Annotated in this window: 96 protein-coding genes, 2 tRNA genes, 2 CRISPR repeat arrays and 1 riboswitch (2 of these 101 cut by a window edge); of the genes, 57 read left to right on the top strand and 41 right to left on the bottom strand. The window is 37.0% G+C overall.

Annotated features, from left to right (window positions below; translation table 11 throughout):
• On the top strand, positions 1-1,005 hold the 3' portion of the coding sequence (gene dxs / locus EL259_RS01035) for a 1-deoxy-D-xylulose-5-phosphate synthase (protein WP_126598184.1). 849 nt of this gene lie to the left of the window's left edge; the window shows 1,005 of its 1,854 coding nt (coding positions 850-1,854); the start codon falls outside the window, past its left edge; it ends in the stop codon at positions 1,003-1,005.
• Positions 1,006-1,059: 54 nt separating this feature from the next.
• Here dxs and EL259_RS01030 read toward each other — a convergent pair whose 3' ends face one another.
• The 6 genes from EL259_RS01030 to lepA are packed head-to-tail and all read right to left on the bottom strand — an operon-like array spanning position 1,060 to position 6,277.
• Positions 1,060-1,479: a hypothetical protein gene (locus tag EL259_RS01030; protein ID WP_126598182.1), complete on the bottom strand. Its 420-nt coding sequence runs from the start codon at positions 1,477-1,479 to the stop codon at positions 1,060-1,062.
• A 12-nt stretch (positions 1,480-1,491) separates the two neighbouring features.
• Positions 1,492-1,749 (bottom strand): hypothetical protein, encoded by a 258-nt coding sequence (locus EL259_RS01025; RefSeq protein ID WP_197721288.1) that lies wholly within the window; start codon positions 1,747-1,749, stop codon positions 1,492-1,494.
• A gap of 55 nt (positions 1,750-1,804) precedes the next feature.
• On the bottom strand, positions 1,805-2,722 hold the full coding sequence (gene era, locus EL259_RS01020; RefSeq protein WP_126598180.1) for a GTPase Era: 918 nt from the start codon (positions 2,720-2,722) through the stop codon (positions 1,805-1,807).
• Between the two features lie 30 nt (positions 2,723-2,752).
• Positions 2,753-3,433 carry a ribonuclease III gene (gene rnc, locus EL259_RS01015; protein WP_126598177.1) on the bottom strand — a complete coding sequence of 227 codons (681 nt, stop codon included), beginning with the start codon at positions 3,431-3,433 and terminating at the stop codon, positions 2,753-2,755.
• Between the two features lie 2 nt (positions 3,434-3,435).
• Positions 3,436-4,467, bottom strand: a complete 1,032-nt coding sequence (lepB, locus tag EL259_RS01010; RefSeq protein WP_126598175.1) for a signal peptidase I — start codon at positions 4,465-4,467, stop codon at positions 3,436-3,438.
• A 16-nt stretch (positions 4,468-4,483) separates the two neighbouring features.
• The gene (gene lepA, locus EL259_RS01005; RefSeq protein ID WP_126598173.1) at positions 4,484-6,277 is read right to left on the bottom strand and encodes a translation elongation factor 4; all 1,794 of its coding nucleotides are present in this window, start codon (positions 6,275-6,277) and stop codon (positions 4,484-4,486) included.
• A 274-nt stretch (positions 6,278-6,551) separates the two neighbouring features.
• Between lepA and EL259_RS01000 the strand changes: the two genes are divergently transcribed.
• The 4 genes from EL259_RS01000 to cydC all read left to right on the top strand — a co-directional run bounded on the left by EL259_RS01000 (position 6,552) and on the right by cydC (position 12,005).
• On the top strand, positions 6,552-7,403 hold the full coding sequence (locus tag EL259_RS01000; protein WP_126598171.1) for a thioredoxin family protein: 852 nt from the start codon (positions 6,552-6,554) through the stop codon (positions 7,401-7,403).
• A 64-nt stretch (positions 7,404-7,467) separates the two neighbouring features.
• Entirely contained in the window at positions 7,468-8,415 is a 948-nt protein-coding gene (gene trxB / locus EL259_RS00995) for a thioredoxin-disulfide reductase (protein WP_126598169.1), read from the top strand.
• Between the two features lie 60 nt (positions 8,416-8,475).
• Positions 8,476-10,257 (top strand): heme ABC transporter permease/ATP-binding protein CydD, encoded by a 1,782-nt coding sequence (gene cydD, locus EL259_RS00990; protein ID WP_126598167.1) that lies wholly within the window; start codon positions 8,476-8,478, stop codon positions 10,255-10,257.
• Positions 10,257-12,005 (top strand): heme ABC transporter ATP-binding protein/permease CydC, encoded by a 1,749-nt coding sequence (cydC, locus tag EL259_RS00985; RefSeq protein WP_126598165.1) that lies wholly within the window; start codon positions 10,257-10,259, stop codon positions 12,003-12,005. Before cydD ends, cydC begins: the two co-directional genes overlap by 1 nt.
• Positions 12,006-12,079: 74 nt before the next feature.
• On the opposite strand, the gene EL259_RS00980 is transcribed toward cydC, so the two are convergent.
• The 5 genes from EL259_RS00980 to grcA all read right to left on the bottom strand — a co-directional run bounded on the left by EL259_RS00980 (position 12,080) and on the right by grcA (position 17,031).
• Entirely contained in the window at positions 12,080-12,925 is an 846-nt protein-coding gene (locus EL259_RS00980) for a patatin-like phospholipase family protein (protein ID WP_126598163.1), read from the bottom strand.
• Between the two features lie 113 nt (positions 12,926-13,038).
• Entirely contained in the window at positions 13,039-14,121 is a 1,083-nt protein-coding gene (locus EL259_RS00975; protein ID WP_172594200.1) for a GDSL-type esterase/lipase family protein, read from the bottom strand.
• A 26-nt stretch (positions 14,122-14,147) separates the two neighbouring features.
• On the bottom strand, positions 14,148-15,158 hold the full coding sequence (locus tag EL259_RS00970; protein ID WP_126598159.1) for an SGNH/GDSL hydrolase family protein: 1,011 nt from the start codon (positions 15,156-15,158) through the stop codon (positions 14,148-14,150).
• Positions 15,145-16,566 carry an MBOAT family O-acyltransferase gene (locus EL259_RS00965; RefSeq protein WP_126598157.1) on the bottom strand — a complete coding sequence of 474 codons (1,422 nt, stop codon included), beginning with the start codon at positions 16,564-16,566 and terminating at the stop codon, positions 15,145-15,147. Before EL259_RS00965 ends, EL259_RS00970 begins: the two co-directional genes overlap by 14 nt.
• 81 nt (positions 16,567-16,647) lie before the next feature.
• Complete coding sequence (gene grcA, locus EL259_RS00960) at positions 16,648-17,031, bottom strand: autonomous glycyl radical cofactor GrcA (protein ID WP_126598155.1); 384 nt, start codon at positions 17,029-17,031, stop codon at positions 16,648-16,650.
• A gap of 194 nt (positions 17,032-17,225) precedes the next feature.
• On the opposite strand from grcA, the gene ung reads away from it, so the two are divergent.
• From ung to lpxD, 16 genes are all read left to right on the top strand, one after another.
• Entirely contained in the window at positions 17,226-17,894 is a 669-nt protein-coding gene (gene ung, locus EL259_RS00955) for a uracil-DNA glycosylase (RefSeq protein ID WP_126598153.1), read from the top strand.
• A 9-nt stretch (positions 17,895-17,903) separates the two neighbouring features.
• On the top strand, positions 17,904-18,683 hold the full coding sequence (gene yaaA, locus EL259_RS00950; protein WP_126598151.1) for a peroxide stress protein YaaA: 780 nt from the start codon (positions 17,904-17,906) through the stop codon (positions 18,681-18,683).
• A 281-nt stretch (positions 18,684-18,964) separates the two neighbouring features.
• Positions 18,965-19,864 carry a transcriptional regulator GcvA gene (locus tag EL259_RS00945; RefSeq protein WP_126598150.1) on the top strand — a complete coding sequence of 300 codons (900 nt, stop codon included), beginning with the start codon at positions 18,965-18,967 and terminating at the stop codon, positions 19,862-19,864.
• Positions 19,857-20,885 carry a 23S rRNA (cytidine(2498)-2'-O)-methyltransferase RlmM gene (rlmM, locus tag EL259_RS00940; protein ID WP_126598149.1) on the top strand — a complete coding sequence of 343 codons (1,029 nt, stop codon included), beginning with the start codon at positions 19,857-19,859 and terminating at the stop codon, positions 20,883-20,885. Before EL259_RS00945 ends, rlmM begins: the two co-directional genes overlap by 8 nt.
• Positions 20,886-21,035: 150 nt before the next feature.
• The gene (gene uvrD, locus EL259_RS00935; protein ID WP_126598148.1) at positions 21,036-23,225 is read left to right on the top strand and encodes a DNA helicase II; all 2,190 of its coding nucleotides are present in this window, start codon (positions 21,036-21,038) and stop codon (positions 23,223-23,225) included.
• Between the two features lie 21 nt (positions 23,226-23,246).
• Positions 23,247-23,954, top strand: a complete 708-nt coding sequence (gene rsuA, locus EL259_RS00930) for a 16S rRNA pseudouridine(516) synthase RsuA (protein WP_126598147.1) — start codon at positions 23,247-23,249, stop codon at positions 23,952-23,954.
• 281 nt (positions 23,955-24,235) lie between these two features.
• Positions 24,236-25,174 carry a malate dehydrogenase gene (gene mdh, locus EL259_RS00925; RefSeq protein WP_126598146.1) on the top strand — a complete coding sequence of 313 codons (939 nt, stop codon included), beginning with the start codon at positions 24,236-24,238 and terminating at the stop codon, positions 25,172-25,174.
• Positions 25,175-25,330: 156 nt separating this feature from the next.
• On the top strand, positions 25,331-26,047 hold the full coding sequence (pyrH, locus tag EL259_RS00920; RefSeq protein WP_126598145.1) for a UMP kinase: 717 nt from the start codon (positions 25,331-25,333) through the stop codon (positions 26,045-26,047).
• 23 nt (positions 26,048-26,070) lie between these two features.
• Positions 26,071-26,628, top strand: a complete 558-nt coding sequence (frr, locus tag EL259_RS00915) for a ribosome recycling factor (protein WP_126598144.1) — start codon at positions 26,071-26,073, stop codon at positions 26,626-26,628.
• A 73-nt stretch (positions 26,629-26,701) separates the two neighbouring features.
• Complete coding sequence (gene ispC / locus EL259_RS00910) at positions 26,702-27,895, top strand: 1-deoxy-D-xylulose-5-phosphate reductoisomerase (RefSeq protein ID WP_126598142.1); 1,194 nt, start codon at positions 26,702-26,704, stop codon at positions 27,893-27,895.
• A 52-nt stretch (positions 27,896-27,947) separates the two neighbouring features.
• Positions 27,948-28,664, top strand: a complete 717-nt coding sequence (gene uppS / locus EL259_RS00905) for a polyprenyl diphosphate synthase (RefSeq protein WP_126598140.1) — start codon at positions 27,948-27,950, stop codon at positions 28,662-28,664.
• A 14-nt stretch (positions 28,665-28,678) separates the two neighbouring features.
• Complete coding sequence (locus EL259_RS00900) at positions 28,679-29,542, top strand: phosphatidate cytidylyltransferase (RefSeq protein ID WP_126598138.1); 864 nt, start codon at positions 28,679-28,681, stop codon at positions 29,540-29,542.
• A gap of 15 nt (positions 29,543-29,557) precedes the next feature.
• Positions 29,558-30,889 carry a sigma E protease regulator RseP gene (gene rseP / locus EL259_RS00895; RefSeq protein WP_126598136.1) on the top strand — a complete coding sequence of 444 codons (1,332 nt, stop codon included), beginning with the start codon at positions 29,558-29,560 and terminating at the stop codon, positions 30,887-30,889.
• Positions 30,890-30,912: 23 nt separating this feature from the next.
• Positions 30,913-33,312, top strand: coding sequence for an outer membrane protein assembly factor BamA (gene bamA, locus EL259_RS00890; RefSeq protein WP_126598134.1), 2,400 nt, complete (start codon positions 30,913-30,915; stop codon positions 33,310-33,312).
• Between the two features lie 102 nt (positions 33,313-33,414).
• Positions 33,415-34,011, top strand: coding sequence for an OmpH family outer membrane protein (locus EL259_RS00885; protein WP_126598132.1), 597 nt, complete (start codon positions 33,415-33,417; stop codon positions 34,009-34,011).
• 3 nt (positions 34,012-34,014) lie between these two features.
• Positions 34,015-35,037, top strand: a complete 1,023-nt coding sequence (lpxD, locus tag EL259_RS00880) for a UDP-3-O-(3-hydroxymyristoyl)glucosamine N-acyltransferase (RefSeq protein ID WP_126598130.1) — start codon at positions 34,015-34,017, stop codon at positions 35,035-35,037.
• 33 nt (positions 35,038-35,070) lie between these two features.
• Here the strand turns inward: lpxD and EL259_RS00875 are convergent, their stop codons facing one another.
• The 3 genes from EL259_RS00875 to nhaB form a co-directional block, all read right to left on the bottom strand.
• Entirely contained in the window at positions 35,071-35,328 is a 258-nt protein-coding gene (locus EL259_RS00875) for a GrxA family glutaredoxin (RefSeq protein ID WP_126598128.1), read from the bottom strand.
• Between the two features lie 86 nt (positions 35,329-35,414).
• Positions 35,415-35,957 (bottom strand): disulfide bond formation protein DsbB, encoded by a 543-nt coding sequence (gene dsbB / locus EL259_RS00870; protein ID WP_126598126.1) that lies wholly within the window; start codon positions 35,955-35,957, stop codon positions 35,415-35,417.
• 16 nt (positions 35,958-35,973) lie between these two features.
• Positions 35,974-37,500, bottom strand: a complete 1,527-nt coding sequence (gene nhaB, locus EL259_RS00865; RefSeq protein WP_126598124.1) for a sodium/proton antiporter NhaB — start codon at positions 37,498-37,500, stop codon at positions 35,974-35,976.
• Positions 37,501-37,651: 151 nt separating this feature from the next.
• Here nhaB and fadR point away from each other — a divergent pair, with 151 nt between their 5' ends.
• Positions 37,652-38,401, top strand: a complete 750-nt coding sequence (fadR, locus tag EL259_RS00860; RefSeq protein ID WP_126598122.1) for a fatty acid metabolism transcriptional regulator FadR — start codon at positions 37,652-37,654, stop codon at positions 38,399-38,401.
• A 32-nt stretch (positions 38,402-38,433) separates the two neighbouring features.
• Here the strand turns inward: fadR and hemW are convergent, their stop codons facing one another.
• A complete protein-coding gene (gene hemW, locus EL259_RS00855; RefSeq protein WP_126598120.1) occupies positions 38,434-39,600 on the bottom strand; it encodes a radical SAM family heme chaperone HemW in 1,167 nt (388 codons plus the stop codon).
• Positions 39,601-39,658: 58 nt separating this feature from the next.
• The gene (lpcA, locus tag EL259_RS00850; protein WP_126598118.1) at positions 39,659-40,246 is read right to left on the bottom strand and encodes a D-sedoheptulose 7-phosphate isomerase; all 588 of its coding nucleotides are present in this window, start codon (positions 40,244-40,246) and stop codon (positions 39,659-39,661) included.
• 309 nt (positions 40,247-40,555) lie between these two features.
• Here lpcA and EL259_RS00845 point away from each other — a divergent pair, with 309 nt between their 5' ends.
• Entirely contained in the window at positions 40,556-40,924 is a 369-nt protein-coding gene (locus EL259_RS00845; RefSeq protein ID WP_126598116.1) for a hypothetical protein, read from the top strand.
• 50 nt (positions 40,925-40,974) lie between these two features.
• Here the strand turns inward: EL259_RS00845 and EL259_RS00840 are convergent, their stop codons facing one another.
• Positions 40,975-42,381: a multicopper oxidase domain-containing protein gene (locus EL259_RS00840; protein WP_126598114.1), complete on the bottom strand. Its 1,407-nt coding sequence runs from the start codon at positions 42,379-42,381 to the stop codon at positions 40,975-40,977.
• A gap of 4 nt (positions 42,382-42,385) precedes the next feature.
• Entirely contained in the window at positions 42,386-43,120 is a 735-nt protein-coding gene (locus EL259_RS00835) for a 1-acylglycerol-3-phosphate O-acyltransferase (RefSeq protein ID WP_126598112.1), read from the bottom strand.
• A gap of 103 nt (positions 43,121-43,223) precedes the next feature.
• Here EL259_RS00835 and lpxH point away from each other — a divergent pair, with 103 nt between their 5' ends.
• Together lpxH and EL259_RS00825 are read left to right on the top strand one after the other, a co-directional pair.
• Positions 43,224-43,943, top strand: coding sequence for a UDP-2,3-diacylglucosamine diphosphatase (gene lpxH, locus EL259_RS00830; RefSeq protein ID WP_126598110.1), 720 nt, complete (start codon positions 43,224-43,226; stop codon positions 43,941-43,943).
• Positions 43,944-44,191: 248 nt separating this feature from the next.
• Positions 44,192-44,554 carry a hypothetical protein gene (locus EL259_RS00825; protein WP_126598108.1) on the top strand — a complete coding sequence of 121 codons (363 nt, stop codon included), beginning with the start codon at positions 44,192-44,194 and terminating at the stop codon, positions 44,552-44,554.
• A 63-nt stretch (positions 44,555-44,617) separates the two neighbouring features.
• Here the strand turns inward: EL259_RS00825 and EL259_RS00820 are convergent, their stop codons facing one another.
• Complete coding sequence (locus EL259_RS00820) at positions 44,618-46,105, bottom strand: nicotinate phosphoribosyltransferase (protein WP_126598106.1); 1,488 nt, start codon at positions 46,103-46,105, stop codon at positions 44,618-44,620.
• Positions 46,106-46,282: 177 nt separating this feature from the next.
• On the bottom strand, positions 46,283-48,046 hold the full coding sequence (locus EL259_RS00815; protein WP_126598104.1) for a cation:proton antiporter: 1,764 nt from the start codon (positions 48,044-48,046) through the stop codon (positions 46,283-46,285).
• A 241-nt stretch (positions 48,047-48,287) separates the two neighbouring features.
• Here EL259_RS00815 and EL259_RS00810 point away from each other — a divergent pair, with 241 nt between their 5' ends.
• Positions 48,288-48,872, top strand: coding sequence for an acetate uptake transporter (locus EL259_RS00810; RefSeq protein WP_232019055.1), 585 nt, complete (start codon positions 48,288-48,290; stop codon positions 48,870-48,872).
• Between the two features lie 62 nt (positions 48,873-48,934).
• On the opposite strand, the gene EL259_RS00805 is transcribed toward EL259_RS00810, so the two are convergent.
• Both EL259_RS00805 and EL259_RS00800 read right to left on the bottom strand, forming a co-directional pair.
• Positions 48,935-49,972: a hypothetical protein gene (locus EL259_RS00805; protein ID WP_197721287.1), complete on the bottom strand. Its 1,038-nt coding sequence runs from the start codon at positions 49,970-49,972 to the stop codon at positions 48,935-48,937.
• Positions 49,973-50,090: 118 nt separating this feature from the next.
• Positions 50,091-50,588: a thioredoxin family protein gene (locus tag EL259_RS00800; protein WP_126598102.1), complete on the bottom strand. Its 498-nt coding sequence runs from the start codon at positions 50,586-50,588 to the stop codon at positions 50,091-50,093.
• Positions 50,589-50,785: 197 nt separating this feature from the next.
• On the opposite strand from EL259_RS00800, the gene miaB reads away from it, so the two are divergent.
• The 3 genes from miaB to rlmB all read left to right on the top strand — a co-directional run bounded on the left by miaB (position 50,786) and on the right by rlmB (position 55,562).
• A complete protein-coding gene (gene miaB, locus EL259_RS00795) occupies positions 50,786-52,213 on the top strand; it encodes a tRNA (N6-isopentenyl adenosine(37)-C2)-methylthiotransferase MiaB (RefSeq protein WP_126598100.1) in 1,428 nt (475 codons plus the stop codon).
• A gap of 135 nt (positions 52,214-52,348) precedes the next feature.
• Positions 52,349-54,793, top strand: coding sequence for a ribonuclease R (gene rnr, locus EL259_RS00790; protein ID WP_126598098.1), 2,445 nt, complete (start codon positions 52,349-52,351; stop codon positions 54,791-54,793).
• 31 nt (positions 54,794-54,824) lie between these two features.
• Positions 54,825-55,562, top strand: a complete 738-nt coding sequence (gene rlmB, locus EL259_RS00785) for a 23S rRNA (guanosine(2251)-2'-O)-methyltransferase RlmB (protein ID WP_126598096.1) — start codon at positions 54,825-54,827, stop codon at positions 55,560-55,562.
• 211 nt (positions 55,563-55,773) lie between these two features.
• Positions 55,774-56,073: direct repeats of the CRISPR family, unit length 36 nt; unit sequence ATTGTAACACAGCAAAATGAGAAAGGGAGTTACAAC.
• Between the two features lie 87 nt (positions 56,074-56,160).
• On the opposite strand, the gene EL259_RS00780 is transcribed toward rlmB, so the two are convergent.
• Positions 56,161-57,015, bottom strand: a complete 855-nt coding sequence (locus EL259_RS00780) for a mechanosensitive ion channel family protein (RefSeq protein ID WP_126598094.1) — start codon at positions 57,013-57,015, stop codon at positions 56,161-56,163.
• 378 nt (positions 57,016-57,393) lie between these two features.
• Here EL259_RS00780 and cas9 point away from each other — a divergent pair, with 378 nt between their 5' ends.
• From cas9 to cas2, 3 genes are all read left to right on the top strand, one after another.
• Entirely contained in the window at positions 57,394-60,615 is a 3,222-nt protein-coding gene (gene cas9, locus EL259_RS00775; protein ID WP_126598092.1) for a type II CRISPR RNA-guided endonuclease Cas9, read from the top strand.
• Positions 60,616-60,681: 66 nt separating this feature from the next.
• On the top strand, positions 60,682-61,596 hold the full coding sequence (gene cas1 / locus EL259_RS00770) for a type II CRISPR-associated endonuclease Cas1 (RefSeq protein WP_126598090.1): 915 nt from the start codon (positions 60,682-60,684) through the stop codon (positions 61,594-61,596).
• Positions 61,597-61,609: 13 nt separating this feature from the next.
• Positions 61,610-61,918 carry a CRISPR-associated endonuclease Cas2 gene (gene cas2 / locus EL259_RS00765; RefSeq protein WP_232019054.1) on the top strand — a complete coding sequence of 103 codons (309 nt, stop codon included), beginning with the start codon at positions 61,610-61,612 and terminating at the stop codon, positions 61,916-61,918.
• A gap of 212 nt (positions 61,919-62,130) precedes the next feature.
• Positions 62,131-62,892: a CRISPR direct-repeat array (repeat unit 36 nt; unit sequence ATTGTAACACAGTAAAATGAGAAAGGGAGTTACAAC).
• A 34-nt stretch (positions 62,893-62,926) separates the two neighbouring features.
• Here cas2 and EL259_RS00760 read toward each other — a convergent pair.
• Positions 62,927-63,478 carry a hypothetical protein gene (locus EL259_RS00760; RefSeq protein WP_126598086.1) on the bottom strand — a complete coding sequence of 184 codons (552 nt, stop codon included), beginning with the start codon at positions 63,476-63,478 and terminating at the stop codon, positions 62,927-62,929.
• A gap of 260 nt (positions 63,479-63,738) precedes the next feature.
• Here EL259_RS00760 and EL259_RS00755 point away from each other — a divergent pair, with 260 nt between their 5' ends.
• Both EL259_RS00755 and EL259_RS00750 read left to right on the top strand, forming a co-directional pair.
• On the top strand, positions 63,739-64,230 hold the full coding sequence (locus tag EL259_RS00755; RefSeq protein WP_172594199.1) for an NfeD family protein: 492 nt from the start codon (positions 63,739-63,741) through the stop codon (positions 64,228-64,230).
• Between the two features lie 9 nt (positions 64,231-64,239).
• On the top strand, positions 64,240-65,232 hold the full coding sequence (locus EL259_RS00750; RefSeq protein WP_126598082.1) for an SPFH domain-containing protein: 993 nt from the start codon (positions 64,240-64,242) through the stop codon (positions 65,230-65,232).
• Positions 65,233-65,285: 53 nt separating this feature from the next.
• On the opposite strand, the gene EL259_RS00745 is transcribed toward EL259_RS00750, so the two are convergent.
• On the bottom strand, positions 65,286-66,074 hold the full coding sequence (locus EL259_RS00745) for a DUF2726 domain-containing protein (protein ID WP_126598080.1): 789 nt from the start codon (positions 66,072-66,074) through the stop codon (positions 65,286-65,288).
• 151 nt (positions 66,075-66,225) lie between these two features.
• On the opposite strand from EL259_RS00745, the gene EL259_RS00740 reads away from it, so the two are divergent.
• Both EL259_RS00740 and EL259_RS00735 read left to right on the top strand, forming a co-directional pair.
• Positions 66,226-67,452: a YadA family autotransporter adhesin gene (locus EL259_RS00740; protein WP_172594198.1), complete on the top strand. Its 1,227-nt coding sequence runs from the start codon at positions 66,226-66,228 to the stop codon at positions 67,450-67,452.
• A 372-nt stretch (positions 67,453-67,824) separates the two neighbouring features.
• Positions 67,825-68,502, top strand: coding sequence for a hypothetical protein (locus EL259_RS00735; protein ID WP_126598076.1), 678 nt, complete (start codon positions 67,825-67,827; stop codon positions 68,500-68,502).
• Positions 68,503-68,586: 84 nt separating this feature from the next.
• Here EL259_RS00735 and cfa read toward each other — a convergent pair whose 3' ends face one another.
• Positions 68,587-69,756 (bottom strand): cyclopropane fatty acyl phospholipid synthase, encoded by a 1,170-nt coding sequence (cfa, locus tag EL259_RS00730; RefSeq protein WP_126598074.1) that lies wholly within the window; start codon positions 69,754-69,756, stop codon positions 68,587-68,589.
• Between the two features lie 338 nt (positions 69,757-70,094).
• Between cfa and EL259_RS00725 the strand changes: the two genes are divergently transcribed.
• Positions 70,095-70,171 (top strand) — tRNA-Val (locus tag EL259_RS00725).
• Between the two features lie 203 nt (positions 70,172-70,374).
• On the opposite strand, the gene EL259_RS00720 is transcribed toward EL259_RS00725, so the two are convergent.
• The gene (locus tag EL259_RS00720; RefSeq protein ID WP_126598072.1) at positions 70,375-70,797 is read right to left on the bottom strand and encodes a copper chaperone PCu(A)C; all 423 of its coding nucleotides are present in this window, start codon (positions 70,795-70,797) and stop codon (positions 70,375-70,377) included.
• A gap of 181 nt (positions 70,798-70,978) precedes the next feature.
• Between EL259_RS00720 and yccS the strand changes: the two genes are divergently transcribed.
• Positions 70,979-73,186 carry a YccS family putative transporter gene (gene yccS, locus EL259_RS00715; protein WP_126598070.1) on the top strand — a complete coding sequence of 736 codons (2,208 nt, stop codon included), beginning with the start codon at positions 70,979-70,981 and terminating at the stop codon, positions 73,184-73,186.
• Positions 73,187-73,565: 379 nt separating this feature from the next.
• Here yccS and EL259_RS00710 read toward each other — a convergent pair whose 3' ends face one another.
• Entirely contained in the window at positions 73,566-75,761 is a 2,196-nt protein-coding gene (locus EL259_RS00710) for a heavy metal translocating P-type ATPase (RefSeq protein ID WP_126600791.1), read from the bottom strand.
• A gap of 140 nt (positions 75,762-75,901) precedes the next feature.
• Positions 75,902-76,309 carry a cation transporter gene (locus EL259_RS08660; protein WP_126598068.1) on the bottom strand — a complete coding sequence of 136 codons (408 nt, stop codon included), beginning with the start codon at positions 76,307-76,309 and terminating at the stop codon, positions 75,902-75,904.
• A 273-nt stretch (positions 76,310-76,582) separates the two neighbouring features.
• Here EL259_RS08660 and copM point away from each other — a divergent pair, with 273 nt between their 5' ends.
• Positions 76,583-77,449, top strand: coding sequence for a CopM family metallochaperone (gene copM / locus EL259_RS00700; protein ID WP_126598066.1), 867 nt, complete (start codon positions 76,583-76,585; stop codon positions 77,447-77,449).
• A gap of 95 nt (positions 77,450-77,544) precedes the next feature.
• Here the strand turns inward: copM and fdhD are convergent, their stop codons facing one another.
• Positions 77,545-78,396 carry a formate dehydrogenase accessory sulfurtransferase FdhD gene (gene fdhD / locus EL259_RS00695; protein ID WP_126598064.1) on the bottom strand — a complete coding sequence of 284 codons (852 nt, stop codon included), beginning with the start codon at positions 78,394-78,396 and terminating at the stop codon, positions 77,545-77,547.
• Between the two features lie 155 nt (positions 78,397-78,551).
• Between fdhD and fdnG the strand changes: the two genes are divergently transcribed.
• The 8 genes from fdnG to EL259_RS00655 all read left to right on the top strand — a co-directional run bounded on the left by fdnG (position 78,552) and on the right by EL259_RS00655 (position 90,283).
• Complete coding sequence (gene fdnG, locus EL259_RS00690) at positions 78,552-81,605, top strand: formate dehydrogenase-N subunit alpha (protein ID WP_126598062.1); 3,054 nt, start codon at positions 78,552-78,554, stop codon at positions 81,603-81,605.
• Between the two features lie 3 nt (positions 81,606-81,608).
• Positions 81,609-82,547, top strand: a complete 939-nt coding sequence (gene fdxH, locus EL259_RS00685; protein WP_126598060.1) for a formate dehydrogenase subunit beta — start codon at positions 81,609-81,611, stop codon at positions 82,545-82,547.
• The gene (locus tag EL259_RS00680) at positions 82,547-83,230 is read left to right on the top strand and encodes a formate dehydrogenase subunit gamma (RefSeq protein WP_126598058.1); all 684 of its coding nucleotides are present in this window, start codon (positions 82,547-82,549) and stop codon (positions 83,228-83,230) included. Before fdxH ends, EL259_RS00680 begins: the two co-directional genes overlap by 1 nt.
• A gap of 69 nt (positions 83,231-83,299) precedes the next feature.
• Complete coding sequence (gene fdhE, locus EL259_RS00675; RefSeq protein ID WP_126598056.1) at positions 83,300-84,208, top strand: formate dehydrogenase accessory protein FdhE; 909 nt, start codon at positions 83,300-83,302, stop codon at positions 84,206-84,208.
• A gap of 157 nt (positions 84,209-84,365) precedes the next feature.
• Positions 84,366-85,802: a replicative DNA helicase gene (gene dnaB, locus EL259_RS00670; RefSeq protein WP_126598054.1), complete on the top strand. Its 1,437-nt coding sequence runs from the start codon at positions 84,366-84,368 to the stop codon at positions 85,800-85,802.
• Positions 85,803-85,852: 50 nt separating this feature from the next.
• Entirely contained in the window at positions 85,853-86,932 is a 1,080-nt protein-coding gene (alr, locus tag EL259_RS00665) for an alanine racemase (RefSeq protein ID WP_126598052.1), read from the top strand.
• Between the two features lie 22 nt (positions 86,933-86,954).
• Positions 86,955-88,601: a glucose-6-phosphate isomerase gene (gene pgi / locus EL259_RS00660; protein ID WP_126598050.1), complete on the top strand. Its 1,647-nt coding sequence runs from the start codon at positions 86,955-86,957 to the stop codon at positions 88,599-88,601.
• A 56-nt stretch (positions 88,602-88,657) separates the two neighbouring features.
• On the top strand, positions 88,658-90,283 hold the full coding sequence (locus EL259_RS00655) for a phospho-sugar mutase (protein WP_126598048.1): 1,626 nt from the start codon (positions 88,658-88,660) through the stop codon (positions 90,281-90,283).
• Between the two features lie 101 nt (positions 90,284-90,384).
• Here EL259_RS00655 and thiQ read toward each other — a convergent pair whose 3' ends face one another.
• The 3 genes from thiQ to thiB are packed head-to-tail and all read right to left on the bottom strand — an operon-like array spanning position 90,385 to position 93,614.
• Positions 90,385-91,014: a thiamine ABC transporter ATP-binding protein gene (thiQ, locus tag EL259_RS00650; protein ID WP_126598046.1), complete on the bottom strand. Its 630-nt coding sequence runs from the start codon at positions 91,012-91,014 to the stop codon at positions 90,385-90,387.
• On the bottom strand, positions 90,995-92,617 hold the full coding sequence (gene thiP, locus EL259_RS00645) for a thiamine/thiamine pyrophosphate ABC transporter permease ThiP (protein WP_126598044.1): 1,623 nt from the start codon (positions 92,615-92,617) through the stop codon (positions 90,995-90,997). The genes thiQ and thiP overlap by 20 nt, the downstream gene beginning before the upstream one ends.
• Position 92,618: 1 nt before the next feature.
• Positions 92,619-93,614 (bottom strand): thiamine ABC transporter substrate binding subunit, encoded by a 996-nt coding sequence (thiB, locus tag EL259_RS00640; protein WP_126598042.1) that lies wholly within the window; start codon positions 93,612-93,614, stop codon positions 92,619-92,621.
• A 67-nt stretch (positions 93,615-93,681) separates the two neighbouring features.
• Positions 93,682-93,768: riboswitch (TPP riboswitch) on the bottom strand.
• A 172-nt stretch (positions 93,769-93,940) separates the two neighbouring features.
• Between thiB and EL259_RS00635 the strand changes: the two genes are divergently transcribed.
• Together EL259_RS00635 and EL259_RS00630 are read left to right on the top strand one after the other, a co-directional pair.
• Positions 93,941-94,552 carry a hypothetical protein gene (locus EL259_RS00635; protein ID WP_126598040.1) on the top strand — a complete coding sequence of 204 codons (612 nt, stop codon included), beginning with the start codon at positions 93,941-93,943 and terminating at the stop codon, positions 94,550-94,552.
• Between the two features lie 114 nt (positions 94,553-94,666).
• Positions 94,667-94,742, top strand: a tRNA-Arg gene (locus tag EL259_RS00630).
• 101 nt (positions 94,743-94,843) lie between these two features.
• On the opposite strand, the gene asnS is transcribed toward EL259_RS00630, so the two are convergent.
• The 3 genes from asnS to guaA all read right to left on the bottom strand — a co-directional run bounded on the left by asnS (position 94,844) and on the right by guaA (position 99,711).
• Positions 94,844-96,247 (bottom strand): asparagine--tRNA ligase, encoded by a 1,404-nt coding sequence (gene asnS, locus EL259_RS00625; RefSeq protein WP_126598038.1) that lies wholly within the window; start codon positions 96,245-96,247, stop codon positions 94,844-94,846.
• Positions 96,248-96,460: 213 nt separating this feature from the next.
• Positions 96,461-97,966, bottom strand: coding sequence for a glutamate/gamma-aminobutyrate family transporter YjeM (gene yjeM, locus EL259_RS00620; RefSeq protein WP_126598036.1), 1,506 nt, complete (start codon positions 97,964-97,966; stop codon positions 96,461-96,463).
• 185 nt (positions 97,967-98,151) lie between these two features.
• Positions 98,152-99,711: a glutamine-hydrolyzing GMP synthase gene (guaA, locus tag EL259_RS00615; RefSeq protein ID WP_126598034.1), complete on the bottom strand. Its 1,560-nt coding sequence runs from the start codon at positions 99,709-99,711 to the stop codon at positions 98,152-98,154.
• Positions 99,712-100,136: 425 nt separating this feature from the next.
• On the opposite strand from guaA, the gene EL259_RS00610 reads away from it, so the two are divergent.
• The 6 genes from EL259_RS00610 to EL259_RS00585 are packed head-to-tail and all read left to right on the top strand — an operon-like array spanning position 100,137 to position 108,387.
• The gene (locus EL259_RS00610) at positions 100,137-101,036 is read left to right on the top strand and encodes a helix-turn-helix transcriptional regulator (RefSeq protein ID WP_126598032.1); all 900 of its coding nucleotides are present in this window, start codon (positions 100,137-100,139) and stop codon (positions 101,034-101,036) included.
• A 56-nt stretch (positions 101,037-101,092) separates the two neighbouring features.
• Positions 101,093-103,414 carry a dynamin family protein gene (locus tag EL259_RS00605; protein WP_126598029.1) on the top strand — a complete coding sequence of 774 codons (2,322 nt, stop codon included), beginning with the start codon at positions 101,093-101,095 and terminating at the stop codon, positions 103,412-103,414.
• Positions 103,415-103,424: 10 nt separating this feature from the next.
• On the top strand, positions 103,425-104,288 hold the full coding sequence (locus tag EL259_RS00600) for a hypothetical protein (RefSeq protein ID WP_126598027.1): 864 nt from the start codon (positions 103,425-103,427) through the stop codon (positions 104,286-104,288).
• Positions 104,289-104,298: 10 nt separating this feature from the next.
• Entirely contained in the window at positions 104,299-107,373 is a 3,075-nt protein-coding gene (locus EL259_RS00595; protein ID WP_126598025.1) for an ATPase, T2SS/T4P/T4SS family, read from the top strand.
• Positions 107,374-107,389: 16 nt separating this feature from the next.
• On the top strand, positions 107,390-107,995 hold the full coding sequence (locus EL259_RS00590) for an HNH endonuclease (RefSeq protein WP_126598023.1): 606 nt from the start codon (positions 107,390-107,392) through the stop codon (positions 107,993-107,995).
• 11 nt (positions 107,996-108,006) lie between these two features.
• On the top strand, positions 108,007-108,387 hold the full coding sequence (locus tag EL259_RS00585; RefSeq protein ID WP_126598021.1) for a hypothetical protein: 381 nt from the start codon (positions 108,007-108,009) through the stop codon (positions 108,385-108,387).
• A 112-nt stretch (positions 108,388-108,499) separates the two neighbouring features.
• On the opposite strand, the gene guaB is transcribed toward EL259_RS00585, so the two are convergent.
• Positions 108,500-109,963, bottom strand: a complete 1,464-nt coding sequence (guaB, locus tag EL259_RS00580) for an IMP dehydrogenase (RefSeq protein ID WP_126600789.1) — start codon at positions 109,961-109,963, stop codon at positions 108,500-108,502.
• 107 nt (positions 109,964-110,070) lie between these two features.
• Here guaB and birA point away from each other — a divergent pair, with 107 nt between their 5' ends.
• Positions 110,071-111,039, top strand: a complete 969-nt coding sequence (gene birA, locus EL259_RS00575; RefSeq protein ID WP_126598019.1) for a bifunctional biotin--[acetyl-CoA-carboxylase] ligase/biotin operon repressor BirA — start codon at positions 110,071-110,073, stop codon at positions 111,037-111,039.
• 43 nt (positions 111,040-111,082) lie between these two features.
• Here the strand turns inward: birA and queF are convergent, their stop codons facing one another.
• From queF to moeA, 4 genes are all read right to left on the bottom strand, one after another.
• Positions 111,083-111,925 carry an NADPH-dependent 7-cyano-7-deazaguanine reductase QueF gene (gene queF / locus EL259_RS00570; protein WP_126598017.1) on the bottom strand — a complete coding sequence of 281 codons (843 nt, stop codon included), beginning with the start codon at positions 111,923-111,925 and terminating at the stop codon, positions 111,083-111,085.
• A 68-nt stretch (positions 111,926-111,993) separates the two neighbouring features.
• Positions 111,994-112,614 (bottom strand): cation diffusion facilitator family transporter, encoded by a 621-nt coding sequence (locus EL259_RS00565; protein ID WP_126598015.1) that lies wholly within the window; start codon positions 112,612-112,614, stop codon positions 111,994-111,996.
• A gap of 14 nt (positions 112,615-112,628) precedes the next feature.
• Entirely contained in the window at positions 112,629-113,348 is a 720-nt protein-coding gene (locus tag EL259_RS00560; protein ID WP_126598013.1) for a molybdopterin-synthase adenylyltransferase MoeB, read from the bottom strand.
• Between the two features lie 4 nt (positions 113,349-113,352).
• The gene (gene moeA, locus EL259_RS00555) at positions 113,353-114,567 is read right to left on the bottom strand and encodes a molybdopterin molybdotransferase MoeA (RefSeq protein WP_126598011.1); all 1,215 of its coding nucleotides are present in this window, start codon (positions 114,565-114,567) and stop codon (positions 113,353-113,355) included.
• A gap of 167 nt (positions 114,568-114,734) precedes the next feature.
• Here moeA and folE point away from each other — a divergent pair, with 167 nt between their 5' ends.
• Positions 114,735-115,343 carry the 5' portion of a GTP cyclohydrolase I FolE gene (folE, locus tag EL259_RS00550; protein ID WP_126598009.1) on the top strand. It continues 51 nt past the right edge of the window, so only the first 609 of its 660 coding nucleotides appear in the window; it begins with the start codon at positions 114,735-114,737; the stop codon falls past the right edge of the window.

The following is a 115,343-nucleotide window of genomic DNA, read 5'->3' as shown; positions in this document are numbered from 1 at the left end:
GGGTATGCGCCAGCAGAGAAAGATCCAATTAGTTACCACGGAGTACCGAAATTCGATCATAAATGTGGTGAATTACCTAAAAGTCAGGCAGCGAGTCCGACTTATTCTAAAATATTTGGTGATTGGTTGTGTGAAATGGCCGAACAGGATCCTAAGCTTGTGGGCATTACTCCTGCTATGCGCGAAGGGTCAGGAATGGTGGAATTTTCGCAAAAATTTCCTGCACAATTTTTTGACGCCGCAATTGCTGAACAACATGCTGTAACACTTGCTGCAGGTTTCGCAATTGGTGGAATGCATCCTGTTGTAGCAATTTATTCTACATTTTTACAACGTGCCTATGATCAAGTTATTCATGATGTTGCAATTCAAAAATTACCAGTACTCTTTGCGATTGATCGCGCAGGTATTGTTGGTGCAGATGGCCCAACTCATCAAGGTGCCTTTGATATTAGTTTCTTACGTTGTATCCCAAATCTTGTCATCATGACACCAAGTGATGAGAATGAATGCCGTCAAATGCTTTATACTGGCTATAAATGTGGACAACCTGCGGCTGTTCGTTACCCAAGAGGTAATGCAGTCGGTGTGGAATTAAAACCGTTAGCAGAGTTACCGCTTGGTAAGGCTACTGAACGTCGTAAGGGTAGCAAAATTGCTATTCTTAACTTCGGAACATTATTACCACAAGTACAAATTGCCGCAGATAAATTAGATGCGACTGTCATTGATATGCGTTTTGTAAAACCATTAGACACCGCAAAACTTGATGAACTTGTACGTGATCATGATGTATTGGTTACTGTTGAAGAAAATGCAATTCGTGGTGGGGCAGGTAGCGCGGTTGGAGAATATCTCTTTGAAAAACAATATATGGTTAAATTATTAAATATTGGATTACCTGATTTCTTTGTGCCACAAGGTTCTCAATGCGAGATGCTTGCTGAAATGAAGTTAGATGCGAAAGGTATTGAAGAGCAGATTCACCAGTTTATTGAAAAATAAATAGCAGACACGAAAAAACCAGTTATTTTTATTTAATAACTGGTTTTTCTTTAGTTAATTCAATGAATTATTTTTACGCCTTTTTTCTTCAGCCTTTCGTGCAATGAGTTGATCGGCACGGGATCGCAATTGTGGTTTCTCACGCAAACGTTGTTCTTGGGGACTCATCATCGGTGTAATAGGGAGTTTCTTTTTATCCACTGGTGTTTTCTTTTTCCCAATATTTTTAAACAGATTAATAATACTGTAAATGACAGCAAATAGACTCCCTAGGATAATTACCCATTTTGTTAAAAGTGCGTATTTTAACAAATAGAGTTGTTTAGTTAAGGTCAAATAATTAACGACATCGCCATAAATACTATTTGCAAAAAATGCGAATAGTAATAGCAAAATAATGATACTTACACGTCTCCGAAAACGGAAGAGATAATACCAAATTAGCGCAGACTTAACTTGTTTAAACATACGCATATCCTCTCCATTTTACGGGAAAAGGCTAATCCCAAGTAAACTTAAGACAGCAATAAGGCTTTTTGTTTTCAAACTGTCAATAATTTTACGTTCTTCATCCTCAATAATGATTTCTAGCTCGTCATCGGAATAGTCTTCTAATGTTTGGTGATAAATAGCAAGGCGTGCTTTGGTACGTTGAATTGCTTTGGCACGGATTTTATCAGCGACTGTTTTTTGGACTGGTTTATAAGTAAAACGAGCAATGAAATCTGTCATTTCTTTAATCATTTTTACTCCTGTATTGAGAAAATGCCGCATTGAAATGCGGCACGATTAGATATGATTATTCTTCCATGTAGCCTAAACTACGTAAAGCACGTTCATCATCCGCCCAGCCAGATTTAACTTTCACCCAAAGCTCTAAATGAACTTTATTGTCAAAGAGACGTTCCATATCTTGGCGAGCTTCGATACCGATAGTCTTAATTTTTTGACCTTTAGCACCGATAACCATTTTCTTTTGACCTTCGCGTTCAACTAAAATTAAGCCATTAATTTCGTAGGTACCACGCTCATTTACTTTGAAACGTTCAATTTCAACAGTAACAGAATAAGGTAATTCTTCACCTGTGAAACGCATTAATTTTTCACGGATGATTTCAGAAGCCATGAAACGTTGTGAACGATCAGTTACGTAGTCTTCAGGATAATGATGAATCCCTTTGCGAAGTGATTCACGGACAATTTTTTCAAGGATATCAATATTTTTACCTTTTTGTGCAGAAATTGGTACGATATCTTTGAATGGGAATTTTTGACTCATTTCAGTTAAAAAAGGCAATAATTCATCTTTATTTTTGATGTTATCAACTTTATTTACTGCTAAAACTACAGGGGTTTTTACTTGGCGTAATTTGTTTAATACCATTTCATCATCATCGGTCCAGTGTGTACCGTCTGTAAGGAAGATGATGAGATCTACATCACCAATTGTACTACTAGCAGCACGATTCATAAGTCGGTTAATCGCACGTTTTTCTTCAATGTGTAGTCCCGGAGTATCTACATAAATTGCTTGGTATTTACCTTCAGTATGAATACCTAAGATGCGATGACGAGTCGTTTGTGCTTTTTTAGAAGTAATCGAAATTTTTTGACCTAAAATGCGGTTGAGTAGAGTCGATTTACCTACATTAGGGCGCCCTACAATAGCAATAAATCCGCAATAAGTTTCTTCATTATTATTTTGGTTTTCTGTCATGATTTTTCCTATCATGCCAAACAAAATATTTTATTTTGTTTTGGCGAGTAATTCTTGAAGAATCAAGTTTGCCGCTTCTTGTTCAGCCTTACGGCGGCTTGTTCCTTCAGCAATAACGGTTTTTTCTAAATGTTTAATTTCACATTTCACGGTAAATATCTGATTATGGGCTTTACCTGTTGTATTAATTACTTCGTAACTCGGTAAAGCTAGGTGTTTGGCTTGCAGATATTCTTGTAATCGTGTTTTTGGATCTTTTTGTTCTTCACCTGGTTTAATTTCAGCAAGGAGATCGGTGTACCAATTTTTAACGACATCAGTTGCCGTTTGCAGATCTTTATCTAAAGAGATAGCCCCAATAATCGCTTCGACAGCATCTGCAAGAATGGAATCACGGCGAAAACCGCCACTTTTTAATTCACCTGGCCCTAGTACAATATATTCACTCAAATTAAAACGATGAGCCAGAACAACAAGGGTTTTTTCACGTACGAGAGTGGCACGCATGCGACTTAATTCACCCTCGTTGCAATTAGGGAACTGGTTATAAAGTGCCTGTGCGATGGTTAAATTTAATATTCCATCGCCAAGAAACTCTAAACGTTCATTGTGTTTCTTAGCGGCACTCCGATGAGTGAGTGCCAACTTAAGTAATTGTGGATCTTCAAATTGGTATTGAAGATTTTTTTGTAATTTATCGTTATTTTTCATTATTAATAAATGCCCATTAAGAAACGATCGGTTCTGATACCGGTAGGCCATTCATTTGGTTTTTTCTTTAAACTTAACCAAATAAAAGTAGCTTTACCGACTAAATTTTGTTCTGGAACGAATCCCCAGAAGCGACTGTCGTAACTATTATTACGATTATCACCCATAACGAAATAGTGTTTAGCTGGAACGATCCAGTGTGTTACGTAACCTTTTTGATCCACATAATCATGATAGTACGGCATTTCATTAGGATTTGGTTGATCCCAAAGAATATCATGTGAAACGTTTTGCATATCTGTTTCATGGACCAATAATGGATGCATATCACTATATATCATCTTACCATCAGGTGTTTGCCCAATAACTTGGTAGAAATCTTTATCAGGAACAGGTTTGCTGTAGAAAAATTGTTGGACTTCACAATCTTTCATGCACGGTTTTCCATTTTTATTTAAAACAACCATAAGGTGACGATTTTTACTATCGTAGAATACTTGATCACCTGGTAAACCAATGACGCGTTTAATGTAGTCCTGACTTGGGCTATCTGGTGCTTTAAATACTACGACATCGCCACGTTGTGGTTCACCTGTTTTTATAAGGGTTTTACCAAAAATAGGATCACGAACTCCGTATGCATATTTTTCTACTAATAAGAAATCGCCAACACGTAAGGTAGGTTTCATTGAACCTGATGGAATTTGGAAGGGTTCAAAGAAGAATGAACGAAAAATCCAGATTAAAAATAATACCCAAAAGAGCGAAGCAAATGTTTCAGTTGGCTCCGCAGCTTTTAAGCGAGCTTGTTGCTCTTCAGGTGTCAATTCAATACCATTTGCCTCATCTTCGGCTAATTGTTTTTTAGCACGCGGTAAGACATAAAAACGTTTATAGCACCAAAATGCACCGCAAAAGAATGTAACAAGAGTCAGTACGATAGACATACTATTTGCGGCACCCATTGCTTCAAAAATTTTCCAGCCAATGACCGCAGCAATAATTAGCAAAATAAAGGCAATATTTGATTTCATTGAAAATCCTTATGAATTAATCTTTACCCACATGAAGAATGGCTAAAAACGCATCTTGTGGAACCTCAACGTTACCTAAAGATTTCATTCGTTTTTTACCTTCTTTTTGTTTTTGTAACAGTTTTTTCTTACGGCTTACGTCACCACCATAACATTTAGCCAACACGTTTTTACGTAATTGTTTAACGGTTGAACGAGCGATGATGTGGTTACCAATTGCCGCTTGAATTGCGATATCAAATTGTTGACGTGGAATAAGTTCTTTCATTTTTTCGACTAATTCACGTCCACGATATGCTGCATTATCTTTATGTACGATCAATGCGAGTGCATCGACACGATCACCATTGATCATAATATCCACACGGACCATATCTGCCGCTTGGAATTTTTTAAAGTTATAATCAAGTGATGCGTATCCACGAGAAGTAGATTTTAAGCGATCAAAGAAATCAAGCACCACTTCACCCATTGGAATTTCATAAGTCAACGCAACTTGGTTACCATGATATACCATATTGGTTTGTACACCGCGTTTTTCAACACAAAGAGTAATTACATTACCTAAATATTCTTGTGGAACCAAAATATTACATTCTGCAATTGGTTCGCGAATTTGTGCAATATTATTCAACGGTGGCAATTTTGATGGACTATCTACATAGACCACGTCCCCGTTAGTTTGTTCCACCTCATACACTACAGTTGGTGCAGTTGTAATCAAATCAAGATCATATTCACGTTCTAGACGTTCTTGAATGATTTCCATGTGAAGTAAACCTAAGAAACCACAACGGAAACCGAAACCGAGCGCAGTAGATGTTTCAGGCTCATAGAAGAGTGATGCATCGTTAAGGCTTAATTTACCAAGTGCATCACGGAATGCTTCGTAATCATCAGAACTAATTGGGAAAAGTCCTGCATATACTTGAGGTTTTACTTTTTGGAAACCTGGTAATACATGCTCTGCTGGATTGTTAGCAAGGGTTAGTGTATCCCCAACTGGTGCACCGAGAATATCTTTGATTGCACAAACGACCCAACCCACTTCGCCTGTTTTTAATTCAGTTGTATCGATTTGTTTTGGTGTAAAGATCCCAAGGCGATCAACGTTATAAGTTTGTCCTGTTGACATGACTTTAATTTTATCGCCTTTTTTCAATACACCATTTTTGACACGAACTAAAGAAACCACACCGAGATAATTATCAAACCAAGAATCGATAATAAGTGCTTGAAGTGGCGCATCTGGATCACCTTCTGGTGCTGGAATTTTATGAACGATATCTTCTAATACCGCATCAATACCCACGCCTGTTTTAGCTGAACAACGAACAGCATCCATTGCGTCAATTCCGACAATATCTTCGATTTCTTCGGCAACGCGTTCTGGTTCTGCCGCAGGTAAGTCAATTTTATTTAATACAGGGACAACTTCTAAATTCATGCCAATTGCGGTATAGCAGTTAGCTAATGTTTGTGCTTCAACACCTTGTCCTGCATCGACAACAAGTAATGCGCCTTCGCAGGCAGCGAGTGAACGTGATACTTCATAAGAAAAGTCCACGTGTCCCGGAGTATCGATAAAGTTTAATTGATAGGTTTCACCATCTTTTGCTGTATAGTTTAACGTTACACTTTGTGCTTTGATGGTAATACCACGCTCACGTTCCAGATCCATAGAGTCTAAAACCTGAGCTGCCATTTCACGATCGGAAAGTCCGCCACAAGTTTGGATTAAACGATCGGAAAGTGTCGATTTCCCATGGTCAATATGAGCAATAATAGAAAAATTACGAATGTTCTTCATTGAGTTCATAGTTATTGTGTTTGTGTCAAGTAATAAAATAAGTAAAAAACCGATTGTACCTGAAACCAACGCATTAGGCTATGATTTTCCCACGCCAAGATTTTCTGAAAAATTTATGTAAAATTAAACAAAATGAGGGAAGGGTTTTCTTATCCGTTATTATATAAATTGGATCAGAAAGGAAGAATATTTTTTATGTCATGATAAAGCGTATTCTAAAATTAGAAAATTCGTTACAATGATTGAATACATATTTTAAAATAGGACGTAGATTATGCAATCCCAATTTATTGAAATTACAGAACAAAATATTTCGCAAGTACTACAAAGCTCACAACAAATTCCAGTAGTATTAAATTTCTATGCACCAAGTATGCCAGAAAGTGTTGCATTTTTAGATAAATTAAAAAAAATTGAAAATCAATATGCAGGTCAATTTATTTTAGCCGCAGTCAATTGCGAAACTCAACAACGTTTAGCCGCCCAGTTTCAATTACAAACCTTACCAACAACCTACCTTTTCAAAGCGGGTAAACCAATTGATGCAATTCAAGGTCCATTAGATGATGTACAACTTATGCAACATTTAAAGGCAATTTTACCAAGTGAAGATGAACTTAAATTTCAACAAGCACTTGAATACCTTGAAAAAGGGGATTTATCGCAAGCTCTACCTCTTTTGAAAGAAGCATGGCAATTGAGCGATAAAAAAAATCCAGAGATTGCTTTTATCTATGCTGAAACTTATTTAACGTTAAAACGTGCTGAAGCGGCGTTGGATGTACTTAATCAAGTGAAATTAGAAGATCGTAATGCACAATGGCAAGAGATTCATGCGCAAGCAGAACTTTTATTAAAGGCGGCAGATACGCCAGAAATTCAACAACTGCAAGCAGAATATGAAAATGATAATCAGCCTGCAACCGCATTAAAACTTGCTATTGCCTTGCATCAAGTAGGGAAAAGTGAAGAGGCATTAGCACTATTATTTAGTATTTTGCAACAAGACTTGCAGGCAGAAGATGGTGCGATTAAAAAAGAGTTTTTAGAAATTCTAACTGCACTTGGCAATGGTGATGCCGTGACGAGCCAATATCGCCGTAAATTATATTCCCTACTGTATTAATCAGTTATTTAGTATAAAATAGCAAAGTAGAGTACCTCGTTATTAATAGATGGAAGCATTTCTTATGAATACAAAACATTGTCAATTATTGATCCTCGGATCAGGACCTGCGGGTTATACGGCAGCGATTTATGCAGCACGTGCAAATTTACATCCTGTTATGGTGACAGGTATGCAGCAAGGTGGTCAATTAACGACAACCGATGAAATTGAGAACTGGCCGGGTGATTTTGAAAAAACCACTGGACAAGGATTGATGGAACGCATGCTAAAACATGCTGAAAAATTTGATACTGAAATTATTTTTGATCAAATTAAATCTGTTGATTTTTCTTCGCGTCCATTCAAATTATTCGGTGAAATGCAAAATTTTACTTGTGATGCCTTGATTATCGCAACAGGTGCTTCAGCACGTTATCTCGGTTTAGAGAGTGAAGAAAAATATAAAGGTCGAGGCGTTTCTGCTTGTGCGACTTGTGATGGTTTCTTCTATCGTAATAAACCTGTTGCCGTTATTGGTGGTGGGAACAGTGCCGTGGAAGAAGCGCTTTATCTCGCCAATATTGCAAGTGTGGTACATTTGGTACATCGCCGTCATGAGTTCCGTAGTGAAAAAATTCTACTTAGTCGCTTAGATCAAAAAGTAAGTGAAGGAAAAATTGTGATCCATACGCCATATACTTTACAAGAAGTACTTGGTGATGACATGGGTGTAACGGGAATTCGTATCCAAAATATGGAAAATGACACACAAGAAGAAATTAATATTGATGGTCTTTTTGTAGCGATTGGGCATACGCCAAATACGGCAATTTTTGATGGGCAATTAGAACTAAACAATGGCTATATTGTCGTCAAATCAGGTTTAAATGGTGATGCAACCGCTACTTCAGTGGAAGGTATTTTTGCTGCTGGAGATGTTATGGATCATATTTATCGTCAAGCGATTACTTCTGCTGGAACAGGCTGTATGGCAGCACTCGATGCAGAACGTTTTTTAGATAAATTATAAATTTTAAAAATGGAGGGCGATTTTTGCCCTCTTTCTTTGTACTTTTTTTATTTAGTAATTATGGAAAAGACTCGTCAACGTTACTTACAAAAATGGCTGACCGAACAAAAAGCTCCAGTCAAAAAGTGGCTAAGTATTAATGTATTACTAGCAAGTTTGTCCTCACTTATTTTAGTTGGGCAAACATACTGTTTTGCAATTATTTTGCAAGCTTTGATTATTAAACATCAAGATCGTCAACAACTAGGCGCATACTTTGTTGGTATCGTTCTTGGTTTTGTTCTTCGTGCCCTTATTCTTTATTGGCGTGAACGTATTGGTTTCCGTTGTGGGCGAGAAGTCCGAAATCATATTCGTCAACAGATTTTTAATAAAATAGCAGCGGTTGGACCCGCAACGATTAATAATAAACCTGCGGGTAGCTGGGCAACGATTATGCTAGAGCAAGTGGAAAACTTACATAATTTTTATGCACGTTACTTACCACAACAAAGTTTATCGGCCATTGTTCCTGTCATTATCATAATCGCTGTATTCCCATTTAACTGGGCAGCGGCCTTGATTTTAATTCTTACTGCACCATTAATCCCACTTTTTATGATTTTAGTTGGTATGGCTGCTGCAGAAAGTAGCCAGCAGAATATGGATGTCTTGGCAAAATTGAGTGCGCAATTTTTAGATCGTCTGCGTGGTCTAGAAACCTTACGACTTTTTAATAAAACAGCTGAGCAAACAGAACACATTGAGGAAAGTACAGAGGATTTTCGTGAAACAACAATGGAGGTCTTAAAAAAAGCTTTCCTTTCCTCCGCAGTTTTAGAGTTTTTTACGTCAATTTCAATTGCACTAATGGCAGTTTATTTTGGTTTTAGTTATTTAGGGCAAATTGGATTTGGAAGTTACGGTACAACAGTCAGTTTATTTGCAGGTTTTTTCTGTTTAACCTTAGCACCAGAATTTTATCAACCACTACGTGATCTTGGTACTTACTATCACGATCGAGCTGCTGGAATTGGAGCGGCTGATGTCATTGTAGATTTTCTAGAAGCCGATTATGTGACAGCTCAAAATCCTCACGCCACCCAAATCGATGAAAATTTTGCGGAAAAATTACACAATAGTTTATCCATTCATGCACGTGATTTAGTTGTATTATCACCAGCTGGTAAACCATTAACGAAGGCATTGAATTTTGATTTACCTGCACATTCACTTACGGCATTAGTTGGACAAAGCGGGGCAGGGAAAACATCACTCGTTAATGTTTTATTAGGCTTTTTAGCATATGAAGGTAGCTTAAAAATCAATGGCAGAGAATTATGTGAATTAGATCTAATGGATTGGCGTAGTTTTATTGCATGGGTTGGGCAAAACCCCGTATTACTTCAAGGTACATTGCGTGAAAATTTACTATTAGGTAATGAAAATGTGTCGGAAAGTGAAGTTCATGCAGCACTAGAACAGGCTCAAGCACTAGAGTTTACGGAGCAAATAGGGCTGGATACTGAGATTAATGAACATGGTGTGGGGCTTTCTGTTGGGCAAGCACAGCGTTTAGCGATTGCTCGTGCGTTATTACGACATGGGAATTTAATTCTTCTTGATGAACCGACAGCAAGCTTAGATGCACGTTCAGAAACATTAGTTTTAAATGCATTAGAAAAAATGAGTCGTGAACAGACCACATTGATGATTACACATCGTATTGAAGACTTAAAACAATGCGATGCTATTTTAGTTATGAAGGATGGCGAGATTGTTCAACAAGGTCGCTTTGAAGAATTAGCTCAAGTCGGCTTCTTCGCTGAACTTTTAGCACAACGACAACAGGATATTCAATAATGCGAACTTTATTGCCTTTTATACGCTTATTTAAATATGCAAAATGGCCACTTTTTGCGGGCATTATCTTAATGATTCTAGGACTTGCCTCAAGTATTGGTTTATTAACTGTATCAGGGTGGTTTTTAGCGGCGGCTGCGATTGCGGGAGCGGGCAGTTTATTTAACTTTTTTTACCCTTCTGCGGCAGTACGTGGCTTAGCCATTGGACGAACTGTAGCTCGCTACGTAGAAAAAATTGTAACGCATGATGCAACTTTTCGTATTTTAGCCAAATTACGTGTAAAAGTTTTCCGTAAGATTATTCCATTAAGCCCTGCGGTATTAGATCGTTATCGCCATAGTGATTTATTAAACCGTTTGGTTGCTGATGTGGATACTTTAGATAATTTGTATTTGCGTGTGATTGCTCCTTTTATCACTGCGATTGTGATGATTGGCGTTCTAACCTTTTCGCTGAGTTTCTTTGATGGGCGCCTTGCACTTATCATCGGGATTACGCTTTTAGCATTACTTCTTATTATTCCTACTATTTTTTATCAACTAGGTAAAAAATTCGGTGAAGATTTAACAGAAGAACGCGCTCAATATCGCAGTCAATTTGTTGAGTTTATTCAGGCTCAGGCGGAACTTTTATTATTTAATGCAGGTACACATTGCCGTAAAAATATGGCTGAAACCGAAGAAAAATGGCAGGCTTTGCAACAAAAAGAAGCAAATTTATCAGGACTTTCAACTGCATTAGTGATGTTTGCAAATGGTATGTTATTGGCGGTAGTATTGTGGGTTGCTGCGAAAACGGATTTTGCGGTCCATCTTGCACCAGATAATCGTTTATATCAGGCTTCAGTCATTGCACTCTTTGCTTTCGCAGCATTGGCAAGCTTTGAAATATTAATGCCATTGGGGGCTGCTTTTTTACATATTGGGCAAATTGTTGCCTCTGCAAAACGGATTAATGAATTGACCGAACAGCAACCGCTGGTGGTTTTTGATGGTGATAAAGTATTAACTTTGCCAAGCAATGCACCTTTATTACAAATTCAAGATGTGAATTTTCATTATCCAAACCGTAAAGATTTTGCCTTAGAGCATATTCAATTAACTTTTGAACAAGGCAAGAAAATTGCGATTTTAGGTAAAACGGGGAGTGGTAAGTCATCATTATTACAACTTTTAGTACGTAACTATAATCCAGAAAGTGGTGAAATCCTACTTGGGGGCAGTCCAATTCAGGATTATAGCCAAGACAGTCTGCGTTCAACGTTTTGTTTTTTAACGCAACGTGTCCATGTTTTTAGTGATACTTTGCGTAACAACTTGCAAATTGCAAGCCAAAAAGAAATTTCTGATGAAAAAATGCAAGCGGTTTTATTAAAAGTCGGATTGGATAAACTGGTTGCACAAGAGGAAGGGCTAGATATTTGGCTGGGTGAAGGTGGACGTCCACTCTCTGGCGGCGAACAACGCCGTTTAGGATTGGCACGCATTTTACTTAATGATGCGCCAATTTTACTATTGGATGAGCCGACTGAAGGTTTAGATCGTGAAACTGAACGTCATATTCTGTCATTAGTTTTTGAACATTGCCAAGATAAGACATTGATCATGGTGACACATCGATTAACAGAGATTGAACAGTTTGATCAGATCTGTGTGATGGATAATGCGAAAGTCATGGAATACGGTAGCTTTGATGAACTTTATCAGCAAAGTGGCTATTTTAGACAATTACTTGATAGAATTTAGGAAAATAAAAATAACTGGGCGCAACCCAGTTATTTTTTTGCATAAATTTTTTTGAAAATGGGGGCGTAATTGGATTAAGCCGCCAAATATTTTTGAAAGGCATCCCATGCCGTTGCCATATTTTCGACACCTAGATCGTACATAGCCTGAAGTTTTTCTGGATCACGTTCAATGCGTGCTAAATGAAGATCTTTCGTTGGACGAACGACAAAAATTTTGCCTTCTTCTTCTAATTTTTCGATGAGATCGAGCGTAGCATTATAATTCTTCCAACGGTTTAAAAGTGCTTCCGCAAGTTGTGGATGACGGAAATAGAAACTTTTGATGAGCCATTCGGCTTGTGGTTTTTTGCGATATTCTTTTACTTGGGTAAGCACTACAATAATTTTTTTATATCCCATGCGTAGGCATTCTTCAATTGGGATGCTATCAGCAATTCCGCCATCAAGATAGCCATGACCATTTAGTTCGACAATTTGTGAAACAAAGGGCATTGCACCGCCTGCGCGAAGGGTATCGACCTGTGCGACAGGATCAGTAATGCGGACATATTCAGCTTTGCCCGTATCAACATTCGTAATCGTAGCATAAAACTTAATTGGGCTTTCCTTGAATGTTTGATTATCAAAAATATCTAATTTAAAAGGAATAAGAGAATAAGCGAATTCGGTATTTACCATATTGCCACTGGTAAAGAAACTGTACCAACCTAAATAGTGTTTATCGTTGGCATATTTTAAATTGTAACGAAGCGCACGTTTAGGTTGCTTAGATGGGTAATTAATACCAAATAATGCTCCCGCTGAAACTCCAATAACACTATCAGCTACAAAATTATGTTCAAGAAAAACATCTAAGACGCCATTTGTGTACATACCACGCATTGCGCCACCTTCCAGGACTACACCGACTTTCTCCATCAATTTCTCCTATCTTTATCTTTTTTGAATACAAAACAATCGGTTATTCTATGCTTTTATTCTTAAAAAGTTTAGTTTTTTCTAAAAAAGTAACTGATTTTAAGTAGCTTACTTTATGGATGAGCTAAGTGAATGAGATAATTAGCAAAGGCTGTTCCAGTTTTCATGTAACCTTTAAAGTTAAGATGTACTCCATCTTTGCTTGCCATGCCTTGTCGTTGAAATAGATACATACCACATTTCCCTCCCATAGCATTACGCCATGACCATAGACGAAGATGATATTTTTCTGCCATAGCTTGTTGCATTTTCCAGATAGCCTGTAGTGTTGAAGGTACTTTACATTGAGATTTATCTAAATTCATTGGTGGTGCCTGGACCAGAATAATCGATGTATCGGGTAAATCATGGCGAATTTTTTGTAATTGTTTTTGCCAATTCTGTGTTTCTTTATGAATATCCATTTGTGGATTAAAGGCCTCATTTGTACCAAAAGCCAATACAATTAAGTCAGGGTGAAGTTGTTTAAGCATGGTTGTCCAGTCAGACTGCCATTTATTTAAACTGGATAATTTGGCACCGTTTACGCCAAGAGTAGAGTAGAGGATACCTCTTTGCTGATTTTCCAATTCTATTTGACCTAATGATGTACCTTTATTAGCTGAAATTGAAAAAGGTAAATAGCCTTTAAATTGTGTAAATTGCCAATTTTCATTTTTAGGATGAAAACTAATAGAACGATCTTTATCTTTAAAAACCAGTTTATCTTTAGGTGTGTTTGCTTTAAAAAATACGTGGATATTTTGTAAATAAGGATTGAGATGATAAGGAAATATTTCTGTTTCGCTATCTGGTTCTTTTGCTATCGCCATTATCCCACCAAATGGAGGTTTTTGTTGTGCTGAAGAACGATTTACAAAACGTTGCCAGCCAGTTGATATTTGATGGACACTAATATTTTGTTGTCCACTGATATTTACAGGGGCAATTAATCCAATTCCGCCATTTCCAAAATAGCTTTGTAAGCGTTTTCTGACAGCATAGGAAAAAAGATCGGCAGCAGTGTGTGAATCACCAATCTGAATGATTTTGACTTTTTGAATTTTACCTTGCTTTAAGGCATAAAGTTTATCTTGCCAGGGTTCATGAATTGGCGTTGTACAACCTTGCAAAAGCAGGATGGATAGACAAGCCATGCATGAGAATAGTCCCCGTATTCTCATTATTTAGACTCCTGAATATGAATATGAATATGTTCTAAAACATAGTTTGCCATAATTTTTTGCCCAAGCCAGGTAAAATGTACGCCATCTTTTAAGCGTACTCTAGTGAGTTTACCACGATATTGTATTGCAAGTTGATACTTATGTTCACCTGGATCAACTAAAACTTCTTTAGTTGGCAAGAAAATACCATAAGCTATGACTTGGTTTTTAATTACTTCATCTAAATAACGCATTTCCTGATTGAGAGTTGGGTTACGCATGTAAGGAATGCCTAACCATAGAACCTTAACATTATGTTTTTTCGCTGCGTTGAGAATACGCTTAATACGTGATTCATAAACGTGTTGCCACTCTTGGGAATGGAATTTTAAATAAGGTCCATGCTTATGAGCAGGGTTAGGAAAATTCCAAGGATCATTTGCTCCAAGTAAAATGACCAGTAATTTGATATGCGGGTTTTGATTTAATGTATCTTCAATGGTTTTTGGCCAATCAAAGAAATGGGGATAAGACAGCCCTGTGCTTTGTTGACTCAGATTCACTGTGCGCATATTAAAATTTTCGCGCAGATATTTTTGAATATGAGGCGCAATAGCTTGCATTAAGGAGTCTCCTGCAAAGAAGACTTGATCTTGCGGAGAAATTACGACATCGTCAACAGGCTCTTTAGCGATTACCGTTGGTATAGCGGTTTTTTGAGGCGATAATTGGCGTGGTTTAATGATTTTTTTTAATACATGTGATGTTTGAGTATTTTCTTTATCAAAATCATAAACTGTTGTATTTTCAGGAATAAATCGAGCTAATGATTGTGTCAAATAACGATTTACTGTACGCCCTTCTTCAAACCATGCGTAGGGTAAATAACGTTTCAGAGGACTTTCTTGATGATAAGTTTGTTCCCAATAATGATTTAAAGATGATTGATTTAACCAAATAAGCACAAGTACCGTACCAAGTAATGTTATGTAGAGCGATACGATAGTAAATTTTTTAGAAACCTGCATAAATAAATCCTGGAATCCCTGCGGGAGAAAAATATGTAATAATAATAAGCAATAAAGTAAAAATAAGAATCCAGAAAACCTTAGGAATAAATTCAAGAAAAGAAACGAAGGCATCAAATGTTTCTTCAATTACTGGATAAAATACGAGAAGAAATACAATAAACCCAAGAAAGAAAAGTGCATATGAATTTAAAATTCCAGAATAGAAATTATGGAATAGAGCATAAATCATCAGCGTAAAATCATTTAATTCTGTTGTTTTAAAGACAAGGAAGGTAAAACTAACAAAATTGAATGTAAGAACGATACCGATAAATTTTCCTAAACGTGTGGTTGGGTAAGCAAAATTTTTGTGTGTACGGAAAATTTTATTAACTAAATTTTGGAAAACAAGAGCCACGCCATGCAATGCCCCCCAAATAGCAAAATTCAGGCTTACTCCATGCCAAATTCCTGATAGAAAGAATGCTAGAAAGAGATTAAGCTGTTTTTTAAAAAAATTGACACGATTTCCGCCAAGTGGAATATAAATATAATCTCGTATCCAAGTAGAAAGGCTGATATGCCAGCGATTCCAAAAATCTTGGATATTTACCGCACGAAGTGGCATTTTAAAGTTTATTGGGAGTTGAAAACCCAGCAACATTGCAATACCGATAACTAAATCCGAGTAGCCTGAAAAATCAAAGAAAAGTTGCAACGTGTATCCATAAATAGCGGCTAAGATATCTATACTATGATATTCCAATGGATTTTCAAAAACAGGATTTACAACATAATTTGCAATATCTCCTGCAAACCACCATTTTTTTGCAATACCTAATAAAATCAAACTACAAGCAAGTGCAGGACGAATCATATGGCGTTTTGAGCGGACTTGTTGCAAAAAACCTTGTTGTTCACCAAACTTTGTCTTAAAACCGTTGACTCTTAGAATTGGACCTGCAGTAATGGTTGGAAAAAAGCTAAAGTGAAGTAACGTTTCATGAAAATTAAGATCATTATTTTTATCTTCATAAAGGCTGACGAGGTAAGCAATGGATTGGAAAACATAATAGGATAAGCCAAGTGGCATTAAAAAATCCATTTCTTCATTTAAACCAAATTTAATCAGAAAAATTTTGAAAAAATCAAAGTATTTAAAAATGGCAAGGACAGAAATTGCTGTAATAATACCTAGCCCTAAGAAAAATTTACGGATATTTTGTGATGATGTACTCACAATTCCTCGAGCAATAAAATAGATCATTGCGGAATAGACAAGTACAGTTAAAGCAAAATTAGGATCAGCGTAGTATAATAGAAAGAGGCTAGCAGCTGTGAGTAGCGTATTTTGAAATTTTCCTAGCAGATAAACGAGCCAAAAAATAAAGAAAAAAAGGAAAAATTCAATGGATAGAATGTGCATAGACTGATTTGTTTATTTAATAAAAAACAAGGACAAAAAACCCTAAAGCGAAGTTTAGGGTTTTGAATGCAAGTAGTTAAATTATAAACTTTCAGTGAAAGTACGAGTGATTACATCACGTTGTTGTTCAGGTGTTAATGAATTGAAACGAACCGCATAGCCTGAAACACGGATAGTAAGTTGTGGATATTTTTCTGGATGTTTTACTGCATCTTCTAAAGTTTCACGACGTAATACGTTTACGTTTAAGTGTTGACCACCTTCCACTTTAACTGTTGGAGCAACATCTACTGGAAGTTCACGATATTCAAATTGACCAAGATCTTTAATCGCAACGATTTGATCTTCTTTAAAATCTTTTTTTGCAGCTAGGCAACGAGCCTCGCCTTTATCGCTATCTAATAACCAGAATGAATTAAGTAAAGCGTCATTTGCTGCTTGTGTAATTTGGATACCAGTAATCATAATATGTTCCTTAAAATTGAGTTATGAGATCTGGAGAAATTTTAGCGTTTTTTTTTAAATTTTCAAATTTTATTTATATAAAATAACGCTATAAATCTAGCTATATTAATAATGAGAATAGTTCTTAATTTTATACTAGCATTTATATTAGGATTCTTTATAATTACCTATTTAGCTTTTAGAGAGAAATTGATATGCTGACGTGGCACGATGTATTAGGTGAAGAAAAATCACAACCATATTTTCAAAATATTTTGCAGTTTTTGGATAGAGAGCGTGCTGCGGGGAAGATAATTTATCCGCCTAAACCCGATATTTTTAATGCACTTAAATTGACAAACTTTGATGATGTAAGAGTGGTTATTATTGGGCAGGATCCTTATCATGGAGCAGGGCAAGCACATGGATTATCTTTCTCTGTACGAAAAGGTGTTCGACTTCCGCCTTCATTACAAAATATTTATAAAACCTTACAAAAGGATTATCCTGAATTTCAGATTCCTAGAGATGGTGATTTAACGTATTGGGCACAGCAAGGGGTATTACTGCTCAATACAGTATTGACGGTTGAAGCGGGGAAAGCACATTCTCACGCTCAAATTGGTTGGGAAGATTTTACCGATAAAATTATTTCTGCACTTAATCATAAAAAAGAAAATTTGGTCTTTTTGTTGTGGGGAGCGCATGCACAGAAGAAGGGGCAATTTATTGATCGTAGTAAGCATTGTGTTTTAACTTCTGTTCATCCATCACCACTTTCTGCACACCGTGGTTTTTTTGATTGTGGGCATTTCAAAAAAACAAACGATTATTTACGTCAACATCAATTGCCAGAAATTGATTGGCAGTTACCGATTGAGTAAGGATTTTATATGTTAGCGATTATTTCACCCGCAAAAACATTAGATTTCACATCACCTATTCCAGATTGGGAAACAACGCAGCCACCATTTTTAGATCAAAGTGAAGCGCTAATTGATGTTTGTCGAAAATTATCCCCACAAGCTATTGCATCTTTGATGCATATTAGTGATAAATTAGCAGGGTTAAATGCGGCACGTTTTGGAGAATGGCAAAAAATACAAACAGAAAAAAATGCTCGTCCTGCGATTTATGCATTTAAGGGAGATGTATATACAGGGCTCGATGTAGAAACGTTGTCGCCACAGGCAATTGAATTTGCGCAATCGCACCTTCGTATGCTTTCGGGATTGTATGGTTTGCTTCGTCCATTAGATTTAATGCAACCTTATCGTCTTGAAATGGGAACAAAATTAGAAAATCCTAAAGGAAAAAATTTATACGATTTTTGGGGCGTAATGATTACAAATGCTTTACAAGACGCATTAGATCAGCAAGGCGATAATATTTTAATAAACTTGGCATCTGATGAATATTTTAAAGCGGTTAAACCAAATGCACTGCAAGCACGTATTATCAAACCAGTATTTTTAGACTATAAAAATGGTAAGTATAAAGTCATCAGTTTTTATGCTAAAAAAGCACGTGGATTAATGTGTCGTTATATTTTAGAAAATAAGTTACAGGATCCTGAAGCATTAAAATCTTTCAGTACAGCGGGATATTATTTTGAGGAAAATGAAAGTACGGAAGATACTTGGGTCTTTAAACGTGATGGTATTGAGGAGTAATGGAGATCAGGGGTAAAAAGAAAAACCGCTACGCAGTAGCGGTAATAAGATTTACAATAGGATAAAATGAACAATAGAGTTGGAATAATTTGAGAGCGATCTAACTCTACCGAACAATATGCAAACACAACATTATATCTAACAATGAAAAGGGACGTTCTTCATGTTAGGTACGGTGAGTATTTTATGAAAAATAATCAATACTCACAAAGGATAAAAATTGATTTTTTATATAAAAAAAACTAATCATTTTATAATGTTAAATAAGAAATGGATGACCTATGTATAAGCGTTTACCCCCTCTAAATTCTCTAAAAGCGTTTGAGTGTTCTGCTCGCCATCTAAGTTTTACCAAAGCAGCTGAGGAACTGTGTGTAACACAGGCAGCAATTAGCCATCAAATTAAGTTGTTAGAAGATTTTTTGGGAATGCCTTTGTTTTATCGCAAAAATAGAACATTAGAATTAACAGAGACTGGAGTGTATTACTTTGCGGACATTAGTAAAATCTTCAATCGTTTAACTGAAGCGACGAAGAAAATTTTGACGCAACAAAATGACAGACATCTTGCGATTGCCGTACCTCAAACGTTTGGCATGCAATGGTTGGTACCACATCTCACGGATTTTCATAATACCCATCATAATATTGATTTACGCTTAAATGGCGTTGATCAGGATGAAGGTTTCTTCAAAAATAACGAAACCGATCTGGCAATTTATTATGGTAATGGTGATTGGAAACATTTTCAGGTAGAAAAATTACTGGATGGAGAATTGATTATTTTAGGTGCGCCTAAATTACTCGCTTCGAAACCTATTAATACAGTAAAAGATTTGTTACAACACCAATTCTTACATATTCATGATTATCAAAATTGGCAAGATATGGTGAGTTACCTTGAATTAGATGGACTTGACCATCAGCATGGAGCATTATTTAGCCATACCATTATGGCCTTACAAGCGGCTAAACATGGACAAGGGCTAGTTTTGGCGAATAGAGCATTAGCTCAAAAAGAGGTGAATGATGGAAATCTTGTTCAGGTGTTGCCACACAAATCATTGCGTGATTCAAAATCATTTTATATTGTAAATCAATTGGATAAGGCAAGTAATGAACAAATAAATGCCTTTAAACAATGGATTTTAAATACTATTCAAAAGGAAAGGAATGAATAAAATTATGCTTTACTGCCGCCAGGGCTTTGAAAAAGAAATGGCAGCAGAAATTATGGAAAAAGCCGCTACCTTAGGGGTAGCGGGATTTGCACGAGCGGTAGAAAATACCGCTTATGTTATTTTTGAATGTTATCAACCGAACGATGCTGATCTGCTTGCCCAAAAATTGCCAGTAAAAGAATTAATTTTTGCTCGTCAATTGCTAGTGATCTCTGATTTATTAGAAGATCTCTCGCCAGAAGATCGTATCACGCCAATAATAGAAGCGTTTAAACAACTTCCTGCACCCTTTGATCTCACAAAAACGGATGATGTTTGGGTAGAAAGCGCAGATACCAACGAAGCGAAATCATTATTAACTTTTTGCCGAAAATTTACCGTTCCACTACGTCAGGCATTACGTAGATCAGGTGCATTGCAAGCAAAAGTTGCAAAGCATGCACGGACATTACACGTTTTCTTTTTACGCAATAATGCATGTTATGTTGGTTATTCTTACAATCAACAGCATTCGCCCTATTTCATGGGGATTCAACGCCTACGTTTTCCTGAAATGGCTCCCAGTCGTTCTACATTAAAGCTAGAAGAAGCAATTTTGACCTTCTTTACGCCAGAAGAAGAAAAAACACGTTTTAATGAAAATCAAATCGGGGTCGATCTTGGAGCATGTCCAGGTGGTTGGACTTATCAGCTCGTAAAACGTGGTGTATTCGTTTATGCAGTTGATCACGGCAAAATGGCAACAAGCCTTTTTGATACTGGACGCATTGAACATTGCCCTGAAGATGGATTTAAATTCCAGCCTCCAAAACGTAAGCGTGTTAATTGGCTTGTATGTGATATGGTAGAAAAACCAAGTCGTATTGCTGATTTGATGGCAAAATGGCTCGTTAATGGGTGGACGCAAGAGGCGATCTTTAACCTTAAATTGCCGATGAAAAAGCGTTATCAAGAAGTTCAGCAATGTTTAGACAGTATCGCTAGACAACTGCAAGATGCAGGTTTTTCATTCCAAATCTAAGCAAAACAGCTTTATCACGATCGTGAAGAAATTACTGTTCATGCTTGCGTAAAATAACACGCCCCGATTTTCGGAAAAATTTTTACTTGTCCTCATCAGGGAAGATTTTTATAATTTTCCCTGTACATAAAAACAGTGGAACAAAATCACATGGATATTTCAGATTTACTTGATGGGTTAAATGAGAAACAACGTGAGGCCGTTGCGGCACCGCTTGGCAATTATTTAGTGCTTGCAGGAGCAGGAAGCGGTAAAACACGAGTACTTACGCATCGTGTCGCTTGGTTAATTGGGGTGGAAGATGTGCCAGAAAATCATATTATGGCAGTTACTTTTACCAATAAAGCAGCCGCAGAAATGCGTTCTCGTATTGAGCAGACATTGCATAAAACAGGAAATGAGCGTCAATTATTTGGTATGTGGGTGGGCACTTTCCATAGTATTGCACACCGAATTTTGCGTACCTACTACAATGATGCAAACCTGCCACAAGATTTCCAAATCCTTGATTCAGAGGATCAGCTTCGTCTAGTAAAACGATTAATGAAACTTCATGAATATGACGAAAAAGATTACCCGCATAAGCAAGCATGTTGGTTTATTAATCACCAAAAGGAAGAGGGACGCAGACCGAAAGATCTGGGCGTGGCTAAAGATCCGCATGAGCGCACATGGATCGAAATTTATCGCCTCTATCAAGATGCGTGTGATCGTGCAGGGTTAGTTGATTTTTCTGAATTATTGTTACGAGCTTACGAATTATGGAAAAATAATCCATTGATTTTACAACATTTCCAACGACGCTTTACACAAATTCTTGTGGATGAGTTCCAAGATACTAACTTCATTCAATACGAATGGATCAAGTTACTTGCTGGGAATACGGGAAATGTGATGATCGTAGGGGATGATGATCAGTCTATTTATGGTTGGCGTGGTGCAAAAGTAGAAAATATTCAATTTTTCTTGCGTGATTTTCCTCAAGCACAAACTATTCGCTTGGAACAAAATTATCGTTCAACAGGGAATATCTTAAAAAGTGCCAACGAATTAATCTCTCACAACACGGATCGCCTGGGCAAAGAATTATGGACAGCGGATGGCGCAGGGGAACCCGTTGGAATTTATGCTGCTTTTAATGAATTGGATGAAGCATTATTTGTGGCAACGCAAATTGAAAAATGGCGTGAAGAAAAAGGGAAATTATCTGATTGTGCCATTTTGTATCGTAGCAATAGTCAATCCCGTGTGCTTGAAGATGCCTTGCTTAAGATGAAAATTCCATATCGTATTTATGGGGGATTACGCTTCTTTGAACGCCAAGAAATTAAAGATGCTTTGGCGTATTTACGCCTTATTGCGAATGTACAAGATGATGCAGCGTTTGAACGCGTGATTAACACGCCAACAAGAGGTATCGGTGAACGCACGATGGATATATTGCGTAATTTAACCCGTGAACGTCAAATTACCTTATGGCAAGCCATGGAAATCGCGATTGAAGAGCAATATCTAACAAGCCGTGCTGCGACATCTTTACTCCGATTTGCCGAATTGATCCAAAATTTGCGTACTGAAACCCAATCTATGACACTAGCCGCCCAAACGGACTTTGTGATTAAACATTCTGGCTTGTATGGAATGTACGAAAAAGAAAAAGGCGATAAGGGCGAAGTTCGCATTGAGAACTTGGAAGAATTAGTGACCGCTGCTAAAGAATTTGAAAAACCTGAAGATGCGGAAGGTTTAAGTGATTTAACAGCCTTTCTAACGCATGCCTCCCTTGAAGCTGGCGAAGGTCAAGCAGAGGCGCATCAAGACGGCGTACAGATGATGACGCTTCATGCAGCAAAAGGGCTGGAATTTTCTCGTGTCTTTATTGTTGGAATGGAAGAAGGATTATTCCCAAGTGGACGTTCTTTTGAAGAGGCGGGGCGATTAGAAGAAGAACGCCGTTTAGCTTATGTTGGGATTACACGAGCTAAAATTTTGCTAACATTATGCCATGCTGAAAGCCGACGTTTGTATGGTAAAGACGAAATTCATCGCCGTTCTCGTTTTATTGAAGAATTGCCACAAGAATGCTTACAAGAAATTCGATTACGAGGCAAAGTCACACGTGCTTATAATCAAAATGCTGTGGGATCGATAAAATCAACACCAATGTTAAATACTTCTGAATGGAAGATGGGACAAAAAGTACAGCATGCGAAGTTTGGGAAAGGCTCAATTATCAATGTTGAAGGTAGCGGCGAGCATACGCGTTTACAAATTGCATTCCAAGGTGAAGGCATTAAATGGCTGATTGCAAAATTGGCAAAATTAGAAAAACTGAATTAAACAAAATAACCAAGGATATTTATGCGATTAGATAAATTTCTGGCTGAAGCGACGGGAATGACACGCTCGCAAGCGAGTAAAGTATTACGCCAAGGCGTTGTAACGGTTAACGATAAAATGGAAAAATCAGCCTCCGCACAAGTTAGCGCAGAGGATCTTATTCAATTAGATGGTGAAACGTTAGCATGGTATGACGAAGGGCAATATATCATGTTGAATAAACCGCAAGGTTATGTATGTAGTACAGATGAGCGCGATTACCCAAGTGTATTGCAATTTTTCGATTATCCATTAGCAGGAAAATTGCATTGTGCAGGGCGTTTAGATGTAGATACAACGGGCTTGGTTCTATTAACAGACGATGGGCAATGGTCACATCGCATTACTTCACCGAAACATCATTGTGAAAAAACTTATTTGGTTACCTTAGCTGATCCAATTGAAGAGCATTACGCTCAGGCTTTCCAAGAAGGTATTTTGTTGCGTGGAGAAAAAACACCGACTCAGCCTGCGATATTAGAGATTATTGATGATTACCAAGCTAATTTAACATTAACCGAAGGACGTTACCATCAAGTAAAACGTATGTTTGGCGCACTGGGAAATAAAGTGATTGGCTTGCATCGTTGGCGTATTGGTGATGTGATTTTGGATGAAAGCCTTGAGGAAGGTGAATGGCGTGAGCTTGACGCTCAAGAGCGTAAAATTGGAGAGCCAATTTCAAAATAACACGCCAGATTTTTCGGTAAAATTTATTGTGTTTTGCCTTATTAATTAAAATACGAAAGGTGAGTTATCTCACCTTTTTTACTCTATTTGGAGTAAAAATATACAATAATTGCTGATAAAAAAATAATGATTAATGCAAAAATCAGCAAAAAATAGCAAAAAGTTTGAGCTAGATCTCAATATAGTTTTTTTCATTTTGAGTTCTAGGATGGAAAAATTTAAACTTTCCATAGTTTATTTATTATTCATGATTTATTTTATTTTTATTAAAGGAGCATACAATGAAAGTCACACTTTTAGGGGCAGCAGGGGGAATAGGCCAACCATTAGCTTTGCTTTTAAAAATGCAATTACCACCAGGAAGTGAGCTTGCACTTTATGATATCTCGCCAGTGACACCAGGTGTTGCAGTAGATGTTAGTCATATTCCAACTGAAGTGAAAGTCGCAGGATTTTGTGGTGATGATCTTGCCTTAGCTTTACAAGGTAGTGATGTAGTTGTCATTACTGCAGGTGTTGCAAGAAAGCCAGGCATGGATCGCTCTGATCTTTTTAATATCAATGCGGGTATCATTAAAGACTTGGTGGAAAAAATCGCTCAAGTGTGTCCTAAAGCTTGCACATGTATTATTACCAACCCAGTGAACACAACTGTTGCCATTGCAGCGGAAGTTCTCAAAAAAGCGGGTGTCTATGATAAACGTAAGCTTTTTGGTGTAACAGCATTGGACGTTTTACGTTCAGAAACTTTTGTTGCCGAATTAAAAGGGCTAGATGTATACCATACAACTGTTCCTGTTATTGGCGGTCATTCTGGCGTAACAATTTTACCGTTATTATCACAAGTGCCTTACGTAGATTGGACCGAGGAAGAAGTTGCTACTCTTACTAAACGTATTCAAAATGCAGGTACTGAAGTGGTTAATGCAAAAGCAGGTGGCGGATCAGCAACGCTTTCTATGGCTCAAGCAGGAGCAAGATTTACTTGTGCATTAGTAAAAGGGCTACTTGGTGAAAATACTGTAGCTTGTGCGTATGTGGAAGGTGACGGCCAATATAGCCGATTCTTCTCACAACCAATGCGCTTTGGCAAAGAGGGTATTGCAGAACTCCTTCCGATTGGACGATTAAGTGAGTTTGAAGAAAAAGCACTGCAAGCCATGTTACCAACCTTACATAAAGACATTGAATTAGGTGTGAAATTTATTACTCAAGCATAAAAGTAAAAATCCTCAGCTAAGCTGGGGATTTTTTATGCATGGCTAAAAATTAAATGTATAAAATTTCTGCTTATCTTTATGTTATCCTTTTAAGTGGATAGGGGTTGCTTTATAATAAGAAGAATTTTGTAAGTTAAATTTAGAAGGGGATTCAAGGTGGAAAAACCAATTTATAATCGTATTTTATTGAAATTAAGTGGTGAAGCGTTACAAGGTCCAGAAGGCTTTGGTATCGATCCGACAATTTTAGATAGAATGGCGTCAGAAATTAAAGAACTCGTAGAAATGGGTGTGGAAGTTGGCGTAGTAATTGGTGGTGGAAACCTTTTCCGTGGTGCGAAACTTGCGGCTGCAGGGATGAATCGTGTTGTTGGTGATCATATGGGGATGTTGGCGACTGTAATGAATGGCTTAGCCCTTCGTGATGCACTATTCCGTACCGATGTTAATGCAAAATTAATGTCTGCTTTCCAATTAACCGCAGTGTGTGATACTTATAACTGGGCGGAAGCGATTAAAATGTTGCGTGAAAAACGTGTAGTGATTTTCTCTGCAGGGACAGGTAACCCATTCTGTACAACAGATTCTGCTGCTTGTTTACGTGGTATTGAAATTGAAGCGGATGTTGTATTAAAAGCAACCAAAGTAGATGGAATCTACGATAAAGATCCTGCTAAATTTGATGATGCAACCTTATATTCACATTTAACCTATGATGATGTCATTCGTAAAGAACTAAAAGTGATGGACTTAAATGCCTTTACTTTAGCGCGTGATCATCATCTTCCAATCCGTGTATTTAATATGGGTAAACCAGGTGCGTTACGCAATGTGGTTCTTGGTCGTGCAGAAGGCACTTTAGTAAGTGAATAATATTTTTATAGAAGGAAAAAAACGTGATTAATGAAATTAAATTAGATGCGCAAGACCGCATGGAAAAAAGTATTGAAACTTTTAAAAATCATATTGCTAAAATCCGTACTGGACGTGCACAACCTAGTCTTTTAGATGGTATCCAAGTTGAATACTATGGTTCTGCAACCCCATTACGTCAACTTGCAAACGTTGTCGCTGAAGACGCACGTACTTTAGCGGTAACTGTTTTCGATCGTAGTATGATTTCTGCAGTTGAAAAAGCAATCTTAACTTCAGATTTAGGTTTAAACCCAGCATCAGCAGGGACAACGATTCGTGTTCCACTCCCACCATTGACTGAAGAACGTCGTCGCGATTTAATCAAACTTGTAAAAGCCGAAGCTGAACAAGGCAAAGTAGCGTTACGTAATATTCGTCGTGATGCAAATGACCAAGTAAAATCTTTAGTAAAAGATAAAGAAATCAGTGAAGATCAAGAACGCCGTGCACAAGATGAAATCCAAAAAATTACAGACATGTATGTGAAAAAAGTGGATGAAGTGTTAGCGGTTAAAGAAAAAGAATTACTTGATTTCTAATCATATTTTTGAATTAGGACGCTTGCCTGAGCGTCCTTTTTTATAATTTTTTAATTTATCTAGGAAAAAGAATATGCAACAGAACTTGGTTATTTTGGGATCAACGGGTTCGATTGGGCAAAGTACCTTATCCGTGATTGAACACAATCCAATGCAATATCGTGCTTTTGCACTGATTGGTGGTAAAAATGCGCAGAAAATGTTGGCACAATGTATTAAATTCCAACCTAATTTTGCTGCAATGGCAGATGAGGTTGCAGCCGAAGAATTAGCAAAAAATTTAGCGAAAATTGGGGCGTCAACACAAGTTTTAAGTGGTGAACAAGCTATCTGTGATTTAGCTGCACATCCTGATGCCGATCAAGTGATGGCAGCGATTGTGGGAGCAGCAGGATTATTGCCAACCCTTTCAGCGATTAAAGCAGGTAAGCGAGTTTTATTAGCCAATAAAGAAAGTTTAGTAACTTGCGGGCAACTTTTCCTAGATGAAGTAAAGAAAAACAATGCACAACTCTTGCCAGTAGATAGTGAACATAATGCAATTTTTCAATCTCTACCGCCAGAAGCACAACGCCAGATCGGATTTTGTCCGCTAAAAGATCTGGGAGTAAGTAAAATTGTCTTAACGGGATCAGGTGGTCCGTTCCGTTATACCGATTTACAAGAATTTCCAAATATTACCCCAGAGCAGGCGGTATCTCATCCTAACTGGTCAATGGGGCGTAAAATTTCCGTTGATTCTGCGACGATGATGAATAAAGGACTTGAATATATCGAGGCACGCTGGCTTTTTAACGCAAGTGCTGATGAGATGGAAGTCATTATTCATCCACAATCCATTATCCATTCTATGGTGCGTTATATTGATGGATCTGTGATTGCCCAAATGGGGAATCCAGACATGCGTACACCAATTGCGGAAACAATGGCTTACCCTAATCGTATTTTTTCAGGTGTTGAACCATTAGATTTTTATAAATTAAATGGACTGACCTTCTTAGCGCCTGATTATAATCGTTATCCTTGCTTAAAATTAGCGATTGATGCGTTTGCAGCAGGACAATATGCAACGACAGCGATGAATGCAGCGAATGAAATTGCTGTAGCAGCTTTCTTAGATCGAAAAGTACGTTTCACCGATATTGCTAAAATTAATCAATATGTTGTGGAAAAAATTCAGCCGACTGTGATTAAATCAGTAGAAGATGTGTTGACAATCGACAAAGAAGCAAGACAAATGGCAAAAGCATTCATTTCTACTTTTTAACCATTGTTTGCTTGTGGTATAGTTAGCCGCGAAAAATTTATTGAGATAACAAATGCTACAAAACAAAACTTTAAACGTTCCGCAACACGTTGCAATTATTATGGATGGTAATGGTCGTTGGGCAAAACAGAAAGGGCGTATGCGAATTTTTGGTCATAAGAATGGCGTTCGTGCAGTGCAGGAAGCTGTTCGTTATGCGACAAAGATGGGCGTTCGTGTATTAACTTTATATGCTTTCAGTAGTGAAAACTGGAATCGACCTGCAAAAGAGGTTTCTGCACTTATGTTGCTTTTTATGCAAGCACTAGAAAAACAAAGTCATGAATTGCATAAAAATAACATTCGTTTGAAAATTATTGGTGATCGCTCACGTTTCAGTGAAAAATTACAAAATAAAATCAAACAGGTAGAAAAATTAACCGAAAATAATACTGCATTAGTTTTGAATGTCGCAGCTAATTATGGTGGTCGTTGGGATATCTTACAAGCGGCTAAAAAATTAGCTATCGCATATGATGGTGGCGAAGTGGCATTAGACAATGTGACAGAAGATGATTTTCAAAAATATTTAGTCACAGAGAACGCTCCCCCCGTTGATCTTTTGATCCGTACGAGTGGGGAGCAACGTCTAAGTAATTTCTTGTTATGGCAAGCAGCCTATGCAGAATTATTTTTTACGGACGTATTGTGGCCTGATTTTACGGAACAGGTATTCCATCAAGCTGTAATAAACTTTCAACAACGAGAACGCCGTTTTGGCGGTTCCTAATCGAGGACTTTTTTGTGCTTAAAGATCGCATTTTATCGGCAATTGCTTTATTAGCATTTATTTTTGCCGCACTTTTTTTATTTAATCCATTCTATTTTTCGTTAACGGTAGGGCTTGCTACTACGCTTGCGGTTTGGGAATGGACGCAATTTGCAGATATTCGAAAAATATTTTGGCGCTTATTCGTATCCGCCGTATTTGGTTGTTTCCTTTTTGTATGGATTTATAGTTCGCAAAGCTATTTAAATGCAGGGCGTGTTTTTATTAATGTTGCACAACCAATATTGCTAATTGCCGTAATTTGGTGGGTTGTAGCACTTTGTTTTGTGGTTACTTATCCAAAATCAGCAAAACTTTGGTCACATTCAACCTTCCTTCAATTTATCTTTGGTGCGTGTACCTTAGTTCCTTTCTTTGTTGCCGTTTTAAAATTACGTTTAAATGAATATATTGGTTCATCTTCACACGGTATCATTTTACTTCTTTATGTATTTATCCTGGTATGGGCAGCGGATTCTGGTGCTTATTTTGCGGGACGTGCATTCGGTAAACATAAACTTGCACCAAAAGTATCGCCAGGTAAAACTTGGGAAGGCGTTATTGGTGGTTTAATTAGCGCAGCAATTTTAGCCTTCGTATTCGTAAAATTTGTTGCAGGTAGCGCATTCCAAGTTCCTATGCATCAATTTATTTTACTTTCAATCGTAACGGTTGCTGTTTCTATCTTAGGTGATTTGACTGAAAGTATGTTTAAACGTGATGTGGGTATTAAAGACAGTAGTCATTTAATACCTGGACATGGTGGCGTTTTAGATCGTATTGATAGTTTGGCTGCTGCAGTACCATTTTTCGCTTTCTTCTATTTCTACGTACTTTAGTAAAAGGTAAAGAAAATGACGGTTGTGTGGTCTGTATTAGGCTTTGTGGTAGCAATTAGTATTCTTGTTGCTTTTCATGAATATGGTCATTTTTGGGCTGCACGCCGTTGTGGCGTTAAAATCGAACGCTTTTCCATTGGTTTTGGAAAAATCCTTTGGCGCCGAGTAGGTAAGTCTGGAACAGAGTTTGCTATTTCAGCTATTCCATTAGGCGGTTACGTAAAAATGCTAGATGAACGTCAAGAAGATGTTCCAGAAGCATTAAAACCTTACGCATTTAATAATAAAACAGTTTGGCAACGGATGTTTATCGTCAGCGCTGGACCCATTGCAAATTTACTTCTTGCAGTCGTATTGTATGCGGTCGTACTTATGATCGGTATTCCCACTTTAAAACCTGTCATAGCAGGGGTAGTACCTCATTCTATCGCACAACAAGCGAATTTACCGCTGGATACACAAATTACCGCAATCGACGGCGAACCCGTAGAAGATTGGGATACGATCAATATGCTTCTTGCATCTAAAATAGGGGAAAAGCAAGTAGATTTGACATTAACTTCTTTGACAGATCGCCGCAGTATCCATAAGAAATTGGATATTAGAGGCTGGCAATACGATGAAGAGAAAAAATCTGCATTCGGTGCCTTAGGAATTGAGCCCGTCATGCCAACTGTTTATATGAAATTATCACGTGTTGTGAAAAATTCACCCGCTGAACGGGCGGGGCTGCAAGTTGGTGATCAATTAATGCAGCCAAATGGGCGCAATATTCAATGGGATACGTTTATTCAAGAAGTTGAAAAGGGGAACCCTATCCCAGTGAGCGTTGTCAGAAAAGATGACGTTTTTAATACCACTATTACGCCTGTTAAAAATGAGCAGGGGCGTTTTATGGTTGGTTTAGCACCTTCGGTGAAACCGATAGATGCGATTTATCGAACAGTTTTACGTGCTAATCCATGGCAGGCTTTAAAACAGGGTGTTGAAAAAACGGCAAATTTATCATGGCTAACAATTAAAGTGATTGGTAAACTATTAACTGGTCAATTATCGGCAAAAAATTTAAGCGGGCCGATTTCTATTGCCAAAGGGGCTGGAATGATGGCGCAGATCGGACTTGTTTACTACTTAAGTTTTTTAGCGGTAATTAGTGTTAATCTTGGTATTATGAATCTCTTTCCATTACCTGTACTTGATGGTGGACATTTATTATTTTTAATAATTGAAAGTATTAAGCGTAAGCCTGTTTCGGAAAGAGTACAGCAAGTGGCTTATCAGATAGGAGCTATTTTGTTATTAATGCTCACAGCTTTTGCTTTATTCAATGATTTATTACGTTTATAAGAGTATTAAGGGAAATTTTTGGTATGAAAAAAATATTGGTAACCAGTTTACTTTTAGGTTCGGCAACGACGTTTGCATCTCCTTTCGTTGTTCGACATATTGATGTTGAAGGGATTCAGCCCGATGCGCAGGAAAGTTTTATTTCTCATCTTCCCGTTAAGCCTGGCATTACAGTAAATGAACAGGATATTTCTAATTTAGTGCGTCTTCTTTATTCTGAAGGATATGATGCGCCAAGTATTCAACAATCTGGAAATACTTTAAAAATTTCTGTTCAACCTCAACTAACAATTAATAACGTAACTTTTTCTGGCAATAAATCTATTCCTGATGCTGCGATTAAAGATAACTTAAAAAATAGTGGATTTGCACAAGGCGATATTTTAAATCGTGCTAAATTGAATAATTTTGCACAAGAAATGGTGAAATATTTTCAAAGTACAGGACATTATAATGCAACTGTTACCCCTGAAATTACACGTTTGCCAAATAATCGAGCTAACGTAAAACTCATTATCAATGAAGGCGAGAAAGCGGTATTAGAGTCTATTACCTTCCACGGTAATAAAGCGTTTAGTAGTGGTGATTTGGAAGATGAAATGAGTCTTTCTCCGACAGCATGGTGGAAATTATTTGGTGGAAAATTTGAAGAAGCGAAATTTGGTAAAGATTTAGATGCACTTCACCAATTCTATCTCAATCATGGTTATGCAAAAATGCAAATCACTGGGACGGATGTTCAGCTAAATAAAGATAAGACTCAAGCGAATGTGACCATTGATATCAATGAAGGTGAACAATATAGCGTAACACATGCACAGATTGTTGGTGATCTTGGTGGTATTGCACCGAGTAAATTTGATGATGCCTTGAAAGAAATTAAATTGGGTGAAACTTTCCGCCAAACAGATGTTGCGGCAGCTGAAGATAAAATTAAAGCCGTTTTAGGAAATCAGGGATATGGCAGACCGCAAGTACAAGTGAGTCCGAAGTTTGATGATGCAAATAAAACCATGACCTTAACCTTTGTTGTGAATGCAGGAAAACGTTATACCGTTCGTGAAATTCGTTTTGAAGGTAATACTTCAACATCTGATAGTACATTACGCCAAGAAATGCGCCAACAAGAAGGTAGCTGGCTTTCATCTCAACTTGTACAGCTAGGGAAAGTTCGTCTAGATCGTACAGGTTTCTTTGAAACCGTTGATGCGCAAACTGTTTCTGTACCAGGTAAAGATGACCAACTAGATGTTATTTATAAAGTAAAAGAACGTAATACGGGAAGTGTCAACTTTGGTATCGGGTATGGTACTGAAAGTGGTTTTAGTTATAACGTAAGTGTACAGCAAGATAACTTCTTAGGATTGGGATCTTCTGTAGCCTTACAAGGTTCTCATGATGATTATGGTAAAAATTTAAGTTTAACTTATAACGAACCTTATTTTACAAAAGATGGGGTAAGTTTAGGTGGAAGTATTTTCTATAATAAATACGATAACTCATCAAATGATAACGTAGCAAGCTATAGCAAAACTAGCTATGGGGTAAATGGTACTTTAAGTTTCCCTGTAAATGAAAACAATGCCTACTATATTGGACTAGGCATTATTAAAAACAAACTTTACGACGTGACACCAGAATATCACCGTTGGCTCTATAAAGAATCAATGAATTACGGTGGATGGAATTTTAATTCATTAGACTATCCATTATCTTTTGGATGGAACTACAACAGTCTTGATCGTGGTTTCTTCCCGACTTCTGGCGTAAGAGCGAATTTTGGTGGACGTGTTATGTTACCAGGTTCTGATAATAAATATTATAGCCTAAATGCCGAAGCACAAGGATATTATCCACTTGATCGTGATCACCTATGGGTACTTCATGGTAAAGTTTCCGCAAATTATGCAGATGGCTTTGGTGGACGTCGTTTACCATTCTATCAATATTATAGTGCTGGTGGTATCGGTAGCCTACGTGGTTTCGCATATGGTGCGGTTGGTCCTACAGCAATTTATGCTCAAGGACGTGGTCAAACTTGTAACTTAAATTCAAATATTCAGGGTGGCTATAATTTCTGTATAAATAGCGACGATGTTGTAGGTGGTAATGCAATGGGCTTAGCAACTGCTGAACTAATTGTACCAACACCATTTTTATCAGATAAAAACCAAATTAATGTAAGAACATCTGTCTTTGTGGATGCGGCGAGCGTATGGGATACACATTGGAAAAAAGATGGTAAAATGTATAAGAACTTACCAGATTTCGGTGACCCATCTCGTATCCGTGCATCAACAGGGGTGGCATTCCAGTGGTTTTCTCCAATTGGATTATTGCAATTCTCTTATGCAAAACCAATTAAGAAATATGCTAACGATGATATTGAACAATTTCAATTTTCTGTAGGTAGCTCATTCTAGTGAACTTTTTTATATTATTTACGTCTTAATATACGTAAGGAGGTCTTTACCCAGTGTAAAGCCATATTTAAATAAGTAAACTTTAACCGTAAGGATATTAAAATGAAAAAAATTGCAAAATTAACCGCACTTACTTTGGTTGCTGGCTTAGCATCTGGTGTTGCAATGGCGGATGAAAATGTAGGTATTATTAACGTACAATACTTATATTCTCATCATCCAGATCGCCAAGCTGCGTTTGAAAAATTACAACAGGAATTTAAAGCACCTGCTGCAAAACTTCAAACACAAGAAAAACAATTCTTAGCTGCAAAAGAAAAATTTGCTAAAGAAGTAGAAGCAAAAGTAAAAGCGTTAGAAAAAGCCGCACCAAAATTGACTCAAGCTCAAATGAAACAACGTCAAGCAGATATCGCTGCATTCGCTAAAAAAAGTGAAGGTGAATTAAAAGGCTTATATGAACGTTTACAATCAGCTTCAATGGCATTCAATGCAGAAAATCAACAAGCGGTTGTTGCAACAAATCAACGTCTATTAAAAGAAATTCAAGTGGCAACTGATAAAGTTGCGCAAGAAAAGAAATATACTCTTGTATTAGATGAAAAAGCAGCAGTTTATGCAGCAAAAGGTAAAGATCTTACACAAGATGTATTACATGTTTTAGAATCAGAAACAAAAGCAAATACAAAGGCTAAATAACGCATGCAAATTTATTCGCTAAAGTCTTTAGCTGATAATCTCGGCATTTCTTTTCGGGGGGATGCCGATTATTGTGTTGAGAGTATTGCACCTCTAACATCAGCAAAAGCAAATCAATTAACATTTATTTCAAATCAAAAATTCCGTTCAGAACTTGAAAAATCTCAGGCAGGCATCTTAGTTGTTACCGAAGAAGATGTGCCATTTTGTCGTGAGGAAAGCAATTTATTGATTGCAAAAGATCCTTACTTGGCTTACGCAAAATTAGCACAACTTATGGATAAAACACCTAAATCTGCAGAAAATATTCATTCAACAGCAGTTATCGCAGCTGATGCTTACCTTGGTGAGAATGTGAGTGTTGGCGCTCATGCAGTTATCGAAAGTGGGGCTAAAATTGGTGATAATGCAGTTATTGGTGCAGGTTGTTTTATCGGGAAAAATTCCGAAATCGGTGCGCATACTCAACTATGGGCTAATGTATCCATTTATCATAATGTTAAAATTGGTAGTCACTGCTTAATTCAATCTAGTACAGTAATTGGTGGCGATGGTTTTGGCTACGCCAATGAGCGTGGTCGTTGGGTGAAAATTCCTCAAACTGGTGGCGTAATTATTGGAAATAATGTTGAAATTGGTGCTTGTACTTGTATAGATAGTGGGGCGCTCGATCCAACTGTTATTGAAGATAATGTGATTATTGATAACCTTTGTCAAATTGCACACAATGTACATATTGGTACTGGTACAGCCGTAGCTGGTGGTGTTGTAATGGCAGGAAGTCTTAAAGTGGGACGTTATTGCTTAATTGGTGGAGCAAGTGTGATCAATGGTCATATGGAAATTTGTGATCAGGTGAATATTACTGGCATGGGAATGGTAATGCGTCCAATTACCGAGCCAGGTGTTTACTCATCTGGTATTCCACTCCAACCTAATAAAGAATGGCGTAAGACTGCGGCGTTGACAATGGATATTCAATCAATGCATAAACGCCTTAAAGCATTAGAAAAGAAAATAAAATAAAGAAAAAACGGTATCATATGATACCGTTTTTTATTATTTATTAAGAAGTTGTTTCATCAACGCATCAAAATCAGTAAATCCGCCGACATACATTTCATTCATAAAAATTTGCGGAACAGTACTTACTGGACGACCTGCCATATCAGATAAATCATCTTTATCTAAGCCTGCTACAATGATATCGATATATTCATAATCAAAATCTGGCATTGTGGTTTTTAATTTTTCTGCGAGTGCTTTTGCTTTATCGCAGTATGGGCAGTTTGGACGACCATAAATTTTAACGAACATATTAGCTCTCCTTTGATATTTAAGTAACGTCTATAAATCATAAAATTTTACGAAAATTGAGGCGTTATTATTTTACTCGAATTATCTTAATTATTTTTATGAAAAATTAAGCGCTTAGGTTGACTGCTGATAAATTGACTGATTAATATAATAATGAATACAACAACGTAAGCAATAAACATAACAGAAATCCATTGTGCCATAGATAAATTAAGGAATGTCCAGACTTTATCGCTACATGATCCAGTTGGATGGAACAAAAATGGCAGCCATTTATCTAATTGTAACCAATGTGGAAAGTCAGGAATAATTTCACATTGATTCCAAGGAGAAGGGTGGAGTTGAAAATCCACATGTTTTAAAGCAATTAAAGTACCTTTGATACTACTAATTAGTGCAAGGATTAATCCAAGAATACGCCAAAACCATGTTTGTGGAGCAAACCAAGCAATGAGACATGAGAATAAAATACAGAACAATGCTACGCGCTCATATACACACATGACGCATGGGGAAAATCCCATTCCATATTGAAAAAATAACGCAGTCCCTTCAAAAATAATTGCAGACCAAATAAGCACCGCCCATAACAGACGGTGAGAACTTAGATTTTTAATCGTTCGAAACATAATAATCCTTTGAAAATTAATGATATCCCATAAGAACGGTTAACCATGGAAGTAAATATTTTACAGCAAAAAATCCAACGATTGATAACACCACAGTATAAGGTAATGCCATATATACCATACGTCCATAAGAAAGGCGAATTAGTGGCGCAATTGAAGACGTTAATAGGAATAAAAAGGCAGCTTGACCATTTGGCGTTGCAACCGATGGTAGGTTAGTTCCCGCATTAATTGCGACAGCAATATGTTCAAATTGTTCCAAACTAATATTATTTTGTGCTAATGCCATTTTTGCTTCATTAATATAAACCGTTGCAACGAACACGTTATCGGAAATTGCAGATAATAATCCATTGAAAACATAGAATAGCAACAATTGTGTTTCTTTTTCAGCAGAAAGCACATAATGAATTAATGGCGCAAAAAGGTGTTGATCAATAATTACAGCAACAACAGAGAAGAAGACTACTAGAAGTGCGGTAAATGGCAACGCCTCTTGGAATGCACGTCCAATTTGATGTTCATCGGTAATGCCACAAAATGCAGTGGCTAAAATGATCACGGTTAATCCGATTAAACCAACATCTGCGAGGTGGAAAGCTAATCCGATAATGAGCCAAATACCAACGATGCCTTGTAAGATAAGGTTCATACGATCACGTTTTGTCATTTTAGCATCGCTTTGTTTTGCATAGTCGCGGAGTACTTCAAAAACTTGAGGCGGTAGTTCTTCACCATAGCCGAAAATTTTGAATTTTTCTAAAAATAGACAAGTAAGTAGCCCACAAATTAAGACAGGGATAGTGACGGGAGTCATGCGTAAGAAAAACTCAGCAAAGTTCCATTTTGCTTGCTCAGCAATGATTAGATTTTGCGGTTCACCGACCATAGTGAGCACACCACCTAAAGCGGTACCAATTGCTGCATGCATCATTAAACTTCTTAAAAATGCACGGAAATTTTCTAAAATAGTGCGTTGTTCTTCACCAACATTTTTGTCATCTTTGATATCATTTGAATCTTGGAAATCTAAACCAGAAGCCACTTTATGATAAACACCATAGAAACCAATTCCCACGCTAATGATTACAGCAACAACGGTTAATGCATCTAAAAATGCGGATAGGAAAGCTGCGCTTATACAGAAAGCAAAAGATAAAACAATTTTAGAACGAATACTTAATAATAGGCGTGTAAAAATAAACAACAAAAGTTGTTTCATAAAGTAAATGCCCGCGACCATAAACATCAAAAGTAAGATAACCGCAAAATTATTCATAATTTCTTGAGAAATATGATGTGGAGTTGTCATGCCAATAAGGACGGCTTCAAGACTTAATAATCCACCGGGTTGGAGCGGATAGCATTTTAATGCCATGGCGAGGGTAAAAATAAATTCTGCAACTAATACCCAACCTGCGATAAAATGATCTACCGCAAAAAATAAAATCGGGTTTAAAATTAGAAAAAATATAATAGTAATCTTGTACCAAGTTGCGCTTGGTCCTAGGAAATTTTTAAATAAAGAATCGAAACTACTCATTCGGGTAAATCCTTAAAAACTATGACAACATGCTAAGAATTATAATATACTCTAGTCTTTGATTGCATTGACTGACCTCAAAAGTGTTACCTAAATCACAAAATATTTGTCCATATTTGGATTACTTACTCAAAAAAACAACTAAATAATTATGAAAAAATATCAGTTTGATCTTGTTGCGCAAAGTCCTGCAAAACTCGCAGAAGAATATATCGTTAAAAGTATTTGGTATAAAAATCTTCTTCCCGGAGAATGTTTACCTGCAGAACGAGAATTAGCAGAAAAAATTGGTGTTACACGAACAACATTAAGGGAAGTGTTACAACGTCTTGCTCGGGATGGTTGGTTGACGATTCAACATGGTAAACCGACAAAAGTTAATGATATTTGGCATACTGCAGGGCCTGCAATTGTTCAAACATTATTGACGTTAGATAAAGACTTAGCACCGCTTATTGTAGAAAACGTGGTAACGTTACGAACAGAAGTGATGAACTATTACATCCCGCATGCTGTGCAACATTATCATCAATCGGCTAAAAATGTTTTTGCTAAACTTACTATTCCTACATTGCAAGACGATGCACAAACCTTCGCAGAGTTCGATTTTCAATTATGTAGAGAGTTTGCTTTTGCTGACGAAAAACCAGTGTATGCACTTATTTTAAATAGCTTTCATACGATTTATCAACGTGTTGCAAGTTTTTATTTTACATCTTTTGGTAATCGGCAAAATGCAGTTCATATCTATACATTATTAAAAGTTGAATGTGAAAATGGGAATGTAGAAAAGGTTCGTCAAATTTTACGTGAGCTTCAAGAATATAGTTATCGAACTTGGAGTGAAATGCTAAAAAATATTACCCCAGATAATAATATCGATTATCAATATTTTGCATAATAAAGTAATGCCTCGTTTTTACGAGGCATTGTTTAGTCTAAAAACAAGGTTAATAATTCGTTTAAAAATAATTTACCTTTTTGAGTAATTTGCCAATAGGTTGGCGATTCTGTAATAAATTCTTTCTGTAAGGCTATATTTATTTGGGTTGCAACATCTTGGCATTTTAACCCAGTAAAAGTTTCGAATTCTATCTTTGGCACTGGTTCTAATAATCGGAATCGGTTCATGAAAAACTCAAAAGCCAATTCATCTTGAGGAATAATGCGTTCCTCATAGCGATAATTTCCCTGTAAATAGCCCCGTGGGTGTTTGGTTTTACTAAAACGAATGATATGACCAATAGTATCGCTACTTACATCTGATATTTTGCCATGGGCACCACATCCTATAGCAAGGTAATCGCCAAAACGCCAATAATTTAAGTTATGTTGACATTGGAATCCTGGTTTTGCATAGGCAGAGGTTTCATATTGTTCGTAACCTGCCGCTTTAAGGAGTTTATCCCCTTCTTCAAAAATTACCCAAAGCTCATCATCATCGGGTAGGATAGGAGGGCGAGAGGCAAAAGCAGTATTAGGTTCAATAGTAAGTTGATACCATGATAGATGTGGTGGATTTAATTCAATTGCCTGTTTTAAATCATCTAGAGCTTGATGAAGAGATTGAGTCGGTAATCCATGCATTAAATCAAGGTTAAAACTTTGTAATTTATTCCCCCATAAACTATGGGCAAGTGAAATGGCTTGTTTGGCTTGTTGACCATTATGAATACGTCCAAGCTGAATAAGTTTATCGTCAGCAAAACTTTGGATTCCCATAGAAATACGAGTGACCCCAGCTTGAGCGAAATTGGAAAAATTATTTGCTTCAATTGTACCAGGGTTGGCTTCCATGGTAATTTCAATATTTTCAGAAAATGGGATCTTTTTAGCAATTTCTGAAAGAAGATAAGCTATATTTTCAGGCTTGAATAGACTTGGGGTACCTCCGCCAATAAAAATACTGGATAGGGTTCGTCCATTAATCGCTTTTGCATAGCGTGCTAAGTCAGACTCTAAATCGGCTAATAAATGTGTGATATAGGCTTTTTCTGGGATTTCGCCCTTTTGCTGATGGGAGTTAAAATCGCAGTAAGGACATTTTTGAACGCACCAAGGAATATGGATATATAAACTGAGAGGAAGATATTGTTTCATAATAACTAAAAAAGGCAAAAAGCAGATGTTTTTGCCTTGTAAAATAAAAAATGAATGATTAGGCTTGTTGTTTTGCCATTTCAAATTCGATAAGCATCATAAGAATATGAATCACTTTGATATGGATTTCTTGAATGCGATCGGCATAGCCAAAGTGCGGCACACGGATTTCAACATCTGCAAGTCCTGCCATTTTACCACCATCTTTCCCTGTCATCGCAATAACTTTCATGCCTTTTGCTTTTGCTGCTTCAATAGCATTTAAGATATTTTTTGAGTTTCCTGATGTAGAAAGCCCGAATAGTACGTCACCTTTTTGACCAACGGCTTCAACATAACGTGAGAAAACGTATTCGTAGCCAAAGTCATTACTCACGCAACTTAAGTGACTAACATCAGAAATCGCAATAGCAGCAAAACCAGGACGATTTTCACGATAGCGACCAGTTAATTCTTCTGCAAAGTGCATTGCATCGCAGTGAGATCCACCGTTGCCACAAGATAACACTTTACCGCCATTTTTAAAACTTTCGGCAATGATCATTGCTGCTTCTTGAATGAGAGCAATATTCTTAGGATCGTTTACAAAGTCGTTTAATACTTTTTGTGCTTCATTAAGTTCAGCTTTAATTGCATCTAAATACATATATCCCTCTTGTTGGTTGATTAGCTGGTCGGATATGACAAAAATAAATTATGGTGTATTCTAACGAAAGAGAATATGTTTGACTAGATATAAAATGATTCCAGTCCCTGCCATGGAATAAAGTACTATGCATGACATATTTATCTTTAGTAAAATACCCTCACATTTGCTCTTATGCGTTGCTTTCAATACAATTTAACCTATCTATTGTCATTTTGGTCGTAGTGTACGAATTTGTTCTCTAACATGATGGAAGCCTGATTTGCTAGAGAGTAAACTATATGGCAGTTTTTTTGAGAGAAATGAATAATGAAGCATTTACAAGAAAGAAACGATTTTATTCTTGCTAAACAAAAAGATGGACCAGTGGAAAGGTGTCAAATGGACGTTGATATACATTTACAGATACACAAAGATGATGAACTTTTAACGGCTAAAGAATTGGACTCTGTTTTATATTCTCAGGTAGAAGAGAGTATTTCACAAAGTGAGAAAATAGAACTAAAAGAACGCTTAACGATGAAGGGAAACAATCTTATTGCACTTCATTCATTAAAAAAAGAGTTTGAGTCTAAATTAAAATCAATTCACATTTCATTAACCTTGATCACATTTATGATAATTGTTCTGTTAATGAGTATTATTTTCGTCATTTACCTAAATTTAGAAATTCGATGAGAAGAATATGTTAAAAAGACACAACGTTGAAATTTGTGTCTTTTTAATATTTATTCTACCACTAGACTTCCCATGCACCCTGCATCTACCAGAGCAAGATCTGCAGCGCCATAGAAAAATGGAAATTGATTACTAGAATGCTCGTCAAAACGAACCAGTAGTTCGACAGTATTTGGGATGTAAACACTATCACACCAGGAGAGGGTTTCGGGTGATTGGGGCTGTTTTCCTACTTTGGATACGACAAACTTAGCACCTCGAACGCAGAAAGTAGTCGGATTAGTTGTTTGAATAATCCAACGTTCAGTAGTCCCTTTGCGAGCACGAATATCAAGTCGTCGAGGATCAAATGTTTCCCCATTCATTGTTGCCTTTTCCGTATCAATTAGAATATGGCGGGTTTGTTGTATTGCTGAATTTAAAGCTGTAGGCGCATCTGTTGGAAATTGATAATGTTTAGGCGAATTGAAAGCAGAAGCAAGTCCCATAGTTCGTAATTCAACAACAAGATGATTCGTCAAAATATGAGGGTCGAACAGATCTTTTATGCGATTAAATAAATCTTGTTTTTCACCTGCTAAAAGTTTTGCATTTCCACCTTGAGAGAGATCTACTAAAATTTCTGCCCGTGCACTTGGAGCTAAATGTAATGATTTTACCGTAACAGCTTGGGGTAAAAATCCTTGATCACGAGCAATTAATTGAAATGAGCGATCATCTTCAAAATGCAGATGATAAGCACGACTTACCGAAGCATTAACCAAACGTAACCGAATCATGCCTGTTAATGCATTAAAAAATGAATTTTCTTGACCGTTCACAAAAAGACGATTACCAAAAAAATGATAATCATCAGTTTGATATATCTGTTCCCCTTTTTCGCTTAATTGCATATCTTGGAGAATAAGCGGAATATCTGTCACACCATATTGATTAGGTAAATCAACATTGAGTTTAGGATCTTCTACAATACAAAGCCCTGCGAGTCCTCGATAAGTTTGATAAGCAGAATTTTTCCAAGTACAGGCATGATAATAAAGGCAACCTGGCGGTTGACTGATAGGGACAATTGGTGCCCAGCTTTGTTGAGGTTTTAGCGTTCGAGAAAGATCGCCATAAAGCTCACCCTCAGTTTGTAATCCTTGCAAACTAATAGCTAAAGACTGAGAAAGTTGATTTTGCCAGCTAAATTTAGCAAATTCCCCACGTTGTAATTTAATGGTAGGACCAAGATAACGACCATTAAATCCCCAAACGTTGATAATGGAATTACTCAGTGTAGCTTGAGCAGTACTTATTGTGAGAAAAACAGGTCTCCCTCTCTCATTTGATAAAAGAGGGGGAATGATTAAAGGTTTTCTAGTTGCCGCAAGCACACTTTCTGGTATCAAGGATAGTGCAGAAGTAGCACCAGCTAGCTTAAAGAATTGACGACGTGAAATACGAGGCGTTTTCATAGTATTAATCTTTTTTCATTTTCTCTTTTGCAGCTACTTCAGCATCTAGCTCAGCAATACGTTTTTCCATAACATCACGGCAGTAAGCAGCTAATTCACGGACATTGTCTCGAGTATAACCGCTTACATCAATTGGATCGAGTTCTTCGCAGATGGCGTAGCCATTATCCCAACGATTCCATTTTACTTGATTATGGGTAGTTGAACAAATAACTGGCACAATAGGTACTCCAGCAGCAATAGCGGCATGGAATGCACCCGTTTTAAAAGGTAATAAACCACGACCACGACTACGGGTACCTTCAGGGAATATCCAAAGAGAGAGTTGATCTTTATTAATACGGTTCGCTAATTCATTCATCGTATGCTGAGCTTTTTTGCGATTATTGCGATCAAGGAAGATATTACCACTTGCCCAGAAAAGAATACCAAAAAGAGGAATCCACATAAGAGAACGTTTACCGACACTTACAGTACGAGGTTGTACCATATAAGCTAAGGTTACCATGTCATAGTTGTTTTGGTGGTTACTAATGTAAATAGCAGGCGTGGTAGGTGATTTAGGATTGAAACGATATTCTACTTTAAGTCCAAATAAGCGGTTTAAACGCCCAAACCAACGAGAAATTTGCCCTACATTATTCGGATTTTTAAAACGAATAAGTGAATAAATTGTTCCCAAAAGACAAATTAAAATACAAGAAATTAGTACAAGTATAAAACGAATAATAGCAAGCATAATTTAAAATCCATTCAAAAAAATTCTCCTAAGTATAGCAATTTTTATATAGAAGCGTCGAAAAAAATGATAGTCTAGATTAAATTTTTTTGGATTTTTATTTATGCACAAAACTTTTTTTATTTCTGATTTACATTTAAGTGATGGTCGCCCAGATTTAACTGCACTATTTGTTGATTTCATACAAAAACACGCTAAAACGGCAGATAAACTTTATATTCTTGGTGATCTTTTTGATTTTTGGATTGGTGATGATGAAAAATCACCTGTTATTGATATCGTTAAAACACAACTTCTAGAATTATCTGAACAAGGTATCGAATGTTATTTTGTAGCAGGAAACCGTGATTTTTTAGTCGGAAAACGTTTTGCACAAGCATGTCACATGACGTTACTGCCAGATTATACAGTCATTGATTTATATGGTAAGCCAACATTATTGTGCCATGGGGATACTTTATGTATTGATGATGTTAAATATCAGCAATATCGTAAAAAAGTACAACAAAAATGGCGACAATGGTTATTTTTAAAATTACCACTAGCATTACGACTTAAAATTGCACAAAAAATTAGACAAAAGAGCCAAGCGGATAAACGTCAAAAAGCGATAGAAATTATGGATGTAAATGCAGATTTTGTGACTAAAATTATGCGTCAATTTCAGGTAAAAACTGTTATTCATGGGCATACCCATCGACAAAATATTCATGAAATTACAGAGGGAATGCGCATTGTTCTTGGAGATTGGGGTAAGACATCTTCAATATTGTGCGTGGAAAGTGATGGGAAATGTAGTTTTTTTAATGAATCTTTATCTTAAAATAAATGAAAAGATGGTATTAAAAAACTAGATTATTTAAATAAAAATCGTACAATGACTTCAACGATATAGAAAATTTGTACAATTATTTCAAAGATAATTTATCTAAATTTTATGTTATATCGTCATAAACGATCGCTTGATGCAGAGAGTCTTATTTCGAATAAATAAGCCAATGTTCTGAAATAATGATTCTAGGACGTCATCACAGCAATAGGGTATTAGATAGTCGTTAAAGGAGATATAAAATGAATGATTTTTATGCACCTAATCTAAAAGCTATTGAACATATGTTTCCTGAATTAAATATTCAGCCTTATAAAGAAGCATTACAAAAAATTGATGATAAACTTGAACCTTGCCTACTCGGCGTGAATAAAAGCTTATGGTTGATTAGCCGTAATGCTTTTTTTGCTATTTTGCCTCATGCTAAAAAAGCTGAAGTTTGGGTGAAACGTGAAGTAGAACAAACCCAATTAGTCCAGATGCCTCCACATGGCAAAGCTTTTGTAACATTTAAACCGCATGATGTTCGTCTAACAATAGATGGTATTATGGAAGGTGATTTAGTTAAATTTTTGGAACAAATTCAGCCTGTATCTAAAAGTTAAAATATAGAAAATAGAACACGCCCCAATTTCTGAAAAATTTTATGAAAATTGGGGCGTGTTATTTTAGATTAAAGCAAGATGTTGAATGATATCATCATCAAGGCGTTGGCGAATTTCATCAAAGGTTGTAGTTTTCACCAATTCTCCATTTTCAAAGATCGTTTCTAAAATATCATCTTCAAAATTATCCGAAGCATTTAGTCCATCAATAAAATTATCAAGTGATAATACTTTGATACGCCCACGTTGTGATTTTTTTAAACCGTCATCAGTTTTCGGCGCTTTAAAAATTGCTTTTTCTTCGCCATTAATGGTGATAGAAGTGGCTTTAACAGCAAATCCTAGAGTATCACGTAAATGATTTTGATAGGTTAGGGAACCTACGCCAAAGACAAGATTAGAAGAGGCAAAGCCTAGTTTTTCTAGCCCTTCTAAAATACGGCACATCTTTTCATAATTTACGCCATCGCCATAAATAGCCCCGATATGAGAATTTAAGACTTTATAACCTTTACCATTGATTTTTCCACCAAAGATATCCCATAAACACTGTATAAGCCCTTTACGTTCATGTTCTGTTTTAGCATCAGGATCGCCACAAATAATTTTATAACTGTCTCCGCTATCAGGACGAATAATAATTTTGGCATGTTCGGGACGAGCCATAATTTCATCTTTGAGCTGCGGAAGATTGACCGTGATGTTATACCAAAAATCTGTAGTATCAGCCACAATAGAAAGCATGGTATCTGGGAATTGTTGCATCAGATAGCGGAATGTTGATAGTTCTTCAACACCGTGTGCGCTCATGACGGAATGTTCTGAAGCGGGAATAGATGTCCCAATTAATGCTTCACTGCCGTAATAGTAATCAACAAATTGGATAGCAGGAATAGTATCTGTACCTACAAATGCAGTTAAGTGAGCCGCTCCCGATGTTTCTGCTGATTCAAGAGAACTCATACCACGCATAGAAAAATCGTGTGCCTGGAAGGGAATATGCGTTAAATCATCGCAAGTTTTATAGGCTATTTGCGTTAAAAATAGGCGATATGTTCGGGCAACACTCGCTGATACAATCGGTTGCCACATGCTCATATTGATGAGCGTTTCTAAGTAATTAGTGAGCCAAAAGAAACGCTTATCAGTATTTTCAATGGTCAACATAGGAACTCGGATTGCAACAGATTGACCTTCAGGAATCGCTTTGATTTTAATTGGTAAATACCCTAAGTCATGGAGTTCTGCAAGGTTTTCGCCTGCATCTTCTAAACGTAAAGTTTTACGAATAAATTGTTGATATTCATTGAGAATTTCATCTTTTTTACGACTAAAAAAATTACGATCGAAGTAATCAATGAGATATTTTTTGATAAATGCTTGAAAACCAAAAGAAACGGCACGAGTCAGATAAGGGGCGATTTTATTACTACGCGGAGTGAAAGTGCTGTAAATAATTTCGCTTCCCTGCGGATATTGTGCACGATGAGAAATTTTATAAAAATCACAAAGTAAAAAAGGGGCAGCCGTGGCTTGCTGTAAATACGCCATATCAGTGACCAACTTGTTTTAAATAGTAAATAGTAAAAAAACGCCGATAGTATAACAAAATTGCAACAGATGAAAATTTAAAATAGACAAAAATTGCAAAAAGTGGACTTAGTTGTATGTTTTTGTAGCATATACTATACAAAGCCCACTTCTTTATTAGAAAATAATAAAGCGATATTATTCCACAAGTGCGACCAATCGACAATTTTTAGGAACTTGAATGTTGCGTTCGTTAATAATCGAAATCATATTATTTTCATCTAATGTGTAGAGTAGCACGCATTTAGGATTATCTTGCTTATACTGTTCAAAGGTATAATTTTCAGTAAGATTGGTAATTTTAATCCGTGCTTTTTTAGAAATCATACTCGCTAATTTTGCATAAGTTGCACCTTGTTCAAATAACCAATTTGGTTTGAGATTATCTTGTTTATCTAAACGGCTAGTTTGATTTTGATCTTCACTAAAGCGGACACGGAAGATTTTGTCATTCCCAAATTCATGCTCATAATGCCATTGGCAGAGTGTATTGATCTCTTTATCTGTACTCATAGCAAACAGATATCCTAATCCGATGAGATCAAGGTTGTTGTCGGCATGAGTTGACATTGGACTACCGAAATAAGTTCTAAATCCTAACATTCTCGCTTTGGCGATATCTTCATAGTGATTTGATGCAATCAAAACATCTACATTAGCATCTTTTAATGAACGTGCTATGGTTAAAGCAGTTGGGTTTGCGCCAACGATTAATACCCCAGTATCTGCTGTTTTACAAACACCTAATAATTTTGCAACGGCTTTTGCTCCTAGTCCTTGGATGAATACAGTGCCAATAATGATAGTAAAGACGAGTGGTACTAAAAGATCTACACCTCTGATGCCAGAATCTTTTAAACGAATAGCGACTAAAGATGAAATAGCCGCAGCCACAATTCCTCGTGGACCAATCCAGCTAATCATCCATTTTTCATTACTACTTAATCCTGATCCAATAGCCGATACCCAAATTGCAAGTGGGCGTGCAATGAACATGGCAACAAATAAAAGGATGATACCTCGCCAGCCTACGTTCCATAATTGTATTAAATCAACACGAGCTGCAAGAATGATAAAGAGTGCAGAAATCAGCAATATAGTAAGTGATTCTTTAAATTCTAAAATATGTTCTTTCGGGAATCCTTTCCAGTTTGCCAACGCTACACCGAGAATGGTAACGGTAAGTAACCCTGATTCGTGCGATAAATGATTAGAAAAGGTAAATATAGCTAAAATAAAAGCGAGAACAAAAACATTACGCAAGTATTCTGGCACTAAGTGTCGTTTAATTAGTTTAGCAAGAACCCATGCACCGACATACCCTAATACAGCAGCGATGAGTACGAGTTTAGAAAAAGTTCCAAACTCATTCGCATCCCCACCTGAAATAATATACTCATAAACGAGGACGACAGCGATTGCACCAACTGGATCAACTAAAATCCCTTCCCATTTTAAAATATTAGCAATATTTGCCGTTGGATGAACACTACGTAATAGTGGGGCGATAACCGTTGGACCTGTTACGCATACGAGTGAACCAAATAATAAAGCAATACGCCAATCTACATTAAATAAAAAATAACAGGCGAGGGAAAGTACAGAGATAGTGATCAACATCCCTACCGAAACTAGTAAGCGAATGATTCGACCATGATGGGTAATCTCATCAAATTCTAATGTAAGCGCACCTTCAAATAAAATTACCGCAACACCCAATGAGATGAATGGAAAAAGTAAATCACCTAATACTTTATCGGGTTGGAATATATGCAATACAGGTCCAACTAAAATACCAATGGCGAGTAAAAATAGAATCGCAGGTTGTTTGGTGTACCAACCTAGCCATTGTGCACCAATACCAAATGCAATTACTAATGCTAGTAAAAGGGAAGTGTCCATAGGAATCCTTCTGATAAGTCATTGTGTTAGTTTGGGAAATTGTATAAAAGAACACGTCAGAAGAAAAGGAAAAAGAAAGGATGTGTTAACAAGCAAAATCAAGTTAAAAAATAAACGCAAAAAGAACAATAAATAATCTTGAATAGAATTTTAAATATACTAATATATCAGTAGAGTAACTATTCATAGTTTAATAGCTACTTGATTCTATTATTTAACTTATTGAAAAGGAAGGTAATATATGGAAATGCCAGTCAAAATTGAAAAAACAACCGGAAATCCAGGTCCACTTGGGCTTTTCTCTTTTGCACTCAGTACATGGCTCCTTGCTCTTATTAATGCTGGTGAATATTCTATCTCAAATATAGGGCTTGTATTAGCGATGGGGATTGCATTTGGTGGGACAGTACAGTTTATTGTAGGTCTTCTTTGTTATTTTAAAGGTGATACATTCGGTTTTACCGCTTTTGGTGGTTTTGGTGCCTTTTGGTGGTCATTTGTATTATCACAAATGTTCTTTACAAAAGGAGTAACCGATAATTTTACAGGTTGGTATCTGTTAGTTTGGGGTGCCTTTACTTGCGGATTATTTGCAATGAGTCTAAATAAAGACCGCGTACTACAAGCTACATTAATCTTTGTGATCCTTACTTTGTTCTCGCTTGCAGCAGGTAATTTTGGTGCCGGTACGACTTTCTTACATCTTGGTGGTTGGCTAGGCCTTATTTCAGGGATTCTTGCTTTCTATCTTGGTGGTGCTCAAATGATTAATGAAAATTACGGGCGTACCATTTTCCCAATTGGAGAATATAAACCGAAAGAGTAGCGTATATTTTATGGAATATTTTAAAATGCGTCTTATCTAAGACTAAGACGCATTTTTATTTCTTAAAAGCGAATATCTAAATTAGCTAAAATACTTTTTCGACGACCGAATCCCCCTTCCACAATGAGTCCTAAATTCGGATTAATTTGATATTGGAAACCAAGTAATGTGTTCCATTTTGCTATCAAATGTTGTTTTACATGGAATTTTCCAATAGTCGGAGCAGGAATAGTCAGTTGTCCGTTTTTAACTAACTTCCCAATATTTAAATGTTTGGCAACTTGATTATTCTTATCATACAAAGTCATGGACATGGTATTGGGCAAGCCAAGTTTTGCAAGATCACCCGAGAGATTTTCTTCTACATCTTGATACATCCCACCGATCCATACACGTAGCGGAAGTGCCTGTTGAAAGTCATAACCGATACGTGGACTCATCACGAATGTTTTGATTGTGCCATCAATAATGGATAATTTACTTTTAGTATAGTTAAAATCTATCACACTAAAAATATGTTTATATCCCCCTGCGATAATCGCACCGCCTCCGTACAGATTTCCCTTAAGATTCAATTTAAAATTATCAAGGCGTCCTTTTGCATAATAACCTCCAAATTTTTGGCTAAGAATAGGAATACCTTTTAAAGGAATGGGGGCAGATTGGAAAGTTACACTGGAAGAAGACATTCCCGTCATTTTTCCACCCATGACATATAAATTTAAAAACGGCAGTACCCATGCATCGGCACGGAAAACAAAAACATTACTTTTTTGCTTACCATTTTCTGGAAAAAGATTGAGTTGACTATCAATAATTTTTTGTAAATTTGATTGGAGTGGTTTTTGAAAAATAGCGGGGATACCCATTTGTGTAAATTGTTGCTTGGTGAGCTGTATGCCTTGAAAACCAATACTATCAATAGCAATACCTTGCTGCATATGCATGTAGCTGAAATTAAAACCATAAGGTTTAGGTAAGGTGTAACCAAGATCTTGGGCTTCTTTTTTTAAAAAAGGAAGAGAAAGAGTAAATGCTGATCCTGTGGGTATAACGCATAATAATCCTGCACTGACAAAAAGCAATTTATAGAATGACATAAGTTATTGTTTATTCAAAGTATGATCAAGGAATAGCAGTCTAGTATAAAAAATAATTAGAGAAAAGTGGGTACAGACATAAAAATACCGACACAAAGATGTCGGTATTAGGGAGAAACTATTTTCTTAGAAGAAAATCAACAAGTTGTTTTTCAATAAGATCGGTAAAACCGCCTTCTCTATAGGCATAACGCAACATCTGATAATTTTCAGGATATTGATCCATTTTTTCTTTAACGAGGCTTGGAAATTCTTGATAAATCACAGTTGTCTTTTCTCCAACAAGAAATGCACTCGGAATCGAATGAGTTTCTTCAATTACTTTTTGTTGTTCTGATGAATCAAACAATTGGGCTTTTTCTAAATCGTAACGTGGGATATAACGTAGGGTTAATAAGGGATTGTTACGAGCCATTTTCTCGATAATAGGGACGAAAACACGACAATCAGGGCAAAATGGTTCTGCCAAGATAATCCATTCTTGCGGAGTTTTGAGTTTTTCTAATTCCGTTAGCGTGTCATAACTAAGTTGGATTTTTTCAAAAGCGGCGATCTGTTTTTCAGCATCCTCTTTGGAATTGAAGTTGAGATAGTCTTGGTAAGTAAACATTGCCATACTCCTGTCATTTAATGAATAATATCTTCATTTTATGCGAAAAATTTAAAAATAAAAGTGATCTATGCCACGTAATTTTATATAAATTTTTAGGAAAAATGGGGCGTGATGATTGCAAAAAATAAATCACTAGCCACAAGGCTTGCAAACCGCTAAAATACCTCGCTTAAAATTTACTTAATAATGATGAAAGAACAATGACACAAAAACTCCATATTAAAACATGGGGATGCCAAATGAATGAGTATGATAGCTCAAAAATGGCGGATCTCCTTTTAAATACGCATGGCTTAGAGCTTACTGAAAATCCAGAAGAAGCCGATGTATTATTACTTAACACTTGCTCTATTCGTGAAAAAGCACAAGAGAAAGTTTTCCATCAACTTGGACGTTGGAAAGAATTAAAAAAACAAAATCCTAAATTAGTAATTGGTGTAGGTGGTTGTGTGGCATCACAAGAAGGTGAACATATTCGTCAACGTGCGCCTTACGTTGATGTCATTTTTGGACCACAAACTTTACATCGTCTTCCAGAGATGATTAACCAAATTCGTGGTGGATCACGTTCTGTTATCGATATCAGTTTCCCAGAAATCGAAAAATTTGACCGCTTACCAGAACCTCGTGCAGAAGGGGCGACCGCTTTCGTTTCTATTATGGAAGGCTGTAACAAATACTGTACCTACTGCATCGTGCCTTACACTCGTGGTGAAGAAGTTTCTCGTCCAGTAGATGATATTTTATTTGAAGTGGCACAACTAGCAGCACAAGGTGTACGTGAAGTAAACTTACTTGGACAAAATGTAAATGCGTATCGTGGTGCAACATTTGATGGTGGCATTTGCTCATTTGCAGAATTATTGCGTTTAGTAGCAAGTATTGATGGTATTGATCGTTTACGCTTTACAACAAGCCATCCGATTGAATTTACAGATGATATTATTGATGTATATCGTGATACCCCAGAACTTGTGAGTTTCCTACACTTACCAGTACAAGCAGGTTCTGACCGTATCTTAAACTTAATGAAACGTGGTCATACTGCACTTGAATATAAATCGATCATTCGTAAATTACGCAAAGTGCGTCCAAATATTCAAATCAGCTCTGACTTCATCGTAGGTTTCCCTGGCGAAACCGAACAAGATTTTGAAGATACGATGAATCTTATCGCACAAGTAAACTTTGATATGAGTTATAGCTTCATCTATTCTGCACGTCCAGGTACGCCAGCAGCGGATATGCCAGATGACGTAGATGAAGAAGTGAAAAAACAACGTTTATATCTTTTACAACAACGCATTAATAACCAAGCAGCTCAATTTAGCCGTGCAATGTTGGGAACAGAACAACGTGTGTTAGTTGAAGGGCCGTCTAAAAAAGACATCATGGAATTAACAGGACGTACCGAAAATAACCGTATCGTAAACTTCGTTGGTACACCAGACATGATTGGTAAATTCGTAGATATCAAAATCACCGATGTTTATACCAACTCCTTACGTGGTGACGTAGTACGTACCGAAGATGAAATGGGTTTACGTATTGCACAAAGTCCACAGGAAGTGATGGAAAGAACGCGAAAAGAAGACGATTTAGGTGTCGGACAATACCGTGTTGAATAATCAATAAAATAAACCCTTTTGCGTTAAGTAAAAGGGTTGTTTTTTTACTAAGCCCCCATATATTGTGAGTACTTCCCAGCAATCCTATTTTGATAAAAATAATAATTAAAATTAAACACACAAGGAATTAACAGAATGAAAACAGTAAAAAAACAGAATAAAAAAACCGTAAGTGCGGTTAAAAAATTTAAGGACGCTGCACTTATAGACCCAAATCTTGCACGTGAACAGCAAAAATATGCAAATCCCGTGCCAAGTCGAGAATTTATTTTACAAATTATGCGTGAGTATAACGCCCCGATTTCCCGTGCAGAATTATTAGATATTTTGCAAATCGATGACGAAGATCGTAAAGAAGGGCTACGTCGTCGATTACGTGCAATGGAAAACGAAGGGCAAGTTATTTTCACAAAAGGCAAACGTTTTGCATTACCTGAAAAATTAGATCTTATTAAAGGTGAAGTTATCGGTCACCGTGATGGTTATGGCTTTTTACAAGTAGATGGATTGAAAAAAGATCTTTTTATTCCTAACCACCAAATGCGTGGCGTTATCCATGGCGATATCGTGTTAGCTCAGCCAAATGGTTTTGATCGACGTGGTCGCCAAGAAGTGCGTATCGTCCGTGTTTTAGAAGAACGTAAACAACAAATCGTAGGACGTTTTTTCCTAGAAAATGGCTTAGGTTACGTCGTGCCAGATGATAACCGTATTCAGCGGGATATCCTCATTCCTGATAATGCACGCCGTCATGCTCGCATGGGGCAAGTTGTTGTCGTACGTTTGCAATCACGTAATGCAGGTTTTGGACAACTCGTGGGAGAAATTACCGAAGTGCTAGGCGATAATATGGCAAAAGGCATGGAAACTGAAATCGCCATTCGTCGTTATGATATTCCACACGAATTTCCAAAAGCCGTATTAAAACAAAGCCAGCAATGGGGCGAAAGTGTCCCTGATGAGGCAAAACAAAACCGTGCCGATTTACGTAATTTACCATTAGTCACCATTGATGGTGAAGATGCACGCGACTTTGATGATGCCGTATATTGCCAAGCTGAAAAAGGTGGCTGGCGATTATGGGTAGCGATTGCAGATGTGAGTTATTATGTTCGTCCAAATTCATCTTTAGATAAAGAAGCACATAATCGAGGAAATTCCGTTTATTTCCCAAGTCGGGTAGTGCCAATGTTGCCTGAAGTGTTATCAAATGGCTTATGTTCACTAAACCCACAAGTCGATCGACTTTGTATGGTTTGTGAAATGGCGATTGATAAAGAAGGGCAAATTAAAGATTACAAATTCTATGAAGGCGTAATGAATTCGTTTGCACGTTTAACGTATAACAAAGTGGCAAAAATTCTTGTCGATAAAGACGAAGAATTATGCGAACGCTATGCAAACCTCGTGCCACATTTATCTGATCTTTACGATTTATATAAAGCCCTTTTAACTGCACGTGAACAACGTGGCACAATCGATTTTGAAACTATTGAAAGTAAATTTATTTTCAATGAAATGGGACGTATTGAGCGTATTGAGCCTGTCGTACGCAATGATGCGCATAAAATTATTGAAGAATGTATGATCGCTGCGAATATTTGTGCAGCGAACTTTGTTGAAAAACACAAAGAACCTGCATTATTCCGTGTGCATGCAAAACCAAGTGAAGAAAAACTTAAAGCCTTCCGTGAATTTCTAGGGGAATTAGGTTTAGGTTTACAAGGCGGTGACGATCCAACAACAGAAGATTTTGCTGAATTGCTAGAAGCTGCACGCAATCGTCCAGATTACGAATTAATCCAAACGATGCTATTACGCTCTCTAAGTCAAGCGATTTACTCAGCAGAAAATGAAGGACACTTTGGATTGGCGTTACAAGAATATGCACATTTCACCTCACCAATTCGTCGTTATCCAGATTTAACCTTACACCGTGGCATTAAATATGTGTTAGCAAAAGGAAAAGGATTAAAACGTAAAACGACCGACACTGGCGGTTATCATTACAGTTTTGATGAAATGGATGCGCTAGGCGATCATTGTTCCATGACAGAACGTCGTGCTGATGACGCAACCCGTGATGTAGCAGATTGGTTAAAATGCGAATTTATGCAAGATCACGTTGGTGGCGAATATACGGGTGTGATTGCGTCGGTAACCAGTTTCGGATTATTCGTTCGTCTTGATGAATTGTTCATTGATGGGTTAGTGCATATCTCAAGTTTACGTAACGAATATTACCAATATGATGCTGCATCTCAACGCCTTATCGGTGAAAATTCAGGTATGGTATATCGCCTTGGTGATCGCGTTAAAGTCAAAGTAATTGGTGTAAACTTAGAAGCACGTCAAATTGACTTTGAATTGTTAGACAGTGCACGTGGGGTGCGTAATTCTGGAAAAACAGCAAAAAAACGTTTTAAAGAGTTAGCAAATAAAGAAACCCAACAAGCGGCCTTTAAAAAGAATGCGAAAGCAAACAAGAAAAAAAGTACGAGTAAAGTAAGAGCAACGAAAAAGTCAGCATCAAAATCTCGTACAAAAGTGAGTAAAAAAAGCCGAGCGAAAAAAGCTTAGCGATAATTTAATTTGATAGAAGTGAGAAAAAATGGCAGAACAAATTTATGGTATCCACGCTGTACAAGCATTTTTAACCCGTGCACCAGAGCGTTTAATTGAAGTTTATGTATTAAAAGGGCGTGATGATAAACGCCTTAATCCTATCCTTCAACAATTACGCCAACTTGGCATCGCTGTACAGTTTTGTGGTCGCGATGCCTTGGATAAAAAAGCACAGGGGGAAAATCACCAAGGGGTGATTGCTAAAATCCAAGAGGCAAAACCCCTCAATGAAAATGATTTGGATACCTTAATTACAAATACCGCAAATCCATTATTGCTAGTGCTAGATGGCGTAACAGATCCGCATAATCTTGGTGCATGCTTACGTACTGCCGATGCAGCAGGGGTAACAGCCGTTATCGTACCAAAAGATAATGCGGCACAGCTAACCTCAGTCGCTCGCAAGGTAGCGTGTGGTGCAGCAGAAACGATGCCATTAGTGCGTGTAACAAACCTAGCACGCACCCTTCGTGAATTACAGCAACGCCACAACATTTGGGTAGTAGGAACCGCAGGCGAAGCGACCAGCACACTTTATGAAACTAAATTAACAGGCGCAACCGCACTTGTTATGGGGGCAGAAGGTGATGGTATGCGTCGCCTAACCCGAGAAACTTGCGATGAATTAATCAGTATCCCAATGGCAGGAAGTGTTTCCTCGTTAAACGTTTCCGTAGCAACTGGTGTATGCTTATTTGAAATCGTCCGCCAACGTATGGCTTAATAAAGTATTTCTGTACCTCATATAAAAAAGCCCTGTTTTTAAACAGGGCTTTTTATTTAGAAAATCACAATCTAAAAGCAATCACGAACTAAAACGTATAAGTTTTTTGCAAAAAAATCGCAAAATCGGAAAGAAAATCTCCAAATTTTACGATTTTTTATTTAATAGATTACCAATAACACATTGAAAATAATACGTTATTCGCAAGGGTATTGTAACACAGCAAAATGAGAAAGGGAGTTACAACTTGATAAATCAGATCGTTAAAGAAATAGAAATTGTAACACAGCAAAATGAGAAAGGGAGTTACAACTCGATTGATTAGATCTTGAATTATGTTGTAATTGTAACACAGCAAAATGAGAAAGGGAGTTACAACGTTATAGCTCGTGATTTCCGTCACTCCCGCATTGTAACACAGCAAAATGAGAAAGGGAGTTACAACCGCACGTTGTGCGACCATCTTTTCAAATTCATTGTAACACAGCAAAATGAGAAAGGGTGTATTGCCCCTTTACTGCTTCAAAAATAAAAAAGCCACCATAAAAATGGTGGCAAATATCATAAAATTTTCCGAAAAATAGGGCGTAATAACTGATTATTTATCAGTTTTTACGTTTACATCAGTGCGTAGGTTTACGTCTAATGTATTGTATGGAATTTCAATATTATTTTGATCAAGGGTTACTTTGATACGTTCTAATAAATCTGCTTTTACTGCAAAGTAGTCAGCAGTATTCACCCAACCACGTACGAATAATTGTACGCTGCTGCTTGCAAGTGCATTAACACCGATTGATGGTTCTGGTGATTTTAATAAACGTGTTTCTGATTCAAGTACACCTAAAATCACATCGCGTGCTTCTTTGATATTTGCGCTATAAGCGATATCAATAAGTAAATCTACACGACGTTGACCAGTCATAGAGTAGTTAGTGATATTGCCGCTGAACATTGTTGAGTTAGGCACGATCACGATTTTGTTATCAGGGGTTTTAAGTTTAAGCATGATTAAACCGATATCTTCAACAGTACCAGAAACGCCAGCACCTTCAATGAAGTGACCTTTTTGGAACGGTTTAAATACAAGAATCATGATACCTGCAGCAAAGTTTTGTAAAGAGTTTTTAAGTGATAAACCTACTGCTAAGCCCGCAGCACCGATTAACGCAACGAAAGAAGAAGTATCAACACCTAATTGTGCAAGTGCAATAATGATAACAAGGATTAAGCCTATTAAGTCAAAAATTGACATTACAAAGCTAGAAAGCATTGGATCACTGCCAGATTTATCCATGCCTTTACGAATTAATTTGCTGATTAAGCGAATTACTTTACGACCGATATAGTAAATAATGATCGCAAGAATAATTTTTACAGAATAAGGAACAACCCAGTCCATCAAAATGTGATGGAAATCGGTGTTTTTAATGTTTTCAATAAGATTAGTCATTAGATATTATCTCCACAAGTAACAAAAAGAGTTAACCAATCATAGGTATTATATTTGTAAATAAATAGTTGTGCAATAGTTAAACTTGTTAAAAAGAAGATTTTACTCAGGCGGGAAAGATGATGCCCCTTGTGATCCGAAAATCTCAAGGGGCAGTGCATTGCGATTCTTTTGAATCTTATTGTAACAACGTTTCTCATTTTGCTTGTATTACAACGAGGAGCGATTATACAACTTACGCAGTTTCTGTCAATGGAATGTTCAAAATAATTGTATTTTTAAACGATATAAATCGCCTATAAAATAGCTTACTTTTTGTAAACGTATTATAATTCTAAAAATTTATATGAAAAAATTTATACCAAAAGGATAAGTAAAATGGAGAACAGCACTTTACAAGCACAATCGATTCCTGCCTATGTATTAGGACTAGATATTGGGATCGCCTCTATCGGTTGGGCATGTGTCGCAGTCGATGAAAAAGAGCAACCTTATGGTTTATTGGATTGTGGGGTAAGAATTTTTGATGCAGCAGAAAATCCAAAAGATGGGAGCAGTTTAAATGCGACACGTCGTGAAAAACGCGCATTACGTCGCTCAATTCACCGTCGTGCTTTGCGTATGCAACGTGGGAAAGCACTCTGTAAAAAATTTGGGTTACTTGAAGCAAGCGATTTTATTAATAAAAATGAAGTAACAGGGCTACCGAATGACACTTGGGAATTACGTGTTGCGGGCTTAACTCGTCAATTAAATCGTAAAGAATGGGCCGCCGTGTTACTTCATCTTTTAAAACACCGTGGATATTTATCACAACGTAAAAGTGAGGCGACAACAACAGATAAAGAGCTTGGTAAATTGCTTTCAGGTGTCGCACAAAACCATCAAATGTTAGATGAAAAAGCTTACCAAAGCTGTGCGGAACTGGCGCTTAACGAATTTAAAGGAAAATGGCGTAACCATTCAGGTGATTACTCTCATACTTTTAACCGTCTTGATCTCCTTGCTGAAATTCATACGCTTTTTGCAAAACAACGTGCATTTGGCAATTCTTTTACCGATACAGAATTTGAAGATACTTTCTGCGATTTATTTATGTGGCAAAAACCTGCTTTATCAGGTGATGCACTACTTAATATGGTTGGTAAATGTACCTTTGAAAAAGGGGAATATCGAGCCGCTAAACATAGCTATACGGCAGAGCGTTTTATTATGCTGGGTAAATTATTAAATTTACGCTTTTCAGACAATGGTGGGCAACGTGGTTTAACTCAAGAAGAATGCCAGCAATTACTCGAATTGGCATATAAACAAACCAAAGTGACTTACACTCAAGTGAAAAAAGCGCTTAATTTACCTGAAGATACCCTATTTAAAGGTTTACCATATGGACGTGCGAAAACCGCAGAAGAAATTAAAAAAGTAGAAGGACGGACTTTCCTTGAAGCCAAAGCCTATCATCAAATTCGTAAAGCGGTAGAAAAAGTGGATAAGCAAGCGTGGGAATTGATGAAAGCAGATGCAAAATTGCTTGATCATATCGGTACGACTTTCTCGCTTTATAAAACAGATGAAGATTTTACCAAACAACTCGAACACGTTGATTTAGCTAGCGAAATTAAAGATAGCTTAATGATGGAGTTGAATTTTGATAAATTTATCAATCTTTCCCTCAAAGCACTCTACCAAATTTTACCATATATGGAACAAGGCAAACGTTACGATGAAGCGTGTGCGGCAATTTATGGGGATCATTATGGTAAAAAACTTGGGCAAATCAGTACATTATTGCCGCCTCTAAATGAAGAACAAAAATATCAACTCACTAACCCCGTAGTAATCCGTGCATTATCCCAAGCTCGTAAAGTGATTAATGCGATCATTCGTAAATATGGCTCGCCAGCGCGTGTCCATATCGAAACAGGACGAGATGTGGGTAAATCTTATAAAGCCCGCAGGGATATTGAAAAACAACAAGAAAAAAATCGTAAAGAACGTGAATTAGCAGTAAAAGATTTTAGTGAAAATTTTCCCGAATTTGGGGGCGTCCCAAAAGGGAAAGATATTTTAAAAATGCGCCTTTACAAGGCACAAGATGGAAAATGTTTATACTCAGGCAAACCATTAGATCTACGCCGTCTCAATGAGAAAGGTTATGTGGAAGTTGATCATGCTTTACCTTTTTCTCGCACTTGGGACGACAGTATGAACAATAAAGTTCTTGTACTGGCTGGTGAAAACCAAAATAAAGGGAATAAAACACCATACGAATGGTTAGGACATACAGATCGTTGGCAAGATTTTGTTGCACGTGTTCTAAATAGTCATTTCTCGCCAATGAAAAAGGAACGTATTTTAACAAAAGTTCTTGATGAAAAAGGCTTTATTGAACGTAACTTAAATGATACACGCTATATCAGTAAATTCTTAAGTCAATGGATTGATGATAATTTGCAATTAACAGGGCAAGGTAAACGCCGAGTTCTCATGACGAATGGGCAAATTACTTCATTACTGCGTGCGCGCTGGGGATTACATAAAGTACGTGAAGAAAACGATCGCCATCATGCGATGGATGCGGTTGTTATCGCCTGTACAACGCCGAGTATGCAAAAACGTATTAGTGATTATAGTAAACGCCGTGAAATGCAATTATTTGGTGAGCGTAAAGGGAAAATGATTGATGAAAGTACCGGAGAAATCAGCTATATCCATTTCCCAACACCATGGGAATATTTTTATCAAGATGTGAATGCGCGTGTATTCAGTGATAATCCACAAAATACATTACAGGAAAACGTACCAGATCGTGCTGAGATTTTAGCAGATTTTGTGACGCCACTTTTTGTATCGCGGATGCCAAATCGCAAAGTAACAGGACAAGGGCACTTAGAGACGATTCGAGGTGCTAAAAATTATCTTACTGATAAAGTCAGCACTATTCGAAAACCATTGACTAGCCTAAAATTAAAAGATCTAGAAAATATGATAAATAAAGAACGTGAGCCTGTACTTTATGAGGCATTAAAAGCACGTTTAACTGAATTTAATGATGATGGGGCGAAAGCCTTTGCGGAACCTTTCTATAAAAAAGGTGGTCAGCAAGTAAAATCAATTAAACTGCAAGACAAGCAAAACACAGGCGTTTTACTTAATGACGGTAAAGCGATCGCAGATAATGGCGATATGGTACGTACAGATGTCTTTATTAAAAAAGGGAAATATTTCCTCGTTCCTGTTTATGCTTGGCAAGTTGAAAAAGGTATTTTACCTATGAAAGCGTGTATTGCGAAAAAAACAGAGGATGAATGGGAAGATATGGATGAAACTGCAGAGTTTCAGTTCTCAATGTATAAAAATGATTTGATAGAAGTTTTACGTAAGAATAAGCCCACCATAATAGGATATTTTAATAAATTAAATCGTTCATCAGGATGTATCGATCTTATCCTACATGATAGGGATACCAGTCAGATAAAAGATGGCATAATTGAAAGCCTTGGAATTAAAGGCGCGATAGCTGTTAAAAAACTGGATGTAGATATTCTCGGTAAAACTATTTCGCCGTGTAAAAAGGAAAAACGTAGCGATTTCCGTTAATCATCATAACCCAGCCTTGTGCTGGGTTTTTATTTGGTAAATAAAATCAAAAGAATAGGAGGGCGCATGACCTGGCGAACCATTATTGTGGAAAAAGGCGGTAAACTTTCCTTAAAGCAGCAACAACTTTTGATCGCACAAGAAAGGCAACAGTTTACTGTCCCGCTTGAAGATATCGCTATTATCATTATTGAAAGCCCAGAAACTGTCATTACCGCCCCTTTACTTTCACAACTTGCCATATATCAAATATCTTTAATTACCTGTGATGAACAGCATTTACCCTGTGGGCAATGGTTCCCTTTAGGGCAATATGGCAGCCCATTGCAAACACTTAAATTACAGCTCAATGCCAGTGAGCCATTAAAAAAACAAATTTGGGCACGTATCGTTAAGCAGAAAATTATGAATCAGGCTTTTGTCTTAGGGGAATTAAATCTTATTCCTGCACGAAATAGATTGCTTGAATTAGCTAAAGATGTTCGCTCAGGGGATCGCACTGCGTGCGAATCACAGGCAGCAATGATCTATTTTAGCCAAGCTTTTGGTAAAGATTTTTGTCGGCGAACAGAAAATAACATCAATGCCCACCTAAACTATGCTTATAGTGTATTACGTTCAGCGGTTGCTCGTGCATTAGTTCAATATGGTTGGTTACCTTATCTTGGATTACACCATTGTAATGAGCGGAATCCCTTTAATCTCGCTGATGACTTTATCGAACCTTTTCGTCCAATAGTTGATTTAAAAGTATGGCACCTTTGGCAAGAGAATAAATTAGACAGTGGTTTAACTCCGAATACCAAGCACCAGCTCGCACGATTATTAAACTACGAGATGCATTTCGAAGAGCAACATTTTACGGTTTTAGCAAGTATTGATCGTTGCGTTGGTGCATTTAAAAGTACGCTAAGCCAACAAGATGCAAAGCTCTTAAAACTACCCGAAATGCAATCACTCAAGGAGCACTGTTATGAGTAAGGAGATAACATTTATGCGATTTCTCGTTTTCTTCGATTTACCTGTCACAACTAGAGCAAAACGAAAAGCAGCGAACCGTTTTCGTATTTTTCTTCAAAAGGACGATTATCAAATGATGCAATTTTCTGTATATAGCCGTATTCTGCGAGGCCAGGATAGCCAGGAAAAACATCTAAAACGGATTCAAGAGCGATTACCGAAAGAGGGTTCTGTGCGTGTTTTATTGATTACGGAAAAACAATATACAGGGATGCAACTTTTGGTCGGTGATAAACGGCCAAATGAAAAGAAAATAACTAGCGATCAACTGCTACTTTTTTAATCTGAATAATAAATCAAATGCTGATTTTTTATCCTTTAAAAGGCATCAAATAGTGGTAAAAGTATGATTTATGAAAGGCTAAAATATCTTTAGTAATGACGTTTTTTTACAAAAAAAATCGCAAAATCGGGAAGAAATTTCCAAAATTTTGCGATTTTTTATTTAATAAATTGCCTATAACTCATTGAAAATAATATGTTATTTGCAAGGGTATTGTAACACAGTAAAATGAGAAAGGGAGTTACAACCAACAATGGCAAACACTCTCCCGCTTGTTAATTGTAACACAGTAAAATGAGAAAGGGAGTTACAACCCAAAAACAGAAACGGAATATCTATTAGAAATTGTAACACAGTAAAATGAGAAAGGGAGTTACAACCAAGCGTGTACACAAAAACAATGCCGTGTAATTGTAACACAGTAAAATGAGAAAGGGAGTTACAACTAATAGAGCTTTATCGTGCCCGTTTATCAGATTGTAACACAGTAAAATGAGAAAGGGAGTTACAACTTCGGAAAAGGCTTTATCGCAGTTTTGCCTATTGTAACACAGTAAAATGAGAAAGGGAGTTACAACGTTCGCGTGGTTAATGTTCGTACGATTGAGATTGTAACACAGTAAAATGAGAAAGGGAGTTACAACCAACAAGGCTAATTGCCTCATCTAAAGTTTATTGTAACACAGTAAAATGAGAAAGGGAGTTACAACTAAGGTGATAGCCTCACCCTCTTTTTTATTATTGTAACACAGTAAAATGAGAAAGGGAGTTACAACAAAATCGTACTTAAGCCCTTTCGTTTTATTATTGTAACACAGCAAAATGAGAAAGGGAGTTACAACTATAAGAGTTTTGACGGTGAAAATGCTCAGATTGTAACACAGCAAAATGAGAAAGGGAGTTACAACGGCGATAAAGCAACAGGTCGCAAGCATGACATTGTAACACAGCAAAATGAGAAAGAGTGTTACAATTATAAAGTTAGGGTTATTTTATTAATATACTAGGTCAAAACCAGTTGTAGTAATACACTTCATTACCATTTTCAATTTGTTGTTTTGCAGATTTAAAAAGAAGAGTAGTAAGTTCGCGCTCAGTAAGATTTTGGTCTCCCTCATATACTTTTTCATCTCTACACATCGCACCAGTTATGCATTGATGGATGATGGTATCACAGTCGTTTAATGATACTTTTAAAAAAATACAGTTATTATTTCTCTGGGCTAGATCACTATCTTCACAAGTCTCTATAAGCTCAGACCACTTTTCTTCAAAATATTCGCTAATATCCTCATTTCCCCGCATATAAGCTTCATCTATTTCTCGATCTAGTGCTTCCTTTTGTAGTGTGAGAGGCTGGAGGGCATCATATAATGGACTTTCTATTGATTCATCCTCTTCCTCATAATCATCCTCGTCATCTTCATTTATCGTAAAGCTAAAGCCTGTTAAATTATTATCAGTTGAGAGGTATTCCACCCCATTTGCTTGCGTATATCGTGCTTTTTCTTCACGAAATTTAGCTTTTTCAATTTGATATAACCATATATCTAGTCCCATAAATTATCTCCTAATTAGTTGATTTTATTAAATTAATAAGTTAATTGCCATAATGGTCTATATTTCGATAATTATATCATTTTTTATAAAAATTAAATGGGATTTTATTAACTATTAAATTTTTTTTAAGTATTCGAGTTAAATAAATTATTTGATTTTATATTGTTATAAATCATAATTTTATGAAAATAATTTATTTTGCTAATCTTCCAAATATTTGCTATTTTTTGAACGCAAAAAATCAAAATAAGGGGTTTATTTTGTTAGAGAATGTTTATTTTTGGATATGCGTTGGTTTAATTTTGCTGATTTCTGAAATTGTAGTGTCAGGTGTTTTTCTAATGTGGTTTGGTCTTGCAGCTTTAGCGATGAGTGCGAGTATTGGGCTTTCTACATTAGGTTTTATTAATCATCCGCTAAGTATTTTAGAAATCATTCTGTTATTTGTATTCTATTCTTTTATTTTTGTATGGCTTGGGCGGAAGATTTATGGAACTAAGCCAAATAAAGAGGAGCAGCCTTTGGATTATCTTGTCGGTAAGACGGGTGAAGTAAAACGCATTATCGGGCTAAATGATAAGGATGGAGAAGTCTTTACTGATGTTGAAGCCAGATTGATTGATACAATTTGGATTGTCCACGTTAAAGGTAATTTAAAAGGGCTAGATTTAGCAAGTAAACCGCATATTATTATCACCAAGACTTATAGAAACTGGGTGGAAGGTGAATTAGTAATTACGACTGATGAGTAGAGGATAAGAATGAATTTAGATGATAGTTTCGTTACACTTTTTTTAAGTATTATTATTTTATGTTTTGCGATTGCTATTTTAAAATCAATTGTGAAAATTGTTCCACAATCAGAGGAATGGACAGTTTTACGTTTGGGAAAATTTGAAAAAATTCTAACGTCAGGTATTCATGTGATTGTGCCATTTATTGAGCGTGTTGATCGAAAAATTTCTACAAAGGAAACAGTAGTTGAAGTATCTGATTTAACTGCATTTTCAAAAGATAATGCGAGCGTGAAAGTCAGTGCAAATATTTTCTTTAAAATTGTTGATGCGAAAAAAGCGTGTTATGACGTACAAGATTTGCAAAAAACATTAGAAACCATTGTATCAACTAACTTAAGAACTCTTGTTGGTTCGCTTACCGTGGAAGATTTGATGTCAAAACGTGATACGATTAATCAAGGTGTTTTAACCATTGTTAATGAGGCATCGGAACAATGGGGTGTTAAAGTATTGCGTGTTGAATTACAGAATATGGAATTGCCACAAAAATTGACAGAAGCGATGCACCGCCAAATGGAAGCAGATCGTGAAAAACGTCAAGCAATTATTGAGGCAGAAGGGGAACGCCAATCTACGATTGAAAAAGCCGAAGGGCAAAAACAAGAGGCAATTTTAAAAGCGCAAGCTGAAAAAGAACGGGTTGTGTTAGAGGCAGAAGCGGAAAAACAACAATTGATTCTGAAAGCAGAAGCGGAAAGACAACAAGCTTTCTTGCAAGCAGAAGCAAAAGAACGTTTAGCTCAAGCTGAAGCGAAATCAGTTGAAATGATTTCAGCCGCGATTAAACAAGGTGAATTAAGTGCATTAAATTATGATATTGCCCAAAAATACACTGCAGCGTTACAGGCTATTGGCGAATCAGAAAATGCAAAAGTCGTATTACTCCCGAATGAGTTTTCTAAGCTAAGTGGTTCAATCGCTGGAATAAGTGAGATTTTTCAAGAAATGAAAAAATAAAGATGTAACATGAGTAAACTGCGACTGTAAAAGGTCGCAGTTTTTATTTATGATTAATTTTCATCTTGTAAGCCTAAATAAGGCATAATGCGAGATGAAATTTCAGTAAAGGTGGGGATATTCTCAGAAGTACCATCATAACAGAAACGTAGCGTTGGGATTCCTGCATTTTTAAAAAGGAGATCACGCTTAGTGTCATTGAGAAGATTGTTTTCGTGAGAAGGATCGTCCAATTCAATAATAAGAAGGGGATTCAGAGAACTGTCTGCAAGAATAAAATCAACACGTTGAGCTGTTTTCATTAATGAATTTTTTAATTGTATTTCCCATTGATATTCATTTTCATTTTCTAAGGCAATTTTTTTATTTAAGTGGAAAAATTTAGCGTAATCCTCTTTAGGAATAAAATGCTTTGGTTTTATGATTTCAATAAAGGGAACTTGGGCGAGTAGGAAAAAATCTTCCTCATAGTGATACTTAATTTCTCGGCATAGACGACATAGTGTAATGTAAAAGTATTGTTCATTACGTGTTAAAATTGGTTTCTTTTCAAAGAAATTATTGTATGAATAAATATCTAATTTATTCTCAAATGGTCTTTTTTCTTTCTTTTCAATATAAACAATCTTTTCTTCTCGAATAATTTGAGGTTTATAGATAATTTCTTTCTGAATTTTTTTAGGATAAATAAAATGGAAAAGGCATTTTATTAAACTATAAAAAATTAAAGACGTTATCCCGCCAATCATTAAAGCATGGATTGGATGTAGATGATAAATTTCTCTGGTTAATTCTTTAAATATATACATAGGTTGTGTTTCATACAAAATAAATACTAACATTATAAAATATGATCAAAAAGTTAACAATAAATACACAATTCGTTTTATAATACCTCTAAATATGTACACTTTCTGTAAGAGGTCACTAATGAGCAAAATTACTTATCGGAGAATTATTTATAACCATTTATTTTTAAAGGAAAATTTTGTTATGGCTTTTGTTGCATTTAGTGCAACATCTGCCTTTGCGAATGTATCAACATTTAGACAGGAAATGAATATCTCAGCAGATAAAAATGTTAATGATGTGTTAATGCATAGAGATGAACATTTAGCAACAGTAGAAAATGAGAGTATAGGGCAAGATCCGTTACAAGTTTTGTGGAATGAAATAAAGAAAAATCATTCGACAATTACTGTTGATACAGATGATATGGACCATGGAACACAAAGATTTGAATTACATGATCCCGTTCGAGCGGAAACGAATAATAAAACGGGGCGTTTTGATGATGTAAAACTTCCACAATATCATTCAGATGATCCAGATGATTCATATGATCCTGATGATGAAGATGTAAGCTCTTCATCAACGGATACGCAGAGTACTGGCTGTGATCCAGATTGTGCATATGTGAAAAATAATGCAGATCCAGATAATTATCCATTGAATCATCAGCCGCTAGGCATTTATGGATCTGATACGAATATTCATACGGATATTGGGACTTTACCAGCGAAAGATAGTACCAATTCTAATAAAAATAAGAATCCACATTTAAAAGGCGTGGTAATAACGTTAAACCATAATTTGGACTTAGGTTTCAATGGTAGCGTAGCGATAGGAAAAAGCAAAATTCAAAATGGTCGTTTAACTGTTGGAGAAACTGAGATTCAAGATGGTAGTGTAAGTGTGAGTGTGGATGGACCTAAAATCACCAAGCAAGGTATTGATAGCGCAAATAAAAAAATCACACATGTTGCTGATGGCATCATTTCGCCAACTTCACAAGACGCAGTAACAGGGCGCCAGCTTTATCATTTTCGTCAATTAATTAATCGTCCTGTAATGCCTGATTTAACTCAAGTCAATCTGCGGATAGCACACACTGATTATCAATTAGGATATTTAAATCGTGAAATGGTGCATCTAAATCAAAGGATTAAATATTTGAATCAAAAAGTAGATGCTTATGACAAGCGTGCAGAACGAGGTATTGCAACAGCAATGGCAATGTCAGGACTACCACAACCGACGATGGCTGGGGATTCAATGATGGCAGTTGCTGGTTCGGAATATCATGGACATTCTAGTATTGCGATTGGCTATTCAGAAGTTTCTGATAATGATAAAGAAGTCTTGAAATTTGATACCGCCACAAACCTTGATGGGAAAAGTGATATCGCTGCAACAATTGGTTACGGTTACCAGTGGTAAGGCATCTAAAATAAGAAAACCGCAATGAGGATTGCGGTTTTTTATTATTAAATGTTGTAATCCCGAAAATGAGAAAGGGAGTTACAAATTGGATAGTATTAATTAGATTTTATACTATCCATAGGTTTTAATTTCTTTACTTAAAAAGCATATAAAGACTACGCATAAAATTACATGTTAGAATAATAACATCTAACAATAAAATATATCTATTCATAGCTTACCTCCTTTTAGAAAAGTTAAAGAAATCAATTATATAATATTTTATATTGGATATAAATATTACAAATAAGATAGCGTATATTTCCTTGCAATTTATTTTGATTAACGCTATATATTCAAAATAATTATCTTACGATTAAGGAATTTTTTATGATAAAAGCAATAACAACAGGTGCTGTGATTGTGGTGCTTTCTGGGAGTGTTTTAGCTGAGGGAATGGCTATTACAAAGCAACCGATGGCGAAGGAGATGAATACGCCTGCGGTGAATCAAAAGGTGCGTGCGATTTTAGCGCAGAAAGAAATTGATTTACCTGCGAGTTTAAGTTGTAAAAAGGCAATGCAGGCGAAGATGATTTATCGTTTGCAAGGGGATAATTTTGCTCAGGTAGTGCAAATGCCATATCCGACACAGATTGTCTTTGTAAAAGCTGAGGCACCTTATAATCAAGTTGCGCTAGATCTTGCGGGAATCGATCAAACGAAGTTACTGTATTTATCGAAAGGTAAGAAATTCGTCGCCTTTGCTGAACAACAAAAGAAAACGCCTTATGATAAAAAAGGGTTAGTTTTTCATTATCAAGATTACTTATACACGCTTGGTGAAGTGAAAGGCAATGGCATTAAGCTTATGTTGGGCGAATGTACGGCGACGTTAAAAGATAAAGCGGAGAAAGCCTATATGGCGGATATTCAACAAAAAATGCAGTACTTGTCTGATCATCGACAAAGCGATGCGGCACAGGCTTTTATCAAAGCTGAACAGGAAAAAGCTGCAGCAGCCAGAAAAGCATTAAAGGCAGAATTAGCCCAAAAGATGAAAGGATAATATAAAAAAGCTCGGTTTTTGCCGAGCTTTTCTTTTATCACGCCCCGATTTTCGAGGAAATTTATGTGATTTATCCGTTTTGTCTTACGCAGAACGTGAAGCTGGATTGTAATCCAATGGTTTTTTTCTTAATACAAATTGCCATACGTGGATATCGCGTGCACGGAAAGCACCCGCACAAGAAAGTAGATAGTATTTCCACATGCGATAGAAACGCTCATCATATTTGTTCGGATATTCTTTTTGAATACGATCCCACGCTTTGTCAAAGTTTTTAAACCATGCCATTAAAGTGTAATCGTAGTGCACACCGATATTTTGTACGTCATCTACGATGAAGTAACCTTCAAGGGCTGAGGTCACTTGCGCCATACTTGGAATGTAACCATTTGGGAAAATGTATTTCGTAATCCAAGGATCGGCGTCATCGGTTGTGATGTTATGACCGATAGTGTGGAGTAGGAAAGTGCCATTATCTTTTAGGAAACCTGATGCAGCTTTGAAATAGTCTTGATAGTTTTTTGGACCAACGTGTTCAAACATACCAATACTGCAAAGTTTGTCATAAGGTTGTTCTGGTTTATAAAGACGGTAATCTTCTAAGATAAAGTGAACTTTATCTTGTAAACCCGCTTCTTTAATGCGTTCTTCGCCGAGTTTCATTTGTTCGCTTGAAAGGGTAAGACCATCGCATGACACGCCAAAATGTTCTGCTGCGTATAAGATAAAACTTGCCCAACCGCAACCGATATCAAGTACACGTTCACCTGGCTTGAGATCGAGTTTACGGCAAACGAGATCTAATTTTGCATCTTGAGCGCGTTCTAAATCTTCATGAACTTCATCTTGGAAGTAACCGCAAGAATAAGCCATGTTTTTATCAAGCATTGCGGTGAATAATTCATTACCAAGATTATAGTGGGCAGGCACATCTTTTTTTACGCGGGCGATACTTTGAGGATTGAGGAGAGATTTGATTTTGCTTTTGCCGAGTTCTAATCCGGCGTTGATTTTTAATTTGAGATTAAGTTTGCTTTCTAAGTCTGCTTGGAGGATTTTACAAATTAATTCGTCAATAGCTTCACAATTCCACCATCCATCCATGTAGGCTTCACCGAGACCTAAGTTTCTATCTTCTAAGACTCGGTTATAAAAACGATCGTCAAGAACTTGAATATCAAAAGGGCGAGAACCATTAATTTCTATATCTGCTAATGCTAATAACTCTTTAACAATTTCTTTGCTTGAAGCCATAATATTCTCCTATTTTAAGAAAATTGTATATCTAATTAATACTATTAATTCGAACAATATTTTTAGTTACGAATTATCGTGGGAAAGTCCCACATCTAAAAAACGGAAAATGAGCGCACTCATTTCGTGCTCGCAATTCTACTCCTAACTAAAAACATTGCAACGTGTAACAGAATTATAACGTTTAATTTATAGCTAAAAACAATGGTTTACTATGAAAAACTAGATGAAAAGAGGATAAAATGTTAAAATATTGAATGTAAAATAATCTTGTAAGTAGATTGGATAAAAAAATACTTGTTTTTATTAAAAAATATCGTTATTATTCACCACGTTTTACGACCGTAGCTCAGTTGGTTAGAGCATCACCTTGACATGGTGGGGGTCGGTGGTTCGAGTCCACTCGGTCGTACCAATCTTATTTCTTATCATTTTTCATATCTTTTTTTATTTCCAAATTTAAAAGAATATTCAAAACGCCACTTTTAAAAATTATTTACATTTTTTAAACAATTGTGTAATTTATCATACTCTTTTTATGTAGAATAGATAAGTATATTTGCTCGAATAAAATAGCGCCCCAATTTTCAAAAAATTTTATGAAAATTGAGGCGTTAGCTATTTATGTAAATGCATTTCTTGAGGAGAAACTGCTTTAGCTTTGATATTTAGGGTTTCACCATTATCAAAGAAAAGTGTCACTGGGAAAGTTGAACCTACAGCGATTGGATGAGTCAAATCATAAACCATGATATGCATACCGCCGTATTTTAATTTTGTTTCGCCATGTGCGGGAACAGGAATTTCAGAAATTGGAGACATGCGTCCGTTTTTCATTCCATGAAGTTCTAAGCGTGCATTGCTCGCAGTTTCTAGCATAACTAGATTAACTTTTTCATTGCCATTATTTTTTAATGTCATATGAATTGCTGTGGGTTGATTTGCTTGGGTAGTCGCCGCAATTGTTGGTTGCTGAACGGTCACTTGAGCAAATAAGAATGCAGGTGCAAGTGCAGCCATCGTGGTGAGTATTTTTTTCATTACGAAAGATTTCTCCTAAAAATTAAACAGTGGGTCTTATTATACGCCAATTAATAGCTAAAAATTACCCGTTTATTACTATTTATATGAATAAATATTGAAAGGCTACTTTTTTTGTAAAAAAAAAGCGTAGAATGTGATTTGGATAATGAATTTATAAATTTTTGATGAGATAAAATTTGTGAGAAAGACACTTCGTTCTTGGTTTAATGGTAAGGTGATTTCTACTTTACCCATTTTTGTTGCGGTAAATTTGGCGGCAATCGTAATATGGTTTTTAGGCGTATCACCGCAAGCTATGCCATTGATTCTAGGTATGATCGGGGCAGGGCTTGTGGATTTAGACGATCGGTTTGTGGGACGCTTAAAAAATATTTGCGTGATGCTTGTTGTTTTCTCGTGTTCTTCTTTTTTAATGCAACTGAGCATTGGGCATAGTATCGCATTTACATTGCTCTTTACGATTATGGCTTTTGTTGTAACCATGTTTGGGGCGATCGGACCACGTTATAGTACGATGGCATTTGGCGCACTTTTGGTTTCTCTTTATACAGTTTTGGTTTATACGCCAACGGTGCCATGGTTTTTAAATCCTATTTTGATTGTCATCGGGGCAATTTTATATAGTCTTAGTTCATTGTGTATCTTCTTTATCTTTCCGAATCGAGCTGTACAAGAAAGTGTGGGCGATGTGTTTGCCGCATTATCAGGATATTTTCTTGAAAAAGCGCAATTTTTCGATCCAGATGATCTAGAAGAGCAGCAACAGCATCAATTACCGTTAGCGATTAAGAATGCACAGGTTATTCAAGCTTTTAACCAATGTCAGGGCATGCTTTTTTATCGTATTCGAGGGCAGCAACGTCGTTCACAGATTATCCGAATGATGAAATATTACTTTGCAGCTCAAGAAATTTTTGAAAGAGTTAGTGCAGATTATTTTGATTATCAAAGCTTTGCCAAAAAACTGAAACATACGGATCTTATCTTTCGTATTCAACGTGTTTTTGAATTACAAGGGCAGGCGTGTGCCGATCTTGCGCAAAGTTTGCAGTTAAATACAAAATACACTTACGATCCCCGTCTTGAACGGACAATGAATGGATTATTACAGGCATTAGAGTTTTATCAAAAATCGCATCCAGTATGTCGAGCTAACCTTTCTGCATTGCAAAGTTTGGTTGAAAGTTTACAAGCGATTGATTGGCAGCTTCGCCATATTAATGTGGCTCAAGATTTGAATGCAGCTTCAAAAGTTGAACTACATCCTGTACAAATTACGGGATTAAAAAATATGTGGACTGCAGTGAAGGGGAATTTTACGTTCAATTCTCCATTATTTCGTCATGCAGTACGTCTTGCGGCAGTCGTTTTCATTAGTTGTCTTATCGTAGAAATCTTTAATTTACACTTGGGTTATTGGATCCTGATGACAGCTATTTTAGTATGTCAGCCAAATCATTATGCAACTAAATTACGTTTAAAACAGCGTATCGGGGGAAGTATTCTTGGGGTGCTTGTCGGATCACTGTTACCGTACATGCAACCAACTTTAGGCTTAGATTTAGGGATCATCGTTTTAACGAGTACGCTTTATTTCTTATTTAGAAGTAATAACTTTAGTTATGCAACATTTTTCATCACAGTACAGGTTCTAGTCAGCTTTTATGTTATGGGCTTTGATATTGAAGATGTTATGTTCTCTCGCATTATGTACACGCTCGGTGGGGCATTTATTGCATTTTTGGCAAGCTCTTACCTTTGGCCAGACTGGAAATATTTTGATTTGCGAAAAACGATTACTCAGTCTTTAAAAGTTGAGGCGAAATATCTTTTATTAATTATTAGCCAATTACAATTTGGTCACTGCGATCAGTTGCAATATCGTTTGGTTCGCCGTAAAGCACAAGATAGCGCAAGCAGTTTGGGGAATTTGGTAAATATTATGAATAATGACCCGAAAAAATATGCGAGTCGTTTACCTGTTGCTTTTGAACTTTTGAAATTAAATTATACATTATTGAGTTATATTTCTGCGTTAGGTGCTTATCGGGATAGCATGGTGAATATTCATCAACCTGTTTATTTTATGTCAAGTTTTTATCCTATTGCGAAAAAAATGGTAGGACTACTTGATAGTTTAGATACGCTTTCAAGTGTGGAATTTGATGAAAAAATGCGGGTGATTCACGAAGGACTTGCCACTTTTAATGAAGAAGAACAGCGCTATAACGAAAATGCTTCAAATACAGAAAGCGATGTGAAATTCTTATTAAGTCAATTAAATTTAATTGGGCAAATTCTTCCATTACTTTATACGGCAATGCATCGTAAAGTGGTGTCAAAAGATGAAGATGCTGCACAAACCACTCAATTGGTAGCAGGTTAATTTTATTGACGTAATCACGTCTCAATTCTCATAATTTTTTATGAAAATTGGGGCGTTTTTTTATTTAAACGATATAGCTATCAAAGAAGATTTGATGAATTGCTTAGATGGCTCAAGCGGCAATGTAGATAAGGTAATTTTGATTCGCAAGTTATTCTAAAGAAGTGATGCCTTTTAAAATGCATAAAAAGGAATGAAAACAGGGGCGTTGTTTTAGTTTAGTGTATGCCGTTATGAAAAATGAGGATAAAAAATATTTCTTTTTTATTTGTTTTTCAGCGTAGGGATAACTTTTATTGAGATGGAGGCAGATTATAAATCGTGAGATAAAAAAAACGGTGCTGCGAACAGCACCAAGGGGAAATGTCCTACTTTAAAATTATTTTTCTGGGCGTACTTTAAATCGAAGTAAGCGGTTTGCGTTAAGAACAACAGTCGTAGAGGATAACGCCATTGCCGCAGCACCAAACATTGGATTCACTAAGATACCCCATAGGGGGTATAATACACCCGCTGCGAGCGGAATACAAATAATATTGTATACAAATGCACCAAATAAATTTTCTTTTATATTGCGGAGAATACCACGAGAAAGAACAAGTGCATCTGCAACCGTATTGATACTCGGATTCATTAAGGTTAATTCTGCTGTTTCAATGGCAACATCAGAGCCTTCACCCATCGCAATACTAACGTCCGCAAGCGCTAATGCTGGTGCATCATTGATACCATCGCCAACCATCACAACTTTACGACCTGCACGTTGAAGATCTTCTACGGTACGTACTTTACCTTCTGGTAAAACGCCTGCAACAACTTCGTCAATGCCTGCTTCTTTAGCAAGATATTCTGCAGTTTTTTGTTGGTCACCAGTTAACATGACAAGGTGGTAACCAAGTGATTTCAAACGAGCGATCGCTTCTTTTGTATCGCTACGAAGCGGATCAGTTACAACAAAGAGTGAGGCTAATTTGCCATCGATAGCGAAGAAAATGACAGTAGAACCATGTTCACTTTCTTGTTCAAATACTTGTTGAGCTACAGATGTATCAACATGTTGATCATTCATAAAGGTTTGGTTACCTAAACAAACGATTTTACCTGCTACTTTACCCATTACACCCAAGCCTTTAAGCGTGGTGAAGTCGTCTAATGTGCCAAGTGTGAGGTTATGTTCTTCTGCACGTTCTACGATTGCACGAGCAAGTGGATGGCTCGCACCTTGTTCTAAGGTGGCTGCAAGTTGTACCACTTGTTCTTCTGTTGCATCGTTATAAAGATGAATAGAAGTAATTTTTGGTTCTGCTTTTGTTAAGGTACCTGTTTTATCAAAGACCAGTGTATCTGCTGTTGCAGCACGTTGTAGGGCATCTGCATTACGAACGAGCACGCCAATTTCAGCCGCACGACCGACCCCAGCAATAATGGACATTGGTGTTGCTAAGCCTAAAGCACATGGGCAAGCGATAATTAATACAGTAGTAAAGATAACTAGGCCATAAGATAAGTGCGGTTCTGGTCCGATAAAGTACCAAATTAATCCTGCTAAAATTGCAATTGAGATAACAGTCGGTACGAAAATGGATGCCACTTTATCCGCTAATTGTCCGATAGGTGGTTTACTGCTTTGTGCTTGACGAACCAGTTTAATAATATTGGCAAGGCGTGTGTGGGAACCTACTTGTTCAGCACGGAAGAGTACAGAACCATCAGTTAATAATGTTCCTGCGCTAACTTTATCTCCGATTTGTTTTTCAATCGCAATAGGTTCACCAGTAAGCATACTTTCATCTAGCCAACCACTACCTTGAGTTACCACACCGTCCACTGGCACACGTTCACCAGTTTGTAAACGAAGGATCATGCCTGCTTGCACTTTAGCAAGTGGAATTTCTTCTTCGCCTTTATCTGTAACTAAAATGGCAGTTGCTGGTGTTAAGTCAAGTAAGCGTTCAAGTGCTTTTGATGATTGTTGTTTACCTTTAAGTTCGAGCATTTTACCGAAGTTGATTAACCCAATAATCATTACGGCGGCATCGAAATAGAGGTGACGAGAGCCTTCAGGGAAGAATGTTGGATCTAGTACCACAAACATGGAATATAACCACGCACTTGCAGTCCCTAAGGTAACGAGGGTATCCATAGTACTGCTTTTTTGGAGAAGATTTTTCCATGCTTTGACGTAGAAGTGTCCACCAGTAATGATCATGATAATTAATACGAAGATACCGACGCTTAACCAAATACCTTCATTAGCGGTGGTGACAGGTTTTTTATCCCAAAAACTCCAACCCATTAGGCTAAATGATACAATAAGTGCTACCGCACTTTGCCAAAGGCGGGTACGAAATTCAATTTGAGCAAGGCGTTGTTGTTTTTCACGGCGACTTTGTTCATCAACCATGACTTCAGCACCGTAACCGATTTTTTCTACGGCTTCAACGAGTGCTTGCGGATTATCATTATGTCCTGTTACAAGTGCGGTATTTTCTGCTAAGTTGACTTGCACTTTAGTGACATTAGGTACTGCCTCTAAGGCTTTTTGTACTTTTAATACGCAAGCTGCACAACTCATACCTTCTAGTAATAATGTTGTCTGATCATCATCATTAGAATCTGCTATCACAGAGTCAGATTGAGCCTGCTCAGCGACAGGCTCAATATTTTTTTCTGTTTCAGATACAGCAGGGTCAGAGACCTCTTGTGATAGCGATTCTACTTTGCACTAGCTAAGGTTGCTTTATAACCTGCTTTTTCAACAGCTGTGATGAGTGCTTCAGGTGAAGCATCGCCTTTAACGATTGCTTTATTAAGAGAAACTTGAACATCACTTACCCCAGGCACAGCTTCAAGTGCTTTCTTGGTTGTACCAACGCAGTGATCACAAGAAAGATCGCTTAAATTTAAAACGATAGTATGATCATCGTTTTCTAATTGAGCTTTATACCCCGCATCTTTGACCGCTTTAATAAGTGCATGTGCATCAACATCGCCTAATACGATAGCTTTATCAATAGTAACATCAGCACTCACAACACCTGGAACAGCTTCTAATGCTTTTTTGGTGCTTGCTACACAATGACCACAAGAAAGTTCACTTAATTTAAGTACGGTTGTTTTCATAATTTACTCCTTAACCAGTGTGATATTTATTGTGAATTGTAAAGACAGGTCATAAATAAACGACCTTCTCGTCTAGATGTGTTGGAGTATAAACCTTGACATTAGGTTAAAGTCAATAGCTGAAAACGAGGAAAAAACGGAATAAGTTTAACTGTATAAAAAATAAACTAAAAATCAAAAAAGTAAACGATATTGATTAATTCTTATTGCAAGCAAAAAAAATCAGGTGTATTTTTTCGTTGCTTTTATTTTTCTATTATTTAAGGAGCATATATGAAAGCAAAAATGATTATGGCTACAAGTGCTGCAGTAGTATTAGCAGCATTTTCAGGTACCGCTCAAGCGGATTCAACTCTTTCAAGCTTTGCATCATCCGTTACTGCAGCGACTGATTCAGCTGTTCATCAAGTTGCCTCTACTGCAAAAGATGCGGCTTCAAAAACTGAAGCTGTCGCAAAAGATATGGCTATGAAAACTGAAGTAGCTGCAAAAGATGTTGCATCTAAAACAGAAAAAGTAGCAAAAAGTGCCGTAACTAAAGCGGAAGATACTGCTAAATCTGCTGCACACGCTGTTGAAAGTAAAATGGACGCAGTAATGCATAAAAAATTAGATGCGGGCATGAAAAAAATGGAAACTCGTATGGCGAAAGGGATGGCTTACAATAATCCAGACTATGCTTTCGCAGCAGGTATGCTTCCACACCACGTTGGTGCAGTAGATATGGCTAAAGTTGAATTACGCTTTGGTAAAGATCCAGAAATGCGTGCTTTAGCAAAAAACATCATTGCCGCTCAGAAAAAAGAAATCAAAGAAATGCACCATTGGCTTAAAAAACACAAAGCATTAGCTTCTCAAAAATCAAGCGATGTGAGTGTTAAAATGCACCAAGAACTTAAAGTAGGCATGGAAAAAATGGATGCAGGCATGATGAAAGGTATGGCATACAATAATCCAGATATCGCTTTCGCAGCAGGTATGCTCCCACATCACGTTGGTGCAGTAGATATGGCTAAAGTAGAATTGGAATATGGTAAAAATCCACAAATGCGTGCTTTAGCAACAAGTATCATTAAATCTCAAACTGCACAAATTAAACAAATGCATGTATGGCTTGGTAAACACGGCGTACAAGAATAATTCATTAACAGTTTGTAAATAAAATGTTAATTAAAAAACCTGACTATTATATGTCAGGTTTTTTTATAAATATTTTCCGAAAATTGGGGCGTGCTTTAAAAAGAACAACGTTCCTCGCCAGTATAAATGCTAGCTCTGTAAGGGCGGGCAAATCCAATGAGTGTTAAATTTGCTTTTTTGGCTACATCAATAGCGAGTTCTGTAGCTGCAGACATTGCGACTAAAATTTCAATGCCGCAACTTGCTGCTTTTTGAACCATTTCATAACTTGCACGGCTACTCACAAGAATAAATCCTTGCGGTGAACCATTTCGGGCATGCCAACCAAGAAGTTTATCTAATGCGATATGACGACCGATATCTTCACGAATGGCAAGAAATTCCCCATTAAGTGTAAAAAAGGCAGCCGCATGGGTAGCGCCCGTTGCTTCACGCATAATTTGTTTTTGATTAAAGATTTCAAGACAGTGATTGAGCAACGTCAGATTAAGTTTATCGTTATGGGGTAGTGGGGTGAGTGGTTTTAAAACTTGTTGTAAGCGTTCGGTTCCACAAATACCACATCCAGTACGACCAGTTAAACTACGACGACGTTCTTTTAAATTTACAAAACAACGTGTAGCCAGTTCAATATTAATTTCAATGCCTTGGCATGTTTCTTCAATATCAATACCGTAAATTTCTTTTGGTGATTGAATAATGTTCTCCGTTAAAGAAAAACCAATAGCGAAATCTTCAAGATCAGAAGGTGAACACATCATAACCGTGTGAGCGATGTCGTTGTATATTAAAGCAACAGGTATTTCTTGAGCAATATTGTCGCTTTGTTCTACTAACTGATAAGAGGGATGAGAATTATTCGTATTTTGTAAAGAGTTTGTTAATACTTTGAAAGAAATAAGTTCCCGTTTAGTGATCGAGATCAAGGTTTTGCCCCCATTAGTCATTAATTTTATTTTGATAAAAGGGTATCATACTTGCGATAAATTTGTGGAATTATTTATTTTCACAAGAATACTAGTTTGATTTATTTTTTAACATTTTACTTAACAGAAATCTACGAATGGAAACGCAATGTTAAATTTGCGTTAAGGAGTATCGAATGCAGGTCACTAGAAGAAAGTTCTTTAAGATCTGTGCTGGTGGTATGGCAGGAACGTCTGTTGCTTTACTTGGTTTCGCACCAGTTGCAGCACTTGCCGCCCCGCGCGAAAATAAACTTATCCGTGCAAAAGAAACACGTCAAACCTGTACATACTGTGCAGTGGGTTGTGGTATGTTGATGTACACCTTAGGTGATAGCTCTATCAACGACCGTACAAAACTTATTCATATTGAAGGGGATCCGGATCATCCAGTTAGCCGTGGTTCACTTTGTCCACGTGGTGCGGGTGCATTAGACTTCGTAAATAGCCCGAATCGTGTTCAATATCCTGAATATCGTGCGCCAGGTTCTGATAAATGGGTTCGTATTTCTTGGGATGAAGCAATTAACCGCATTGCTCGTTTAATGAAAGATGACCGTGATGCAAACTTCCAAGAAAAAAATGCAGAAGGTACCACTGTAAACCGTTGGGTAACAACAGGTATGCTTTGTGCATCCGCAGCAAGTAACGAAACTTGTTGGTTGACTCACAAATGGGGTCGTGCATTAGGTATGGTTGTTATTGATAACCAAGGTAGTACCTGTCACGCACCAACTGTTGCTGCATTAGCGCCAAGTTTTGGTCGTGGTGCAATGACTAACCACTGGGTTGATATCAAAAACGCAAACGTTGTGGTTACCATGGGTTCTAACCCTGCTGAATGTCACCCGGTTGGTTTTAAATGGGTTGTTGAAGCGAAAAAACAAAGTAAAGCAAAATATATTGCAATCGACCCACGTTTTAACCGTAGTGCTGCAGTAGCTGACCATTACATCCCACTTCGTGTTGGTACCGATATCGCATTCTTAATGGGTGCAATCCGTTGGTTATTAAAAAATGACAAAATTCAACATGAATATGTTAAAAACTATACCAATGCGACTTTCTTAATCAACGATGGTTTTGATTTTAAAGATGGTTACTTCACAGGTTATGATGACCATACACGTCACTATGATAAATCTACTTGGACTTATCAATTAGATGCAAGCGGTAATCCAATCCGTGATATGACTATGCAAAACCCACGTTGTGTAATCAATTTATTACGTAAACACGTAGATCGTTATACTCCAGAAATGGTTGAACGTATCACTGGTGTTCCAGCGAAAGATTTCCAATTATTCTGCGAAACAATCGGTGAAACTTCTGCACCAGACAAAACTACAACCTTTATGTATGCATTAGGTTGGACTCAACATACTGTTGGTGTACAAAACATCCGTTCTATCGCGATGATCCAATTACTTCTTGGTAACATCGGTATGGCTGGTGGTGGTGTTAACGCATTACGTGGACACTCAAACGTACAAGGTACAACTGACTTAGGTTTATACCCTCACACATTACCTGCGTACTTAAAATTACCAATCGATCAAGATACAGATTTAAAAACATTCTTAACTCGTACTACACCTGTAACTTTAGGTATTGGTCAAGTTAACTATTGGAAAAATACACCAAAATTCATGGTGAGCTTATTAAAAGCATTCTATGGTGATAATGCGACAGCAGATAACCAATATGGTTTTGATTTCTTACCAAAACGTGATCAAGCATACGATCCAGATCGTTTTATTGATCTAATGTATCACGGTAAAGTAAATGGTTATATTTGCCAAGGTATGAATGCATTAGCATCATTACCAAACAAAAACAAAACAAGTAAGGCATTCCAAAACTTGAAATTCCTTATTGTTATGGATCCAATTAAAACTTCTACTTCTGATTTCTGGCAAAATCACGGTGAAATGAATGACGTAACACCAGCAGATATCAAAACTGAAGTATTCCGCTTACCAACAACCTGTTTTGCGGAAGAAGATGGTTCTATTGCTAACTCTGGTCGTTGGTTACAATGGCACTATAAAGCTGTTCAACCACCATATGAAGCAAAAACTGATAACGAAATTCTTTCATTAATCCGTGCGAAAATGTTAGATCTTTACCGTAAAGAAGGTGGTAAAGGTTTAGAAAGCTTCCAAGCAATGCAATGGAACTATGAAAACCCATTACGTCCAACTGCACATGAACTTGCAAAAGAAAACAATGGTTATGCGTTAGAAGATCTTTACGACAAAAACGGCAAACTTATTGCTAAAAAAGGTCAACTTCTTTCTACATTCGGTCATTTACGTGATGACGGTACAACCATGGCAGGTTGCTGGATCTATACTGGTCAATGGACTGAAAAAGGTAACCAAATGGAAAACCGTGATAACGCAGACCCATCTGGTTTAGGTAATACCTTAGGTTGGTCTTTCGCATGGCCTCTAAACCGTCGTATCCTTTATAACCGTGCAAGTGCTGACTTAGCAGGTAAACCATGGAATGCAGATCGTCAATTAGTACGTTGGAATGGTACTAACTGGAACTATATTGACGTGGCTGACTTCGGTAATGCGCCACCAAATACACCAACAATGCCATTCATCATGCAACCAGATGGTGCAGGTGCGTTATTTGCATTGAATCGTATTAATGATGGTCCGATGCCTGAACACTATGAACCGATGGAAACACCAATTGGTACAAACCCATTACATCCGAATGTTATTCATAATCCGGTTGTACGTGTATTACCAACAGATAAAGATTCATTTGGTACAGCGAAAGATTTCCCATATGCGGCGACAACTTACGGTATCACTGAATTATTCCACTGCTGGACTGGACAAGCATTACTTAACGTAATCTGCCAACCACAACAATTCGTGGAAGTAGGTGCTGATCTTGCGAAAGAAAAAGGCATCAAAGAAGGTGATAAAGTTAAAGTTATGTCTAAACGTGGCTTTATGAAAGGGGTTGCAGTTGTAACCAAACGTTTACGTCCATTACATGTAAATGGCATGCTCGTACATCAAATTGGTATTCCGACACCTTGGAGCTTTAATACTGTAGGTAAGAAAGGCTTTATTGCTAATACACTTACCCCATCAGTTGGGGATGCGAATACGCAAACTCCGGAATATAAAGCATTCCTTGTTAACATCGAGAAAGTAGAGGGCTAACCAATGAGTACAGTTCAATCTCAAGATATTATTCGAGCGTCTGCTACTTCTGGAATTACTCCACCACCACATGCTCGTAAACACCAAGTGGAAGTGGCAAAACTTATTGATGTAAGTGCTTGTATCGGTTGTAAAGCGTGTCAAGTTGCTTGCTCAGAATGGAACGATCTTCGTACAGAACCAGGTACCTGTAATGGTACCTATAACAACCCATTTGATACCAGTGCGGAACAATGGACTGTTATGAAATTCAACGAAGTTGAAGAAAATGGTCGTTTTGAATGGTTAATTCGTAAAGCGGGTTGTATGCACTGTGCAGATCCAGGCTGTTTAAAAGCTTGTCCAGCACCAGGTGCGATTATCCAATACGTAAACGGTATTGTGGATTTCCAATCTGATAAATGTATCGGTTGTGGATACTGTATCGCAGGATGTCCATTCAATGTTCCACGTATGAATCCAAAAGATAACCGTGTTTATAAATGTACACTTTGTGTAGATCGTGTTCTTGTTGGTCAAGAACCTGCGTGTGCAAAAACTTGTACAACAGGTGCAATTCACTTTGGTAGCAAAGCGGATATGATCGAATATGCAAATCAACGTATTGAAGATCTTAAAACACGTGGCTATCCAAATGCGAAATTGTATAACCCACAAGGTGTGGGCGGTACGCATGTAATGTACGTATTACCACACGGCGATAAACCAGAACTTTATTCTGATTTACCAAAAGATCCACAAATTTCACCAACCGTGAAATTATGGAAAGATCTGTTAAAACCAGTTGCTGCAGTAGCATTCGGTGGTTTAGCGTTAGCTGAAATCGCACACTACGTTGCAATCGGTCCAAACACTGATGAGTTGCATGAAGATGAAGACGAAGATGATCGCACCATCAATGAAACAGAAGTTAAACAACCACGTAATGAAGGAGATAAATAATGAGTAAGATTAAGATTGATAATGATCAACGAATTTTACGCCATAAATTGTCTGCTCGTTGGGGACACTGGCTATTAGTTATCTGCTTTGCGTTAACTGGTTTATCTGGTTTAGCTTTCTTTTTCCCAGATTTCGCATGGTTAACTGAAATTTTAGGTAACCCACGTATCGCACGTATTGTACACCCATTCACAGGTATCATTATGTTCTTATCATTCTTGTTACTTTGTGCAATGTACTGGCGTTACAACATTCCTGAAAAGAACGACTTAGTATGGCTTAAAAACATCAAAGAAGTACTAAAAGGGAATGAACACGATGTAGCGGATAATGGTAAATATAACCTAGGACAAAAATTATTGTTCTGGACATTAATCCTTGCAATGTTTACCTTATTAATTACTGGTATTATCATGTGGAGACAATATTTCTCACACTATTTCTCAATTCCAGTGATTCGTGTAGCGATTTTCCTTCACTCACTTAGTGCCTTTATGTTGTTTACAGGTATTATGGTACACATGTACATGGCGTTCTGGGTTAAAGGCTCAATCCGTGGCATGGTAGAAGGCTGGGTAACTGTACGTTGGGCTAAAAAACATCACCCACGTTGGTACCGTGAAGTTGTTCGTCCAGTTTTAGAAAAAGATCTGGAAAAACGAGCAAAAGCTGCAAAACAATAATATAATCATAATGCTCAAAAGTGCGATAGGTCTTATCGCACTTTTTGTTATAACAATAGGAACAACTGAATGAGTATTAAAATTTTATCTCCAGAGGAAATCAAAGCAGGGCATAAGTTTCAGCAGCCTGTTTTGCTTTTTCCTCATTTAACAAATCTTTACAATCATCGTCGTGAACGCTTAATGCAATTAGCAGAGTCACATCCTTTAAAAGATTACCTATTATTTATTGCAAAACTGGTTGCTGCTCAACAAAAAGCGTTACGTGAATTTCCATTAACGGAAGAACTTGATCTTACTTCTGAACAGTTAGCACATTATCCTTTAGATGCTCGTACGTGGAAGCGTGATGCGATTTGGCTAGATATGTTTAAATACATTCTTGCCGAAGTGAAAGTTGAAGCGAATGAAACATTATTAGCGACTATTGAAGGTCTAGAAAAAACCTCTGATAAAGAATTAAATGAATTAGCGGATAAACTTCTGCAAGAAGATTTTTCTGCAGTAAGCAGTGATAAAGCGGTATTTATTTGGGCTGCTTTAATGGTTTATTGGCGTTTACTTGCAAATAGTATTCCACATAGTGCGATTATGGAAAATGGACAGCATCTTACACATTGCCCAGTATGTCATTCAGCACCAACTGCAAGTATTGTTCATATGGGGAGTGAACAGGGATTACGTTATTTACATTGTTCCCTTTGTGAAACAGAATGGAACGTAGTACGTGTAAAATGTACAAACTGCGATCATACTGGCAAAATTTCTTATTTCATGTTCGATAAAGAATTTGCACCAATTCGTACTGAAACCTGTGATGACTGTAAATCTTATCTTAAAATTTTCTATCAAGAAAAAGATCCGCATTTAGATATTTTAGCAGATGATCTTGCAAGTATTTTCTTAGATATGAAAACTGACGAAAAAGGTTACTCTCGTAGTGGATTAAATCCATATTTATTTATGGACCAAGAATAGTTTAAAAAATAAACTTTCTTATTATACACGCCACGATTTTCAAAAAAATTTATGAAAAACGTGGCGTGTTTTTCATTTGGATAGTAAGAAAAAACAATTAAATAATATTGCAAATTAGGCTATCATATCCCACATTATTTAGAAGCATTTAGGATATATTGTGAGCAAAAAAACACCATCACAACGGAAAAAAGATTTTTCCTCTCCCCAGGTAGCACAAACCGTTCCCCATTCTAATGAAGCTGAACAGGCGGTTCTTGGTAGTATTTTACAAAATAATATGAACTGGGATGTGGTGTCAGAACGCGTATCTGAAACAGATTTTTATACCTATCCCCATCGCTTAATTTTCCAAGAAATTGAACGACTCTTTAAAGCGAATAAACCAGTTGATATTTTGACATTGGATGATGCGCTAAAAAATAAAAACCTACAAGAACAAGTGGGTGGCTTTGCGTACCTAGCTGAGCTTGCCAATAACACGCCACGCCTTGCCAATATTAAAGCTTATGCCGATATTGTTCGTGATAATGCGATTTTACGTGAATTGCTTGCTGCTAGTCATAGTATTGCCGAGCAATGTTACGCACCTGAAGGGCAAGATGTTAAAGAAATTTTGGATAAAGCGGAATCAAAAGTTTTTGAGATTGCAGAAAAACGCACTACGTCCGATGAAGGTCCAGAAAATATCGTGCCAATTTTAGGTAAAACTATCGATCGTATTGAGGCTCTGTACAAACAATACGGTGAGAATGGAGAGGGTATTGGCGATTTAACCGTGACTGGGCTAGATACGGGATTCAAAGATTTAAACCGCAAAACAGCGGGCTTACAACCATCAGACTTGATCATCATTGCTGCACGTCCTTCAATGGGAAAAACGACCTTTGCAATGAATTTATGTCAGAATATTGCCTTTAGTCAGGATAAACCTGTTCTTGTCTTTAGTTTAGAAATGCCTGCCGAGCAAATTATGATGCGTATGTTGGCGGGGCTTTCTCGAGTTCACCAACAAAATTTAAGAACGGGTAAATTAACAACAGAAGACTTTGCCAAATTATCGCAATCGATCAATATCGTAAATAATTCACCAAACCTTTATATTGATGATTCATCAGGCTTAACGCCATCAGAACTACGAGCGCGTGCACGTCGAGTCTATCGTGAGCACGGCGGATTAAGTATGATTATGGTAGATTATCTACAATTAATGCGAGTACCTGGCTACGCCGAAAATCGTACGTTAGAAATTGCTGAAATTTCACGTTCATTAAAAGCATTAGCCAAAGAGTTAGAAGTCCCAGTTGTTGCTTTATCACAGTTAAACCGTACTTTGGAAAATCGTCAAGATAAACGACCAGTAAACTCGGATCTGCGTGAATCTGGGGCGATTGAGCAAGATGCGGATTTAATTATGTTTATTTACCGTGATGAGGTTTATAATCCTGATTCTGAAGATAAAGGAATTGCCGAAATCATTATTGGTAAACAACGTAATGGACCAATTGGTAGTATTAAATTATCGTTTTTAGGCGAATATTCGTTATTCGCTGATTATGCTCCTGAATCTACCTATGTAGGTTCTCACTATTAAAGTGATAATTATCTATTTGAGGATAAAAAGAATAAAATAAGGATCATCATATGCATGTTACCCCTGCGACCGCAAGAATTAGTTCTCAAGCACTAAAACATAATCTCCAATGCATTAAACGTAAGGCACCGCATAGTAAAGTCATTGCCGTTGTCAAAGCGAATGCTTATGGACATGGTGTTGAATTTGTTTCATCAGCAATTGAAAATGATGTGGACGGATTTGGTGTTGCCCGCTTAGAAGAAGCATTGCGTTTACGTTCTCACGGTATTACGAAACCCATTCTTTTATTAGAAGGTTTTTTTGATGATTCTGCACTTGCCATTATGGCAGTCAATAATATTCAAACTGTAGTGCATAATGAGGAACAACTCACCGCACTACAACATGCAAAATTACCTAATAAAATTAAAGTTTGGTTAAAAATTGATACTGGCATGCATCGACTTGGTATCGGGCTTGAGCAAGTAGAAAGGTTCTACGAAGTTCTGAAGGCATGCGAAAATGTTGATGAAAATATTGGTTTTATCAGCCATTTTAGCCGAGCAGACGAACTTGATTCTAATTACACCACATTACAACTTGAACGTTTTATTAATGCGGTAAAAGGTCGCGGTGAGCGTAGTATTGCCGCATCTGGAGGTGTACTATTTTGGCCTGAATCCCATTTAGAATGGATCCGCCCAGGCATTATTATGTATGGTATTTCGCCTGATAATAATGTGAATAGTACGAAAGATTTAAAACCAGTAATGACGTTAATTTCATCTCTTATCGCCATTCGGAATTTAAAAAAAGGTGAGCCTGTAGGGTACGGCGGTGCTTGGATTAGTGAACGAGATACCAAAATTGGAATCGTTGCTATCGGGTACGGTGATGGCTATCCACGAGATATGCCAAAGGGAGCACCTGTATTAATTAATGGAAGACGTGTTCCTGTTGTTGGGCATGTTTCTATGGATATGTTAGCAGTGGATCTTGGACCAGAAAGTCACGATAAAGTGGGGGATGAAGTTACCTTGTGGGGTGAGAACCTACCAATCGAAGAAATCGCAGAAAAAAGCGGTATGTTGACTTATGAGTTAATTACCAAATTAACCCCAAGAGTTTTAACTGAATATGTAGATTAATTTTATCTTATGAGGAAAACACATGAAAAGTATTAATCCGACTCAAACTCAAGCTTGGTTAAGTTTAGAGGCACATCAAAAACAACTCGCAACCACAACAATTGCTGATTTATTTCAACAAGATCCTCAACGTTTTCAAAAGTTTTCGTTAACATTCCAAGATCAACTTCTTATTGATTTTTCTAAAAACAAATTTACACAAGACACTTTAAATTTATTAATGCAACTTGCCGAAGACTGCGATGTTGCAGGTGCGCGTGAAGAAATGTTTACGGGTAAAAAAATTAACCGTACCGAAGATCGTGCTGTATTGCACACTGCTTTACGTAATCGTAGCAATACGCCAGTACTTGTTGATGGCAAAGATGTGATGCCTGAAGTGAATGCCGTATTAGAAAAAATGAAACATTTCTGCCACGCAATTATTAGTGGCGAATGGAAGGGTTACACTGGTAAAGCAATTACGGATGTTGTGAATATTGGTATTGGTGGTTCCGATCTGGGACCTTATATGGTGACTGAAGCCTTACGTCCATATAAAAATCACCTCACCATGCACTTTGTTTCTAATGTGGATGGTACACATATCGCCGAAACATTGAAAAAATGTAATCCAGAAACCACTCTTTTCCTTATCGCATCAAAAACCTTTACTACCCAAGAAACCATGACAAATGCTCATACTGCTCGTGATTGGTTACTTAAATCTGCACATGATGAAAAAGCGGTAGCGAAACATTTCGTTGCGTTATCTACCAATGCAAAAGCGGTAGCGGAATTTGGTATTGATACAAATAACATGTTTGAATTCTGGGACTGGGTTGGTGGTCGTTATTCACTATGGTCAGCAATCGGCTTATCTATTGCGCTTTCTATCGGCTTTGATAATTTTGAACAATTACTTAGTGGTGCTCACGAAATGGATAAACACTTCCGCACAGCACCAGCGGCTCAAAATATCCCAATGCTAATGGCATTGATTGGGATTTGGAACTGCAACTTCCTTGGGGCAGAAACTGAAGCGATTCTACCTTATGATCAATATATGCACCGTTTTGCCGCTTATTTCCAACAAGGCAATATGGAATCAAACGGTAAATATGTTGGACGTGATGGTAAAGTAGTGATGCATCAAACTGGACCAATTATTTGGGGTGAACCAGGTACAAACGGACAACATGCGTTCTATCAATTAATTCATCAAGGCACTAAATTAATTCCATGTGATTTTATTGCTCCCGCTAAAACTCACAATCCAATTGGCGATCACCATCAAAAATTATTATCTAACTTCTTTGCACAAACTGAAGCATTAGCATTCGGTAAAACAGCTGAAGAAGTGAAAGCAGAATTTGAAAAAGCAGGCAAAGCTTGGGATGACGTAAAAGATATCGTTCCATTTAAAGTATTCCAAGGTAACAAACCAACAAATTCTATTTTATTACAAGAAATTACGCCATTTAGCCTTGGTGCCTTAATTGCGATGTACGAACATAAAATCTTTGTACAAGGCGTGATTTTTAACATTTATAGTTTCGACCAATGGGGTGTAGAACTCGGTAAACAACTTGCTAACCGCATTTTGCCAGAGCTTAAAGATCAAGATACAGTAACATCCCATGATAGCTCTACTAATGGTCTAATTAACCAATATAAAGCATGGCGTTAGAACGGCATAACTTTGAGAAATTTAATTCATATTACAACTAAAATAGAGAGGAAAATATGACAGATGTAATTCGATTAGCAACGCAGTGGATGGAGCAAGATCCAGACGCAGAAACTCGTGAAGAGTTGAAAAATTTGATTGCTAAAAATGATGTTGAGGAATTAAACGTCCGTTTTTCTGGTCGTTTACAGTTTGGAACAGCAGGGTTACGTGGACGTTTACAAGCAGGTCCAATGGGTATGAACCGTGTGCTTGTTGCCCAAGCAGCAGCAGGGCTTGCTCGCTACTTATTAGCACGTAATGAAAAACCATCTATCGTTATTGGTTATGATGGTCGTAAAAATTCTCTTCGTTTTGCACAAGATACCGCTGAAATCATGCAAGCAGCAGGGATTGATGCTTTCTTAATGCCAAGTTTACGCCCAACTCCAGTACTTGCATTCTCAGTTCGTTTCATGAAAGCGAGTGCAGGGGTAATGGTAACAGCAAGTCATAACCCGCCAGATGATAACGGTTATAAAGTATATCTTGGTGGTAAAGACGATGGTGCACAAATCGTTGCACCAGACGATAAACTTATCGCAGAACAAATCCAATGGGTTGCGGATAATCAAAAAGTGACGGATATTCCGCGCAGTACTGATTATAAAATGATTGATCAAAGTGTGATTGATGAATATGTAGCACGTACAGCCTCTCTAGCGACTGCACCTGTAAGTCAATTCACTTATGTTTATACTGCAATGCACGGGGTAGGTAAAGAAACTTTATTAAATGTTTTAGATAAAGCAGGCTTACCAAAACCTGTATTAGTGGAATCACAATGCGAACCAGATGGTACTTTCCCAACCGTATCATTCCCTAATCCAGAAGAAAAAGGTGCATTAGATTTAGCGATTGCGAAAGCAAAAGAAGTTGATGCGGAATTTATCGTTGCAAACGATCCAGATGCTGACCGTTTAGCCGTAGCGATTAAAGATGCAAATGGTAACTGGCATAACTTGCACGGTAACCAAGTTGGTCTTTACTTCGGTTGGTTTATCGGAAAAGCAGCACAAAAAGCAGGTAAAAAAGGCGTATTAGGTTGTTCATTAGTATCTAGCCCATTACTTGCAAAAGTCGCTGAATCTTGCGGTTTAGAACACCAAGAAACATTAACTGGTTTCAAATATATCGGTCGTATCCCTGGTTTAATCTTTGGTTTTGAAGAAGCACTTGGCTATCTCGTAAACCCAACAGTAGCCCACGATAAAGACGGTATTTCTGCAATCACTTGCTTCTTAAACTTAATCAACACCTTAAAAGCAGAAGGCAAAACATTTGCACAATTCCAACAAGAATTTGTAGATACTTTTGGTGCCGCTTATAGCGATCAATTAAGTTTACGTGTAGCTGATCTTGGTCGTATTCAACGCATCTTAAAAGCAGTGCGTGAAAATCCATTCCAAGAAATTGGTGGCGTGAAAGTGGAACAATACATCGATCACCTTCAAACTGAAAAACAAAATAATATTCTTGTTTTCAACCTCGCAGGCGGTCAACGTGTAATTTTACGTCCATCAGGTACTGAACCAAAACTTAAAATGTACCTTGATACCAATGGTAAAACTTTGGAACAAGCAAAAGAAATTTGCGCTAATATCAAAGCAAGTTTAGAACAATTTGCTGACACGATTGCGTAAATAAAGTTGAAATTAAATAAAAACCCCAAGGCGAATCCTTGGGGTTTTCTTTTATATAATTATTCAAATCACATAAATTTTCACGAAAATCGGGGCGTGAGTTATTTAACAAAATGCCCCTGTTTGACCTCTAAAATACGATCAAATTTTCCTTGAATTTCATCTACTTGGTGCGTCACCATTAAAAGCGTAGTGTTTTGTTTTTGGCAAAGATCTAAAATCAGATCAAGCATTTCTTGACGCAAAACGGGATCGAGCGCTGAAAAGGGTTCATCAAGTAGCAGAATAGGCTTATGTTGTAACAAACAACGCGCGATAGCAACCCGTTGGCGTTGCCCTCCAGATAATTGTTCAGGAAGGCGGGTAAGATGCTGGACTAACCCAACGGCTTTTGCCGCCTGACAAATCGCATCTCGTTCCGAGGCATTGATTTTTAAACTCGGTTTAATACCAAGTGCAAGATTTTGTTCTACGGTTAAATGCGTAAACAAATTATTATCTTGGAAAAGCATCGCAACAGGGCGTTCAGCGGGTGGCAATAAGGTACAATTCTTACCATTTAGCCAAATTTCACCACGGCTTATCCACTCAAAACCCGCAATTAAATTTAATAGTGTACTTTTCCCTGCACCGCTTTCACCAATGAGTGCAATTTTTTCGCCTTTTTTAGCCGAAAGCGAAAAATGCATAGGCATGTCAGGATAATCAAAATCAATTTGAAGCTGAATCATATTCCTCCACAAAGTAGAATAAAAGGGCACAGAAAATTAATAAAACCAGCGCAGTTACTGATGCACTATCCATCTGGTAGCGCGCAAGTTGTTGATAGAGTAATTGGGGCAATGACGTAAAGTCTTGATTGCCAAATAATGAAATAGCGGTTAAATCGCCAAGTGAAAGGCAAGTTGCCACGGTAAATCCATATTTAATCGGATTTTTTAGATTATGCCATTCGATATATCTTAGACGAGCGAACCTACGGATACCTAATGAATTACATAGCTTTTCATAAAACAACATATTGTTATACATCGGCACGGTAAGAACACGAATCACAAAGGGCAATGCCATTAACGCATTGCAACACATGACAATGCTAAATAACAATGGCGTTGTTGCATCAAAAGAGCGGAGTAGTAAAAAAAGCCCTAATGCCAGAACCAGTGTCGGGATAGCCAAAATCACCATACCGAGATTTAAAAAATTATTTGCAAGCCAAAGATGATTGCGCCACATCCAATAGCGGGCTAAATAGAGAATTGCCATTGCGATGATAACAGTGAGTAGCCCTGCTAACGGAGGCAAAGTAACGGAATAAATTAATGCACGCCATAATTCACTATCGTGTAGGCTATGCCAGAGGTCACCTGAAAACAGTCCCGCCCAAATTGTATTAATCAGTGGCAACAAGATGAAAGCTAATGTCAGCAAAATTACGACAATTTGCATAAATTTTACCGAAAATGTCTGCGTGTCTAGCCACGGGCGACGTTGTGATTGTAATAGTGAGCCTTTTTTGACAAAAAAACTACTGCTACTGAATAAAATAAAGCAGAATAAAAATTGCAATAATGCAAAGATCGCCGCTTTTCCTAAGTCAAAATCAAAAAAGACACTTTGATAAATTGCCACTTCAAGGGTTGTAAATTTTGGACCGCCACCCAAAGTTAATACCACAGCAAAACTGGTAAAACATAACATAAAAATTAACACGAAAGTCGGCAATAATTGTTGGCGTAGATAAGGCAATTCGATAAGGCGGATAAATTGCCAGCCACGAATACCGAGTTGTGCAGCGAGTTGGCGCTGTTCACTCGGGATACTGCTTAGGCTTTGTAAAAATAAACGGCTTGCGAGCGGAATATTGAAAAATAGATGCGCAATTAAAATTCCAGTTAACCCATAAATATCCCATTCACCGACAAAGCCTAGACAATGATAAAGATGAGCGAACCAACCATTTTGCCCGTAAATGCCCATTAATCCAAAAATGACAACCAGAGAGGGTAAAACAAAGGTTAAGGAAAAGAGTTTTAAAATAAGTTTTTTCCCCCAGAATTTCTGATAGAAAAAAGCACGGGCAAACAGGATCCCGAATAAAAGCGATAATATTGCCGAGAGAAAAGCTTGCCAAAAACTGAAGAAAATGACGTGATGTAAATAGCGATCTTGCATGAGATCGTGCCAGCTATAATCTTGTCCCTGTTGCCAAATTGCTGTTAGAGATAAACTATAAAATAAGACGATCGCACATACGACAGCAAAACCGCCACTATAAATCGCTTTATGCTGACGAATAGTCGCGGTTAATTTTTGAAGAGCAAATTTGGTCATATTAATCGGTTAGCGCATTTTGCCAAGTGTTAATCCATTGGCGCATGGTTTGTTGCGGTACGCTTTCTTCTTTTAAATTCGGCAGAACAGATTGTTGGCGTAGATTATCGTAAAGCGGAACGTGAATATTTTGCACAACAGGCAGCATCACATTAGCAGTCGATAAGATTTTTTGAGCTGGTGGGGTAATCATAAATTGTGTGAACGCATTGGTACAATCATTTTCATGATTTTTTAGCGTAGCAACAAATTCAATCTGTGCAACATGCGGAGCAGGGAAGTTGGCAGCCACATAATTGTCATTATGTTCATTTAAAATATGGTACAAAGGTGATGTATTGTAACTTAACACCATATCCGCCTCACCTTTTAAGAAAGCGCCATAAGCCTCAGACCAGCTTTTTGTGACGGTTACCGTATGTTTTGCCAATGTTTGCCACGCAGATTGGATATCTTTTTCAGAATAGACTTTATTCATCCATGCCACGAAACCTTGACCGACCGCAGAAGTACGTGGATCTTCATAAATCACACGGATATCTTGGCGATTAACTAATTCTTGTAAGGATTTTGGCGGATTTTTTAATTTTGTCTTATTATAGATGAATGCATAATCAGCAAAGCCGTAAGGGACAAACGTCGCATTACGGAAATTTTCTGGTAACGTATCAAGATCCACTTTTGCAGGCGTAAAAAGCTGTGATTTTTCTGCTGCATCCAGCATAAAATTATTTAGTCCGATAGCCATATCCGCTTTTGTTTGTTTTCCTTCTAAGCGAATACGGTTAAACATCGTATTTGAGCCATCAAGTGCTGTGTAATGAATTTGGCATTGCGGATGAGATTGTTCAAATAATTGCTTTAACTTCGGACCTGCACCCCATTTTTCAGATGCAAAGCTATTATAGGTATAAACATTGACAGTCTGCATCGCCATAGCAAATGGTGAAGCAAGTAGCAATGTCGTTGTTAAAAAAGAAAATATTTTTTGTTTCATTCTAAACTCCGCAAGAAAACAACATTAATGAAGATGAATGAACCATAAAACATGAGAAGGAAAAGAAAGAAGGGAAGTATTAGTTTCCTACGACAGTCCTAACTGTTTCAGGTTCGCGGGTATATTCTCAGCAGTTGCACCCCGACTAATTGCGGTAAGTGTATTGGAAATACTTAGAAAAGTATAGTGCTTTTAAAATATAAACCTAAAGAGGTAACCATTAGGATAAAAATACACCATTTCTTGGATTTTTATTTGCACAAATAAAAAAGCTTAACTATAATTGCGCCGTTTTTTTACATAAATTTTACATAAAAGGTATTTAAATGAACTTTAAAAAAACTTTACTTGGTGCAAGCATTTTAGCTGCAACCTTAGCACTTTCAGCATGTAATGACGATGCAACATCTGTAGCAAGCAGCCAAGCAACACCAGCTCAAGCAAGCACTGCAACAACTGCTCAAGTTAAAGCACAAGCACATGAAGTGGTTGGTGCAACTAAAACTTTAGCAAAAGATGTTGTTGAAAATGCGAAAGCACAAACTCACGCAGCAGTTGCAGCAACTAAAGAAGCAGCAAGCAATTTAGAAAAAGCAGCAAAAGAACAAGCAGCGGCAGCAGTAGATTCAACTAAAGCAGCAGCAACAAATATGCTTGACTCAATGAAAAAAATGGCAAATGATGCGGTAGATTCTGCAAAAAATACTGCTAAAAGTGCAGTAGATGCTGTTAAAACAACCGCAGCAAACACTGTATCAGATGCTAAAGATAAAGCTGCATCAACTGTAACTAAAGCAGAAGATAAAGCGGCATCAGCAGTTTCAAAAGCAGAAAACAAAGCAAGCGAAACGATGACTAAAGCAGAAGGCAAAGCAGCAAATGCAATGAACTCTGCAAGCCAAGCAGTTGATAAAAAACTTTCTAGCTTACTTTCTTAATTTACGATTTAAGAAACGAAAAGACCGATTTATTCGGTCTTTTTTTGTGGTTAAAAAATTAATAAAAATAATAAGTTGCCGAATTTTACATAACTTTCTATAATAGCGAAAATTGTTCTCATAGCTCAACGGGATAGAGCAGTTGCCTCCTAAGCGACCGATAGAGGTTCGAGTCCTCTTGGGAACGCCAAAATTACCACGCCCGCTTTTTCATAAAATTTTTCGAAAAAGCGGGCGTATTCATTTAAAAAAATAAAAAAGACCGAATAATTCGGTCTTTTTTCATATTAACTAGAAATTCGCATTACGTGGCGCACGTGGGAATGGAATTACATCACGAATATTTTGAACCCCAGTTACATAAACGATTAAACGTTCAAAACCAAGACCAAAACCTGCGTGAGGAACAGTACCGTATTTACGAAGATCACGGTACCACCAGTAATCTTCAGCTTTTAAGCCCATTTCAGCCATACGTTGATCAAGCACTTCTAAGCGTTCTTCACGTTGTGAACCACCAATAATTTCACCGATTCCAGGTGCTAATACGTCCATTGCTGCAACAGTTTTACCGTCATCGTTTAAGCGCATGTAGAATGCTTTGATATCTTTTGGATAGTTTTTCACAACAACAGGTGCTTTGAAGTGTTCTTCTGCTAAGTAACGTTCGTGTTCAGAAGATAAATCAATACCCCATTCAACTTTAAATTCAAAGTCTTTGCCTGATTTCAGTAAGATATCGATCGCATCAGTATAATCAACTTGAACGAAATCTGAGTTGATGAAGTTTTCTAAACGAGTAATTACGTTTTTATCAACACGTTGTGCAAAGAATTCTAAATCATCACGACGTTCTTCCAACACTGCTTTGAACACATATTTAAGCATTGCTTCGGCAAGTTTTGCATCATCTTCTAAGGTTGCGAATGCAAATTCTGGTTCAACCATCCAGAACTCAGCTAAATGGCGAGTTGTGTTAGAGTTTTCAGCACGGAAAGTCGGACCGAAAGTATAAACTTTGCTTAATGCGCAAGCATAAGTTTCCGCATTTAACTGACCAGACACGGTTAAGAAAGATTCTTTACCAAAGAAATCTTGGCTGTAATCCACTTTGCCTTCTTCGGTACGTGGTAGGTTTTCTAAATCTAATGTAGAAACACGGAACATTTCACCAGCACCTTCAGTATCAGACGCAGTGATTAATGGTGTTGCCACCCAGTAGAAACCTTGTTCTTGGAAGAAACGATGGATTGCACCAGCAAGACAGCTACGTACACGTGCAACAGCACCAATGATATTGGTACGTGGGCGAAGGTGAGCAACTTCACGTAAATATTCAATACTGTGGCGTTTTGCTGCCATTGGGTAAGTATCTGGATCTTCAACCCAACCCACAACTTTTACCGCATTTGCTTGAAGTTCAACGGCTTGACCAGCTGCTGGAGATTCCACAACCACACCTGTTACTTCAACTGCACAACCTGTGGTTAAACGTAAAACTTCGCTTTCATAGTTTGGAAGATCATTATTTGCAATCGCTTGAATTGGATCAAAACAAGAACCGTCATAAACCGCTAAAAAAGAAAGTCCCGCTTTAGAATCACGACGGGTACGAATCCAACCTTGTACAGTGACTGTTTCACCAACGGCAACTTTACCTTGCAACACGTCAGCAACAGATGCTACTTTTGTCATATTTACCTCTAATTTTTTATAAAATTCATCGCATTTTACCGTATTTCTTACCCAAAACTAAAGAGTTAGCAACGAAAAAAGCGAATTTTTCCACGCCTAGATTTTCGGAAAAAATTATACAAAAGATTATTTTATTCTTCAAAAGGCATGGAATAACATTAATGAATAAAGATATAAAAAAAGCGCCTAAAGGCGCTTTTTTAGTGGATGTTATTATCTATTTGCTTGGCGTTTTTGGTGAAGGCTATATACCACATAACCCACGATACCAAATAGAATTGGACCACATACCATTGCAACAGATTGGAATATACCACCTTTATCATGTTGTACGATAGGTTCAATAATTGCGAAGAAGTTAGCAAAAGCAATGATTAGGGTCACAATTACAGCAAAGATAGTTGCTGTACGTTGTGTTTTGAATACCATAAATGATTTTCCAAATTCACCTGCCAATTGTTTTTTCTTAAAGAAAATATAAGCAACAGATAAGAAAACATAAGGAATAGACATTGCAACATTCGTCATCAAAATAAGTACACGGAAGAATTGTGAAGCATTTTGACCACCGAACGATACAAAAGCAATAAGAATGATAACAAGGACTGCTTGTGCCCACATTGCATTTGCTGGCATATCATTTTTATTCATACGGCATAATTTTTCAGGCCAAATACCTTTTGGCGAACCTTCGATTAATGTACGTAATGGTGAATAAGATAAAATGAAGAATGCACTTACAAGTGAAATAAACATTGATGCACCAACATAACGAGCCATCCAGTTACCTAAAATGACAGCGGTTGATTGATCTGCACCAAAGCTAATACCTAATTGATAGCCTAAATTATTCAGTACGATATAAGCAACGTTACCCATGTGTACTTTATCACTATGAAGGATTTCCCCCCAGTTTGTGAAAGCACCGCAGGCTAAGATACCTAAAGCATAACCAAGAGCAACAACAACTGCAGCAATTAAAATGCCTTTCGGGAAATTCTTTTCAGGATTTTTAATTTCATCAGCTAATGTCCCGATAGCTTCCAATCCACCAAAAGAGAAGAGGGCAAAGGTTAAGAATGCTAACATCCCCAAGATTGATTGATATTCAGGCATTGGCGAAACAGTGAAGGAGTGTGCAATATTTTGAATAGGTTGAGCTAAATGACCATTTTTTAAGTAAACAATCAAACCACCTAAAATCAGAACAACATTTAAAAATGCAGTGGCGATACCCCCAACAGTTGCTACCTTACTGATGTTTCCTAACCCACGACTACCGATTGCAGTAACAATAATCACGAGGATAATGCCCAACACCCCTAAAGTCTGAACAGAGCTTAATCCGAAAAGTGACCAGGTTGAGGTTTGATCTTGTCCGTAGAAAGCATAGCTTAGAATTAACCATAGACTAGAACTAACAGAAACCATCCATACCGCATATGATGCGTACCACATAAAGGTTCCAATAAAAGCAAAACCTCCACCGACTGATTTATCCATCCAAGCGAGGATCCCCCCTTTTTCTTTACGGAATGCAGCCCCGTATTCGGAGATCATGAAAGCATAGGGAATAAAGAAGAATAGGGCGACGAAGAAATACCAAGGAATGGCTGCATAGCCCATGAGGTAAAAGGAACGAGGCATATTGGCAAAACCATATACCGATGAAAAGATCATTAAGATCAATGCGATAAGTGTGAGTTTTTTTTGAGGCATGGGTTTAGTCCTTTAGGGTTACCAGTTTCAAAGTTGACAGAGAATAGCATTTTGCCCATATTTTTTTTATGAGAAAGATCACAAAAAATAACATTACTTTGTAGAACGCTATAAATTTATGTGTATTTGCTTGAAATTTGAACAATAAAAACGCCTCAATTAGAGGCGTTTTTATACTCAGTTAACTATTCCCACTCAATCGTTGCAGGTGGTTTGCCTGAAACGTCGTAAACGACGCGGGAGATGCCGTCAACTTCGTTGATGATGCGGTTTGAGATTTTACCTAAAAGATCGTAAGGTAAATGTGCCCAGTGCGCGGTCATAAAGTCGATAGTTTCAACGGCGCGGAGTGCGATAACCCAATCGTATTTACGACCATCGCCCATAACGCCAACAGATTTCACTGGAAGGAATACCGCAAAAGCTTGGCTTACTTTGTAGTAGTAATCGGCTTTGTGTAATTCTTCAATAAAGATTGCGTCAGCACGGCGGAGTAGGTCGCAGTATTCTTTTTGAATTTCACCCAATACGCGAACGCCTAGACCTGGACCTGGGAACGGGTGGCGGTTAAGCATTTCTTCTGGTAAGCCAAGCGCTAAACCGATACGACGTACTTCATCTTTAAATAATTCACGAAGTGGCTCAACTAGACCAAGTTTCATGTAATCTGGCAAACCGCCTACGTTATGGTGTGATTTAATAACGTGTGCTTTACCGGTTTTGCTTGCTGCAGATTCGATAACGTCTGGGTAAATGGTGCCTTGCGCTAACCATTTAACATTGGTTTGTTTATGCGATTCTTCATCAAAAACATCAACGAAAACTTTCCCAATCATTTTACGTTTTGCTTCTGGATCGGTTAAGCCTTTTAATGCGTCAAGGAAGCGATCTTCTGCGTCTACGCGGATAATGTTTAAACCAAAACGGTCGCCAAACATTTCCATAACTTGATCTGCTTCATTTAAGCGAAGAAGACCATTGTCAACGAATACGCAGTGTAATTTATCGCCAATAGCACGGTGAAGAAGGAGGGCAGTGACTGATGAATCTACGCCACCAGAAAGACCTAAGATAACTTCGTCATCACCAACTTGTTCTTTAATACGTTTTACAGCATCTTCGATGATATTTGCAGGGGTCCATTCTGTTTTACAACCGCAGATTTCCACGACAAAGTTAGTGAGTAAGCCTAAACCACATTTAGTGTGCGTTACTTCAGGATGGAATTGTACACCATAGAATTGACGGCTTTCATCGCTCATTGCAGCGATTGGGCAAGTTGGAGTAGAAGCGATGGTTTGGAAACCTTCTGGTAAACGCGTTACTTTATCACCATGGCTCATCCAAACATCTAATTTATTGTTTTCACTTGCTAATTTTGCGAATAAACGATCAACTGCGTTAAGTTCGATTTCTGCATAACCAAATTCACGTTGGTTAGAACCTTCAGTTAAGCCACCAAGTTGCATTGCCATGGTTTGCATACCGTAGCAAATCCCAAGTACTGGCACACCTGCATTAAATACATATTCTGGCGCAACTGGGCTATTTTCTTCAGTCGTACTTTCTGGACCACCAGAAAGGATAATCCCTTTCGGATTAAATTCACGGATCTGTTCTTCCGTCACATCCCACGCCCAAAGTTCACAATACACCCCAATTTCACGAATACGACGTGCAATAAGTTGAGTATATTGAGAACCGAAGTCGAGGATGAGGATTTTGTCATGATGTATATTGGTCATTTTATTTCCTAGTTAACAGTAAAAGAATCGGTCCGTAAAGATTACGGGTATATAGGTAAATGGTTCATTTTACCATTTTTTATAGATGTTTAACTATAAAAATAATGTACCTAATAAAGGTAAAATTGAATTAGCTTTGATATAAATCAATAATAAAAAGGAGAGAATATTTTTTTCAATAAATATTGAAAAAATATACAATTAATGCTGAAAAAAGCGTTATGAAACAAATTGCTAAATCGTTTTTTTTTTGTACAATTTCGCGAAATTATTGTACAAGCATTAGAACAATGGCATTTTTCTATAAATTTACATTTTCTATTATTTAAAAAAGAATCAATTTGACACAACCTGTCGTTTGCTTATGGCATATGGCTTCTATAATTAGTGTATAGATATTAGTTACGGTTAAAAAATAATAGTAAATGAAAAACCAAAAATTAGCTCAAAGAATTTCTGATATTTTATTCAGATTAACTCAAGAAGAAAAACTTAATGTAGAAGAATTAGCTGAAGAATTTGGCGTTTCTTCTCGTACGATCGAACGTGATTTTAAAGAACGTTTAAATTTTTTCCACTGGGAAGAATGCAAAAATGGATTTTATAAATTAGACGTTAAAAAATCAGGATTTTTAACTCAAGAGGATATTAAGCGCTTTGCTAATTTTGCGAGTATTTCAAATTTATTACCAGAGATTGATAAACAATTTTTTGAAGAAATTTTAACCCAAAGTATTTTTGTTAAAGGGTTAAATTATGAAAATATTCAGCATCTATCCCAAGAATTTAAACTTATTAATCAAGCGATAAAAACTCATCAAAATATCACCTTTTTTTATCAAAAAAATACCGCCCAAGCTGGGAGTTATTATAAAGTTTCTCCTTATTCTTTAGTGAATAAAAATGGTATTTGGTACCTGATTGGTATAGATAATAATCAAAATAAAGAAAAAACGTTCTGTTTTACAAAGATGAATAAACTTTCACTTTGTAATGAAAGTTTTACTCCAAACCTACAGCTTTTAGATCATATTAAAAATAACGATAGTATCTCCATTGGCAATCAATTGCCTGAAATTGTAGTTCAGGTTAGCCCTTTTGCAGCCCCTTATTTTACGCGACGGAATTTATTACCCAATCAAGAAATTGTTCATCAATTGGAAGATGGTGGGCTAATTTTGACGTGTAAAGAGGTCAATGAGTTAGAAGTTATCCCCCTTGTAAAATATTGGATACCTCATCTTACGATTATTAGTCCAAAATTTTTACAAGAAAGGATGGAAAATCAGTTGAGAGATTATCTTCGATATGATGAAAAAAATTAACCCATCACATACTGTAATAAATCAGTATTTTTATTAATCAACATTTAGGAAAAATTATGCAACGTGTAATTCAACATGATATTTATATAGAACATAATCCATTTACAATAGAAACTAAGATTGTAGTCGATAAGGGCGAAACAAAACTCAATTTTGCTGATGGTATGTACTCACAACGCCTTCAACTATGGATTGATAAGTTTTTTGATATTCTACTAAAAGAAGTAAATGATAATGAAAAACAGCCACAGGCAGATTATTATCTTACCTTTAAAGGTGTGCCTGCTGATATTAAAGATATGGAAGAAGCTGTTGAAAATGCTAGAAATAAAGGCTTAAACGTATATTTAGATGTAATAGAAATGCCTGATGGAAATCAGCGATTAAAAGATATTCAGAGCTTAATGCAAGAGGCTGAACAAAATCCACTTTTTGATGCTGCATTTAAAAATCAGGATTCTGGTTCAAGAATTAAAGCAAATTTTAACTCAACTTTTGATAAAGATTTTCATATTTATATCGCTGCCACGATGTCAGCAGGAAAATCAACATTTATTAATGCATTGCTAGGAGAGGATTTATTACCTTCAGCCAATGAAGCTACCACGGCTACTATTGCTCAAATTGAGGATGATCGACAACTTCCACCTGGAGAATTTTGGGGGCAACGAATTAATCATCAGGATCAAATTGTAGATGAAAATCAAAGAATCTCCCTTCAAACTTTGACAGAGTGGAATAAGAAAGAAAATACAAAGTTAATTCGGATAAAAGGCAATATTGGTATTAATAGTCGTGATGATGTTCGCTTAATTATTAGTGATACTCCTGGACCAAATAATAGTGAAGATCCAAGACATCGCCAAGTAACCTTTAAATATATTCAAGATTCTCGAAATAATCCTTTAATACTTTATATTTTAAATGCACAACAACGTGGCACGGATGATGACAAAGCTACATTACAAGAAATTTCTAGATTGATTCAAAAAGGAGGGAAACGAACCAAAGATAGATTTATTTTTATATTAAATAAGGCTGATGCCTTCGATCTTGATAAAGGTGAAACAGTTCAGGGACAACTTGATAAAGCTAAAAAATATCTTGAAGATAATGAGATTTTAGACCCACAAATTTTTCCAGTTTCTGCATATGTAGCAAATCTATTACGCAGAGAACAAAAAGGAAAAGAATTAACACGAAAAGAAGCAAGGGCTCTTCCAGGACTCAAGGAAGATTTTTTGGAGCCAGAATTGAATCTGATTCAATATATGCCATTAAGTAAGGCGACTAGAGAGAGACTAGATAACTATAATGGTGAACCAGCATTACTTCATACGGGTATCCCAGCTATTGAAGCAATGATCGATGAATATATTGAAAAATATAATATTCCAGATCGTGTATATCGTGGTTATAGTGTTTTAAAAGAGGCGATTGAGGTAAGCGAAGCTGAAAAAAAGACCTTAGAAGCCATCGGAGAAAACGAAAAGGAAAACGTAAAAATTACCCAAGAAATCGAAAGTATCCGATTAAACAAAGAAGCAAGTGAAAAATCAAAATCTGTAATTCGTAAAAAAATTGATGATAAAACTACACTTTATTCTGTAGATAAGATGAATGAAATTGTAGATATTGAGGCAGATATTCGTAGAACAATCATGAATTTTAGTAATGATTTTATTGGTCAAGAGTTTGATAGAAGAAAAGCAGAAGAGAAATTAAATAAGCTTGAAAATGAAATTCAGATAAAATCAGAACTTGTTATTAATAATTTGAATAATATCGTACTTGATTGCCAAGATTTTGCTCAGGAAAAGCTAACTGAATTATTTGAAGATTATATTTCTGGATTATTCGATAATTTAGATATTGATAGTATTCCATTACCGATGATTAATGGTATTAAAGATCAATTAAATAGTATTTCTACATTAACTGGATTTGGATTAAACGAAGATGAAGTTACAGTAAGAGATAAAGAAGTTGTCTATCAAGTTACAGTATCTGATTCTAGTTGGTGGAATCCGTTCTCATGGGGAAGAACCCGTACTGAAAACCGTTATAAAACTGTTAAAGAAGAATATGTAGTAGGTCAAGACTTATGGGAAGAGAGAGGTAAGGACATAGAGTCTTATTTTAATAATTTAATGAATACAGTTAAACAAAGAATCCATACTGACATTGAAAATTATGGGCATAAATTTATGGAATTTATGGATGTGGAATTCACTAAAAAACTTGATGAAATTATTAATTCACTTACCAATAAAATGGCTAATAAAAAGCAATTAGAAGAAGAAATTGCTCAGGCTACATTGAATTTAGAGAAAATTAATGTATTTAAACAAAGATTAGAAAGTGTAGTTGAATTATAAGGAATCTTTTATGAAAGATAATTTTATTAATGAACTTAAAGATATGAATATATCTGCAAGATCTAATCAGATAAAACTTAATAGTTTAAATGATAATTTATTTGTTCCATTTAATTCAGTTATTTCTGATATTAAAGAACCACATTATTGGGATAAGTATTATTTAGCTTCAAAAATAGATTGCTTAAGTCAACATTTTTCTAAAGAACTTATTGAACATATTATTCAAGTTAAAGAAAAAATAGAAAAAGATAATCTAGATAAGAACTTAGATAATATAGATAAGACTATTTCATCTAAAAAAGAGAAAAAAATGTCAAATAATCAAAAGCCAGACTTGGATAAGTTTAGTCCCCAAGATAATAACCTTAATAAGGCATTACAAGAGGGAGATATTAACCGTATTCGTAATGCATTAATGTCTTTATTGGGAAATTTACATTTATCTTTAGAGGAAGTTTCAAAATCAATTTGGTATGTTTATGAAAAAAATCCTAATGTTTTCGTAGCATATGAAATCAATGCATTTAGTCCTGAAATCAATACAGAATCAGATAAATGGGATAGTAATTATTTCTATCGCCAGCAAGGCTATTTAAATATGAACTTTGCATTAGAACGGTTATTACATCTTTTTAATGTTAGGGAATTTTTATCTACTAAAGATGGTAATTTTAAGCAAAAGGATACAAGAAAAACTGAGAGAAGTTCTGATAGTAAAATTAATAGTAATGATAGGTACTCACGATCTAATGAAAATGTGCGTGCCCATACTGAAAATTATACAAAACAGACTAATTCTTTTATCAAAATTGCAGCCACAGTAGGTGGAGTTATTTTTGCCGTTATCGGTGCTATTTTCTTATTTAAATAGGTAAGTAAAAATGAAAAATCAGCATGAACTAATGCTTGCATCGCAGAATAAGGTGCAAAATATTTTACTAGATAGTTATAATATTTTAAATAAAAACTATTTATCAGATATCCATCGTTATCCACTCGTCAGATTAAATAATTCTGATTTTATTAGTCTTTCTACAGATGTACGTATTTTCTGTATTGAAAGACTGGTCATTGAGAATAAACATAACATTTTAGAGCGCCTTACTGCAGCCTATAATGCATTAGGAAGTGCTGGTTTTTCTGTCTTTCTTATTTTACAAAGTGACGGGAAAGCAACTAATCTATATTTAGGCGTTAAAGGTAAATATAAAGGGAATTTTGCAGGGACGTTATTAACGTCTAGTTTAGAAGGATACTTTCAAGGTAGTGAATTTAAATCACTATATGCTGATGAAATTACTAACTTAGTGAATGACTTTCAGGGCAAAACATTGGTGAGCACAACGGGGGTTCCGTCGTTAGCTATTGATGAACGTGAAAACTTTATGCAAGGTATTGAGCATTTTATTGATGCGGCTGAAGGACAGGCTTATACCGCACTTATTCTTGCCGATCCCGTTACAAAAGATACGCTAAATCAAATGAAGATTGGTTATGAAAATACGGCAACTCAACTTTCACCTTTGTTAAAAACATCGTTAGCATATGGTCAAAATGAGAGTGAAAGCGTTGGAATTACACTTAATGAAAGTATTAGTCAATCACTAGGGGAAAGCTTAGGATTGACTCAAACGACAGGTACGAGTGAAAGTATAAGTAAAGGGGTAAGTGTGGGTACTTCATCTTCTTATAGTCATTCGGTAAGCGAAAGTGTAACTACGCAGACAGGGATTGGCAAATTTTCTGATTCTTTAATGCTGACAGGACATCCTGCAGGTCTTATGGCAGGTATGGTTGCAAAGAATTTTTCTGAAAGTACGACAAGAGGGACATCAGAGACATGGACTGAATCAAAAAGTTTTACGACAACTGAAACAGCAACCCATGCAACCAATAGAAGTACCGCAAACAGTCAAACGAAAACGCAAACAAATTCTACTTCTTACTCACAAGGAGAGAATCGCAATGTTTCTACAGGTTCAAATCGCCAAATGACCATTGAAACGGTTAATAAAGGTGTTGAGCAGTTGTTGAAGCAGGTGGATTTACAGTTAGAGCGCTTAGAAGATACAAAACGTTATGGTGGTTGGAATACGGCTGCATATTTTTTAACGGAAACCGAGGCGCAATCAGAAATTTTAGCTAGCATTTTCTCAGGATTAATGCGTGGTAATAATTCTAATAGTGAGAACTTTACAATCAATTCGTGGGGGCGTAATGAACGAGTTATTTCTTATCTACGCAATCTTTCGCACCCTCGCTTAAAACCAAATTATGCCACTGATTTAGCCGTGGAGTATGTGACTCCAACGACATTGTTGTCTGGTAAAGAAATGGCGATGCAGTTGAGTTTACCGCATGCGTCAACTTCGACAGTTTCAGTGATCGAAGCGAAAACTTTTGGTCGTAATATTCGCCGTTTAGATAAAACAGATAAGCAGCCAAGCATCCATTTAGGACAGGTACGACATTTATATAAAGACTTAGATCATAATGTCGATCTTGATATTAATAAGCTTTCTGGGCATATCTTTATTACTGGCTCTACAGGTTCAGGAAAAAGTAATACGGTTTATCAATTATTAGATCAGCTTAGCCAAAATCAAATACATTTTATGATTATTGAACCCGCTAAAGGTGAATATAAAAATGTATTTGGGCAACGAGATGATGTGACCGTTTTGGGAACCAATAAACAATATAGCGAACTATTACGGATTAACCCTTTCCGATTCCCTAAAAATGTGCATGTGCTTGAACATATTGATCGCTTAGTTGAGATTTTTAATGTGTGTTGGCCGATGTATGCAGCAATGCCTGCGGTTTTAAAAGAAGCTATCTTAAAATGCTACAAAGAAACTGGTTGGAATTTAGAAGATTCTATTAACCCATATAGTGAAGAATTATTCCCAAGTTTTGTGGATTTATTGGAGGCATTAAAAACGGTTATTAATGAATCTGAATATTCACAAGAAGTGAAAAGCAATTACATTGGTTCGTTAGTCACTCGTGTTAAATCATTGACCAATGGTTTAAATGGACAAATTTTTGCCAATAATGAAATTGATAATCACCTTTTATTTGATAGCAATGTTGTGATTGATCTTAGCCGTGTAGGTTCTTCAGAGACCAAATCTCTAATTATGGGGATTTTGATTATGCGTTTAAGCGAGCATAGGACTGCCAATGCGGACAATATGAATAGTCCACTTAAACATGTTACGGTTTTAGAAGAAGCGCACAATATTTTAAAACGCACCTCTACGGAACAATCCAGTGAAGGCGCAAATATGTTGGGTAAATCAGTAGAAATGCTTTCTAATGCGATTGCGGAAATGCGTACTTTTGGTGAAGGTTTTATTATTGCTGACCAATCACCAAGCGCTGTGGATATTTCTGCAATTCGCAATACAAACACCAAAATTATCATGCGGATCCCTGATGATAATGATCGCCAATCTGTGGGTAAAGCAGCAGCGATGACACCAGAACAGATTGATGAAATTGCCAAATTCCCTCGAGGGGTGGCTGCGGTTTATCAAAATGATTGGTTAGAACCTGTACTTTGTAAAGTTGCTCACTTTAAGGGGGAAGAAAAACCTTATCAATATACCCCGTCTGTTCAACGTAGCAATAGTGCAAAACGCAAACGCTTTAATCTAAATTTGACACGGTTTTGGTTACAAAAAGAATTGGAATATGTTGATCTTGATGCGCTGAAAACAGGTATTTTTGAATTTATTGCAAGTGGTAAAGCCCGTGCGATCGTGCTTAATCGTATTGCATTATTTGAAAATCGTAGTCCAGCCTTTGATCTTGGTTCACAAGATTATATCAATACGTTAACCAAAATTATGGCAGATGAAGAATTACATAGTTTGGAACAATTAAATTCATTCTATGAATATGTTCCTGAATACGTTCATGATGCTGCATCTAAATTTTTATTTAGTTAAATGCTAAGGAAACTCCATGTCTATTGAAAAACTTAATACACCTGAGAATTTGGATAAAGTTACGCCAAAGAATAATACAGATCGTTTAAGCAGTTTTAGTTTAAAAGAAGAAGTAAAAACGACATTTGAAGGCAACGTTATTTTGCCTAAAAATGGTGGGGAATGGACAGGCGAACCTGGAAACTCAGAATGGAAACCAGATCCTGATTATGTTCCACCGTCAAAATCGCCAAATGTTGAACGCCCTAGAAATAATCCAGATAATTTGTCATGGTCTGATATTCTAGATAAACACGGTATGGATTCGGTTCCATTTAAAGACGGTTATCCAGACTTATCACAAGTGGCAAAAGAAAGCATTCAAATTGATGACTTTGGCATTGCTCGTGATGAAAATTTTGATCAAGCCGATGAAAAGACTGCTAAAAAGTGGGACGAAGAAAAAAAAGACGGTAAAACTTGGACTGCAGATGATGTAGCCAAATGGCGTAAAGAAAATAATTATACTTGGCATGAGTGTGAGGATTGTTGTACTTTACAGCTAGTACCGACAGAAATTCACAATAATATTCCGCATAGCGGTGGAATTTCATTGAAAAAAGCTGAATTAAATAATAATTAAGGAGTGGAGAAATGAATCCTTTTTTAAATGATCTTGTAAAGAAACGTGGTTTTGTAAAACCAATGCAATTTAATTATCAAGGCAAGGCGTGGAATATCACCCTTAAGTTTAAAGCACGTGCGCAAGATACTCAAATTACGCCAAAACAGGAAGAAGCGTTTGATGCGTTTTACAATGAAAAAGTGCATTTTGAAAAACTCACTGAAAAACTAATTTGTGATTATATTGAGCATTTTCAATTTGAAGATACAAAAGTTGAGCCTACAACCTTATTGATTGATAAAGAAGGTATGGTTGCACTTTTATGTGAATGTGCTTGGGATCCCGAAGAAGGTATTGCGGTAGTATTATTACCAAAAGCCTATGTGACAGTGCAAAATGAAATTTTATAATCTATGATTATATTTAAATAGATAAATAAAAGGCTTATGAATTTTCATAAGCCTTTTTGTTATTTTAGCGCTCAACTCTCATAAATTTTTACGAAAATTGAGGCGTGGGGTATTAGCGCATTTGGTAATTTGGTGCTTCTTTAGTGATGGTTACGTCGTGGACGTGGCTTTCTTTGATGCCTGCGCCGCTGATTTCAACGAACATCGCTTTAGTACGAAGATCTTCAATGGTTGCGCTACCAGTTAAGCCCATGCAAGAGCGAAGACCACCCATTTGTTGGTGGATGATATCTTTTAGATAGCCTTTGTAAGGAATACGTCCTTCGATACCTTCTGGTACTAATTTATCCGCTGCGTTGTCGCTTTGGAAGTAACGATCGCTTGAGCCTTTCGCCATCGCACCTAATGAACCCATACCGCGGTAAGATTTAAATGCACGACCTTGATAAAGTTCGATTTCGCCTGGAGCTTCTTCAGTTCCTGCGAACATTGAGCCGACCATGACACAGCTTGCACCAGCAGCGATAGCTTTTGCGATATCGCCAGAGTAACGGATACCGCCGTCAGCGATAACAGGGATACCAAGATCTTTTAATGCTTCTGCTGCATCAGAAATAGCGGTGATTTGTGGTACACCTACGCCTGTTACGATACGAGTTGTACAGATTGAACCAGGACCGATACCCACTTTAACTGCGCTCGCACCCGCTTCAGCTAGGGCTAATGCACCTGCTGCTGTTGCAACGTTACCTGCAACGATTGGAAGGTTAGGGTATTTTTTACGTGTTTCACGAACACGTTGTAATACGCCTTCGCTGTGACCGTGTGAGCTATCGATAAGTAATACGTCAACACCTGCTTCAACAAGGGCGGCAATACGTTCTTCATTCCCTTCGCCAGCACCAACAGCTGCACCTACACGTAAGCGACCAAATTCATCTTTACAAGCGTTTGGTTTGCTTTCTGCTTTTTGGAAGTCTTTTACAGTGATCATACCGATAAGTTTTTCGTTATCGTCAACGACTAATACTTTTTCGATACGGTTGTTGTGCATTAATTTTAAAATGTCAGCACGTGGAGTATTTTCTTTTACGGTGATAAGACGTGCTTTTGGCGTCATCACTTCAGAAACTTTTTTGCTAAGATCAGTCACGAAACGGGTATCACGACCAGTGATGATACCAACAAGATCGTTGTTTTCATCAATAACTGGATAGCCTGCGAATTTATTTTTCTTTACAATTTCAGCAAGTTCAGCCAAAGTAAGGTCAGGTGACACGGTAACAGGTTCAGTTACCATACCGCTTTCGAATTTTTTTACACGGCGAACACGATCAGCTTGGCGTTCGATTGACATATTTTTATGGATAAAACCGATACCGCCTTCCTGCGCTAAAGAGATTGCAAGTTTGGTTTCTGTTACGGTATCCATTGCTGCAGAGAGCATTGGAATATTTAAGGTGATTTCTTTGGTTAATTTCGTGCTAAGATTAGCGGTATTTGGAAGCACAGTAGAGTGTGCTGGGACAAGTAAAACGTCGTCAAAAGTTAGGGCTTTTTTTGCGATGCGTAACATTTGCAATACTCTCTCTTTAATTGATAGTTAAAAATATTGCGGTCGGATTATACAGAAACTAGGAAAAGAATAAAAATATTTTTTGTTTAAAAGTGAGCTTTATACGCATGAATACCGAAAACATAAACGATGTTACATTGCTTTCTACGCTTTGCGAGGCAGGAGAGATTTCTGCAGATTTACTTGCAGAACGTTTTTCAGTGACAAAAGAGGCGATTTTATCGCATTTACATTATTGGCAAGCGCAGGGTGTACCGTTACATTTTGAACAAAATGATGAAAAAATTTACTTTGATTCAAAACTTCCTTTATTAGATGGCAGAAAGATTTTACCTCTTTTACCCAATACTCGGTTGATCTATCAGCCTGTCATTGGTTCAACCAATGATTTTCTATTGACGCATCAGGATTTGCAGTCGGGTACGCTTTGTATGGCTGAATTTCAGACGCATGGGCGTGGGCGACGTGGGCGGCAATGGTTTTCGCCGTTTGCTGGGCAGTTTATTTTTAGTGTATTGTGGCAATTTCCTAAGCAACTTGATTTAAGCGGGCTAAGTTTGGTGGTGGGGCTAGCGATTGCCAAGGCATTGCGGCAATTAGGTGCAGAAGATGTCCAGCTAAAATGGCCGAATGATATTTTATTAAAAGGAAAAAAACTGGGTGGAATTTTGGTAGAACTCGCATTCCCTCCCACACCATACTGCAATGCGATTATTGGAGTAGGACTAAATTGGATGTTTGAGAGGGAAATGCCGATTGATCAACCTTATACGAATTTGCATTCCGTATTGCCAGAATATGATAGAGAAGCGATCTTTGTTGCAATTTGGCGACAATTAAACGCATTTTTAGAGCAATTTACGCAATTTGGCTTTAAACCTTTTGTTGAAATGTGGCGAGAGTTTGATGCATTTGCGGGAGCGTCTATCGTTTTGCAAAATAGTCATCAGCAAATTCAGGGAATCGCTTGTGGCATTGATGAAAAAGGCTGGTTGATTTTACAAAATGCACAAACAGGCGAGCGTGAAAGTTTTTGTTGTGGGGAATTTTCATTACGCTCGTGGCAAAAAAATTAAACAGGGATAAATCAGAAAGGCGGTCATTAACCGCCTTTTGTTTTTATTGACGTGCAAGGCGAATACTTTCTGGAACCGCTTCAAAGTTAGAGCGGTATGGGTTAATGTCTAAGCCACCACGACGAGTATAGCGTGCGTAAACGGTTAATTTTTCAGGTTTTGCAAAATGTAATAAATCACAGAAAATACGTTCTACACATTGTTCATGAAATTCATTGTGATCACGGAAAGACACGATGTAACGTAATAATTTTTCACGATTAATTTTGCGTCCGACATAGTGAATTTGGACGGTTCCCCAGTCAGGTTGGCTAGTAATAAGACAGTTGGATTTGAGTAAATCGCTCACTAAATATTCTTCGATAATTTCATCCTTTTCGCAGCAATTTTCGAGTAATTCCGCATTAAATTCATAATTATCGATACAAATATCTTGATTATCGATATTTTCACCATGTAGCACTTCGATAGGTTGTTGTGCATAGGCGGTTAAAGGTTTAACCACGACTTGGACCTCACCTTGCGCACATTCTGCGAGATCTTTTTGGAGCGTGCTTTGTACGCTAGCAAAATCAGCAAATTTAGTTTGATTAAAACTATTAAGGTAAAGTTTAAAACTTTTAGATTCAATGAGATTTTGTGATCGGAAATCAATACTTACTTCAGCAATCGCAACTTGTGGTAATCCTTTTTCATTTAACCAAGAAAGTTCAAATGCCGTCCACATATCCGCACCAATGGTGAAAGGAACATTGCCTTCAATCCCGAGTTTTTCACGGTTTAAACGGCGTGGCACAGGTTGAAGTAGAGTAGGATCGTAGAATTTTGCGTACTGGGTCTTTTGCCCTAATTTTAATGCCGAAAGACTTTTGTCTTGATACATAATTTATCCTTTAAAAAATAAACACGCCCCCATTTTCGCAAAAATTTTTAGGAAAATTGGGGCGTGATGAATTAATGAAATAGCGCTTGATATGCGGTGCGAGAGATGCGTAATCCGCTGCGTAAAATAATAATACTTAAAATCGTACTTGCGACAGGATCGACCCATTGCCAATTAAGGAAATAAGCACAGAGTCCAGCGATGATGGCAATAACAGAACCAAACATATCGGCAAGAACGTGCCAATAAGCCGCTTGAATATTAAGATTTTCCTGATCGCCAGTGTGAATAATTTTCGCCACAATAATATTTACGATTAAGCCCAAGGTCGCCACAATAATCATTGGCAGAGCAATAAGATGTTCTGGATGATAAAAACGGCGAATCGCCTCAAGAATGATGAGTGCTGCGACAATCGCTAAAGACAACCCATTAAAAAGGGTGAGATATTTTGCGACTTGTGGGCGTTTTTCGGTTAAATGCACTGCGAAGAAAGCTAAGGCAAGAGAAAAAGCATCATTCGTCATATGTCCAGCATCTGCCATTAATGAAAGACTATGCACTAAAAAGCTCGTCACCCATTCGACAAACATAAAAGTAAAGATGAGCCAAAAGCTCCATGCAAGTGCCCGTTTGCTTTGTGGCACGTGGTGATGGCAATGATCGTGTTCATGATCGTGATGATGTGACATAGTTTTTTCCTTCCTTAAACAGGTAATTGCATTTCTCTTATTGTCATAGAAAGTCCATCAATCAATAAAACACGACCGCATAAGGTTTTACCGATTTTTAAACAGACTTTTATGGCTTCAAGGGCTTGCATCGAACCGATAATGCCTACAATTGGGGCAAGTACGCCAGTTTCGACACAGCTTTGACCGACTTCGCCAAAAAATTGGCTTAAACTATGGTAAGTCGGTGTATTTTCTTCATAAGTAAAGGTGCTAATCAGTCCTTCCATACGGATTGCCGCACCTGAAACAAGGGGAACTTTGCATTGTTGGCAAAGTTTATCTAATTGATTGCGTGTTGTGAGGTTATCGCTACAATCTAACACAACATCCACTTCGCTAATTAATTTTTGCATGAGCGCATCATCAGCATGTTGGTGGATACTGGTAAGATGAATATGCGGGTTTAATTTACGCAGGCTTTGTTCTGCCGAGCGCACTTTTTCCATACCTAAACGGCTGTCATCATGTAAAACTTGGCGTTGTAAGTTGGATAAAGAAACAGTATCAAAATCTAATAAAGTGAGATGCCCAACGCCTGCTGTTGCAAGATATTGAGCAGCTGCGCAACCTAAACCACCTAATCCGACGATCAACATACGGCTGGATTTTAGGCGTTCTTGCCCCTCAAAATCAATCGCTTTTAAATGAATTTGGCGGACGTAACGTTTTTCTTCTTCAAGGGTTAATTCCACGAGCTTACCCCAAAATTTCGTTAAAAACTTGAATTGTCACTTTTTCGCCTGCTTCTACATTACCGCGATCTTTTTCAAGGACGATAAAGCAGTTACTTTTCACAAATGCACTGAAAAGATGAGAGCCTTGGAATCCCACGCTTTCTACCACAATTTGCCCATTTTCATTGACATGATAGAAACCACGTTGGAAATCTAAACGACCTGGACGTTTTTTCAGGGAAACGGTTGTTGTTGCAGGGAATTCTTGTGGGGCTTTCCATTCACTAAAACCACTTAATTTCGCAATTGCAGGTTGCACAAGTTGATAGAACGTCACTAAGGCAGAAACAGGATTGCCTGGTAGACCACAGAACCAAGTATCACCTAATTTACCAAACGCAAAGGGTTTACCTGGTTTCATTGCAATTTTCCAGAAATTGATTTGACCTAATTTTTCTAAAACAGTTTTGGTAAAATCCGCTTCGCCGACAGACACGCCACCACTGGTGATAATCATATCCGCTTGTTGTTGAGCTTGAATAAAACTTTCTTCAAAACGAGCAGGATCATCAGGCAAAATGCCAAAATCAATAACTTCGCAACCGAGTTTTTTTAACATTAATGACACAGTAAAACTATTCGTATCATAAATTTGACCTTCGCCAAGCGCTTGACCTACTGGCACTAATTCATCACCTGTTGCAATCACGGCAACCTTGATCTTTTTAAATACGCTTACCTTTTCTAAGCCCAATGAGGCAAGAAGTGGGAGCGCTACACTTGTTAGTTTCGCACCTTTATGTAAAACAACGTCTCCTTTTTGAATATCTTCACCTTTACGACGAAGATTTTCGCCACATTTTGGGATTTGCGTGAAAGAAACACGACCATCTTCATGTACAGTAGCATTTTCTTGCATAATCACGGCATCGGTTCCGCTTGGAATCATCGCTCCCGTCATGATACGAACAACACTACCTGTTTCCCATTCACCTTGAAACGGGATACCTGCAAAGGCTTTGCCTGCGACTTTTAAAGGCTTGCCTTCCTCTAAATCGTTGAGACGAACTGCGTATCCATCCATTGCGGAATTATCGAAAGCAGGCACATTGATAGGGGAAAGAATATCTTCCGCACAGATACGATCTGCTGCGTCTTTTAATGAAAGTAATTTTGTTGCTGTTGGTTGTGGCAACTGTTGTAACATTTGGTGCAATGCATCATTTAGAGGAAGCATAACTCTTCTCCTTTTAGTTTTAATTCAATCTATCGTGAGTTTAATAAACTGTTATTCTAACGTTAAATTGATTAGAATTGTTAAGTTTTCAGTTTTTTTTCGCAATTTCTGCGAGCGGACAATGAATTATGCTAGAATGTCCGCTATTTATTTTCAAAGGATAGTGAATGCAAGATATTTCAGTAGAAGCAGCACAAGTTAAGCGTGCTTTAGCGGAACAAGGGCTTGAAACCCCAATGCTTCCACAAGATAAAACAAAGAATGAACGACGCAACGAAATTCAACAAAAAATGCAAGAGGTGTTGACACTAATTGGATTGGATTTAAGTGATGACAGCTTGCAAGAAACACCAAAACGCTTAGCAAAAATGTACATTGATGAGATTTTTAGTGGATTGGATTATCAAAATTTCCCTAAAATTACCAAAATAAAAAATGCGATGAAAGTAAGTGAGCGTGTTCAGGTAAATGATATTACGTTGACAACGACGTGCGAACATCATTTTGTCACAATTGATGGAACCGTAGCGATTGCATATTATCCAGCAAAATGGGTAATCGGATTATCTAAATTAAACCGTATCGTTGATTTCTTTGCAAAACGTCCGCAAGTTCAAGAACGTTTTACAGAACAACTTTTAGTTGCACTACAAACTATTTTAGAAACCCAAGATGTAGCGATTTATGTCAACGCAGCACATTATTGTGTGAAAGGACGTGGTATCCAAGATAGCAATAGTTATACCATTACTTCGGCATATGGTGGGGTGTTCTTA

Origin of the sequence: Actinobacillus delphinicola (genome assembly GCF_900638385.1) — a bacterium.
Taxonomy (GTDB): Bacteria; Pseudomonadota; Gammaproteobacteria; order Enterobacterales; family Pasteurellaceae; genus Actinobacillus_C; species Actinobacillus_C delphinicola.
Note: the sequence above shows the minus strand (reverse complement) of the source record. Positions and strands in the feature narration are given on the sequence as shown.

What these genes read in the sequence shown, in the direction of transcription:
- EL259_RS00600 (WP_126598027.1), top strand. Translation starts at nt 103,425, where the DNA reads ATGAAAGATAATTTTATTAATGAACTTAAAGATATGAATATATCTGCA.
- EL259_RS00680 (WP_126598058.1), top strand. Translation starts at nt 82,547, where the DNA reads ATGAGTAAGATTAAGATTGATAATGATCAACGAATTTTACGCCATAAA.
- lepA (WP_126598173.1), bottom strand. Translation starts at nt 6,277, where the DNA reads ATGAAGAACATTCGTAATTTTTCTATTATTGCTCATATTGACCATGGG.
- lpxH (WP_126598110.1), top strand. Translation starts at nt 43,224, where the DNA reads ATGCACAAAACTTTTTTTATTTCTGATTTACATTTAAGTGATGGTCGC.
- EL259_RS00980 (WP_126598163.1), bottom strand. Translation starts at nt 12,925, where the DNA reads ATGGAGAAAGTCGGTGTAGTCCTGGAAGGTGGCGCAATGCGTGGTATG.
- ung (WP_126598153.1), top strand. Translation starts at nt 17,226, where the DNA reads ATGCTGACGTGGCACGATGTATTAGGTGAAGAAAAATCACAACCATAT.
- thiQ (WP_126598046.1), bottom strand. Translation starts at nt 91,014, where the DNA reads ATGATTCAGCTTCAAATTGATTTTGATTATCCTGACATGCCTATGCAT.
- rseP (WP_126598136.1), top strand. Translation starts at nt 29,558, where the DNA reads ATGACGGTTGTGTGGTCTGTATTAGGCTTTGTGGTAGCAATTAGTATT.
- fdxH (WP_126598060.1), top strand. Translation starts at nt 81,609, where the DNA reads ATGAGTACAGTTCAATCTCAAGATATTATTCGAGCGTCTGCTACTTCT.
- EL259_RS00805 (WP_197721287.1), bottom strand. Translation starts at nt 49,972, where the DNA reads ATGTCATTCTATAAATTGCTTTTTGTCAGTGCAGGATTATTATGCGTT.
- EL259_RS00945 (WP_126598150.1), top strand. Translation starts at nt 18,965, where the DNA reads ATGTATAAGCGTTTACCCCCTCTAAATTCTCTAAAAGCGTTTGAGTGT.
- uppS (WP_126598140.1), top strand. Translation starts at nt 27,948, where the DNA reads ATGCTACAAAACAAAACTTTAAACGTTCCGCAACACGTTGCAATTATT.
- fdhE (WP_126598056.1), top strand. Translation starts at nt 83,300, where the DNA reads ATGAGTATTAAAATTTTATCTCCAGAGGAAATCAAAGCAGGGCATAAG.
- EL259_RS00800 (WP_126598102.1), bottom strand. Translation starts at nt 50,588, where the DNA reads ATGGCAATGTTTACTTACCAAGACTATCTCAACTTCAATTCCAAAGAG.
- fadR (WP_126598122.1), top strand. Translation starts at nt 37,652, where the DNA reads ATGAAAAAATATCAGTTTGATCTTGTTGCGCAAAGTCCTGCAAAACTC.
- rnc (WP_126598177.1), bottom strand. Translation starts at nt 3,433, where the DNA reads ATGAAAAATAACGATAAATTACAAAAAAATCTTCAATACCAATTTGAA.
- EL259_RS00810 (WP_232019055.1), top strand. Translation starts at nt 48,288, where the DNA reads ATGGAAATGCCAGTCAAAATTGAAAAAACAACCGGAAATCCAGGTCCA.
- lpxD (WP_126598130.1), top strand. Translation starts at nt 34,015, where the DNA reads ATGCAAATTTATTCGCTAAAGTCTTTAGCTGATAATCTCGGCATTTCT.
- EL259_RS00875 (WP_126598128.1), bottom strand. Translation starts at nt 35,328, where the DNA reads ATGTTCGTTAAAATTTATGGTCGTCCAAACTGCCCATACTGCGATAAA.
- lpcA (WP_126598118.1), bottom strand. Translation starts at nt 40,246, where the DNA reads ATGTATTTAGATGCAATTAAAGCTGAACTTAATGAAGCACAAAAAGTA.
- uvrD (WP_126598148.1), top strand. Translation starts at nt 21,036, where the DNA reads ATGGATATTTCAGATTTACTTGATGGGTTAAATGAGAAACAACGTGAG.
- EL259_RS00750 (WP_126598082.1), top strand. Translation starts at nt 64,240, where the DNA reads ATGAATTTAGATGATAGTTTCGTTACACTTTTTTTAAGTATTATTATT.
- EL259_RS00760 (WP_126598086.1), bottom strand. Translation starts at nt 63,478, where the DNA reads ATGGGACTAGATATATGGTTATATCAAATTGAAAAAGCTAAATTTCGT.
- moeA (WP_126598011.1), bottom strand. Translation starts at nt 114,567, where the DNA reads ATGCTTCCTCTAAATGATGCATTGCACCAAATGTTACAACAGTTGCCA.
- miaB (WP_126598100.1), top strand. Translation starts at nt 50,786, where the DNA reads ATGACACAAAAACTCCATATTAAAACATGGGGATGCCAAATGAATGAG.
- cydC (WP_126598165.1), top strand. Translation starts at nt 10,257, where the DNA reads ATGCGAACTTTATTGCCTTTTATACGCTTATTTAAATATGCAAAATGG.
- cydD (WP_126598167.1), top strand. Translation starts at nt 8,476, where the DNA reads ATGGAAAAGACTCGTCAACGTTACTTACAAAAATGGCTGACCGAACAA.
- EL259_RS00825 (WP_126598108.1), top strand. Translation starts at nt 44,192, where the DNA reads ATGAATGATTTTTATGCACCTAATCTAAAAGCTATTGAACATATGTTT.
- copM (WP_126598066.1), top strand. Translation starts at nt 76,583, where the DNA reads ATGAAAGCAAAAATGATTATGGCTACAAGTGCTGCAGTAGTATTAGCA.
- EL259_RS00815 (WP_126598104.1), bottom strand. Translation starts at nt 48,046, where the DNA reads ATGGACACTTCCCTTTTACTAGCATTAGTAATTGCATTTGGTATTGGT.
- EL259_RS00965 (WP_126598157.1), bottom strand. Translation starts at nt 16,566, where the DNA reads ATGCACATTCTATCCATTGAATTTTTCCTTTTTTTCTTTATTTTTTGG.
- EL259_RS00655 (WP_126598048.1), top strand. Translation starts at nt 88,658, where the DNA reads ATGACAGATGTAATTCGATTAGCAACGCAGTGGATGGAGCAAGATCCA.
- EL259_RS00565 (WP_126598015.1), bottom strand. Translation starts at nt 112,614, where the DNA reads ATGTCACATCATCACGATCATGAACACGATCATTGCCATCACCACGTG.
- EL259_RS00845 (WP_126598116.1), top strand. Translation starts at nt 40,556, where the DNA reads ATGAAGCATTTACAAGAAAGAAACGATTTTATTCTTGCTAAACAAAAA.
- EL259_RS01025 (WP_197721288.1), bottom strand. Translation starts at nt 1,749, where the DNA reads ATGATTAAAGAAATGACAGATTTCATTGCTCGTTTTACTTATAAACCA.
- dsbB (WP_126598126.1), bottom strand. Translation starts at nt 35,957, where the DNA reads ATGTTTCGAACGATTAAAAATCTAAGTTCTCACCGTCTGTTATGGGCG.
- rsuA (WP_126598147.1), top strand. Translation starts at nt 23,247, where the DNA reads ATGCGATTAGATAAATTTCTGGCTGAAGCGACGGGAATGACACGCTCG.
- asnS (WP_126598038.1), bottom strand. Translation starts at nt 96,247, where the DNA reads ATGACAAAAGTAGCATCTGTTGCTGACGTGTTGCAAGGTAAAGTTGCC.
- EL259_RS00605 (WP_126598029.1), top strand. Translation starts at nt 101,093, where the DNA reads ATGCAACGTGTAATTCAACATGATATTTATATAGAACATAATCCATTT.
- ispC (WP_126598142.1), top strand. Translation starts at nt 26,702, where the DNA reads ATGCAACAGAACTTGGTTATTTTGGGATCAACGGGTTCGATTGGGCAA.
- EL259_RS00595 (WP_126598025.1), top strand. Translation starts at nt 104,299, where the DNA reads ATGAAAAATCAGCATGAACTAATGCTTGCATCGCAGAATAAGGTGCAA.
- EL259_RS00745 (WP_126598080.1), bottom strand. Translation starts at nt 66,074, where the DNA reads ATGTTAGTATTTATTTTGTATGAAACACAACCTATGTATATATTTAAA.
- yaaA (WP_126598151.1), top strand. Translation starts at nt 17,904, where the DNA reads ATGTTAGCGATTATTTCACCCGCAAAAACATTAGATTTCACATCACCT.
- thiP (WP_126598044.1), bottom strand. Translation starts at nt 92,617, where the DNA reads ATGACCAAATTTGCTCTTCAAAAATTAACCGCGACTATTCGTCAGCAT.
- EL259_RS00840 (WP_126598114.1), bottom strand. Translation starts at nt 42,381, where the DNA reads ATGAAAACGCCTCGTATTTCACGTCGTCAATTCTTTAAGCTAGCTGGT.
- yjeM (WP_126598036.1), bottom strand. Translation starts at nt 97,966, where the DNA reads ATGCCTCAAAAAAAACTCACACTTATCGCATTGATCTTAATGATCTTT.
- EL259_RS00735 (WP_126598076.1), top strand. Translation starts at nt 67,825, where the DNA reads ATGATAAAAGCAATAACAACAGGTGCTGTGATTGTGGTGCTTTCTGGG.
- EL259_RS00610 (WP_126598032.1), top strand. Translation starts at nt 100,137, where the DNA reads ATGAAAAACCAAAAATTAGCTCAAAGAATTTCTGATATTTTATTCAGA.
- cas1 (WP_126598090.1), top strand. Translation starts at nt 60,682, where the DNA reads ATGACCTGGCGAACCATTATTGTGGAAAAAGGCGGTAAACTTTCCTTA.
- fdnG (WP_126598062.1), top strand. Translation starts at nt 78,552, where the DNA reads ATGCAGGTCACTAGAAGAAAGTTCTTTAAGATCTGTGCTGGTGGTATG.
- guaB (WP_126600789.1), bottom strand. Translation starts at nt 109,963, where the DNA reads ATGTTACGCATCGCAAAAAAAGCCCTAACTTTTGACGACGTTTTACTT.
- EL259_RS00740 (WP_172594198.1), top strand. Translation starts at nt 66,226, where the DNA reads ATGGCTTTTGTTGCATTTAGTGCAACATCTGCCTTTGCGAATGTATCA.
- rlmM (WP_126598149.1), top strand. Translation starts at nt 19,857, where the DNA reads ATGAATAAAATTATGCTTTACTGCCGCCAGGGCTTTGAAAAAGAAATG.
- thiB (WP_126598042.1), bottom strand. Translation starts at nt 93,614, where the DNA reads ATGAAACAAAAAATATTTTCTTTTTTAACAACGACATTGCTACTTGCT.
- EL259_RS00970 (WP_126598159.1), bottom strand. Translation starts at nt 15,158, where the DNA reads ATGCAGGTTTCTAAAAAATTTACTATCGTATCGCTCTACATAACATTA.
- fdhD (WP_126598064.1), bottom strand. Translation starts at nt 78,396, where the DNA reads ATGACTAATGGGGGCAAAACCTTGATCTCGATCACTAAACGGGAACTT.
- pgi (WP_126598050.1), top strand. Translation starts at nt 86,955, where the DNA reads ATGAAAAGTATTAATCCGACTCAAACTCAAGCTTGGTTAAGTTTAGAG.
- EL259_RS01000 (WP_126598171.1), top strand. Translation starts at nt 6,552, where the DNA reads ATGCAATCCCAATTTATTGAAATTACAGAACAAAATATTTCGCAAGTA.
- bamA (WP_126598134.1), top strand. Translation starts at nt 30,913, where the DNA reads ATGAAAAAAATATTGGTAACCAGTTTACTTTTAGGTTCGGCAACGACG.
- grcA (WP_126598155.1), bottom strand. Translation starts at nt 17,031, where the DNA reads ATGATTACTGGTATCCAAATTACACAAGCAGCAAATGACGCTTTACTT.
- EL259_RS00635 (WP_126598040.1), top strand. Translation starts at nt 93,941, where the DNA reads ATGAACTTTAAAAAAACTTTACTTGGTGCAAGCATTTTAGCTGCAACC.
- EL259_RS08660 (WP_126598068.1), bottom strand. Translation starts at nt 76,309, where the DNA reads ATGAAAACAACCGTACTTAAATTAAGTGAACTTTCTTGTGGTCATTGT.
- birA (WP_126598019.1), top strand. Translation starts at nt 110,071, where the DNA reads ATGAATACCGAAAACATAAACGATGTTACATTGCTTTCTACGCTTTGC.
- EL259_RS00885 (WP_126598132.1), top strand. Translation starts at nt 33,415, where the DNA reads ATGAAAAAAATTGCAAAATTAACCGCACTTACTTTGGTTGCTGGCTTA.
- era (WP_126598180.1), bottom strand. Translation starts at nt 2,722, where the DNA reads ATGACAGAAAACCAAAATAATAATGAAGAAACTTATTGCGGATTTATT.
- EL259_RS01030 (WP_126598182.1), bottom strand. Translation starts at nt 1,479, where the DNA reads ATGCGTATGTTTAAACAAGTTAAGTCTGCGCTAATTTGGTATTATCTC.
- alr (WP_126598052.1), top strand. Translation starts at nt 85,853, where the DNA reads ATGCATGTTACCCCTGCGACCGCAAGAATTAGTTCTCAAGCACTAAAA.
- mdh (WP_126598146.1), top strand. Translation starts at nt 24,236, where the DNA reads ATGAAAGTCACACTTTTAGGGGCAGCAGGGGGAATAGGCCAACCATTA.
- EL259_RS00585 (WP_126598021.1), top strand. Translation starts at nt 108,007, where the DNA reads ATGAATCCTTTTTTAAATGATCTTGTAAAGAAACGTGGTTTTGTAAAA.
- EL259_RS00780 (WP_126598094.1), bottom strand. Translation starts at nt 57,015, where the DNA reads ATGACTAATCTTATTGAAAACATTAAAAACACCGATTTCCATCACATT.
- cfa (WP_126598074.1), bottom strand. Translation starts at nt 69,756, where the DNA reads ATGGCTTCAAGCAAAGAAATTGTTAAAGAGTTATTAGCATTAGCAGAT.
- rlmB (WP_126598096.1), top strand. Translation starts at nt 54,825, where the DNA reads ATGGCAGAACAAATTTATGGTATCCACGCTGTACAAGCATTTTTAACC.
- cas9 (WP_126598092.1), top strand. Translation starts at nt 57,394, where the DNA reads ATGGAGAACAGCACTTTACAAGCACAATCGATTCCTGCCTATGTATTA.
- hemW (WP_126598120.1), bottom strand. Translation starts at nt 39,600, where the DNA reads ATGAAACAATATCTTCCTCTCAGTTTATATATCCATATTCCTTGGTGC.
- guaA (WP_126598034.1), bottom strand. Translation starts at nt 99,711, where the DNA reads ATGACCAATATACATCATGACAAAATCCTCATCCTCGACTTCGGTTCT.
- EL259_RS00835 (WP_126598112.1), bottom strand. Translation starts at nt 43,120, where the DNA reads ATGCTTGCTATTATTCGTTTTATACTTGTACTAATTTCTTGTATTTTA.
- lepB (WP_126598175.1), bottom strand. Translation starts at nt 4,467, where the DNA reads ATGAAATCAAATATTGCCTTTATTTTGCTAATTATTGCTGCGGTCATT.
- EL259_RS00820 (WP_126598106.1), bottom strand. Translation starts at nt 46,105, where the DNA reads ATGGCGTATTTACAGCAAGCCACGGCTGCCCCTTTTTTACTTTGTGAT.
- EL259_RS00975 (WP_172594200.1), bottom strand. Translation starts at nt 14,121, where the DNA reads ATGGCTTGTCTATCCATCCTGCTTTTGCAAGGTTGTACAACGCCAATT.
- trxB (WP_126598169.1), top strand. Translation starts at nt 7,468, where the DNA reads ATGAATACAAAACATTGTCAATTATTGATCCTCGGATCAGGACCTGCG.
- EL259_RS00710 (WP_126600791.1), bottom strand. Translation starts at nt 75,761, where the DNA reads ATGAGTTGTGCAGCTTGCGTATTAAAAGTACAAAAAGCCTTAGAGGCA.
- EL259_RS00590 (WP_126598023.1), top strand. Translation starts at nt 107,390, where the DNA reads ATGTCTATTGAAAAACTTAATACACCTGAGAATTTGGATAAAGTTACG.
- cas2 (WP_232019054.1), top strand. Translation starts at nt 61,610, where the DNA reads ATGCGATTTCTCGTTTTCTTCGATTTACCTGTCACAACTAGAGCAAAA.
- nhaB (WP_126598124.1), bottom strand. Translation starts at nt 37,500, where the DNA reads ATGAGTAGTTTCGATTCTTTATTTAAAAATTTCCTAGGACCAAGCGCA.
- EL259_RS00720 (WP_126598072.1), bottom strand. Translation starts at nt 70,797, where the DNA reads ATGAAAAAAATACTCACCACGATGGCTGCACTTGCACCTGCATTCTTA.
- rnr (WP_126598098.1), top strand. Translation starts at nt 52,349, where the DNA reads ATGAAAACAGTAAAAAAACAGAATAAAAAAACCGTAAGTGCGGTTAAA.